This is a genomic window from Rhizorhabdus dicambivorans (assembly GCF_002355275.1).
GTDB lineage: Bacteria > Pseudomonadota > Alphaproteobacteria > Sphingomonadales > Sphingomonadaceae > Rhizorhabdus > Rhizorhabdus dicambivorans.
Genome location: NZ_CP023449.1, coordinates 2,099,852 through 2,215,194 on the forward strand (window position 1 = coordinate 2,099,852; position 115,343 = coordinate 2,215,194).

General features: G+C 62.8%; 101 protein-coding genes, 1 tRNA gene, 4 pseudogenes and 1 other annotated feature (2 of these 107 running past the window's edge). Of the genes and pseudogenes, 63 read left to right on the plus strand and 43 right to left on the minus strand.

Going from position 1 to position 115,343, the window contains the following annotated elements; genetic code table 11:
* On the plus strand, positions 1-1,366 hold the 3' portion of the coding sequence (locus CMV14_RS10005) for a TonB-dependent receptor (protein WP_083216126.1). Its footprint begins 815 nt before the window's first position; only the last 1,366 of its 2,181 coding nucleotides appear in the window; its start codon lies beyond the left edge, outside the window; the stop codon is at positions 1,364-1,366.
* Positions 1,367-1,461: 95 nt separating this feature from the next.
* On the opposite strand, the gene CMV14_RS10010 is transcribed toward CMV14_RS10005, so the two are convergent.
* From CMV14_RS10010 to CMV14_RS10025, 4 genes are all read right to left on the minus strand, one after another.
* The gene (locus CMV14_RS10010; protein WP_331251140.1) at positions 1,462-2,148 is read right to left on the minus strand and encodes an enoyl-CoA hydratase-related protein; all 687 of its coding nucleotides are present in this window, start codon (positions 2,146-2,148) and stop codon (positions 1,462-1,464) included.
* Between the two features lie 197 nt (positions 2,149-2,345).
* Positions 2,346-3,359, minus strand: a complete 1,014-nt coding sequence (locus CMV14_RS10015; RefSeq protein ID WP_066969364.1) for an NAD(P)H-dependent flavin oxidoreductase — start codon at positions 3,357-3,359, stop codon at positions 2,346-2,348.
* Between the two features lie 130 nt (positions 3,360-3,489).
* On the minus strand, positions 3,490-4,773 hold the full coding sequence (locus CMV14_RS10020) for a spinster family MFS transporter (protein ID WP_238147245.1): 1,284 nt from the start codon (positions 4,771-4,773) through the stop codon (positions 3,490-3,492).
* 151 nt (positions 4,774-4,924) lie between these two features.
* Complete coding sequence (locus tag CMV14_RS10025; RefSeq protein ID WP_066969339.1) at positions 4,925-6,061, minus strand: acyl-CoA dehydrogenase family protein; 1,137 nt, start codon at positions 6,059-6,061, stop codon at positions 4,925-4,927.
* A 193-nt stretch (positions 6,062-6,254) separates the two neighbouring features.
* Between CMV14_RS10025 and CMV14_RS10030 the strand changes: the two genes are divergently transcribed.
* Genes CMV14_RS10030 through CMV14_RS10040 form a run of 3 tightly spaced genes read left to right on the plus strand, consistent with a single transcriptional unit; the run spans position 6,255 to position 9,899 of the window.
* On the plus strand, positions 6,255-7,166 hold the full coding sequence (locus CMV14_RS10030; RefSeq protein WP_096367714.1) for an SDR family oxidoreductase: 912 nt from the start codon (positions 6,255-6,257) through the stop codon (positions 7,164-7,166).
* Positions 7,167-7,215: 49 nt separating this feature from the next.
* Positions 7,216-8,694 carry a hydroxymethylglutaryl-CoA synthase family protein gene (locus tag CMV14_RS10035; RefSeq protein ID WP_066969341.1) on the plus strand — a complete coding sequence of 493 codons (1,479 nt, stop codon included), beginning with the start codon at positions 7,216-7,218 and terminating at the stop codon, positions 8,692-8,694.
* Positions 8,694-9,899, plus strand: coding sequence for an acetyl-CoA acetyltransferase (locus CMV14_RS10040; RefSeq protein ID WP_066969343.1), 1,206 nt, complete (start codon positions 8,694-8,696; stop codon positions 9,897-9,899). The genes CMV14_RS10035 and CMV14_RS10040 overlap by 1 nt, the downstream gene beginning before the upstream one ends.
* Positions 9,900-10,034: 135 nt before the next feature.
* On the opposite strand, the gene CMV14_RS10045 is transcribed toward CMV14_RS10040, so the two are convergent.
* The 3 genes from CMV14_RS10045 to CMV14_RS10055 all read right to left on the minus strand — a co-directional run bounded on the left by CMV14_RS10045 (position 10,035) and on the right by CMV14_RS10055 (position 14,595).
* Positions 10,035-10,826, minus strand: coding sequence for an IclR family transcriptional regulator (locus tag CMV14_RS10045; RefSeq protein ID WP_066969349.1), 792 nt, complete (start codon positions 10,824-10,826; stop codon positions 10,035-10,037).
* A 213-nt stretch (positions 10,827-11,039) separates the two neighbouring features.
* Positions 11,040-12,125: a Zn-dependent alcohol dehydrogenase gene (locus tag CMV14_RS10050; protein ID WP_066969351.1), complete on the minus strand. Its 1,086-nt coding sequence runs from the start codon at positions 12,123-12,125 to the stop codon at positions 11,040-11,042.
* 40 nt (positions 12,126-12,165) lie between these two features.
* Complete coding sequence (locus CMV14_RS10055) at positions 12,166-14,595, minus strand: CaiB/BaiF CoA transferase family protein (protein WP_066969353.1); 2,430 nt, start codon at positions 14,593-14,595, stop codon at positions 12,166-12,168.
* 119 nt (positions 14,596-14,714) lie between these two features.
* Here CMV14_RS10055 and CMV14_RS10060 point away from each other — a divergent pair, with 119 nt between their 5' ends.
* Positions 14,715-15,638 (plus strand): LysR family transcriptional regulator, encoded by a 924-nt coding sequence (locus tag CMV14_RS10060; RefSeq protein ID WP_066969355.1) that lies wholly within the window; start codon positions 14,715-14,717, stop codon positions 15,636-15,638.
* A 549-nt stretch (positions 15,639-16,187) separates the two neighbouring features.
* Here the strand turns inward: CMV14_RS10060 and istB are convergent.
* The 4 genes from istB to CMV14_RS10080 all read right to left on the minus strand — a co-directional run bounded on the left by istB (position 16,188) and on the right by CMV14_RS10080 (position 21,969).
* Entirely contained in the window at positions 16,188-16,988 is an 801-nt protein-coding gene (gene istB / locus CMV14_RS10065; RefSeq protein WP_066970386.1) for an IS21-like element helper ATPase IstB, read from the minus strand.
* A gap of 11 nt (positions 16,989-16,999) precedes the next feature.
* Positions 17,000-18,520, minus strand: a complete 1,521-nt coding sequence (gene istA, locus CMV14_RS10070) for an IS21 family transposase (RefSeq protein WP_096367681.1) — start codon at positions 18,518-18,520, stop codon at positions 17,000-17,002.
* Positions 18,521-18,729: 209 nt separating this feature from the next.
* On the minus strand, positions 18,730-20,613 hold the full coding sequence (locus CMV14_RS10075; protein ID WP_238147246.1) for an alpha-ketoacid dehydrogenase subunit alpha/beta: 1,884 nt from the start codon (positions 20,611-20,613) through the stop codon (positions 18,730-18,732).
* 204 nt (positions 20,614-20,817) lie between these two features.
* Positions 20,818-21,969 (minus strand): acyl-CoA dehydrogenase family protein, encoded by a 1,152-nt coding sequence (locus tag CMV14_RS10080; protein ID WP_066964818.1) that lies wholly within the window; start codon positions 21,967-21,969, stop codon positions 20,818-20,820.
* Between the two features lie 133 nt (positions 21,970-22,102).
* Here CMV14_RS10080 and CMV14_RS10085 point away from each other — a divergent pair, with 133 nt between their 5' ends.
* From CMV14_RS10085 to CMV14_RS10120, 8 genes are all read left to right on the plus strand, one after another.
* On the plus strand, positions 22,103-23,104 hold the full coding sequence (locus tag CMV14_RS10085) for an enoyl-CoA hydratase/isomerase family protein (RefSeq protein ID WP_238147247.1): 1,002 nt from the start codon (positions 22,103-22,105) through the stop codon (positions 23,102-23,104).
* A gap of 126 nt (positions 23,105-23,230) precedes the next feature.
* Positions 23,231-24,757: an acyl-CoA synthetase gene (locus CMV14_RS10090; protein WP_066964824.1), complete on the plus strand. Its 1,527-nt coding sequence runs from the start codon at positions 23,231-23,233 to the stop codon at positions 24,755-24,757.
* A gap of 79 nt (positions 24,758-24,836) precedes the next feature.
* Complete coding sequence (locus CMV14_RS10095) at positions 24,837-25,712, plus strand: alpha/beta fold hydrolase (RefSeq protein WP_066964827.1); 876 nt, start codon at positions 24,837-24,839, stop codon at positions 25,710-25,712.
* 62 nt (positions 25,713-25,774) lie between these two features.
* A complete protein-coding gene (locus CMV14_RS10100; RefSeq protein ID WP_066964830.1) occupies positions 25,775-26,752 on the plus strand; it encodes a phosphotransferase family protein in 978 nt (325 codons plus the stop codon).
* Entirely contained in the window at positions 26,749-27,960 is a 1,212-nt protein-coding gene (locus CMV14_RS10105; protein ID WP_202820896.1) for an acyl-CoA dehydrogenase family protein, read from the plus strand. The genes CMV14_RS10100 and CMV14_RS10105 overlap by 4 nt, the downstream gene beginning before the upstream one ends.
* Positions 27,957-28,739 (plus strand): SDR family NAD(P)-dependent oxidoreductase, encoded by a 783-nt coding sequence (locus tag CMV14_RS10110; protein WP_066964833.1) that lies wholly within the window; start codon positions 27,957-27,959, stop codon positions 28,737-28,739. Before CMV14_RS10105 ends, CMV14_RS10110 begins: the two co-directional genes overlap by 4 nt.
* Before the next feature lie 80 nt (positions 28,740-28,819).
* Entirely contained in the window at positions 28,820-29,623 is an 804-nt protein-coding gene (locus CMV14_RS10115) for an enoyl-CoA hydratase-related protein (RefSeq protein ID WP_083215910.1), read from the plus strand.
* Between the two features lie 204 nt (positions 29,624-29,827).
* Positions 29,828-31,156 carry a TLP1 C-terminal extension domain-containing protein gene (locus tag CMV14_RS10120; protein ID WP_238147248.1) on the plus strand — a complete coding sequence of 443 codons (1,329 nt, stop codon included), beginning with the start codon at positions 29,828-29,830 and terminating at the stop codon, positions 31,154-31,156.
* 27 nt (positions 31,157-31,183) lie between these two features.
* Here CMV14_RS10120 and CMV14_RS10125 read toward each other — a convergent pair whose 3' ends face one another.
* The 3 genes from CMV14_RS10125 to CMV14_RS10135 form a co-directional block, all read right to left on the minus strand.
* Entirely contained in the window at positions 31,184-31,993 is an 810-nt protein-coding gene (locus CMV14_RS10125) for a coniferyl-alcohol dehydrogenase (protein ID WP_083215911.1), read from the minus strand.
* Positions 31,994-32,055: 62 nt separating this feature from the next.
* Positions 32,056-33,201 (minus strand): NADH:flavin oxidoreductase, encoded by a 1,146-nt coding sequence (locus CMV14_RS10130; protein WP_066964839.1) that lies wholly within the window; start codon positions 33,199-33,201, stop codon positions 32,056-32,058.
* 4 nt (positions 33,202-33,205) lie between these two features.
* On the minus strand, positions 33,206-34,855 hold the full coding sequence (locus CMV14_RS10135) for a tannase/feruloyl esterase family alpha/beta hydrolase (protein WP_066964842.1): 1,650 nt from the start codon (positions 34,853-34,855) through the stop codon (positions 33,206-33,208).
* 849 nt (positions 34,856-35,704) lie between these two features.
* Between CMV14_RS10135 and CMV14_RS10140 the strand changes: the two genes are divergently transcribed.
* A complete protein-coding gene (locus tag CMV14_RS10140) occupies positions 35,705-38,065 on the plus strand; it encodes a TonB-dependent receptor (protein ID WP_066964845.1) in 2,361 nt (786 codons plus the stop codon).
* A gap of 73 nt (positions 38,066-38,138) precedes the next feature.
* Positions 38,139-39,017 (plus strand): SMP-30/gluconolactonase/LRE family protein, encoded by an 879-nt coding sequence (locus CMV14_RS10145; RefSeq protein ID WP_066964848.1) that lies wholly within the window; start codon positions 38,139-38,141, stop codon positions 39,015-39,017.
* Between the two features lie 613 nt (positions 39,018-39,630).
* On the opposite strand, the gene CMV14_RS10150 is transcribed toward CMV14_RS10145, so the two are convergent.
* Together CMV14_RS10150 and CMV14_RS10155 are read right to left on the minus strand one after the other, a co-directional pair.
* Positions 39,631-42,411, minus strand: coding sequence for a TonB-dependent receptor plug domain-containing protein (locus tag CMV14_RS10150; RefSeq protein ID WP_083215912.1), 2,781 nt, complete (start codon positions 42,409-42,411; stop codon positions 39,631-39,633).
* Positions 42,412-42,438: 27 nt separating this feature from the next.
* The gene (locus tag CMV14_RS10155; RefSeq protein WP_066964853.1) at positions 42,439-44,136 is read right to left on the minus strand and encodes a carboxylesterase/lipase family protein; all 1,698 of its coding nucleotides are present in this window, start codon (positions 44,134-44,136) and stop codon (positions 42,439-42,441) included.
* Positions 44,137-44,307: 171 nt separating this feature from the next.
* On the opposite strand from CMV14_RS10155, the gene CMV14_RS10160 reads away from it, so the two are divergent.
* The 15 genes and pseudogenes from CMV14_RS10160 (at position 44,308) to CMV14_RS26460 (ending at position 58,150) form a co-directional block, all read left to right on the plus strand.
* Complete coding sequence (locus tag CMV14_RS10160) at positions 44,308-44,940, plus strand: TetR/AcrR family transcriptional regulator (protein ID WP_066964855.1); 633 nt, start codon at positions 44,308-44,310, stop codon at positions 44,938-44,940.
* A 213-nt stretch (positions 44,941-45,153) separates the two neighbouring features.
* Positions 45,154-45,360 (plus strand): hypothetical protein, encoded by a 207-nt coding sequence (locus CMV14_RS10165; protein ID WP_066964857.1) that lies wholly within the window; start codon positions 45,154-45,156, stop codon positions 45,358-45,360.
* Between the two features lie 235 nt (positions 45,361-45,595).
* Positions 45,596-47,263 (plus strand): N-acyl-D-amino-acid deacylase family protein, encoded by a 1,668-nt coding sequence (locus CMV14_RS10175; protein WP_066964861.1) that lies wholly within the window; start codon positions 45,596-45,598, stop codon positions 47,261-47,263.
* Positions 47,264-47,353: 90 nt separating this feature from the next.
* On the plus strand, positions 47,354-48,547 hold the full coding sequence (locus CMV14_RS10180; protein WP_238147249.1) for a lipid-transfer protein: 1,194 nt from the start codon (positions 47,354-47,356) through the stop codon (positions 48,545-48,547).
* Positions 48,547-49,008, plus strand: coding sequence for a MaoC family dehydratase N-terminal domain-containing protein (locus CMV14_RS10185; protein WP_066964862.1), 462 nt, complete (start codon positions 48,547-48,549; stop codon positions 49,006-49,008). Before CMV14_RS10180 ends, CMV14_RS10185 begins: the two co-directional genes overlap by 1 nt.
* Complete coding sequence (locus tag CMV14_RS10190; RefSeq protein ID WP_202820897.1) at positions 49,001-49,429, plus strand: MaoC/PaaZ C-terminal domain-containing protein; 429 nt, start codon at positions 49,001-49,003, stop codon at positions 49,427-49,429. The genes CMV14_RS10185 and CMV14_RS10190 overlap by 8 nt, the downstream gene beginning before the upstream one ends.
* A 21-nt stretch (positions 49,430-49,450) precedes the next feature.
* The gene (locus tag CMV14_RS10195; RefSeq protein ID WP_066964863.1) at positions 49,451-50,278 is read left to right on the plus strand and encodes an SDR family NAD(P)-dependent oxidoreductase; all 828 of its coding nucleotides are present in this window, start codon (positions 49,451-49,453) and stop codon (positions 50,276-50,278) included.
* A gap of 32 nt (positions 50,279-50,310) precedes the next feature.
* A complete protein-coding gene (locus tag CMV14_RS10200; protein WP_066964864.1) occupies positions 50,311-51,453 on the plus strand; it encodes an acyl-CoA dehydrogenase family protein in 1,143 nt (380 codons plus the stop codon).
* A gap of 135 nt (positions 51,454-51,588) precedes the next feature.
* Positions 51,589-53,115, plus strand: coding sequence for a class I adenylate-forming enzyme family protein (locus tag CMV14_RS10205; protein ID WP_066965052.1), 1,527 nt, complete (start codon positions 51,589-51,591; stop codon positions 53,113-53,115).
* A gap of 53 nt (positions 53,116-53,168) precedes the next feature.
* Positions 53,169-53,939 carry an enoyl-CoA hydratase/isomerase family protein gene (locus CMV14_RS10210; protein WP_066964865.1) on the plus strand — a complete coding sequence of 257 codons (771 nt, stop codon included), beginning with the start codon at positions 53,169-53,171 and terminating at the stop codon, positions 53,937-53,939.
* Positions 53,940-54,055: 116 nt separating this feature from the next.
* Positions 54,056-54,961, plus strand: a complete 906-nt coding sequence (locus CMV14_RS10215) for an NAD(P)H-dependent flavin oxidoreductase (RefSeq protein WP_238147250.1) — start codon at positions 54,056-54,058, stop codon at positions 54,959-54,961.
* Positions 54,962-55,058: 97 nt separating this feature from the next.
* Positions 55,059-56,477, plus strand: a complete 1,419-nt coding sequence (locus CMV14_RS10220) for an aldehyde dehydrogenase family protein (RefSeq protein WP_066964870.1) — start codon at positions 55,059-55,061, stop codon at positions 56,475-56,477.
* A gap of 182 nt (positions 56,478-56,659) precedes the next feature.
* Positions 56,660-57,479, plus strand: a pseudogene (locus CMV14_RS27120) (IS630 family transposase); the annotation flags it as partial.
* A gap of 46 nt (positions 57,480-57,525) precedes the next feature.
* Positions 57,526-57,852 (plus strand): 4a-hydroxytetrahydrobiopterin dehydratase, encoded by a 327-nt coding sequence (locus CMV14_RS27715; protein WP_083215915.1) that lies wholly within the window; start codon positions 57,526-57,528, stop codon positions 57,850-57,852.
* A 70-nt stretch (positions 57,853-57,922) separates the two neighbouring features.
* On the plus strand, positions 57,923-58,150 hold the full coding sequence (locus tag CMV14_RS26460; protein ID WP_139114723.1) for a hypothetical protein: 228 nt from the start codon (positions 57,923-57,925) through the stop codon (positions 58,148-58,150).
* Between the two features lie 33 nt (positions 58,151-58,183).
* Here the strand turns inward: CMV14_RS26460 and CMV14_RS10235 are convergent.
* Positions 58,184-58,633, minus strand: a pseudogene (locus CMV14_RS10235) (transposase); the annotation flags it as partial.
* A 45-nt stretch (positions 58,634-58,678) separates the two neighbouring features.
* On the opposite strand from CMV14_RS10235, the pseudogene CMV14_RS10240 reads away from it, so the two are divergent.
* Positions 58,679-59,906: pseudogene (locus tag CMV14_RS10240) on the plus strand (IS3 family transposase).
* Positions 58,960-59,076: a sequence feature (AL1L pseudoknot), on the plus strand. Its footprint overlaps the pseudogene before it by 117 nt.
* 187 nt (positions 59,907-60,093) lie before the next feature.
* Here the strand turns inward: CMV14_RS10240 and CMV14_RS26705 are convergent.
* Positions 60,094-60,258 carry a hypothetical protein gene (locus CMV14_RS26705; protein WP_176489074.1) on the minus strand — a complete coding sequence of 55 codons (165 nt, stop codon included), beginning with the start codon at positions 60,256-60,258 and terminating at the stop codon, positions 60,094-60,096.
* 43 nt (positions 60,259-60,301) lie between these two features.
* The gene (locus CMV14_RS10245; RefSeq protein WP_066965057.1) at positions 60,302-61,234 is read right to left on the minus strand and encodes an NmrA family NAD(P)-binding protein; all 933 of its coding nucleotides are present in this window, start codon (positions 61,232-61,234) and stop codon (positions 60,302-60,304) included.
* 72 nt (positions 61,235-61,306) lie between these two features.
* On the opposite strand from CMV14_RS10245, the gene CMV14_RS10250 reads away from it, so the two are divergent.
* Positions 61,307-62,134, plus strand: coding sequence for an AraC family transcriptional regulator (locus CMV14_RS10250; protein WP_066964876.1), 828 nt, complete (start codon positions 61,307-61,309; stop codon positions 62,132-62,134).
* 128 nt (positions 62,135-62,262) lie between these two features.
* Here CMV14_RS10250 and CMV14_RS10255 read toward each other — a convergent pair whose 3' ends face one another.
* Complete coding sequence (locus tag CMV14_RS10255; protein ID WP_066964879.1) at positions 62,263-64,611, minus strand: TonB-dependent receptor; 2,349 nt, start codon at positions 64,609-64,611, stop codon at positions 62,263-62,265.
* A gap of 710 nt (positions 64,612-65,321) precedes the next feature.
* On the opposite strand from CMV14_RS10255, the gene CMV14_RS10260 reads away from it, so the two are divergent.
* Complete coding sequence (locus tag CMV14_RS10260) at positions 65,322-66,476, plus strand: alpha-hydroxy acid oxidase (RefSeq protein ID WP_066964881.1); 1,155 nt, start codon at positions 65,322-65,324, stop codon at positions 66,474-66,476.
* Positions 66,477-66,572: 96 nt separating this feature from the next.
* On the opposite strand, the gene CMV14_RS10265 is transcribed toward CMV14_RS10260, so the two are convergent.
* Positions 66,573-67,376: a TetR/AcrR family transcriptional regulator gene (locus tag CMV14_RS10265; RefSeq protein WP_066964884.1), complete on the minus strand. Its 804-nt coding sequence runs from the start codon at positions 67,374-67,376 to the stop codon at positions 66,573-66,575.
* Between the two features lie 496 nt (positions 67,377-67,872).
* Between CMV14_RS10265 and CMV14_RS10270 the strand changes: the two genes are divergently transcribed.
* From CMV14_RS10270 to CMV14_RS10335, 14 genes are all read left to right on the plus strand, one after another.
* Positions 67,873-68,652, plus strand: coding sequence for an SDR family oxidoreductase (locus CMV14_RS10270; protein WP_066964887.1), 780 nt, complete (start codon positions 67,873-67,875; stop codon positions 68,650-68,652).
* Between the two features lie 68 nt (positions 68,653-68,720).
* Positions 68,721-69,857, plus strand: coding sequence for an MDR/zinc-dependent alcohol dehydrogenase-like family protein (locus tag CMV14_RS10275; protein WP_066964890.1), 1,137 nt, complete (start codon positions 68,721-68,723; stop codon positions 69,855-69,857).
* A gap of 185 nt (positions 69,858-70,042) precedes the next feature.
* Entirely contained in the window at positions 70,043-71,716 is a 1,674-nt protein-coding gene (locus tag CMV14_RS10280; protein WP_066964894.1) for a class I adenylate-forming enzyme family protein, read from the plus strand.
* A gap of 120 nt (positions 71,717-71,836) precedes the next feature.
* Entirely contained in the window at positions 71,837-72,721 is an 885-nt protein-coding gene (locus CMV14_RS10285) for an amidohydrolase family protein (protein WP_176489073.1), read from the plus strand.
* A 97-nt stretch (positions 72,722-72,818) separates the two neighbouring features.
* The gene (locus tag CMV14_RS10290) at positions 72,819-73,604 is read left to right on the plus strand and encodes a 2-keto-4-pentenoate hydratase (RefSeq protein ID WP_066964900.1); all 786 of its coding nucleotides are present in this window, start codon (positions 72,819-72,821) and stop codon (positions 73,602-73,604) included.
* A 221-nt stretch (positions 73,605-73,825) separates the two neighbouring features.
* Positions 73,826-74,731, plus strand: coding sequence for a LysR family transcriptional regulator (locus CMV14_RS10295; protein WP_066964903.1), 906 nt, complete (start codon positions 73,826-73,828; stop codon positions 74,729-74,731).
* A 168-nt stretch (positions 74,732-74,899) separates the two neighbouring features.
* Complete coding sequence (locus CMV14_RS10300; RefSeq protein ID WP_066964906.1) at positions 74,900-76,138, plus strand: LVIVD repeat-containing protein; 1,239 nt, start codon at positions 74,900-74,902, stop codon at positions 76,136-76,138.
* Positions 76,139-76,287: 149 nt separating this feature from the next.
* Positions 76,288-78,420: a TonB-dependent receptor gene (locus tag CMV14_RS10305; RefSeq protein WP_083215917.1), complete on the plus strand. Its 2,133-nt coding sequence runs from the start codon at positions 76,288-76,290 to the stop codon at positions 78,418-78,420.
* Between the two features lie 98 nt (positions 78,421-78,518).
* Entirely contained in the window at positions 78,519-79,382 is an 864-nt protein-coding gene (locus CMV14_RS10310; protein WP_066964912.1) for an SDR family NAD(P)-dependent oxidoreductase, read from the plus strand.
* Positions 79,345-80,295, plus strand: a complete 951-nt coding sequence (locus CMV14_RS10315; RefSeq protein ID WP_176489072.1) for a sugar phosphate isomerase/epimerase family protein — start codon at positions 79,345-79,347, stop codon at positions 80,293-80,295. The genes CMV14_RS10310 and CMV14_RS10315 overlap by 38 nt, the downstream gene beginning before the upstream one ends.
* A 156-nt stretch (positions 80,296-80,451) precedes the next feature.
* A complete protein-coding gene (locus CMV14_RS10320; protein WP_176489071.1) occupies positions 80,452-81,210 on the plus strand; it encodes an SDR family NAD(P)-dependent oxidoreductase in 759 nt (252 codons plus the stop codon).
* Positions 81,211-81,267: 57 nt separating this feature from the next.
* The gene (gene kce, locus CMV14_RS10325) at positions 81,268-82,194 is read left to right on the plus strand and encodes a 3,5-dioxohexanoate:acetyl-CoA acetone transferase (protein WP_066964922.1); all 927 of its coding nucleotides are present in this window, start codon (positions 81,268-81,270) and stop codon (positions 82,192-82,194) included.
* 237 nt (positions 82,195-82,431) lie between these two features.
* Positions 82,432-83,316, plus strand: coding sequence for an SMP-30/gluconolactonase/LRE family protein (locus CMV14_RS10330; protein WP_238147251.1), 885 nt, complete (start codon positions 82,432-82,434; stop codon positions 83,314-83,316).
* Positions 83,316-84,113, plus strand: a complete 798-nt coding sequence (locus tag CMV14_RS10335) for an SDR family NAD(P)-dependent oxidoreductase (protein ID WP_066964927.1) — start codon at positions 83,316-83,318, stop codon at positions 84,111-84,113. The genes CMV14_RS10330 and CMV14_RS10335 overlap by 1 nt, the downstream gene beginning before the upstream one ends.
* Positions 84,114-84,498: 385 nt before the next feature.
* Here CMV14_RS10335 and CMV14_RS10340 read toward each other — a convergent pair.
* The 4 genes from CMV14_RS10340 to CMV14_RS10355 form a co-directional block, all read right to left on the minus strand.
* A tRNA-Thr gene (locus tag CMV14_RS10340) sits at positions 84,499-84,574 on the minus strand.
* Positions 84,575-84,592: 18 nt separating this feature from the next.
* A complete protein-coding gene (locus tag CMV14_RS10345; protein ID WP_066964930.1) occupies positions 84,593-85,462 on the minus strand; it encodes a hypothetical protein in 870 nt (289 codons plus the stop codon).
* Entirely contained in the window at positions 85,459-85,806 is a 348-nt protein-coding gene (locus tag CMV14_RS10350; RefSeq protein ID WP_066964934.1) for an MmcQ/YjbR family DNA-binding protein, read from the minus strand. The genes CMV14_RS10345 and CMV14_RS10350 overlap by 4 nt, the downstream gene beginning before the upstream one ends.
* Positions 85,803-87,116: a replication-associated recombination protein A gene (locus tag CMV14_RS10355; protein WP_066964937.1), complete on the minus strand. Its 1,314-nt coding sequence runs from the start codon at positions 87,114-87,116 to the stop codon at positions 85,803-85,805. Before CMV14_RS10355 ends, CMV14_RS10350 begins: the two co-directional genes overlap by 4 nt.
* 135 nt (positions 87,117-87,251) lie before the next feature.
* Between CMV14_RS10355 and CMV14_RS10360 the strand changes: the two genes are divergently transcribed.
* Positions 87,252-87,866: a PadR family transcriptional regulator gene (locus tag CMV14_RS10360; RefSeq protein ID WP_066964940.1), complete on the plus strand. Its 615-nt coding sequence runs from the start codon at positions 87,252-87,254 to the stop codon at positions 87,864-87,866.
* Positions 87,866-88,183, plus strand: a complete 318-nt coding sequence (locus CMV14_RS10365; protein ID WP_066964943.1) for a DUF2218 domain-containing protein — start codon at positions 87,866-87,868, stop codon at positions 88,181-88,183. Before CMV14_RS10360 ends, CMV14_RS10365 begins: the two co-directional genes overlap by 1 nt.
* A 40-nt stretch (positions 88,184-88,223) precedes the next feature.
* Here the strand turns inward: CMV14_RS10365 and CMV14_RS10370 are convergent, their stop codons facing one another.
* On the minus strand, positions 88,224-89,405 hold the full coding sequence (locus CMV14_RS10370) for a glycosyltransferase family 4 protein (RefSeq protein ID WP_066964945.1): 1,182 nt from the start codon (positions 89,403-89,405) through the stop codon (positions 88,224-88,226).
* Between the two features lie 116 nt (positions 89,406-89,521).
* Here CMV14_RS10370 and CMV14_RS10375 point away from each other — a divergent pair, with 116 nt between their 5' ends.
* Positions 89,522-89,932 carry a low affinity iron permease family protein gene (locus CMV14_RS10375; RefSeq protein WP_066964948.1) on the plus strand — a complete coding sequence of 137 codons (411 nt, stop codon included), beginning with the start codon at positions 89,522-89,524 and terminating at the stop codon, positions 89,930-89,932.
* Between the two features lie 12 nt (positions 89,933-89,944).
* On the opposite strand, the gene trmFO is transcribed toward CMV14_RS10375, so the two are convergent.
* From trmFO to xth, 5 genes are all read right to left on the minus strand, one after another.
* Positions 89,945-91,273, minus strand: coding sequence for a methylenetetrahydrofolate--tRNA-(uracil(54)-C(5))-methyltransferase (FADH(2)-oxidizing) TrmFO (gene trmFO / locus CMV14_RS10380; RefSeq protein ID WP_066964951.1), 1,329 nt, complete (start codon positions 91,271-91,273; stop codon positions 89,945-89,947).
* Positions 91,274-91,327: 54 nt separating this feature from the next.
* On the minus strand, positions 91,328-91,453 hold the full coding sequence (locus CMV14_RS10385; RefSeq protein WP_066964954.1) for an entericidin A/B family lipoprotein: 126 nt from the start codon (positions 91,451-91,453) through the stop codon (positions 91,328-91,330).
* Positions 91,454-91,515: 62 nt separating this feature from the next.
* Positions 91,516-92,532 carry a winged helix-turn-helix domain-containing protein gene (locus tag CMV14_RS10390; protein WP_238147252.1) on the minus strand — a complete coding sequence of 339 codons (1,017 nt, stop codon included), beginning with the start codon at positions 92,530-92,532 and terminating at the stop codon, positions 91,516-91,518.
* A 142-nt stretch (positions 92,533-92,674) separates the two neighbouring features.
* Positions 92,675-92,935 (minus strand): hypothetical protein, encoded by a 261-nt coding sequence (locus CMV14_RS26710; RefSeq protein ID WP_066964960.1) that lies wholly within the window; start codon positions 92,933-92,935, stop codon positions 92,675-92,677.
* An 80-nt stretch (positions 92,936-93,015) separates the two neighbouring features.
* On the minus strand, positions 93,016-93,822 hold the full coding sequence (gene xth / locus CMV14_RS10395) for an exodeoxyribonuclease III (RefSeq protein ID WP_066964963.1): 807 nt from the start codon (positions 93,820-93,822) through the stop codon (positions 93,016-93,018).
* Positions 93,823-93,932: 110 nt separating this feature from the next.
* Here xth and CMV14_RS10400 point away from each other — a divergent pair, with 110 nt between their 5' ends.
* On the plus strand, positions 93,933-94,559 hold the full coding sequence (locus CMV14_RS10400; RefSeq protein ID WP_066964966.1) for a YbhB/YbcL family Raf kinase inhibitor-like protein: 627 nt from the start codon (positions 93,933-93,935) through the stop codon (positions 94,557-94,559).
* 2 nt (positions 94,560-94,561) lie between these two features.
* Complete coding sequence (locus CMV14_RS10405) at positions 94,562-95,140, plus strand: alpha-ketoglutarate-dependent dioxygenase AlkB (RefSeq protein ID WP_066964969.1); 579 nt, start codon at positions 94,562-94,564, stop codon at positions 95,138-95,140.
* On the opposite strand, the gene CMV14_RS10410 is transcribed toward CMV14_RS10405, so the two are convergent.
* From CMV14_RS10410 to CMV14_RS10425, 4 genes are all read right to left on the minus strand, one after another.
* Positions 95,141-95,404 (minus strand): hypothetical protein, encoded by a 264-nt coding sequence (locus tag CMV14_RS10410; RefSeq protein WP_066964972.1) that lies wholly within the window; start codon positions 95,402-95,404, stop codon positions 95,141-95,143.
* A gap of 30 nt (positions 95,405-95,434) precedes the next feature.
* Entirely contained in the window at positions 95,435-96,334 is a 900-nt protein-coding gene (locus CMV14_RS10415) for an LOG family protein (RefSeq protein ID WP_066964976.1), read from the minus strand.
* 66 nt (positions 96,335-96,400) lie between these two features.
* Positions 96,401-97,042: an extensin family protein gene (locus CMV14_RS10420; protein ID WP_238147253.1), complete on the minus strand. Its 642-nt coding sequence runs from the start codon at positions 97,040-97,042 to the stop codon at positions 96,401-96,403.
* Positions 97,039-97,641: a YdeI/OmpD-associated family protein gene (locus tag CMV14_RS10425; protein WP_066964979.1), complete on the minus strand. Its 603-nt coding sequence runs from the start codon at positions 97,639-97,641 to the stop codon at positions 97,039-97,041. Before CMV14_RS10425 ends, CMV14_RS10420 begins: the two co-directional genes overlap by 4 nt.
* Positions 97,642-97,790: 149 nt before the next feature.
* Between CMV14_RS10425 and CMV14_RS10430 the strand changes: the two genes are divergently transcribed.
* The 3 genes from CMV14_RS10430 to CMV14_RS10440 are packed head-to-tail and all read left to right on the plus strand — an operon-like array spanning position 97,791 to position 99,664.
* Entirely contained in the window at positions 97,791-98,384 is a 594-nt protein-coding gene (locus CMV14_RS10430; RefSeq protein WP_066964982.1) for a hypothetical protein, read from the plus strand.
* 2 nt (positions 98,385-98,386) lie between these two features.
* Positions 98,387-99,085, plus strand: coding sequence for a hypothetical protein (locus CMV14_RS10435; protein ID WP_066964983.1), 699 nt, complete (start codon positions 98,387-98,389; stop codon positions 99,083-99,085).
* A gap of 48 nt (positions 99,086-99,133) precedes the next feature.
* Positions 99,134-99,664, plus strand: a complete 531-nt coding sequence (locus CMV14_RS10440) for a hypothetical protein (protein WP_066964986.1) — start codon at positions 99,134-99,136, stop codon at positions 99,662-99,664.
* Between the two features lie 218 nt (positions 99,665-99,882).
* Here the strand turns inward: CMV14_RS10440 and CMV14_RS10445 are convergent, their stop codons facing one another.
* Positions 99,883-100,296, minus strand: coding sequence for a DUF4345 domain-containing protein (locus CMV14_RS10445; protein WP_066964989.1), 414 nt, complete (start codon positions 100,294-100,296; stop codon positions 99,883-99,885).
* A complete protein-coding gene (locus CMV14_RS10450; protein WP_083215923.1) occupies positions 100,293-100,733 on the minus strand; it encodes a DUF2721 domain-containing protein in 441 nt (146 codons plus the stop codon). The genes CMV14_RS10445 and CMV14_RS10450 overlap by 4 nt, the downstream gene beginning before the upstream one ends.
* Positions 100,734-100,928: 195 nt before the next feature.
* Here CMV14_RS10450 and CMV14_RS10455 point away from each other — a divergent pair, with 195 nt between their 5' ends.
* A complete protein-coding gene (locus tag CMV14_RS10455; RefSeq protein WP_083215920.1) occupies positions 100,929-101,207 on the plus strand; it encodes a hypothetical protein in 279 nt (92 codons plus the stop codon).
* A gap of 59 nt (positions 101,208-101,266) precedes the next feature.
* On the opposite strand, the gene CMV14_RS10460 is transcribed toward CMV14_RS10455, so the two are convergent.
* Complete coding sequence (locus CMV14_RS10460; RefSeq protein ID WP_066965064.1) at positions 101,267-102,475, minus strand: LL-diaminopimelate aminotransferase; 1,209 nt, start codon at positions 102,473-102,475, stop codon at positions 101,267-101,269.
* A gap of 127 nt (positions 102,476-102,602) precedes the next feature.
* On the opposite strand from CMV14_RS10460, the gene CMV14_RS10465 reads away from it, so the two are divergent.
* The 4 genes from CMV14_RS10465 (at position 102,603) to murA (ending at position 107,508) form a co-directional block, all read left to right on the plus strand.
* A complete protein-coding gene (locus CMV14_RS10465) occupies positions 102,603-104,369 on the plus strand; it encodes a PHA/PHB synthase family protein (protein ID WP_066965067.1) in 1,767 nt (588 codons plus the stop codon).
* 377 nt (positions 104,370-104,746) lie between these two features.
* Positions 104,747-105,535, plus strand: coding sequence for a phasin family protein (locus CMV14_RS10470; protein ID WP_238147254.1), 789 nt, complete (start codon positions 104,747-104,749; stop codon positions 105,533-105,535).
* Positions 105,536-105,706: 171 nt separating this feature from the next.
* The gene (gene clpS / locus CMV14_RS10475; RefSeq protein ID WP_083215921.1) at positions 105,707-106,066 is read left to right on the plus strand and encodes an ATP-dependent Clp protease adapter ClpS; all 360 of its coding nucleotides are present in this window, start codon (positions 105,707-105,709) and stop codon (positions 106,064-106,066) included.
* Between the two features lie 158 nt (positions 106,067-106,224).
* Positions 106,225-107,508, plus strand: coding sequence for a UDP-N-acetylglucosamine 1-carboxyvinyltransferase (murA, locus tag CMV14_RS10480; RefSeq protein ID WP_066964997.1), 1,284 nt, complete (start codon positions 106,225-106,227; stop codon positions 107,506-107,508).
* Between the two features lie 105 nt (positions 107,509-107,613).
* On the opposite strand, the gene CMV14_RS10485 is transcribed toward murA, so the two are convergent.
* Entirely contained in the window at positions 107,614-108,264 is a 651-nt protein-coding gene (locus tag CMV14_RS10485) for a GcrA family cell cycle regulator (protein ID WP_066965000.1), read from the minus strand.
* A 79-nt stretch (positions 108,265-108,343) separates the two neighbouring features.
* On the opposite strand from CMV14_RS10485, the gene CMV14_RS10490 reads away from it, so the two are divergent.
* Complete coding sequence (locus CMV14_RS10490; RefSeq protein ID WP_066965003.1) at positions 108,344-109,171, plus strand: ABC transporter permease; 828 nt, start codon at positions 108,344-108,346, stop codon at positions 109,169-109,171.
* A 64-nt stretch (positions 109,172-109,235) separates the two neighbouring features.
* On the opposite strand, the gene CMV14_RS10495 is transcribed toward CMV14_RS10490, so the two are convergent.
* Complete coding sequence (locus tag CMV14_RS10495; RefSeq protein WP_066965006.1) at positions 109,236-109,526, minus strand: hypothetical protein; 291 nt, start codon at positions 109,524-109,526, stop codon at positions 109,236-109,238.
* Between the two features lie 144 nt (positions 109,527-109,670).
* Complete coding sequence (locus CMV14_RS10500; protein ID WP_066965009.1) at positions 109,671-110,669, minus strand: 2-hydroxyacid dehydrogenase; 999 nt, start codon at positions 110,667-110,669, stop codon at positions 109,671-109,673.
* A gap of 135 nt (positions 110,670-110,804) precedes the next feature.
* Between CMV14_RS10500 and CMV14_RS10505 the strand changes: the two genes are divergently transcribed.
* Together CMV14_RS10505 and CMV14_RS10510 are read left to right on the plus strand one after the other, a co-directional pair.
* A complete protein-coding gene (locus tag CMV14_RS10505) occupies positions 110,805-111,248 on the plus strand; it encodes an SH3 domain-containing protein (protein WP_066965076.1) in 444 nt (147 codons plus the stop codon).
* Complete coding sequence (locus tag CMV14_RS10510) at positions 111,245-111,775, plus strand: GNAT family N-acetyltransferase (protein WP_066965012.1); 531 nt, start codon at positions 111,245-111,247, stop codon at positions 111,773-111,775. The genes CMV14_RS10505 and CMV14_RS10510 overlap by 4 nt, the downstream gene beginning before the upstream one ends.
* Before the next feature lie 637 nt (positions 111,776-112,412).
* Here the strand turns inward: CMV14_RS10510 and CMV14_RS10515 are convergent.
* Both CMV14_RS10515 and CMV14_RS10520 read right to left on the minus strand, forming a co-directional pair.
* Positions 112,413-113,807, minus strand: a pseudogene (locus CMV14_RS10515) (efflux transporter outer membrane subunit); the annotation flags it as partial.
* A 14-nt stretch (positions 113,808-113,821) separates the two neighbouring features.
* Positions 113,822-115,343 carry the end of an efflux RND transporter permease subunit gene (locus tag CMV14_RS10520; protein WP_066965022.1) on the minus strand. The gene runs 1,655 nt beyond the window's last position, so only the last 1,522 of its 3,177 coding nucleotides appear in the window; the start codon falls outside the window, past its right edge; it ends in the stop codon at positions 113,822-113,824.

The window sequence follows — 115,343 nt, forward strand, 5'->3', positions numbered from 1 at the left end:
CAGCGGACGTACCGTGGCGGGTGCGGTCATCCCGACCGCGCCATGGCGCGTCACCATGACGGCCGAACCCGATATCGGCAGCAAGCAGTTCAATGCGTCGCTGCGGACCTCGTTCGACCTGGGTGGCACCGTGCTGGAGACCACCTCCGGCTATCAATCCACGCGCTCGCGCAATTCCCAAACGGACGACGACTTCACATCCGCCGACATATTGCGAATTCCCAGCCGCAATCACTCAGATTATTTTTCGCAGGAGGTACGGCTGCTGTCGAGCGACGGCGGGCCCTTCAAATGGATCGTGGGCGGTTACGCCTTTATCGGCAAGGGCAAATTCGACCAGATCCTGCTGGTCAGCCGGGGAGCCGTAACGCAGCGCTCCGAGGGCAGCCAGAAGACCCGTTCCTTCTCGGGCTTCGGTGAGGGGACGCTTGAATTCTCGCCCGGCTGGTTCCTCCTGGCGGGCGCGCGGTATACGACCGATCTTCGCATCTTCAATGGCCGGTCCTTCACCGGCGCTGGCGCGCTGATCAGCAGCGTCAGCGATGCTCGTAAACGCTCGAACGCGCCTACCTATCGCGCCTCGCTGCGCCGTGATTTTGGCGCTACCAACGTGTATGCTTCCTACAGCCGTGGGTTCAAGAGCGGCACCTACAATAGCGGTGCCGTCTCCAGGAACGTCGTGCGGCCCGAGAAGCTGGATGCATATGAAATCGGGATCAAGAGCAACCCGTTGTCGACATTGCAGACCAACCTCAGCGTGTTCCATTATGATTATCGCGATATCCAGCTGACTGGCCGTGATCCGGTTTCGTCCCTGACGGTTCTCACCAATGCCGCGCGCGCGCGGATCAATGGCGCGGAATTGGAAGTCACTTTCGCGCCCACCTCCGCCCTGCGCCTTTCGGGCAATGTGGCCTATCTCGACGCGAGATATAAGAGCTTTCCCGCCGCGCAAGTCTTCAATCCCATTCGCGACGCGGCCGGCAATCCGACGCTGACGGGGAATGTCGGCTCTATTCAGGACGTCAGCGGAAATCGTATGTTTCGGGCGCCGGAATGGACTTTCAGCCTGAATGCCGACTACACGGTCGAAACAGGTGCGGGCGATTTCGGGATCAACGGTAATTTCTTCCGATCCTCGCGCTTCTACTTCGATACCAACAACCGCACTTACCAACCCGCCTATAATCGTCTGAACGGTGAACTTTCCTTCACCCCGGCGGATTCCAATATTCGCCTGGCGCTGTTCGGCCGCAACCTCACGAATGCGGTTGTGTATGGCTGGATCACGCAGACCGCCAATGGCGATGGGGCGAGCTACCTTGAGCCGCGGACATATGGGGTATCGGCTCTGTATAAATTCTGAGCGCCCTCGCCTCTTTTATTCACAATATTGGAATGTGAATGCCGGGCCGCTTTGCAAGGCGGGCCCGGCATTTGCCACACGCCAGGCTTGGTGTCTCAGCGGCCTTCGAACAGGGGTTGGCGCTTCTCTATAAAGGCCCGACGGCCTTCCGCCGCGTCCCAAGTCACCATCGCGTCGCGCTGCCCTTCGGCCTCGGCAAGCAGTGCATTAGCGAAGCTGGATTCCAGCGCGGCTGCGACCTGCCTGCGGACCGTCGCGATAGCCAGAGTAGGACCGTTGGCCAGGCGCAAGGCCAGCGTGCGGGTCTCGTCCGTAAAGCTTTCGGCATCGGCGCATTTGTAGATCATGCCCCATTCGACCGCCTGACGCGCCGAAACCCGCTCGCCCAGCAGCATCATTTCCATCGCGCGGGATCGTCCGACCAGTCTCGGCAACAGCCAGCTGGCGCCCCCATCCGCTGCCAGGCCCACATTGACGAAACCCTGAAGAAAGAAGGCGTTCTCGCTTGCGATCACGAGATCGCCGCACAACGCGAGTGAGCATCCCATCCCGACAGCCGGGCCGTTGACGGCCGTGATGACCGGAACATGAAGCCGTGAGAGCTTCAGCAGGGTTGCGCTGTAATGCCTGCTCAGCCGCCGATATATGGTATCGCCAGGGGAATCATCCTGCCCCGTTGTCTGCATATCGGCCCCGGCGCAGAAAGCCCGCCCGGCGCCGGTGATGACCACCGCCCGCGCACCGCCGAGATGGTCTAGAGCGTCGGCGATTTCGTCGACCATCTGTTGGGAAGAGGCGTTCAATCGTTCGGGTCGATTCAACGTGATCGTCGCGAGCGGGCCTTCTATGTCCAAACGGATGGCTTCATATGTCACTGGGTTGCCCTTCCAAGGTTGAGCTATAGTTGTTCTGCGACGGCTGCGGGCTGCCGGTGGTCCAGTGCCTTCGGCACGGGTGCCGGCCCCCGAAGCCGTATGCCTTAGCCGATCGCGTGCTTGCCCACGCTATCCTGCCCGAGATGGAGGACGCGGGACAGCCGGCCGCGGATGATCGTCTCCGCCTCCGCGACGATACGGGAAATCAGCGCTTCACATGTCGGAATGTCGTGAATGAGCCCCTGGACCTGGCCAGCCCAGATCAAGCCGGCCTCGACATCGCCTTCTTCGAGCGCCGCACGCCCCCGCTGCCCTGCGACCAGCGGCCGGATGTCCTCGAATTCCGCACCGGGCCGGCTTGAGATGGCCACGACCTCATCCGAGATGCTGTTTTTCGCGACGCGTCCCGTATTCTTGAACCGGCGAAATATCAGATGGGTGGCGCGCTCGTCATTGTTGACGATGAATTGCTTCACATTCTCGTGGATCGGCGCCTCGACGGTCGCGCAGAAGCGTGTGCCCATGTTGATGCCTTCCGCGCCCAGGGCGAGCGCGGCGGCCAGTCCGCGACCATCTCCGAGGCCGCCGCTGGCGATGATCGGAATACGGATATTGTCCGCAGTGGCCGGGATCAGCACCAGGCCGGGAACGTCGTCCTCGCCGGGGTGGCCCGCGCATTCGAATCCATCGATCGAAATGACGTCGACGCCCATCTGTTCCGCAGAGACGGCGTGTCGCACGGATGTGCATTTATGAAGGACGACGACGCCTGCCGCCTTGAACGCCTCGACAAATGCCTGCGGACGAGATCCGGCCGTCTCGACGATCTTGATGCCAGAATCGATGATGGCGTCCCGATAGTCCGCGTAGGGCGGTGGGTTGACCGACGGCAAGATCGTCAGGTTCACTCCAAACGGTCTATCGGTAAGTGAGCGGCAACGTTCGATCTCGCGGCGCAACTCATCCGGCGTAGGCTGGGTAAGTGTCGTGAGCATGCCCAGGCCGCCGGCGTTCGATACGGCGGCCGCCAATTCGGCGCGCCCGACCCACATCATGCCGCCCTGGACGATGGGGGCCTCGATACCGAGCAGTTGCGTTATCCTGGTTCTGATAGCCAATCGGCCCTCCATCGCGCTCTTGCGCCTGCAGCGGGGCATAACCCTATTTACCAATGGGAGAGTCATTCACGTCGCCGAATGACATTGCAGTCCCATGGCTGTTCATCATCCGGTTGAAACCGGGGCGGAGCTAAGCGGTGCTTGGCCCGTCCTCCACCGTTTCCGAAACAAGGGTGCGGCTTGCCATCCAGAGACAGGCCGGAGGAACGATGCCCATGATCGCTGTCACAGCGAGGCCCCAGCGTAGCCCCTCGGAAGGGCCGAGCGTGCCTGCGAAGGCGTCGCTGAAAATCCCTACGGTCACGGGACCGAGGCCAAGCCCGATCAGGTTCATCATGCCGAGCAGTATCGCTGCCGCAGTCGCGCGCGTGCCGGGCTGCACCACATTCTGGACCGTTGCGAAGATCGGGCCATACCAGAACGTCTTCAGCAATATGGCGGGACCAAGCATCAGCAACGCCACGAGCGTATGGGGAATGAACACCGCCACCAGGACGAACGGCAGCGACACCAGAAACGCGCCGGCCGGGAGGAGTACATTGGCACGGGGATCACGCTTTGCGAAATGATCGCACATGCGGCCGCCCAGGAAGGACCCGATCAGGCCGCCGAGTCCCAATATGAGGCCCAAGGCTATACCCAGGAAGCCCGAAGCCTTGAGACTTCCGCCGCTCACCGTTGCCGCGATTTCCGCGATACCTTGCGCATGGTTGCGAAGAAAGAACGACGCATAGAAGGCGTTGTGCCCGTAGGCGAGAAATGCGGAGCTGGAAGCAGCAAGCGCCGCCCACCAGAAGGCTCGCTTCGAAGTCAGTTCGCGCATGGCCAGGCCAAGGGCGGGCGCAGGAGGGCTGGCCTTGCCACGATCGGCGATGTGCTGTCGTCGTGTGTCCCTTATCGTCAGCCTCGCCAGGATGGCGACCAGGATACCGGGAGCCCCGGCCACCACGATGGCCACCCGCCAGCCATAGGCGTCGGCGATCAGCCCGCCGAATGCGAGCCCCGCCATCGTTCCCAGCGGCACGCCCATGGAATAGAAGCCGAGAGCGGACGCCCGCTTCTCGCGCGGCACATAGTCGCTGATCAGGGAATGGGAAGCGGGGCTGCAGCCTGCCTCGCCGACGCCGACGCCGACGCGCGCCAGGGCCAGTTGGGCATAGCTGTTGGCGAAACCGCAGGCGATCGTAAAGGCGCTCCAGATAGCCAGAGAAATCCCGATGATCCCAACCCGGTTCGCCCGCTCGGCCAGACGTGCGATCGGCAGGCCGAGGAATGTATAGAGAAAGGCAAAGGCAAGGCCTGTCAGAAGGCCGAGCTGCGTATCGGACAGCTTGAGTTCCTGCTTGATCGGTTCGGCCAGGATGTTGAGAATTTGCCGATCCAGGAACGCCAGGAAATTGATGATCAGCAGCATCCACAGGACGTAGCGGCCATAGCTGGCGCCGTGAGACGGGGGGCGGGCGATTGCCGCGGTATTATCTCCCGGGGTGCTCATGGCATTATCTTTTATTTCGGATCGGCTGTTCATTGGTCACTTTCCGCTCATCGGCGAGGGGCCGAAGACTTCAGAGCGTCCGGGCGACAAGATCGCGCATGACCTCGTTGGAGCCGCCGGCGATGCGCATGTAGCGCGTGTCGGCATAGGCGCGGCAGATCGGCGTTTCCCACATATAACCGGCGCCGCCATGGAATTGCAGGCATTGATCCAATAAGCGGCTCTGGAGCTCGGTGGTCTGCAGCTTGGCGGCGGCCGCCACATCGGCCGTCAGGCGCCCTTGCAGAACAAGCTCGAGGCAGCGGTCAACAAAAGCGCGAGCCATCAAGGTCTGGCCCTTCAAGTCGGCGAGGATAAACCGCACATATTGCTTGTCCAGCAGAACGCCCCCGAACATCTTCCGGTCGCGTGCATAGTCGGCCGTCCATTCGAGCGCGGCTTCGCACATGGCGACGGCACGGACAGCGATCAGCATTCGTTCCCAGGCCAACTCCTTCATCAGGATATAGAAGCCGCGGCCAACTTCTCCGAGTACGGCCGATTCGGGCAATCTCACATCGTCGAAAAACAGCTCGGAAGTGTCCTGGGCGTGGAAACCCATCTTGCGCAGGTTACGGCCGCGGGCGACACCGGCTGTGGTGGCGTCTACGAGGAAGAGGGTGACGCCGCGCGCGCCGAGGGTCGGATCGGTCTTTGCGGCCACGACGATGACATCGGCCAGCTGACCGTTCGAAATGAACGTTTTCTGGCCGTTCAGCACATATCCGCCCTCGACGGGCCGGGCTACCGTCTGCATCGCCTGCAGATCCGATCCGCCGCCGGGCTCGGTCATGGCAATCGCCGCGATAGCCTCTCCGCGCGCCATGCGCGGCAGCCAGGCCAGCTTCTGAGCTTCGGTTCCGTGACCTTCGATATAGGGGGCGACGATACCGGAATGGATATGAAAGGCCGGGCCACTCAGGTTCAACCGCGCGAGTTCCTCGAACAGGACGACGGAATAAAGCCGGTCCGCGCCCAATCCTCCATACGCCTCAGAGACGGACATGCAGTGCAGGCCCTGTTCGCCGGCCTTCAGCCAAGCCTCGCGGTCGACGACGCCCTGCTCTTCCCACCGGTCATGTTGCGGCACGAAATTGTCTGTCAGGAAGCGTCGGACCGACTGCCGGAAAATCTCGTGTTCCTCCCCGAACAGGTCGCGCGGCAACATTATCACCTCTCCTCACTCCAAATGGGTGTGCGCTGCGGTTGCGACATCTGCATCCTTCCCAGCGGCATTTCAAAGGAGCTTGACACAAAACGTGCCTACGCCCAAACACTATTCACATAGATGCGCATTTTGTGATCATTATGGGAATGGCAATCGCGCCGCCCGACGCGCGTCGCAATCAGGGGAGGATGCATTGGGTCTGCTCGAAGGTAAGGTCGTCGCAATTGCCGGCGCCGGTCGCGGAATCGGACGCGCGGTGGCCGTGATGGCGGCCGCGGAAGGGGCGCGGGTCGTCGTAAACGATTATGGCAGCGCCGCCGATGGCGCAGGCGCCGATGAGGGGCCTGCCCATGAGGTTGTAGCCGAAATCCGGGCCGCAGGCGGCGAGGCGGTCGCCAACATCGCCAGTATCGCCGAACCCGCGGGCGCGACTTCGGTTGTCGAAGACGCCGTGCGTAATTTCGGTCGTATCGATGCGGTGGTGAACAGCGCGGGCTTCCTGCGGGATGCGATCTTCCACCGGATGAGCCACGACGCGTGGACCGACGTCATCAACGTCCACCTGAATGGCGCCTTCTACATCTCAAAGGCGGCCGCGCTGCATTTCAAGGAGCAGGGCTCGGGCGCATTCGTGCATTTCACCTCCACCTCGGGTCTTATCGGCAATTTCGGCCAGTCCAACTATTCGGCCGCGAAGCTCGGTGTCGTGGGTCTTTCAACGTCGCTGGCGCTCGACATGCAGCGTTTCGGCGTTCGCTCGAACAGCATCGCCCCCTTCGCGTGGAGCCGGCTGATCGCGACGATTCCGACCGACACCGAGGCCCAGCGCGTCCGGGTCGAGCGCATGAAGCAGATGACGCCTGAGAAGATCGCCCCACTGGCTGTCTATCTCTGTTCGGATTCGGCGAAGGATGTGACGGGCCAGGTGTTCGGCGTACGTAAGAACGAGGTGTTCCTGTTCAGCCGGCCGGAGATTCGTCGCTCCGCGCATCGTAGCGACGGCTGGACGCCGCAGACCGTGGCCGACGAACTGATTCCCATGCTGCAGTCCAGCTTCCACCCGCTGCGCCGCTCTCCAGAGGTCTTCTGTTGGGATCCGATGTGATGGTGCGGCGCTCCGCTTTCATGTCCACCTCGCTGGAGTTTGTGGCCTAATGCCCGGAATATTGGCCTTCGGCGCCTATGTGCCGCGATTGCGCCTGCAGCGAAGCGCGGTGGTGGGCGCACATAGCTGGTTCAACCCCGGACTGAAGGGGCTCGGGGCGGGCGAACGTTCGATGTGCGCTTGGGACGAGGATACGATCACCATGGGGGTGGAAGCATCCCGTGATTGCCTGAACGGCATAGACAGGACATGCGTGGCCAAGGTCGTGCTGGCGTCTACCTCGCATCCGTTCTCGGATCGGCAGAACAGCGTCGTCCTCAAGGAGGCGCTGAACCTGCCCGATACGGTGGGTGCGATCGATGTGAGCGGCAGCCAGCGTGCGGCCACGTCCGCTTTGCTGGATGGTCTTCACGCGGTGGCCGGCGGCGCCGGGGAGACGCTGTGCGTTGCGTCCGAGAAGCGGCGGGCACGGCCTGGAAGCGAGCTTGAACTGATCGCCGGGGACGGTGCCGCGGCGCTGCTGCTGGGGCCGGGGGACGGGGTGGCCGCTTTTGTTGGGGCGGCTTCCACGGCGGTCGATTTTGTCGACCATTTCCGCGCGGCCGGTGCTGACGCCGATTACGACTGGGAATCGCGCTGGATCCGCGACGAGGGTTATGCCCGCATCATTCCAAAGACGGTAGCTGAGGCGCTTGCACGGGCCGGGCTGGAAGCGAGCGATGTCGATCATTTCGTCATGGGCGCGCCGATGAAAGGTGTGAATGCGGTGGTTGCCAAATCCTGCGGAATGCGCAGCGAAGCGGTTTGCGATCCGCTTGCGTCGGTGATGGGTGAGGCCGGGACGGCGCAGCCGTTGATCCTGCTGGCACGAGCGCTGGAAACGGCAGCGGCCGGCGAAATCATTCTGGTGGTGGGATTCGGGCAAGGCTGCGATGCGCTGCTGTTCCGCGCGACCGGCAAGGCGGACCAGCCGCCAGCGATGGGCGTGTCTGGCTGGATAGCGCGCCGGGCCATGGAAACGAATTATTTCAAATATCTGACGTTTAACGGCCATCTTCTGCTGGAACGCGGCATGAGAGCTGAGTTTGACCAGAAGACGGCGCTGACCGCGCTTTACCGGAACCGCAAGGCGGTGCTGGCTCTGGTCGGCGGCCGCTGCACCGAGACGGGCACCGTGCAATTTCCCAAATCGGCGGTCAGCGTGGCACAGGATGTCCGCGCAGTGCTGACTCAGGAGGATTATCCGCTAGCGGAGCGTCGGGCCCGCGTCCTCACCTATACGGCCGATCGCCTGACCTTCACGCCCGATCCCCCCGCCTATTATGGCGCAGTGACCTTCGACGGGGGAGGGCGCATCACCATGGATTTCGCAGACGTGGACGAAGCGGGGGTCGAGGTTGGGATGCCGATGCGGATGATGTTCCGCGTCAAGGCGGTCGACCAGACCCGCCAATTCACCAAATATTTCTGGAAAGCCGTGCCGGATTATCTGCCGGCGGACGCCGACCTGGGCCGGGGAGAAAACTGATGGCCAGCGGAATTCGCGACAAGGTCGCCATATTGGGCATGGGCTGCGCCCGCTTCGGCGAGCGATGGGACGTCGATTCCGACGGGCTGATGGTGGAAGCCTTCGAAGAGGCTCTGCTGGACGCAGGCATCGAAACGAAGCAGATCGAAGCGGCCTGGTTCGGGGTCGGCTTCGACCTCATCAATGTCGGGCCTAGCGGCATTCCGCTGGGCATCGCGCTCCGGCTGCCGAATATCGCCGTAACCAAGGTCGAGAATTATTGCGCGTCGGGCACCGAATCCTTCCGGGGGGCCGTCTATGCCGTGGCCAGCGGGGCCTGCGACATCGCGCTGGCGATGGGAGCCGAAAAGCTGAAGGACACGGGCTATGGCGGCCTGCCGGTCCGTACCCGTGGGACCATGTGGGACATGACCGGCATCGTCGGCTCCGCCCCGGGCAACTTCGCCCAGCTCGCCTCCGCCTATCGCGCCAAGCATGGCATGGCGGCAGAGGATCTGAAGCGTGCCATCGCCCATGTCTCGGTCAAGAGCCATGCCAACGGAGCGAAGAATCCCAAGGCCCATCTGCGCAAGCCGATCACCGAGGAGCAGGCGATCAACGCACCGATGATCGCCGAGCCGCTGGGCCTGTTCGACTGCTGCGGCGTGTCGGACGGTGCCGCTTGCGCCATCGTCACCACGCCGGAGATCGCCCGTAGCCTGGGCAAGAAGGATCTGGTGACCGTGAAGGCTTTGCAACTCGCCGTGTCCAACGGCTGGGAACTTCAGGGCGCAGGATGGGACGGCAGCTATTTCCACACCACCCGTATCGCCGCGAAGAAGGCCTATGCTGAAGCCGGCATCAGCGATCCGCGGCAGCAGATTTCGCTCACCGAGGTGCATGACTGCTTCTCGATCACCGAATTGGTGACGATGGAGGATCTCGGGCTGAGCGAGGAGGGTGGAGCTGTTCGTGACGTGCTGGACGGTATGTTCGACGCCGACGGCAAGGTGCCTTGTCAGATCGACGGCGGGCTCAAATGTTTCGGGCACCCGATCGGCGCTTCGGGTCTGCGGATGATCTACGAGCATTATCTGCAGCTGCAAGGCCGGGCGGGCGAGCGGCAGCGCGCGCAGCCTCCGGTATTCGGTCTTTCACACAATCTGGGCGGTATGCCCAACCAGAATGTGGCGGCCGTCGCGATCGTCGGTCTCGAAGGGGCCTGAGCCCACCATGCCGCCGCGCCCGGCGCGGCACCGGGGCAGCCAGCGGGAAGGTGGCCGTCCCTCAATGAAGGGCGTTGGCCGCCGTGCCGCCGAGGGGCGGCATTACCGGGTATATGCGGTGGTGCGGAGCGGCTGTCAGGGTGAAGCGAGGAACATGCGCTCGGACAGCCAACTCCCCACCTCCTGCAGGCTTTTCGCGATTAATTGCTGGCGTGCGCTGTCGTGCTGCCCGTTGAACATCGTCGCTGCCAGGCACAGTTCCGGCAAACCCTGCTTGTTGAGGACGGGGGCGGCGACCGTCGTGACCCCATGAAGGAAATCGCCCTCGTCGATCGCCCATCCCCGCTCCCGGGTTTTTTCGAGGTCGTGCATGTAGGTTTCGAGATCGGGGGTGTTGGCCCAACGGACCGATGCCATTCGCGCGACGATCGATTGAGCATCGCTTTTCGAGAATGCCAGGGCACACCGGCCAGCGGCACCCGCCGCGATCGGAAGGCGATGCCCCGTGGTGATGTGGATTCGGGTAGTGGCGACGCTTTCTGCCACCCCGACGGCAATTAGCTGCTCCGACAAGCGCAAGCGCCACAGGCAAACCGTTACATCGTGAGCGGCCGCGACTTCCTCGAGTTTCGTCCTAGCCAGTGCGAAGGAGCCGGCCGGATCGATCGCGCTGCGTCCGAGCGCTATGGCTCCTGGGCCAAGGCTGTAATGTTTGGTGGCGGGGTTGAAATCCAGGAATTGCTCGTCCGCAAGTGTTTTCAACAGAAGGAAACAGGAACTGGGGCTGATATCAAGTGCCCGCGCAAGCGCGTTTACACCCATGGCCGAACCTGTTTTTTCAAGATGTCGTAGAATGGAGATCGCGGCCTTTACCGAGCCGACACGCCGCTGTGCCGCTTTTTCCCGCTCTTCGATGTCTGCGCCCATTGCCTGCCCTAATTGTCTTTCGTCGACCTTGCCGCTTATCGGGGGCTCGTGGCCCCGCCATGATGCGGCGTGTCGCGCTCCCGGTATGGAGCAGGGCGCAGCTTATGTGAATATGTGGATGAGTTGAGAAGCACTTCTCCGCAGCCGGCATGGCGATGGCCGGCCGCGGCCGGGGCGATCCTGAACGTGGCTTCGTGGAAATGGCTCGAAAATCTAGGAATCAAACATGATCACCGAACGGGCCACCCCGCCTGTCTTCATTTCCGCGAAGGCTTCGTTGATGCCTTCCAGTTTGATCCGCCGGGAAATCAGATCGTCCAGATTCAACTTCCCATTCATATAGAAGTCCACCAGCCGAGGCATATCGACCGGAAAGCGGTTCGAACCCATGATGGAGCCCTGGATGCGCTTCTCACCCAAGAAGTCGACGCCGTGAAGCTCGATCTTGGTCCCGACCGGAATCATGCCAAGAACATTGGCGGTGCCGCCGCGAGCCAGCATCTGGAAAGCCTGCTCGGTCGTGGTCTTCAGGCCGATCGCCTCGAAGCTGTGATGAACGCCGCCGCGTGTCAGTTCGAGAACCCTCGCAACGGTGTCGCCCTCGCCGGCGTTGATGATGTCGGTCGCGCCGAACCGCCGGGCCAGCTCCAGCTTCGAATCGAGCATGTCGATGGCAATGATGCGTCCTGCGCCGGCGATCGCCGCACCGTTGACGACGGCGAGTCCCACGCCGCCACAACCGATCACCGCGACGGTTTCCCCGGGTCTCACCTTCGCGGTATGGAACACCGCGCCGACGCCCGTTATCACCGCGCATCCTATCAGCGAGGCGCGATCGAGCGGCATGTCCCTGTCGATCGCCACGCAGGCATGTTCATGGACCAGCATTTGTTCGGCGAAGGAGGAGAGATGCACGAACTGATTCATTCGTTCGCCCTCTTTCGCTAGCCTCGGTTCGGCGCCCTTGGGGCGCTTGGTCTCGGGATTGATGCACAGCGACATGTGGCCCGTCAGGCAATGCTCGCAATGCCCGCAAAAGGCCGAGGGGCAGGTGATGACATGATCACCTGGCTTGACCGTGCGGACCTCCGATCCGACCTGCTCGATGATGCCAGCGCTTTCGTGGCCCAGGATCACCGGCAGAGGGTGGCGATAGGCGCCTTCGATGTAATGCAGGTCGGTGTGGCATACCCCCGCCGCGACGGTGCGGATCAGAACCTCGCGCGGGCCGGGCTTGCCGATCGTCACTTGTTCGATCTGCAACGGCTGGCGGACCTCTCGCAGGACGGCGGCCTTCATCAATCAGTCTCCTCACATTCAGCTTGGGGGAGGGGCTCCGCTACGCGGCGGCCGGTTCGACGCGCCGATCGACCGACGAGCCGGTCTGGAGAACACCCTCGGCGATCAGAGATGCGATATCATCCGGGCACAGCCCCAGGAGATCGCGCGCGATCTCGATACTGTGCTCGCCGAACATGGGAGCCGGGGCCAGCGGCGGACATGCAAGCCGACTGGCCCGGACCGGAGCGTTGTCAACCGTCACTGGAATATCGAGCTGGGGCTGCACGAAGGTCTGAAACATCGTGCGGCTTCGAAAAAATGGCGACTCCGGCATCTCTGACGCCCTCGCCATGGCCGCAGCGGGAACCTTGTGCCGCTGGAGGCTCGCCATTGCCTCGGTGGCCGTACGAACGCGCGTCCAGGCTGCGACGGCCGTGTCGATACGCGAGCGGGCAGCGACACGGCCGGCCCGGTTCGCCGAGCCGGGGTCGGATGCCAGATCGGGACAGGCCATCGCCGTGCAAAGATTGCGCCAGTCTTCATCGCCGCGGATGGAGATTACGATCCAGTCGTCATCGCCTTCGCTTGGGAATACTCCCCACGGGCTGTCCCGACCGATCGCATCGGCGAGAAGGACCCCGCGTGAGGACAGAACGGTCTTCGCGACCATCGCGGCCATCTGGCTGAGAATGACGTCGATCTGCCCGAGAGCGATCCGGCCGCCGCGGCCGGTACGCGCGCGGCGCAGCAGGAGGGCCAGCACTGCCGTCGTGGCGAGGCGCGCGGCCACATGATCCGGATAGACCGTGACCGTGTCGCCAAACGCCTTTGGATCGTCCTCGTAGCGCCATTGTGCGGTCAGGCCGGCCGAGGCCCGCACGAGGGGCCCGTAACCCATCCTGTCGGCCCATGGGCCTTCATCGCCATAGGCCGAGCTCTCCACCACGATCAGGCGCGGGTTTCGGGCCAGCAGGGTCTCGGCCGACAGGCCGAGGGACGCCATTCCGCCCGGCTTGAAATTGGAGAGCACGACATCGGATTGGCCGGCAAGCTCCAGAAGGAGTTCGCGTCCCTTCTCGCTGCGCAGATTGAGGCCCAGGCTCCGCTTGTTGCGATGGCCCGCCGCGATGCTGGCCGACATGCCGCCATCGCTGTTCGCCCTCATCCCATCCGGGAACTCGGCGCACTCCACCTTGATGACCTCGGCGCCATAATCGGCAAGCAGACGGCCCTGCTCGGCCCCGACCACGATGGTCCCGAGATCGATCACCCGGAGACCCTTCAGAGGACGGCCGGGCGCGCCAAAACCATCGATAACCGGTGCCGTCCCGCCGCGCGACCATTCGGCGAGCAACTCGCTGGGGTTCACCTCGCCCGTGGGGAGGATGCCCGCGGTCCTCGCCCTCTTTCCGTCGATCTTCAACACGCCGTCGGAAAAGGGAGCCGTGAGGCCAGGGGCGAGTTCGACGTCGCGGAGAAGGCCGCCATCGCGCAGATGCGGGCTGTCCAGTGTTTCCTTGAGCGTCAGGATGGGGGCGGTGGGAACGCCGAAGCGTTTGCCTTCGGCTTCGATTTCCGCCCGGGTTTTCCCGGCGACGAGCGCGGCGATCGCAACATTCAGTTCGGGGGTGGCATGGCGTACGCTCAGGCTGTCGAAACGTGGATCGGAGAAAAGCGCTGGGCGTCCCAGCCACTCGAACATGCCCCGCCATTGGCGTGCGGCCAGGATGCATAAGCGGACCTGTCCGTCCCGACAGGTGAAGATCGGATAATAGTTGGTGATTTCGGGGCGGCCGCGCGGCATCTGGGAGGCTAGCACGCCGGCGCTGGCGCTGCCGGCGATGCCATGGCCCGGATCAAGCGCCTGGGCGGCGCCATCCAGCAGGCTGAGGTCCAGATGATCCCCGGTTCCGGTCTGTCTGCGATGCAGACAACCGATCAGAGCGGCATAGGCCGCCTGGACCACAGCGCATTGGATTGCCAGCTCGCCGGGCGGCAGAAGAGGTGCGCGGCCCGCAAGACCGGAGCGTGCAAGTACGCCGTTGAGCGCCTGGAGCACCGCATCGGTCGCGACGAAATCCTGGAATGTGCCTGGGCCGAAAGCGCTCACGGAAAGTACCACGAGGGTAGGATGCCGGTTTCGCAGCCCGGCGACGTCCAGCAGCTTCGCCTCGGTTGATCCGGGGACAGTCGCCTCGAGGAGAAGATCGGCCTCGCCCGCGAGCGCGTCGAGGATGGCGCGATCTTCCTCGCGGGCCAGGTCGAGCGTCAGTCCACGTTTGCCAAGATTGGCGGCGACGAAGCCCAGGCTCAACCCACCATATGCCGGTTGTTCGGTGCGCTCGGGATAATCGCCGCACGGTTCGACCTTGACCACGTCCGCTCCCAGTTCGGCAAGCAGGCGCCCGATGCCGCCGATGGCGCCGCTCGCAAGATCCAGCACGCGTAGGTCACCGAGTGGCCTGGTCGCTGCTGTGGTCATGAGCATCCTTCTGTCGACGTCGCCGCTGTCCTCGCGGCCCTGCCGATCACACCTAGGAGGATAGATTTTTCTCGTCCAAGACGTGTTGGCTGGTCAATTCAGATGATATTCGGCTAAATAGCCGGATGAATGATGGTGCGCTTTTCCAGCAGTTCGTGCAGATCGCGGAACACCGTTCGTTCACGGTTGCGGCCCGGAAGCTGAATGTGGCCCAGCCCTGGCTGTCGGCCAGGATGCGGCGATTAGAGCGTCAGCTCGGATATGCGCTGTTCACGCGCACCACCAGAAGGGTGGAACTGACCGAGCAGGGAGAGCAACTCCTCCCCAAAGCCAAGGCAATCGTCGCGGCTCTCCGCGAGTTTCGGGAAACGGCGCGGGCGCTGGGAAGCGCACCATCCGCCCTGCGCCTGGGCGCGCCACCTTATGCCGGGCAATTGGAGATAACCCGCCGCCTGTTGACGAGGTTCCGCACGCAGGCGACCGGGTTTCGACTGGATCTCAACGTTGGCTGGTCACGTGATCTGCTGGAGAAATTCGCTCGCGACGATCTCGACGCGAGCCTAGTGCTCGGTCCGTGGCCCGATGAAGGTTTCGAGCGCCTCGACCTGAAGGCAAGCGGGCTCGAAATCGAGATGCACGTGAGTGATCCGCTGGCAGGGAGGCAACTGACACCCGCTGATCTCGCGGGCCGCGATATCCGGGTCTTCACCCGCAGCCTCAATCCCATGCTGTTCGATCATCTGTTCGGGGAGATAGCCGCCTGTGGTGGCCGTCTCATCGAAACCGGCTCCTTCTGGTCTCAGGACGAGCCTGCTGACGATGATTCCCACGCCCTTATCGGTTTCTGTACGATCTTTTGGCAGCGGATGGCTGCCGAGGGACGAATCCGCAGACCTGTCGATGGCGTTGCGCCGGTGGCCTTCTCGCTGGTCCGGCGACAACAGCATCTCGCGGCGCTCGATGCGCTGTGGGCAATCGCCCAAACGCTCGTCGCCGACGACCCGACTGTGGGCGGCGAGGATACCCCGGAGGCCGCCGTTCAGGACTGAGTATCGGTTCGCGTCATGGTATCCCGATGTGAATTCTGGCGTGTATTACGGAAACCGATGACAAGCTGATCGTAACGGATTTTACCGGTCCTGCGCATCTCTTTTAGCGTAATTTTCGGATGATTTCCTCCTGTGATCGGAGATCCGGAACTAGGTCTCGATTGTAGCTCTGCTCGACTTGCAGGATTGGCGGGACCGCGCTAATATGAATAAATGCTCAATATATGTGAATAACAATCTGAGTGAGCATATCCGGCTGACGCCTGGTGCGTGAAAGGGCTCGGACGGAGCGAGCGACCTTCGGCGGCGATGACCGTCGGAGGCAATGAGGGAGGATATATGCAGGCGAGGCCGAACCATATTGCGCGGGTTTTGTCCGTGAGCGCTGTCAACGCCGGGATAAAAACGGGCCAGGCACCGGTTTAAAATGGGGCCAGTTGGTTTGAACAAAAAGCCCCAAGGTTGAGGCTGGGCAGCATCGGCAGCGGGGAAGCGGCTGGAGCGGAGCGGAAGCCGATTTCCCGCTGCCGATGGCCGCCCGTTCTTAGGTCATTTATCCTCCCCCTTGTCCTTCTGGCGCTTGCGGCTGCTGGCGAGACGGAAGCTGTCACCATTCATCTCGAGAATGTGGACGTGGTGTGTCAGCCGGTCGAGCAGGGCGCCGGTCAGGCGTTCGGAGCCGAACACCGATGTCCATTCATCGAAGGGCAGATTGCTGGTGATCAGCGTGCTGCCGCGTTCATAGCGCTGGCTGAGTACCTCGAACAGCAACTCGCCGCCCACGGCGGTGAATGGTACATATCCCAACTCGTCGAGGATCAGCAGCTTTACAGATGCCAGATGCTTTTGCAGGCTGCGCAAGCGACGCTCGTCGCGAGCCTCCATCAGGTCATGGACCAACGCCGCGGCCGTTGTGAAGGCCACGCTGTGCCCTTTCTGGCACGCAGCCAGTCCTAGCGCGAGGGCGGTGTGGGTCTTACCGGTGCCGCTGGGGCCCAGCGCAATGACATTACGCCGCCGCTCGATCCATTCACCGCGCGCCAGTTCCAGAACCAAGGCCTTGTTCAGTGATGGCTGGGCTGCAAAGTCGAAGGTGTCAAAGCTCTTGGTGTGCGGGAAGCGAGCCATGCGGATACGGCGCTCCACCATCCGGCGCTCGCGATCAATCCGTTCAAGTTCGCACAGGCGCAGCAGATAGCGGGGGTAATCGGCCCGATCCTGCGCGGCCTCGAAGGCGACCTTCTCATACTCGCGCACAAAGGTGGGCAGCTTGAGCGCTTTGAGATGGTTGGCCAGTAGTACAGCGGGCGGCACGCTGGTGGGTTCGGCCTCGATGGCTGGCAGCGGCATCATGGGATCACTCATGCTGCCACTCCCGTCGCTGGAGTGCCTGCCTGCGAGAGCAGGCCCATGTAGGTGCGCGGATCGGTACGCCCGACATTCGCGCGCGGCAAATGCGGGTAAAATTGCAGATCGAGGCGCGGCACACGCTGTTCGAGGCGGGCCAGCGCGATCATCTTGATCGCATCGAAGCTGATTGCCCCCATCTCCAGCGCGCGGGCCACTGCCCATTCCACCAGGGACTGCTCGAAGCGTTCGCATAGCCGCAGCACCTGGATGAACTCGCGCCGTCCCTCTTTGCCGCTGCGCGCCTCCATCAGTCGTCGGATGCGATGCATCGGTTCAGCCAGCACCCAGCCATCGAGCGGCGCTGCCTGATCAAGCGCGCGGGGTTTCTGTTCTAACAGCGCCAGATAGTGCAGCGGGTTGGCAATGAAGTCCTCCCGCTCATAGCTGCGCGGATGCACTGCGATCAGCTCCCCGCCACAGATGATCGCAACCCGATCGACATAGCCTTTGATTACGACCTCCTGGTGGGCATAGGCCGTCGGCACCGAATAATCATTGGTACGATAGCGCACCAGCGACATCGACGAGGCCCGCCCCGTCACCATATGGCAGGGATCGAACGGCACCGCCGGTAGCGGCATAAAGGCCGCCAGATCAGCCACCAGCCTGTCACCGATGCTGCGCTCATGCCCGCGCAAGATGGCCTGTCGTCGCTCCATGCATTGTTCGACAAAGCGCGCGTTCAGCGCATCAAAGCTGGGCGCCTCTGGCCTCGGCACCATGAAGTGGCGCCGGGAATAACCGACCAGCCCCTCGACCTTGCCCTTGTCGTTACCCTTGCCGGGGCGCCCGAATTTGTCTTCGAACAGGTAATGGCTCTGGAGGGTCGAGAACATCCGGCTGCGCTCGCGCTTCCCGTCGCCCAGGATCTGCGCCACTGCCAGCTTGGTGTTGTCATACAGGATCGACTGCGGGATGCCGCCGAAGAAGGCAAAGGCCGCCACGTGCCCTTCGCAAAATGCCTCAGCCACCTCGGCAGGATAGGCTTTAACGAACGGCGCATCGCTGTGCGGCAGGTCCATGCAGAAATAGTGGAACCGCACCAACTTGCCGTCGATGATCCCGTCCGCCTCACCAAAATCCACCTGCGCATGCCCCGGCTTGTGGCTCAATGGTATGAACACCTCGCGGCTGCGCAACTTGGCGCCCGCCACATAGTCGCGAACAATGGTGATGCCGCCGGTGAAGCCATGTTCATCGCGCAGACGCTCGAAAATACGCGCGGCAGTGTGTCGCTGTTTGATGTGAACCTTGCGGTCATCCACCAGGATTTGGTCAATGATGTCGGTAAATCCGGACAGCTTGCGGCTGTAGGTTTGCCCGCTCCGGCCGTGCGCTGCTGGCTCTGGAAAGCACAGCATCTTGTCGACGGTCTTGCGATTGATCCCAAAATACCGGGCGGCAGCGCGACGGCTCATCCCGTCAATCAGCACGGCGCGGCGGACCTTCTGATAAAGCTCCACTCTCTTCATCCTCCACCTCCGCCCAAAAACGGAGGTCTAGCAGGACTGGCCCCTTTTTAATCCGGTGAGACTGGCCGATCCGTGGCCCCTTTTATTCCCGGTGTTCTCACTGCGAGCCAAAGTGGTGGAGCGCGACATCGTCGTGCTGCAGAACGGTTTGGTCGAATACGGAGCATGAGCCTTGGCCGTAGGCGGCCGAGCCGACCGATTTGAGCGCGTCAATTTCGCCCGACGATCGAACGCACGGCCGCCACTATCGCCGCCTGTGACGGAATGACGGCATTTTCGAGTTCATCATTGAACGGCATCGGAACGTCCCGGGCGGCGAGCCTGGTCACCGGAGCATCGAGCCAGTCAAATGCTTTCTCCATGACCATCGCCGCGACTTCCGCGCCGAACCCGCCGGTCTGACAGGCCTCGTGAACGATCAGGAGCCGGTTGGTCTTCCGTACCGAGGCCAGGATCGTTTCCTCGTCGAGAGGACGGATGGTGCGCGGATCGACGACTTCTACGCTGATGCCCTCGCGCTTCAGGATGCGCGCGGCGGACAGGCTGCGTTCGACCATGGCCTGGGTTGCGAGGATGGTGACGTCTTCGCCCACGCATTTGACATCGGCCTTGCCGATGGGGATCGCATAACTCTCCGCCGGTACGGCCGCTCGCTGGCCGAGGTAGAGCATCTTGTGTTCCAGGAAGATCACCGGATTGTCGTCGCGGATCGCTGCCGCCAGCAAGCCCTTCGCGTCGTAGGGCGTCGAGGGCGCGATAACCACCAGACCGGGAATATGGGCGAACCACGCTTCCAGGCTCTGGCTGTGCTGCGCAGCCAGGCGGATGCCGCCGCCCTGTGGCCCGCGGATGACGACTGGCACCGTGGCGATACCGCCGTTCATGAACCGGAACTTCGCAGCCTGATTGACGATCATGTCCATCATCTGTGTCACGAAGTCGAAGATCTGGACCTCCACGACCGGACGAAGGCCGGCGATCGCAGCCCCTACGCCGGTGCCGCAGAAGGTGGCCTCCGATATCGGCGTGTCGCGTACCCGCTCCGGGCCGAAGCGTCCCGCAAGGCCTGCGGTGACCTGGAATATGCCGCCGGTTTCGGCGATGTCCTCGCCGAGCAGGATCACCTCGGGATCACGCGCCATCTCCTGGTGAAGCGCTTCGTTCAGCGCCTCCACATAGCTGAGTTCGCGCATGCCGCGTTCGGTCGGCTCACGATGCGGCTGGTGCGGCGCATATACTGCGCTTTCCAATATGGCCGGGGAGGGGGCCGGGCTCCTCGCCGCGAAGTCAAGGGCCGCCTGGATTTCGGCCTCGACGGCGGCGCGTATCTCTTCGATCCGTGCCACCATCATGGCCTCCTCTCTCAGGAGAAGACGGCGTTCTAGCCGGCGAATGGGATCATTTTCTCTCCAATTCGCCATCTCGGCATCGGTGCGCGGGTCGCGCAGGTTCGTACGCATACTGTGCGCGCCGGAGCGCCAGGTCATCGCTTCGATCAGTATCGGACCTGATCCCATCCGGATCTGTTCAACCGCTCGGCCGACGACGTCGTGGACCTCGACGACATCGTTCCCGTCGATCGTGCAGCCCGGCACGCTGTAGGCGGCGGCGCGACAGGCAATCTGCGCAACCGATGTCGCCTGACGATAGGCCGTACTCAGCGCATATTGGTTGTTCTCGCAGATGAACAGCATCGGCAATGTCCACACCGAGGCCAGATTGAGCGCTTCGTGGAACACACCCTGATTGGCGGCACCATCGCCGAAGAAGGCTACCGCGATCCGGTCGGTCCCCTGCAGCTTGGCGGCGAGCGCCGCCCCCGTTCCCAATGGCATCGTCGCACCGACGATGCCATTGGCCCCGATGATGTGCAGATCGAGATCGGCAACATGCATCGAGCCACCGAGCCCGCCGCAGCTTCCCGTCGCCTTGCCCATCAACTCGGCCATCATCCGCTCCATCGCCGCGCCCTTCGCGATGCAATGGCCGTGGCCGCGGTGATAGCTGCCGATATAGTCGAGGCGCTTGAGATTAGCGCATGTTCCCGAGGCGATCGCCTCCTGTCCGGCGTAGCTATGGGCGGTGCCCTTCACCAAGCCGCGTTGGAAAAGATCGCTCGCGGTCTCTTCAAATCGGCGGATACGCAGCATCGATCTGAACAAGGACAGCATGACATTCGAAGATATGGAACTATTGCTCGTTCCATCTGCGGGGAAATTCGCGATCATCTTCGGCCTTGTCCGATAGGAATGAAGCCCCCGCCTTCGGCTTCCTTTGCGGTACAACGGCAGGCGTAACTATAGATCGCGGGAGATTATGAGCTTCATGATCTCGCTCGCACCGCCATAGACACGGGTGACGCGGGCGTCGGCGAACAGCCGGGCGATAGGATATTCGGTCATGTAGCCATATCCGCCGAAAAGCTGCTGGCAAGCATCGATGACCTTGAAGGCGGTCTCGGAGCACCAGAGCTTTCCCATCGCCGCAGTCGTTGGATCCAGCTGTTTGGCCAACAGTTTCACCATCATCGAGTCCACGAAGCTTCGTCCGACGGTCATCTGCGTCTTGGCGTCGGCCAGGACGAACTGGGTGTTCTGGAAGTCGATCAGGGGCTTGCCGAACACCTTGCGTTCCCGGACATATTCCGTGGTCAGCTTCACGGCGCGCTCCATGCTGGCGGTTGCCATGAGCGCGATGCTCAGGCGCTCCCAGGCGAGTTGCTGCATAAGCTGGACGAAGCCTTTTCCTTCCTCGCCGCCCAGCAGGTTGCCGACGGACACCCGCACGTCGTCAAAGAACAGCTCCGAGGTGTCCTGGCCGTGCATCCCAAGCTTCTCGAGATTGCGGCCGCGGCGGAAGCCCTCGGCTCCGTCGGTCTCCACGGCAAGCAGGGAAAGGCCCCCCGCACCCGCATCGCCGGTCCGCGTTACAACGAGGATCAACGTCGCGCTCTGGCCGTTGCTGATGAACGTTTTCTGCCCATCGAGCCGATAATGATCCCCTTCGCGCTTCGCGGTAGTGCGGATTGCCTGCAGGTCGGAGCCGGTGCCGGGCTCCGTCATCGCGATGGCACCGATCAATTCAGCACGCGCCATCGCTGGAAGCCAACGCCGCTTCTGCTCCTCAGTGCCGTAAGCGTGGATATAGTGCGCGACAATGGTTGAATGGAGCCCGTGGCAAATGGCGAAGCTGCCGCCAAGGCCGGCACGAACCAGTTCCTGCTGGATGATAGCTTCATGCCCCAGCGTGCCGCCGCCGCCGCCATAGGTCTGCGGGATGGCCGCGCAAAGAAGGCCAGCCTCCGCCGCTTTCTTCCAGGATCCGAGGTCTACACGGTGATCGTGTTCCCATGCCGGTGCGACCGGCAGGAGCTCACGTTCGATAAAGCGCCTGACTCCGTCCTGCAGCAGGGACAGTTCCTCATCGATCCAAGGCGAACTTTCCGACATCACAGCTCCATATAATATATCTACCATTCGGTAGAGGTGTGGTCGATAGTGAGTCAAGTGATGTCGGTTAGAGATAATAAGCGGAATTAGCTTGCTTAGGAATTTCGGCATCCGGAAGGCGCCATACAAACTATTGCAGAATATCTACCAAGTGGTAGTAACAACCCATCAAAGGATTCGGGTCGCGAAAGACGACGTCGCGATGGGCGAGGAGGGGCAATGGGCGGTTTTCTGGTATTGCATCAGGCGTCGGTTTCCCTCCCTTCGCGGCGATGGGTCGGCGGGATGCTTCCGCAAGCGCTGGACATGGTCTGAAATGTCGCAGTTCGATACCCTTGAGATTTCGCGCCGCGGACGGGTCGTTACCCTGGCATTCGACCGCCCCGCTGTCCTGAATGCGTTCGATGCCACCCTCCACACGGAATTCCCGCGTGCGCTGGCCATGCTGGCGGCTGAAGACGAAAGCGACGTCATCATCTTGACGGGTAACGGGCGGGCGTTCTGTGCCGGGGGTGATTTCGGCTGGCAGCAGTCGGCGGCCGACGATCCCGGTTCCTTTGCCGTGACGGTGCGTGAAGCCAAGCAGATCGTGTTCGGCATACTCGATTGCGAGAAGCCGATCATCGCGAGGATCAATGGGCCGGCCGTCGGCCTCGGCGCGACCATCGCGCTGCTGTCCGACATCATATTTATCGCGGAGTCGGCGTATATATCCGACCCGCATGTGAATGTCGGTATGGTGGCCGGAGATGGCGGCGCCGTGATCTGGCCGCAATTGATCGGGTTCGCGCGTGCCAAGGAATTTCTGTTCACCGGAGATCGGATCGGCAGCTTGGAAGCCGCCCGGATCGGGCTGGTCAACCATGTTGTTCCGGACGGTGGGCTCGCCGAAGCCGTCGATGCATTCGCCGATCGACTGGCAAGCGGAGCGCAAAGCGCCATCCGTTATACCAAGGCGACCATCAATGTGGCGCTCCGCCAGCTCGCCAGCACGATGATGGACGTGGGCCTTGGCTACGAAAGCCTGACCAATGTCTCACGCGATCATCAAGAGGCGCTTGCCGCCATCCGCGACAAGCGTCGACCGTTGTTCGGAGCGGCTTTTTTGCCGGAGGGTGCGAAGGAACGGCTTTGACGATTGGTAGGGCAGCGGCGCCGGCGGCGGGCTTTGAATATGTCTCGTCGCCGAAGCCGGACGGGAGCCGTGTGCCAGCCTTTTGCCGGATTGCCGCCGGCTTTTGCGATTTCGGGGAATGGATCGATGCAATTCACGCAAGGCCTGCACCGCAGCAGCAAGTTATACCGGTCGCGGACCGCAACGGTGTTCGGCGATCGCAGCCGCAGCTGGGGCACGATCCAGGAACGTGTCGCACGACTTGCCGGCGGATTGGCCTCATATGGAGTCGAGCGGGGCGACCGGGTCGCTATATTCGACCTCAATAGCGATCTCTATTTCGAGGCCTATTTTGCCATTGCCTGGGCCGGATGCGTGGCCGTGCCCTTCAACACCCGCTGGGCGGAAGCCGAAGTCACCCACGCCTTGACGGATTGTATGCCGCGGATCGTATTTCTCGGATCGGCCTTCAAATCCTATAGCGAGCAGTTCGCCCGTGCGGGCGTGACCGTGATCGGGATCGATGAACCGATCGGCGGTTCCTCCATCGAGGCGGTGATATGGGCGAATGACGCTATCGAGGATCGCTGCGGCTGCGGCGATGACGTGGCGGTCATCTTCTACACTGGGGGAACGACCGGCAAATCGAAGGGTGTCATGCTCAGTCACAACAACCTCATCCTGAATTTCTTCATGATGCAGGCGATGCACCCCCATGCCACGGACGCCGTCTATCTGCATGCGGCCCCGATGTTTCATCTCGCAGATGCCGCGAAGATCATCGGGATCACGATGCTGGGAGGGACCCATGTCGTGCTGCCCGGGTTCGCGCCCGCCGCGGTGATTGAGGCCATTGTTCAGCATCAGGTGAGCGACATGATGCTGGTCCCGACGATGATCGACATGCTCTGCCAGGCCCTGGCGGCTGATCCGCAGAATATGTCGTCGATACGAAGCCTGACCTATGGAGGGTCGCCGATCGCTGAACCAGTGCTGAAGGCGGCGCTGCTGGCCTTCCCCAATGCACGGTTCTGCCAGGCCTATGGCCAGACCGAGCTGTCGCCCTGCGCGACCATATTGGAGCATCGCGACCATTTGGGAGGGCGTCTGCGCTCCGCGGGGCGCATGGTGCCAGGCGTTGATCTTCGCATCGTGGATAGCAAGATGAGGACCCTGGCCATCGGCGAGATCGGGGAGGTCGCGGTCCGCGGTGCCAATGTGATGCAGGGTTATTGGGGGCAGCCCGAACTGACGGCGCAGACGATCGTGGGCGGCTGGCTCAGGACCGGGGACGCCGGTTATCTCGATGAGGATGGTTTCCTCTATCTCGTTGACCGCGTGAAGGACATGATAGTGTCCGGCGGCGAGAATGTCTATTCGTGCGAAGTGGAGCAGGCTCTGTTGTCGCACGGCGATGTGCTCCAGTGCGCGGTGTTCGGTATTCCCAGCGAGCAGTGGGGCGAAGCCGTGCATGCCGTCGTTATGGTGCGGCCGGACGCGACGGTCACCCCAGATGATCTCCTGGCCCATTGCGGGCCGCTGATCGCCAATTACAAGCGGCCCAAATCATTCGAATTGCGCCACGAACCGCTACCGCTGTCGGCGGTCGGAAAGATCCTCAAGACGGAATTGCGCAAACCCTTCTGGCAGGGTGCGGAGCGCCGCATCGGCTAGTTGTTGGAGCGCCCGGGCTTCGAGCGCGACGGCCGCTTGTGCCCTCGCCAGGTCCGAGCCGCGTAGGGAACAAGTATTGATGAGCCTGTGCATCCCGAACATCTACAGCTTTGTCTCTCAGCGCCTGATGATGAGCTACAATGATTACGGCAATGCCGATGCGCCGGCCCTGCTGCTCGTCCATGGCGGAAGGGATCATGGGCGAAGTTGGGATTGGGTAGCGAGCGATCTCGTAAAGGATTGGCATGTCGTCGCTCCCGATCTGCGAGGGCATGGCAACAGTAGCTGGTCCGCGGACGGCAATTACGATCTTACCGATTTCACATGCGACCTGGCGCAACTCGTCTACCAGCTTGGCCAGAAGCCTGTCCGGATCATTGCGCATTCCGTGGGCGGGCAGGTTGCCGTCCGCTATGCCAGTCTTTTCCCGGAGATGGTCGAACGCCTTATTATCATCGAAGGCACATTTCAGATGCCCCGTCTTTCGGGATCGGAAATGCCCTCCGAGTTCGTGCCGGAACTGCGGCTCTGGATAGAAAGGAAGCGAGAAGCTTCCGAATGGCGGCCCCGGCATTACGCGACCTTTGAAGAAGCCGTCGCCAGAATGAAGAAGGCCAACCCCAATCTGAGCGATGACCAGGCGGGGCATCTGACGTTGTTCGGTGTCAACCGCAACGAAGATGGAAGCTTTAGCTGGAAATTCGACAGCCATCTTTGGATATCCAGTCCGATCGATGGTTTCGTGATGCTGGGGCAGGACTTATGGAAGGAGATACGCTGCCCGATCCTCCTGTGCCACGGCCGGGATAGCTGGATAGCCTCTCCGACCGATGATGAGAGCATGGGGTTTTTCGTTCGGCCGCCTGCAATCGCGATGTTCGAAAATGCGGGCCACTGGCTGCATCATGATCGGCTGGAGCGATTCCTGTCCCATGCGCGATCCTTTCTCGCGTGACCGGGCCGTTCACAGCTGGCGGCGCCGGTGCGAGCAGCCTTCTCCGCGACCGTGTGGGGCGGATGTTGCGCGACAGGATGGGGGAGGGCGTCCGGCTGGAAGGCTTCGAGGTGATGACCGACGGCCACGCCGGGCTGACCTTCGGCGTGGATGCCGTGGATGGCGGGCAAAGGCTCAGCCTCATTCTCAAGATGGCGCCGAGCGGCGTGCCGTTGCGCGGCAGCACGGACGTCTACCGGCAGGCGCGGCTGCTGACCGAGCTTCACGCGAGCGGGCTGCCCGTCCCACATGTGGTCATGGCATCGGCGGACGACACCGAAATAGGTGCCCCATTCATCGCCATGGAGCGACTGCCGGGACGGAGTTTCGTGATCTGGGAGCCGCACGAGACCTTTTCCGACGACCCCGATTTCATGCTCGGCCTTTGGACCCAGGCGGCGATGATGATGGGGGCGCTGCACAGCTTCCCCTGGCGGCCGTCCCTTGTCGATTGGGAGCAGCCGACGACCCTACGGGCCGAACTCGATAGGTGGCAGGCGCTGCTGAGGCACACCGAAGATCCCGATTGGCGGCGATCCGCCGAGGATCTCTACGCCAGGCTGATGGCGACGATCCCCACAGAGGGCGATCCAAGCGTGATCCATGGTGATTTTCAGCCGGGTAATGTGCTGTACCATAATGGTCGCGCATCCGGCCTGATCGACTGGGATCTCGGCGGCATCGGTGCACCGGGCATCGATGTCGGCTGGCTCGTGATGATGGCCGACCGAGACGGATGGGAAGCTGGCTGGAAACCGCGCGGGGCGCCGCCGATCGACCGGCTGCTGGCGGCCTATCGAGCAGGCGGGGGCGGCGTGATCGATCATCTCGGATGGTATCGGGCGTTCGCCCACTTCCGCCTTGGCTCGATCGCAGGCCTCAATCTGAAGCTTCATCGCAGCGGGCGCCGCGTCGATGCCGTTTGGGAACGGTTCGTGCCTTCGATCCTGTGCCTGCTGCGGATCGCCGGTGACCTTATCGGGAAAGAGAAGACAGAATGATCGATTTCGACCTTTCGCCGGAGCTGGCGGATCTACGCGGCCGGGTGCTCCACTTTATCCGGGACAGCGTCGTCCCGTTGGAGGATGATCCTCGCAACCACGGCCATGTGGTCGAGGAATCGTTGCGCGACGAGTTGATCGAACTCACCCGCGCGGCAGGATTTCTCTCCCCTCACGCGCCCCGGGAATATGGCGGGATGGGGCTGGACCATCGCAGCAACGCCGTGGTCTTCGAAGCGGCATGCTGGTCGCCGCTGGGCCCGATAGCCCTGAACATCCAGGCGCCCGACGAGGGCAACGTCAATCTGCTGAACAAGATCGCGTCGCCCGGGCAGAAGGCGAAGTGGCTGCCGCAGATAGCGGGCGGAAAGATCCGGACGGCTTTCTCGATGACCGAAACGGCGACGGGCGGGGCCGGATCGGACCCCTCGCTGCTGCAGACCAGCGCACATGCGGTCGATGGCGGCTATGTCATCAACGGCCGCAAATATATGATCACGGGCGCCGTCGGAGCCACGCTGAACATCGTCATGGCGCGGACGTTCGATCGTTCAGGACAGCATCTGGGTGCGACCATGTTCCTGACCGAGATCGACAACCCGGCGTTCCGGATCGACCGCATGTTGCCTACCCTTGATACCAATTCCCCCGGAGGCCATTCCGAGGTGACCTTCGACGGTATGTTCGTGCCGGAAGAAGACGTCCTCGGTGCGGTCGGGGAGGGCTTCCGACAGGCCCAGGTCCGGCTTGGCCCGGCGCGCCTGACCCATTGCATGCGCTGGCTGGGCCAGGCCGTGCGTTGCCATAGCATCGCTGTCACGCATGCGCGGCAGCGCCAGTCTTTCGGCAAGCTTCTGCTGGAGCATCAAGGGGTCGGTTTCATGCTGGCCGACAATGAGATCGAACTGCAGCAATGCCGGCTCGCCATCTGGCATGCCGCCTGGCTGCTCGACCGGGGTGATCGCGCCCGCAACGAAACCAGCATGACCAAGGTGCTATGTTCCGAACTGCTCGGCCGGGTGGTCGATCGGTCTCTCCAGATACTGGGTGCGATCGGCATTACCCGGGATACCGTGGTGGAGCGCATCTATCGCGATATCCGGCCCTTTCGGATCTACGACGGGCCGTCCGAAATACATCGCCACGCTCTTGCGCAACGGATGTTGGCGAATGGGCCGTTCGATCCTTACCGGCCGCTGGGTCGATGACAGATATCCTGGCGGACCCCTTTGATCTAACAGGTCGTATCGCTCTCGTTACGGGCGCGTCGTCCGGGCTTGGCGCGCGCTTCGCCAGGATACTCGCCCGGCATGGCGCTAAGGTCGTGCTCGCGGCGCGGCGGCTCGATCGGCTTGATGCGGTAAGGAACGATATCGAACGCGATGGCGGCCAGGCGTCCTGCGTCGTCCTGGACGTTGCCGATGAACATTCGCTCACCGCAGCCTTCGATGCTGCGGAAGCGGTATTTGGTGTGGTCGATACGATCATCGCGAATGCCGGCGTCAGCATAAGCCAGCGATCGATTGCAATGACCACCGAGCAGTTCGATCAACAGATCGCTATCAATCTGCGTGGCCCGTTCCTCACCGCACGCGAAGGCGCGCGGCGCCTCGTCCAGGCGGGAAGCCGTGAGAAACGGCACGGCCGGATCCTATTCATCACCTCCATTCTCGCAACCGCTCCGGAAGTTGGCCTTGCCGCTTATGGCGCTTCGAAGGCGGGCGTCGCACAGATGTCGCGGGTCATGGCATTGGAACTGGTTCGCCAGGGCATTAATGTGAACGTGATAGCGCCCGGCTACATCGAGACGGAAATGAACCGCGATTGGTTTCTGACCGAGAGCGGCGCCGCGCAGGTGGCGGCCTTTCCCCGTCGGCGCCTCATGCGGGAGGCCGATCTTGACGGCGCCCTGCTCTATTTCGCCTCCGACCTGTCCCGTGCCGTAACGGGTGCGATGCTTACCGTGGATGATGGTCAATCGATATGATCGAACGCGATCTTCCCCCGTCCGGCAGCGGTTGTGCGAGAAACACAGGTTCGAAAAAGTGTTGGGAAGGAAGCCGTGCAATGACCATGGGTGAGGGACCAGACGTTCTTGTCGACCGTATGGGGCATGTGATGATCGTGACGATCAATCGGCCCGAGGTGCGCAATTGTGTCAATCTGGCGGTCCACCTGGGCATTGGCGAGGCGCTGGAGGAGGCGGAGCGCGATCCCCATATCCGCGCATTGATCCTCACCGGCGCCGGCGACAAGGCCTTCTGCGCGGGCGCGGATCTGAAGGCGCTGGCACGCGGCGAACCGATTATCCCGCACGATCCGGCCAAGGCCGCATGGGGCTTCGCCGGCTATGTCAGACATCATATTTCCAAACCGACCATCGCCGCTGTGATTGGCAGCGCCTTTGGCGGCGGCACCGAACTCACATTGGCCAGCGATCTCGCCATCGCTGCGGACACCGCACAATTCGGCCTGCCGGAAGTGAAACGCGGCATTATCGCGGCGGCGGGCGGAGCCTTCCGCATGGTTCAGCAGCTGCCCCGCAAGATCGGGATGGAATTGCTGCTGACCGGCAATGCCATCAGCGCCGACCGCGCCCTGGTGCTGGGGCTTGTGAACGCGGTGGTACCGGCCCGTGCCGTTATGGACGAAGCCTTGAGGTTGGCGGACTGCGTGGCGGCCAACGCCCCGCTGGCCGTTCAGGCGACGAAGCGGACCGCACAAGGCATTCATGATGGCCGGATTGATAGCGAGCAGGCCTCCTGGGAAGCCAGCCGCCGCGAGGCCGCGCTCGTCTGGCTCTCCGAGGATGCGAAGGAAGGGCCCGTCGCCTTTGCGGAGAAGCGGGCGCCGGTCTGGCAAGGGCGATAGCTCGTACCAACTTGTCTTGCGAGGAACGGCGGCCATGAATGAGAGTCGAATTCCGGTTATCGTTGGTGTGGGTCAGATCAACGATCGTCCGGCCAATCCCCAGGATGGGCTAGATTCGGCGGGTCTCATGGCGGCCGCGTTGCGCGAGGCCGCGATGGATGGCGGCGGGGGGATTGGCTGGCACGGATCGACTCGCTTGCCGTAGTGAAACAGATATCCTGCCCGGAACTGGACCGGATCCCGCATACATTGGCCGAGACGCTCGGCGCCGCGCCGCGGCTGGCCTATCAAACGGCGACGCCGAGCGGCGACGGCCCCATCCTTCTGTTGAACGAGGCCGCCAACCGGATCGCCAGCGGGGAAATTCGCGTCGCGGCGGTCGCCGGCGGCGAAGCCCTGCGTTCGGCGGCCGCCCGTGCCGCCGGCTCCGCAGGTGGGGCGCGCCCGAACATCATGCGCCAGCGCGCGAGCCAGCACGCATACGGCTATCGCAGCCGCTATGGTTTGAGCGCCCCGGTGGACATATATCCGCTTTACGAAAACGCCCTGCGCGCGGCTTCCGGGCAGAGCCTGGCGGAGGCGCAGCAAGAAAGCGGACTGATCTTGTCAATCTTCTCGGAGGTCGCGGCGGAAACGTCGGGCGCGTGGATCAGATCGGCGCGTTCGCCTGACGAGATCGTCACCGCCGGACCAGATAACCGCCCGATCGCATTTCCCTACACCAAGCTGATGGTAGCCAACAGCTCGGTCAACCAAGGAGCAGCTTTCCTGGTGACGAGTCTGGCGACGGCGCTCGACGCCGGTATTCCGGAGGAGCAACTCGTCTATGTGGGCCGGGGTGCCGCTGCCCACGAGCCTGACGATATCCTGTTGCGCGATCGTTTCGACCGGACGACCGCCATGGAGATATCGTTGCGGGAGGCGATGAGGCGGAACGGCATAGATACAGGCGATCTGGATTTCGCCGAGCTCTACAGCTGCTTTCCCTGCGTTCCCAAAATGGCCCGCAGGATTCTCGGATGGCCGGCGGACAGGGCCGCGACGGTTTTCGGCGGACTGACCTTCGGCGGGGGGCCGATCGGCAACTACATGAGCCACGCCGTCGTCTGCATGGTGCGGAAGCTTCGCCAAGGCGGCCGGACGGGCCTGCTGTTCGCCAATGGGGGCTATGCGACGCATAATCATACGATCGTGATCGGCCGCAATCGGCCGCCGGACGGCTTTCTGCCGCATGATTTCGATGTCCAAGCCGAGGCTGACCGGGCACGCGGCGCCGTGCCGCCTTTGAATCCCGACTATGAAGGTCCGGCGGCGATCGAAACCTACACCATCGCCTATGATCGAAATGCCACGCCTACGGGGGGCGCGATCGTTGCTCGCACCCCCGGCGGCGAGCGTCTCCTAGCCAGGGTTTCCGCTGAACGCGCCGCGGACATCGCTTTCCTGACCGACGGACAGGTGGAGCCGGTGGGAAAGATGGGCTACGTGACCAAGGGGGCCGACGGCGACACGACCTGGTCTTTCATGCCCTGAGCGGCAATTCCCCCCCGGTGATCGCGGTCATTTGGTGAATGCCGCCCGGGGAGTCTCGCCGATGGTGAGGGCCGCAGTGTAGCCGCCGTCCGCGACCAGCGCATGGCCATTCACATAGCTGGCGACGTCGCTGTTCAGGAAAAGGAGCAGCCCGGCCTGTTCCGCAGGCGTCGATGGGCGGCCGCTTGGCTGCTGGATGGCATCCACGACATGCCCCCTCCCTTGCTTCTGCAACTCGTGCAGCATCGGTGTGGCGACCGAACCGGGGCACAGGCAGTTGAAGCGCAGACCACGCGCGGCATCGCGCGCAGCGCGCGTCATCGTCCAGACGATGCAGGCTTCCTTGGACAGGGCGTAGCCGGCGCCAACCGAATCCGGATGGGCGGCGGCCCACGCATCGGCTGCGGCATAGTCTTCGGTGTCGACCAGCGCTCGCACCGTATCGAGCCGGTTGTTCCAGTTCGCGCCCGCGATGGAGGCCACGGTCGCTATCCGCCCTCCGCGTTGCATCCTGGATATGACGGCTTCCGCGAAGCTCCGCATGCCGATGAAGTTAACCCGAACGACGTCCATCGGCGGGGCCACGCTCGAGAGACCCGCGCAATTGAACAGCAGATCGACCGACGGCGCGATGGTCCCGGCGGCTCGGGCGATCGCCAAGGGGTCTCGCAGATCCAGCTGGCTGAAGCGCATCGCGGGATCGCAATCGGCCGGCTGGCGCACGTCGAAGCCATGTACCTGCGCACCGAGGCTCACAAGCTGCACGCACAGCGCAGCTCCGATACCCGAAGCGCAGCCCGTGACCACGGCCCTCTGTCCAGAATAGCCCATGTTCATCCTCTCGATTGTCCAGTTGATCGGAGCCGACCCTGGTCATCCCCCGCGTTCGGACTGCCTTGTCAGCCCTCTGTCTTCAGCCACTCGCCAATCGCTGCATAGTGGTCCAGGCCCGCGACAGGCTCTCCGACGAAGCCGGGAAAGCTCCGCAGATAGTCGATAAAGGCCGGGCCGACGCCCTCCAGCTGCAGGGCCTCGACCGAGACGGGCAGGGGGGGAGAGGCGAAATCAGGATCGCGGCGGACCTGCTCGGGAAAATCGTGCCGCAGGATCGCTGCACGCCCGATGACTACGAAGTCGCAGCCTTTCTCGATGACATCGGCGGCAACCGACCCGCTCATGATCTTGCCGGCTGCCCCCAGCCGCACATTGCCGCGCGGAAGTTCGGTGAAGCAGCTTAACAGCGTGCGGCCCTCGAAGCCCGGTTCCGAGGGTTCCTTAGCGACGTCCCATGCGGAGAGCTCGAAATAGTCGATTTTCTCCTGCCGCAAAATCTCCGCGGTCAGCGATACGATCTCACCGAGCCGCAGGCCGAACCGTTCGCCTGACAGGCGCAGGCCAATCTGGAAATCAGCGCGGCAGGAAGCGCGAATTCCGTCGATGATCTCCATGACAATGCGCGCGCGATTCTCCACATTACCGCCGTATCGATCGGTTCGGCGATTGATCACGGGGGAAAGGAACTGCGTGATGATGTAGCCATGTGCCCCATGAATCTCGATACCGTCGAAGCCCGCCAGGTCTGCGCGCTTCGCCGCGGCGATGAAGTCGTTCCGCAGCGTTTCGACCTCACCGGTTGTCAGTGCCCGTGCGCCCGTCGCCGGATCGTCGGAGGGGCAGACCAGTTCCGAGACGAGATCGGCGACCGAACGGTTGCCGCCGTGGTGGAGCTGCAGCGCTGCCACGGCGCCGCTCGCCTTTAAGCCCGAGGCCAGGCGCGCAAGGCCTTCGATATGTTGATCGCCAAAGGCCCCGATCTGGCCCGGGAAGCCCTGACCGGTGGCCTGAACATGAGCGGCCGCAGTGAGCACCAGACCGAAGCCTCCGCGTGCCCGCAAGGTGAGCCAACGATATTCATCGTCGGACATCACGCCATCGGGAAAACTCTGCTGATTTGTCATGGGCGCAAGCGCGAACCGGTTTTTCATGGCGGGGCCGCGCGCCATTGCCAGCGGTTCGAACAGGCGGGAAAACGTCGTGCTCGTCATGCGTCTACTCCGTCGCGCAGACGAAGGACGCTGCCATGTCGGGATCGCCGGCACGATATTTCGGCCATGCCGGATAGCGGCACATCGGACGGGTGCGGCCGGGCTTTCCGATCATGTCCGTCATGACCAGGGAGTCGCGGGGATCGACGCCGCGCTCCACCCAGGCCTCGAGCGCTGCCGCCGCATCCCAGTCGGCAAGGAAGACGCTGCTCACACTGTGCCCGAAGCCGGGGATCATATAGAAGCGGAGAAACGCATCCACCTTCTGCTGCCCAAGCGTGGCAACCTGGTTTTCATAATAGCGCTCGGTGAGGCGCGGGCTGACCAGTAGATCGCTGTCGCCGTGAATCATCAAGACTTTGCCACCACGTTTGGCAAAGGCGCCGAGCTGGGTATCCAGTGCATCGAGAGCCGCCACGCGATTGAGGCGGGCAAGATATTTGCCGGGATTGCGCACGTCGAAGCTTGCCCAGTCCGACGTACCGTCGCCGACGATCGAGTATTTGACGTTGCTGTCCGCGAAGGCCGCCGCAATCGGCATGCGATCGCTGAGGGGCGAGGCCGGTGCGGCCAGGCCGAGGCCGAGCAGCGTATTCCAGGCCGCGACCGGCGATATGTCCGGTATGCCCAGATCGGAAGTCAGGCTGTTGATGCCGGGGAAGCTGTCTTCGCCGTTCGCCAACTTGACACCCAGCGGGAGCGGGGCATCTGCCCATTTGAGCAAAGCGATCTGTTTGTCCGTGAGGCAGGGAGCCGGCGCCGTTGCACCCATGGCGCAGCGGAGCGGCTGCCCGTCCACCTTCGCGGTGGCGGGGTCGAAGATGGCGCGACATGCCTTGAGGTTGCCGATCACCCCGTCTCGTAACCCGTCAAGGCCATCGCAGGTCTCGTTGGCGGCCTTCAGCAGCTGGACGCGGGCGGGGGGCGCGATCCATGCGTCACCGGACAGCGCCTGCATGAAAGCCAGCCTAGCCATCGATGCCACGGCAACATTGCGGGCGGGATACATGGAGACGACACCGTCCCAGTCGGCGGGCCAGCGCGATGCTACCGTCAGCGCCTCGCGTCCGCCCGTCGAGCGGCCGATGAAATAGGCCCGTTCGGGCTTCCGTCCATATGCGGAGCGGATGATGCGCATGGATACGTCACGCGTTTTCTTCAGAGCGTCGCCGAACCAGTTTCGATATGCTTCATCATTAAGTGCGAAGGAGCCGTCGAGCGGGCTGCCCTGGTGGCCACTGTCGCTGCCGAAAACGGCATATCCACGCGAAAAGGGTGACGGCACCTTGGTAATCAGGCGCGGATCATTCGTGGTCAGAACGGGAATGACGCCATTCTGCCCTCCGCCGCCAAGCATCATCGCTTTGCCGTTCCACGCTCCCGGCAGCGCGACTTGGAACTGGATATCCGGTGCTTTGGGATCCACGGCCCGCACCCGACCCGACACAATGCATGCGCTGCCGGCCTTTTCATCGATCACGGCATCGACAACCTCAGCACCTTGAGTCGGCAGGCCGATCTTAGCGGCAGATATCTGAAGCCCTTTTAGCGCCGCGCAGCGGTCCGCGGTGAAGGGTTGCGCGACCGAGCGAGAGGGCGCTGCGCCGACCGAAAAGGCGGCTAAGCAAGCGAAGGCAAGGGGCATAAGGCGCATCGATAAGCCTTTCGTGATTATTTTGGCTGATTGTCACTTCATGATTGGACCGGCGCGTCGCTCGATGGGGAATATCCTCTCCAAGGATATCGATGCAAAGGCCGGATCGATTTAAGCCCATGGACATATCGATGCTGACCCGCGGTAAGTATCAATATGCCGACCGGTAGGTTCTGGCTCATATTTGACGCTGGTGCAACTCTTCACTTTGGCAAGCGTCGATAAATGAATACCGTCGGCTGTCATCCCTGTTAGCGCTGCTGAGGGGCGATGATAGAGGAGATGTTGGCGGTTGTCAGTGAGCGCATCTCGGGACAAGGAATGGTTCAGTGGCAGGGTTTCCAAAAACCGTCGGAGGGCAGAATTTGGAAAAATAATGCTTATAAAGCCGCGGGATATGCCTGGTAGAGGTATGGCATTCGGATGCTTTCCCTCGGGGTCATGCAGCGCAACTCTCCTCTGGCGGGCGAGAGGGATTTCGTTTCATGGTCGGCGAATCGCATGGGCCATGTCGGAATCGGGGGCTCGCCTTGACGGAGCGCATCAATGTAGCTACTTACCGACCGGTAGATTCGAGCGGCCGGGCTTTGCCTGAGATCGATCGACACTTTGATGCATCCGTCGGCGTGCATCATAGCGGGAGTGGGAGATGCTCGGAGTGATCCCCCGTATGGACGTTCGGACAAGGGCGCGATCGTACCGAAATCTATATGGGTAGACAGAAATCGCATATCATCGAATGAGGTTTCATCTAAAAAATTCGCCGATAAGGCGAATAATAATATAAAATCCAAATAAACCTGAATCTCAGCATAATAGGCTAAATTTAAATACCACGGGGAGGGTGTCATGAAATCATCGAGTATAAGGGCAAGGCTACTGGCCACCGGTGCTAGCTCGGCCTTACTGTTCACGCTTGGCGCCGAGCAAGTCCAGGCTGCCGACGCTTCGCCTGCGCCGGAAACCGCCTCTGCCGAAATCGCCGAGATCGTGGTCACCGCCACGCGCCGCCAGCAGGCGCTGAAGGATGTGCCTCTTTCAGTGCAGGCGGTGTCCCCGGAAGCGCTCAGGCGCAAAACAATTCAGGACACGCAGGATCTTTCCACGCTTTCGCCGACGCTGAACTTTTCGACGGGTAATAGTGCCAATGCCCAGGGGCTGGCCCTTCGTGGTGTGAGCTCGGTGGCGATCCAGAACGGTATCCAGCCGAGCGTGGCGATTGTCATCGATGGCGTGGCGATCGCCCGCCAGTCAGAATTCATCATCGATCTTGGTGACATCGAGCGGATTGAGATACTGAACGGCCCGCAGGGTACGCTATTCGGCAAGAATTCCACTGCCGGTGTGCTCAACATCGTCACCCAGCAGCCCACGAGCAAGGTCGAGGCGATGGCAGAAGCGATCGTCACGAACGACGAGGAGTATAGCATTCGCACGATGATAAACCTGCCGATCACGGATCGGTTGAGGTTGCGTGCCACGGGTTTCTACCGCGATCAGAATCCGTTGATCAAGAATTTCACAGGCCCTGATGTCCTTGGCCTGGAAGCCTATGGGGCCAACCTCAAGCTGGCCTATGATATTTCAGACGCCGCCACCTATACGATCGCCGGAACATACTCCCATACGAATAGCAGCCGCGGACAGCTTATACAGGTGGGCGGAAATGTGTTCGGGGCCCTCTACACCAGTCTTATCTCGCCAGCGCCGATCGGTCGGGGCACTGACGTGATCAATACGGATAGTCCTGCCAAGGATGTCTATCAGTCGCGGAGCGTTTCGGGAACCTTGAACTGGACACTCAATGATCACTTGGATCTGGTGGCGATCACCGCCTATACCAAATATAAAGAGGACAGCATCATCGATCTTGATGTGTCCCCGCAGAGTTTCAAGATTGGGAAAGGTTTCAATCTACCCGGCGTTTTCTACCCCCTGACGACTGTCGACTATGGAATAAAGGATCGGTTTCCGGATCGATTCCATTATGTGTCTCAGGAAATAAGACTGAACTTCCACAGTGATCGTTGGAATACGATCGTCGGCGGATATTTCCAAGACTATCATGACCGGTATCAGCTCAAGCTCGCGACGGTACTCGACAGCAGTTTATTGGGAATGGCGCCGGGTACGTATTTCTTCAGTCTCAATCTGCCCAGGGCGAAGATCAGTGACCGAACAGTATCGATCTTCGGCGATACGACGTTCGAGGTTACGGACAAGTTCAAATTGTTCGGCGGGCTTCGCTACACCAACGAGAAGGTCGACGTCACATATCACCGCGACGTGTTCGCGGGGCCGCTGTCGGCGCTCAATCCGATAACCGGTGTTTACGCCTTGCCGCCGCAGACGGTCGATAATCAGGATTCGGACACCATCAACAACCTGTCCGGCCGGATCGGGATCCAGTATCAGCCGGATCGTGCGCTGAATCTCTACGCATCCTATGCTCGCGGCTACAAGGGGCCAGCGGTCGATGTCGGTCAGACCTCGCCGGTTTCCGGCAGGGCGATCCTCAAGCCCGAAATCGCGGATGCCTTTGAACTGGGCGCAAAGCTGCGGGTGCGCCGGCTGTCTCTCAACGTGGCGCTTTTCCATCAAACTATCCACGACATCCAGATCAGCACGGCCCGCACCGGCGGTGTGAATCTCAACCCCGTTCTGATCAATGGCGGCAAACTGCGCACCAAGGGTGTGGAGGCGGAAGGCGAGCTCGCAGTGGACTCCCATCTTCGGCTATCGGCCGGAGTTGCCTATAACGATGCCACCTATGGCAGTTTTCCCTATGTCTGCAATCCGGCCCAGACCGCGACGGGAACCTGCCCCAACTACATCCAGGCAGGCTTCCAGAACATCAAGGGTCATCGGGCCCTGGTTTCGCCCGAATGGAAGTATAATCTCGGGATGGATTACAGTGGCGAGTTCCGTTCCGGCCTTTCCTATTACCTTCGGACGGATTGGGTCTGGTCGAGCAAGATACAATATAGCCTGGACAACAATCCACTGACCCAGGAACGTAGCCATGGTATGCTGAATGCCAGCGTCGGCCTCAGGAGCGATCATTGGGAAGTGCAGATCTTCGCCAAGAATCTGACCAATGATTTTTATTATTCGAACCTGAACTCATTGTCCGTGATTGGAGCGCCGCTGGGCTACATCCCGCGTGATTACAAGCGCTATGGCGGTGCCAAGCTGACTCTCCGTTACTGACGGCCTACCCTTCGGATCGGGGGCCCGACCTGTCCGGGCCCCTTTTCGATGGCGGTGACAAAGGAGCGAGGCGATGCCACGCGTGACGCGGATACTGGCCGAGGATTTCTATTACGGCGAGGGGCCGCGCTGGCACGAGGGCCGACTGTGGTTCAGCGACTTTTATGCTCGCGCGGTGAAATCGGTTTCACTCGCCGGAGATCTTCGCGTGGAGTTCGAGATCGACGATCAGCCTTCCGGCCTCGGTTGGATGCCGGACGGCTCGTTGCTGGTCGTCTCCATGACCAAGCGCCAGCTTTTGCGGCGGAAGCCGGATGGAACGATCTCGGTCCATGCCGACCTAGGTCGGATCGCTACGTTCCACTGTAATGACATGGTCGTGGATTCCGCCGGTGGGGCCTATGTGGGGAATTTCGGCTTCAACATGGATGAAGAGATCGCGATCCGTGGGGCTCCCGACGTCATTGCCAGACATGTCACCGCGAATATCGCCTATGTCTCGCCGGATGGACAGATGCAGGTTGCCGCTGACGGCATGGATTTCCCCAACGGCTCCATAATCACGCCCGATGGCCGGACGTTGATCGTCAGCGAAAGCCTGGGCAGCCGGTTGTCCGCTTTCGATATCGGCCCGCATGGAGTGCTTTCGAAGCGCCGGGTCTGGGCCCCGACGCCGGGCCGCATTCCTGATGGCGTGTGCCTTGATGCCGAGGGAGCGGTGTGGTTCGCGGCCGGCATTGCTCCCGAATGCGTACGGATCGCCGAAGGTGGCGAGGTGCTCGAGATTGTCGAGACGGGGCTGCCCTGTTTCGCCTGCATGCTCGGCGGTCCCGATGGAAAGACGCTTTTCATGCTGACCGCAGAATCGGCCGATCAGGAGATCGCGGCCCGCGCGCGAACCGGCAAGTTGGTCATCGCGGAGGTCGATTCCGGAAGGGCCGGCCTACCTTAGAGCATTACACGATCCGATGCGTCGGATCGGCCGCTATAGGTCATTGTCCTGCCGCGATTTCCGGTCGGGAGATGCCCCTATCTGCCTAGAAATCGTTCCGGGATCGGCGTTCCCACACCACTCAAAATCGCTGATGCAAACGCACTGCGCCGATGTTCGGGATCGGTAGCGGGGGGCGTTCTGATGGTGTCAGATCGGCCTTCTCCGGTTTCGGGATATGCGGGGAGGGCCTGCACCATAGGTATGTGGCGCGCTTCCCATTGGACATCGGCTATCCCGCTCTGTTCGAGAACGTCGAGATAACAGACTTCGCCCATGCGCTTGCGGGCGGAAATCGCGATGCTGTTGGGGGGGGCATCTTCCCATCGTCATGTCAGCAACGGATTGAGAAGAGCGAAGTTTCGGACGTCCCCTTCAGGAAGATCCCGATTGTTCGCGGCGCAAACCGGCCACACGGATTCCCCGCACGGCCAGAAAAGTTAGACGGGATCCGATTTGGATTGAACCGGACCCCGTCCATTTTTCCTTTGTTTACCGTGATTTTCAAGGCGTCAGGTGATCCCACCCGACTTGAAATCACTCTAGTAGGCGGAAAGGAATCCTACCCTGCCGATCAGAACTGGAAACGGGCACCGGCCAGGAATCGGCGTCCGACGCGGTCATAATTGTTGCCGACGATAGGGAACTCATTTGGTGGGCTCTGATCGAATATATTGTCCACCTTGAAATAATATACGATCTTTCCGTTGCCCACCTTCTGGGTGTAATCCGCCTGCAGATTGAAATAATTTATACTGCCTACGCGATTGTCATTGATATCAATACCTTCCTTGTACTGATTATCATAAGATCCGCTACCTATATACACCCAATTGGTCATGATACCGACTGGGCCTATGTTGTAATTGACGGTTACATCGGCGCTCCACTTGGGTTGGCCGTTCAGCAGGCTTCCGGCTTGGTTGATCGATGTCACGCCATCCGACGTCTGGAATTTGCTGACATAATTGGCCAGGCCGCGCACGGCCATGCGGCCGGCCCCGAGATCAAACGCATAGCTCGCGTCGAAGTCGATCCCCTTGACGTCGACACGCCGCAGGTTGAGCACCTGGTTGGTGATGGCGGTGATGGTCCCGGCTGCGTTCCTGGTTACGAGAGTACACAGATCGGCGTTGCCGGCCTGGCAGCGGTTAAGGATATCCTGGTTCGACAGGGTGCCGACCGCTTCCTTGATCTTGATATTGAAGAAATCGACGGACAGTCCGAAGCCCCGCAACCAGGAGGGGCGGTAGACGAAGCCCCATGCCAGCGTATCGGCGATCTCGGGCTGCAGATTCGTATTGCCGACCGTGAAGTTCTGCGCGGCGACCGACGTGTTGGTGCGCGGGTCGATCACGGTCACCGTCGTCTGCAGGGCCGAGTTGTAAAGTTCCAGAATATTGGGTGCCCGGATATCGCGTGAGCGGGTGAGGCGGAGCCGCAGATCGGCGATCGGATTATAGTTCACGCCGGCCTTCCAGGTAGTGACCGTGCCGCTATTGCTATAGTCGGTCACGCGCGCCGCGCCGCTGACATCGAGATTGTTGAGCAGCGGTACATCCTTCACGATCGGCACCACCACTTCGCCGAACACTTCCTTGGCGGACAGGGCGCCGCGCAAGGGCTGCTGGTTGGCCCCGACAAAGGCGCGTGCCGCCGAAAGGGCATCGACGACCTGTCTGGCGCTGTTCTTGCGATATTCCGCGCCAAGGGCGATGGACACCGGCCCCGCGGGCAGGGTGATCGGCTCCCCGTTGAGGTTCACCGCCGCCGCATGTTCCCGGATCCACAGGGTCGATTCGGAAGCGCCGATATAATAAGCCAGTTCCTGCTGGGAGCGGCCCGACGAGATGAAGGGGTTCAGGGGAACGCAGCCATTGTTGGGATTGGTAAGCGTCGAGCGGCAGACGATCGCGCCGCTTGGCGATACCACCGCATCTACGGCCTCGCGGAAACGGCTGACGATTGGGATCGTGTCGAAGACGAAATCGCTGCGGTTCTTGCCATATTCAAAATAGCCGCGAAGCTTCCAGCGGTCGCCCAGATCGGCATCCAGGCCGGCGGTATAGCGCTGTGTCCGGTTGTGGCGGGTGACATGCGAGAAACCGTCGCCGTTGTTGAAGTCCAGGAAGCTGCGCTGGAACGTGAACGCGGTCTGGCCCGCCGCGACAAGCTGATTGCGCAGCGTTGCCGGTACGAACGGATTGGTTGTGGGGATGGTCAGCGCCCCCAGCACGGTCGTCGTCGCCAGGGTGGAGGTGAACTCGGTCTTGCTCGATCCATACAGCGCGTCGGCATGCAGGGTAATGTTGTCCGATGGGGTGAAATCGAAGCGGATATAGCCGGTTCCCCGATCCTGCTTCGGTGTCATCACGGTATAGTAGGTGCTGTAGATACGCCCGTCGCGCGGGCCGTCGCAAAGCTCGTTGCTGGCGGTCAATGTGGTGGTCGAGCGACAATAGGCGAATGGCGTCGCACTCACCGTACCGTCGGGATTGAAGGTCGTTCCACGCAAGGGCGGATTCACGATTACGCCCGCATAGGGAGCATTGCCGTAGACAAAGGGCGAGAGCGTCAGACGGGGCAGGCCGTTGGTGGGGGTGTAGCCAGGCGTGGCTATTAGCGTGGTATCGCCACGATTTTCCGACCAGGGACGCGACCGGGCCGGGACGCCTTCATGGTGGTAATATTCGCCCCCGATAATGACATGCAGCCGATCGCCGAGATTCCGCCCATAGGCTGCGCTCATGGTGAAGTTCTGGCCATCGCCGCGTTCCGCTATGCCGCCCGCTATATTCGCCTTCAGGCCGCTGAACTGGTGGTCGAGCACGAAGTTCACCACGCCCGCGACCGCGTCCGAACCCCATGATGCCGAAGCGCCGCCGGTCACGATATCGACTCGCTTGATCAGGAAGCTTGGCAGCATCGCAAGATCGACGGTCGCCTGGCTGGTGGAAGGAACGAACCTCTGGCCATCGACCAGCACGAGCGTGCGGTTGGCGCCAAGACCACGCATGTTCACAAAGCTCTGGCCGTTCGAACCGGTCGCACCCTGCGCGGTTGATCCCGGCGTAGCGGATTGCTTGAAGCCGGGTAACGTCGCAAGAGCATCGACGATGGTCAGCGGCGCACGTTTTTCGAGCATTTCGGTGCCGATGACCGTGGTCGGCGTAGGGGCGTCATAGCCGTCCCGGACGACACGGGTGCCGGAAACCACGATTTCATTGCCCTCGGCTTCCCGGTCCGCAGACTTTTGGGCGTGGGCGGTGCCCGACAGTGCCGCGATCGAAGCGCCGACCATGATCATCGAGCGGAAGCGTCGCTCGCCCACCATGGTACGAAAAAGACAGTGCATTCTTTCCTCCCTAATTATCTGAGTGGCTTATTGACGGACCGGCCCGGTCCGTGTCGGTCTGAGGGCCGGATATTTGGCGAGAACCGCAATTTCCTCACTATTGAGGTTCCTCACGACTTTTGATCTGGCATCGAACAGCATCGCCGCCCTGTCGTGCTCGGTGTAGGGTGGCCACGTCGGTATGGCCGGATTGTTGGGATTGCCCGTGCGCGCAAAGGAGAGCCAGGTGGGGCTCATCTGGTCAGCAACTAACTGCGCGTCGGAACCCTTACCGTAGAAGCTTTCCGAGACGTCGACGTTGTTCCAGACCAGGCCATGTTCGATGGAATGCGACGCCCGCCACTTGCCGCCGTCGACCGGCGTTTGCCACATGATCTCGTAGAGATATACTGGCGCGCTTCGCTGGCGTGCTTTCAATGCCACCTGATTCGCGGCTGCCCGGCCGAACTGCTGGAGCGAGGTTATCAGAAAGAACAGATCGCTCGGCGTCGCCTTGGGGCGGTGGCGGCGGAACACCCGTAGCACCGGTTCCACCGCTTCCGGCGGCATATAATCGGCGAGCTTCGTGCGCAGGCCGGCTTCATCCAAGTTGAATATGCTCTGATCGGCGCCCGAGCCTGCGCCGATCAATTGGGTGGTTTCCGTCGCTGCGGTGCCGACCATCAGCGGAATGTCCGCCGAGACCGCCGGGGCGTCGGGTTTCCATGGATGCCGCGGCAGGGTGCGGCCGTCGATGACCGGGCCGAAAAGCACAGCCATGCCGCTCTTCTCCATGGCCTTCACCATCGTCATCCAGGGAATCTCCTGGAGTCGTCCGACATCCTTGGGCGCGATGTCCATGAAACCCAGCAGGCGGTTTGCGCGCTCGGCCGCCTCCTCGGGTGTCTGGCCGGTCAGCATCGGGCCGCTCTGGACGATCGCCTTGTGGAACAGGCCCCGGGCGGCGGGGGCGGCCAGCAGCATGTTGACCTTGCCGCCGCCGCCCGACTGGCCGAAGATCGTGACGTTCCCGGGATCGCCGCCGAACTCCGCAATATTGTCGCGCACCCAGATCAGGGACTGGATGGTATCCAGCGTTCCCGCATTGCCGCTGTCCGCGAATCGGGAATCCAGATGACCCAGATACATGTAGCCGAACGCATTCAGACGGTGGTTGATCGTGACGATCACCGTATCGCCGTTGCGCGAGAGATTGGCTCCGTTGAACACGGTCCGCGATGCGGAATAGTTCGAATAGGCGCCGCCGTGGAAATAGACCATCACTGGCCGCTTCACTCCGTCGCGCAGGCCTGGGGTCCAAATGTTGAGGACCAGGCAGTTCTCGCTCATCGGTGTGGTCGAAACCCAACTGTCCCAGGAGCGGAACAGGCCGCGGTCGTCGATAGGAGTCTGGGCTGCCGAGTCGCCGAACGAACTTGCCTTCCGGACGCCCAGCCAGGGCTCGGCGGGGCGAGGGGGGAGGAAGCGGGCGGGTCCACCTGTGGAGGCTCCGTAAGGGATGCCTTTGAAGCACATAATACCCCTGTCCACGAACCCCCGGACCTTGCCCGCGGTGGTGGTGGCTAAGGGCGCGGCGCCCTGCATTTCCGCTGCCAGCGCCATTCCGTCCTCGGAAATATGGGGCAATGCGTCGCCAGACAGGATCGCCGCCGCGCCGAGGCCGCCGGCCTTGAAGAAGCCGCGTCGGTCTGTCGTCCCGGTCGTGGTCGCTCCGTTGCCCACCATGCTCTCTCCCTGCCTCGGTGGCGTCGATGCGGCCCGAGTACGGCACATGTTCTATCAGACCTACCAGTAGGTAGCAATTGGCTTGTTCTCAAGTACTCCATCTAGTCGTGGCGCTTGGCCGGACAAGGCATTAGAGTTTGACGGGATTGGACTGTCCTGACGGAGGAAAAAATGAAGAAGCTCGACAAGGGCGCGGCGGCAAAGGAACGAGAAGGGGCGAAGCCCGCACGCGGTCCCGGCTTCGAAGCCAAGCGTATGGAAATCCTGCGCGGGGCGGCGATCCTGTTTGCCGAGAATGGGTACCACGAAACATCGGTGAACATGCTTTCGGAGAAGCTCGGTGTCTCCAAGCCGGTGTTATATTATTACGCCGAGAACAAGGACGATATCCTGGTACAGATCGGGCAGATATCGCTTGATATGCTTCGCGCGGCGATGAGTCGTGCACAAAAAGCCCAGTTGAGCGGGGTGGGAAAGCTGAGGCATTTCTTCACCGCCTATACCGAGATCATGTGCAGTGATTTCGGGCGCTGTTTCGCGTTCGTTGACCAGAAGGTAGTAAGCGCGGAAGCCCGCGCCGAAAACTCGGCGGGGCGGCGGGTTATCGAGGCTGCGATCCGCGAAATTATCGTGGAAGGCCAATCTGATCATTCGATCGCCCAGTGCAGCCCTGAATTCGCAAGTCGCGCGTTGTTCGGCGCGTTCAATGCCATTCCCCGGTGGTTCAAGGAGGGGGGCGAGTTCGATGCCCGCGAGGTGGCGGAAGTTTATATCGATCTCTTCGTGACGGGGCTCGGCCGATAGGATTCCGCTCCCTCTCGGCCTCTTTGGATGCACTGGGACAGCCTTGACTCGCTGTGACGAAGGTACTACTTACCGCTCGGTATAGATTGTGTCGGGACAAGCTCGAGCTGGCGCCGCGCAACTCCATGATGATGGGGAGGTCGAAATCGTGTCCGAAGCCTGGGTCTGCGGCGTCAGTGCGCGAGGGACGGCTATGGCTGTCCGGCATATCTGATGGCGCTCAGTATTCAGCGCCGCTTCGTTACGCCCGAGCCGGACGAGACGATCGAGGAATTGGCCCGCCGCGCATTGCCTGAGCAAAGCCTTGAAGAGGCTGTTGACCATATCAAGAGCTGGAATCTGCATATCTTCGCGATGCGCAAGCCGGCTGGTCTGTTGTTGGGGTCGGACGTGGTGTTTGTTGAGCCCCCGCTTGGCTAGATGGATCAGGCAATAATTGTCCACGCCCGGATCGTCGCCGGCCATGGCGGGTCTGCCGAACTGCTGGTTCGACTCCGGCATGGCAACGGCGTCGAGAGCTCGATCGTTCTCAACGAAGAAACGGGTCTGAGATTGATGAGGAATTGCGGGGCGTCCCATGTGGACGATCTCGCGGGCCAGTCGTGGCGGTGGATCGTGCAGGACGATTGCGGCCCGGATGCTGGGGAGTGAAGCTATGTTCGATGTAATCGTGCGCGGCGGCTTGGTGGTCGATGGCACGGGCGCGCCCCCGTTCCAAGGCGATGTGGCCGTGAAGGACGGCAAGATCGCAGCGGTGGGCCTCGTTGAAGGCGAGGCTCGCCATGTGTTGGAGGCGCAGGGCCGGGTGGTGGCGCCGGGCTTCATAGATCCGCATACCCACTTCGACGTTCAACTTCTCTGGGACGGTGCCGCCAAGCCCTCGCTTGAGCATGGTGTCACCTGTGTCGTGCCCGGCAACTGCTCGCTGTCGCTGGCCCCCCTCAAGGTTGCCGATCGCCCCGCGGTGATAGGCATGTTTCAACAGATCGAGGAGATGCCGCCCGAAGCGTTCACCGTCGCTTTCGAATGGACCTGGGAAGATTTTGGCGGTTACCGGAAGGCGTTGGAGAAGGATCTTTCGATCAATGTCGCTCCGCTGGTCGGGCATAGTCTGATCCGCTTGTGGGTGATGGGGTCTGCCGCGCAGGAGCGCGCCGCGACTGCCGACGAGATTACGGCGATGCAGGAAATACTGCGCGAGTGCCTTCGTGCCGGTGCCATCGGCCTTTCCACCAGCTTCGTGGATGTGGACGAAAATAACCGCCCTGTTCCCAGCCGCTTCGCACAGTTCAAGGAAATTGATGCTCTCTGCGCCGTGCTTGGTGAATACGATTGTATATTACAGTGCGTACCCGAGTTCTACGCTACCGATATTACAATTGCCCGTATCGATCAGCTGGCCGAGCTTTCGATCAAGCACGATATTCGGACGACCTTCTCTCCGCTTTTCGACACCTTGGAGGTGCCTGACAATGCCGAGCGATCGATCTCCCGCGTCGAGGAACAGTTTGCGCGTGGCGCGCGGGTGTGGCCTCAGATGCAGACCCGGCCGATCGACATATCCTTCAGCCTGCTGCGACCCAGCCTTTTCGTGGCCGGCATCACGCGCTGGATACGGACGCTTCGGTTGCCATTGGCCGAACGCATGGCGGCCTTGCGCGATCCAGAAACGGTTGCCAGGCTGGTTGGATATGCCGGCGCGGACGGTGGCGAGGCGCTTATCGGTCATCTGATCGCGCGCGGCGGCGACGCCTGTCCGCCGGAGCTGATCGGCAAGACGCTCTCGGAAATTGCCCGAATCCGCGGGGAGGCGCCGGCGTTGGCGCTGATCAATCTGAGTCTGGAGCATGGACTGGACGTGGCCTTCCTGAGCGCAGGCCAGGGCCATCAGTCGACCGCTCGGATCGGACCGATGCTGGCCCACCCGCTGGTCCATGTCGGCGCGAGCGACGGCGGGGCGCATCTTTCGTCCTTCGCCACCTACGGCGACACCGGTTATTTGTTCTCGGAATTCGTGCGCAAGAGCGGGGTGCTTTCGCTTGAAGCCGCTGTGGCCAAGATCACCGGCGAGACCGCGGATATCTGGGGCCTCAGGGATCGTGGCCGGCTCAAACCCGGGCTCGCCGCAGACATCGTCATATTCGATGCCGATACGATCGATCGGGGCCAGGAGGTGCCTGTCTATGACGTGCCGGGCAACGGTATGCGCTACGTTCGAACTGCGACCGGCATCGATACCGTCCTGGTGAACGGCGAGATCGCTTACACGGGCGGTAACTACACGGATGCCCACGCCGGAGTGGTCTGCGTCAACCGCAGCTAGGACGTCATATCAACCCGGCGTTCGTACGCGCCGGTTCCACCCGCCATCGCAGCAGGCGGCGGATCATTTCATTTTCGGAGGAGCGTTAAGTTGGCGGTATCGGATCAAGACGTGCTGATCGCCGGGGTCGGAATGATCCCGTTCACCAAGCCGGGCCAGAGCGCACCCTATGACGAGATGGGCAGCACTGCAATCCAGCTGGCTCTTCAGGACGCGGGCATATCCTATGATGTCGTCGAGCAGGCCTATGCGGGCTTCGTATATGGTGACAGCTGCTCGGGACAGCGGGCCATCTACCGTACCGGCATGAGCGGGATCCCGATCGTCAACGTCAACAATAATTGTTCCACGGGCTCCACGGCGCTGTTTCTGGCGCGCCAGGCAATCGCAAGCGGCGCCGCGGAATGTGTGCTCGCCGTCGGTTTCGAGGAGATGCGGCCGGGGGCGCTTGGCAATGTTTTCGCCGACCGCGTTAGCCCGTTCACGGCCTTCGATGACGCCTGTGATGCGCTTGTGGATGTCGACTTGCCGGTCGCGCTGCGTTTCTTTGGCGGGGCGGGGCTGGCTCATATGGAGAAATATGGATCGACGCTGGCCGACTTCGCCAAGGTCCGGGCTAAGGCGAGTCGTCACGCGGCGAACAACCCGCTGTCCATTTTCCGTAATATACTGACGGAAGAAGAGGTTCTGGCGGCGCCGGTGATCTGGCCAGGCGTCATGACCAAACTGATGGCATGCCCCCCCACTTGCGGCGCGGCGGCTGCGATCCTCGTGTCAGGCCGGCTTGCGCGGCGCCTGGGGCTCCGGACGGAAGTCAGGATCGCGGCACAGGCGATGACCACGGATCGTCCGAATACCTTTGAAGCAGGCGATATGATGTACGTGGTCGGCAAGGATATGACGCGGCGCGCGGCCGAAGCCGTCTACGAAGCCTCCGGCGTCGGTCCTAAGGACATCCGTGTCGCTGAACTCCATGACTGCTTCGCGCACAACGAAGTCGTGACCTATGAGGGCTTGGGCCTGTGCGGCGAGGGTGAAGCGGCCAAGTTCATCGCGGACCAGGACAACACCTATGGAGGCCGCGTCGTGACCAATCCGTCCGGCGGCCTGTTGTCGAAGGGGCACCCGCTTGGCGCCACCGGGCTTGCCCAGTGTTTCGAGCTGACTCAGCAACTGCGGGGGGCCGCAGGCGCGCGCCAGGTCGAAGGCGCGCGGCATGCCCTGCAGCATAATCTGGGTCTCGGCGGTGCGTGCGTGGTCACGCTCTATGAGAGGGCGGCCTGATGAGGATCGATGCTCAGCGGCATATCGGCGTGGTCTCCGAACCCCGCGTCGTGGAGGTCGAACGCGGCTTCCTGAAGTTCTTTGCGAAAGCCACCGGGGAAACCAATCCGATCTATTTCGACGAGGAGGCAGCGCGGGCTGCCGGGCATCCCGACATCCCTATGCCGCCGACCTACATGTTCAGCCTGCAGCTTTCGGCGCCTGCTGCGGTCGGTGACGTTTTTGATCCCGTGAACGGCATGGGGATCGATATGCGGCGTGTGCTGCATGGGGAAGAAAGCTTCACCTATCACCAGCCCGTCTACGCCGGCGACCGGCTGGAACTCGTCACGACGACGACGGACATTTACGAAAAGAAGGGGGGCGCCTTGCAATTCATCGTTCAGGAGACGCGCTGCACCAACAGCGATCAGATACTGTGCATCGAAGCGCGTCAGGTTACGGTGGCACGCAATGGCTGACGCCGTCATGACGGTGCCGGAGACCGTCTTCGAAGGGCAGGAATTGCCCGAACATATCTGCGGGCCAATCGATCGCACCATTCTGGCGCTGTTCGCGGGAGCATCGCACGATCATGTCAAGCTGCATATCGACAGCGATTTCGCCAAGGGCGCCGGAATGGACGATGTATTCGCCCATGGCATGCTCGTCATGGCCTATCTCGGCCAGTTCCTGACACGTTGGCGACCGCAGCAGAACATACGCAAATGGAGCACCCGCTTCGTGGCGATCACGCCGGTTCATGCCACGATCCATTGTCGCGGTCGGATTGCCGAGATCATCGAGCAGGATGGGGAACGTCTGGCGCGGGTAAAGCTGGGTGCGTGGACCGACAAGGACGTCCAGACGGTCGATGGTGAAGCGCTCGTAGCGCTCGGGTGATTTCCAGAAGGGATAATTAAAATGGGTAAGCTGTTGGGCAAGGTCGCGATCGTTTCCGGATCCGGCCGCGGGATCGGGCGCGCCACGGCCCTGAAGCTTGCGTCGGAAGGTGCAAGCGTGGTCGTGAACGATCTCGATCAGGAGCCGGCTGACGAAGTGGTCGGCGCGATCCGGGCGGCTGGCGGATCCGCCGTCGCCTGTGTGGGCAGTGTGACGGAACCGGACTTTGGCGAGCGTTTCGTCAAGGCCGCGATCGATAGCTTTGGTGGCCTCGATATCATCGTCAACAATGCGGGCTATACGCTGGACGGCGTTATCCAGAAGCAGGGCGATGAGCAGTTCCAGGCCATGCTCGACGTGCACGTCCTGGCCCCGTTTCGCATCCTGCGCGCCGCTTCCGAGCCGATCCGGATGTTCCGAAAGGCCGAGACCGAGGCCGGGCGGGAAGTGATCCGCAAGGTTGTCAACATCTCGTCGATGGCTGGTACGCGCGGCAATGCGGGCCAGATCAACTATTCTTCGGCCAAGGCCGCCGTCGTTGGAATGACGAAGACGATGTCCAAGGAATGGGGGCGGCACAAGGTGTGCGTGAACTGCATCGCCTTCGGCCTGATTGAGACGCGGCTTACCAAGTCCAGCGACAATCCCGAAACGAAGATCGAGGTCGAGGGGCGCACGATCCAGGCAGGTATTCCGGCGGTGGCGCTGAAGGCGATGTCCGATCTCGTACCGATGGGCCGGCCGGGCACAGTCGAAGAGGCTGCCGGTAGCATCTACATGCTATGCAGCCCCGACAGCGACTATGTAAGCGGCCAAGTGCTGGAGGTGGGCGGCGGGATCAGTCTCTGATACCGCGGGCCTCATCGGAAAGGAAAAGGGCGATGCTCGCCACCGACAGTCGCACGATCTACGACGTGGATCTGGAGATTTTCCGCGACCAGGTCCGGAAGTTCCTGGACCGTGCACATACTCCCAACCTGGATAGATGGGAGCAAGAGGGTATCGTCGACCGGGAGTTCTGGCGGGCGGCGGGCGAAGCGGGGCTGCTCTGCCCGACCGTCGCTGAGGCCTATGGCGGGCTTGGCCTCGACTTCCGCTACAATGCCGTGATCGACGAGGAACTATATTACGCGGGCTCGCCGACGCATCTTTGCCTTCAGTCGGATATCATCGTCGATTATATCGAACGCTACGGTTCGGAAGACCAGAAGCATAAATGGCTGCCGAGGATGATCTCGGGCGAAACCGTCGCCGCCATTGCGATGACCGAGCCCGGTGCCGGCTCCGACCTCCAGGGTGTGCGAACCACCGCGCGGCGTGAGGGCGGCAACTATATTATCAATGGCGCGAAGACCTATATCAGTAACGGTCAGAACGCCGATCTGGTAATCGTGGTCGCCAAAACCGATCCGGACGCTGGCAGCCGGGGGATATCGCTTATTCTTGTCGAGGCGACGCGCGAGGGGTTCACGCGAGGTCGCAACCTCGACAAGATCGGGCAGAATGGCGCCGACACCTCGGAACTATTCTTTCAGGATCTGTGCGTACCTGCGGCGAATCTCCTTGGGGAGGAGGGCAAGGGCTTCGGCTACCTGATGGCGCAGCTGCCGCAGGAGCGACTGAGCATAGCGGTCATGGCCCAGGCCAGCGCGCAACGTGCTTTCGACGAAGCCGTCAAGTTCACCAAGGAGCGGAAAGCCTTCGGGCAGACCGTGTTTGATTTTCAGAACACGCGTTTCACGCTAGCCGGGCTGAAGGCAAAGATGCAGGCTGGCTGGGCCCATCTCGATTGGGCAATGGCGCGTCACTTGCAGGGAAAGTTGACCGCTGCCGAGGCCTCCGCCGCCAAGCTGTTCCATACCGAATTGCAGTGGGAGGTCTGCGATGCCGCCCTGCAACTGCATGGCGGCGCGGGTTACATGAACGAATATCCCATCGCCCGTCTGTGGCGCGATGCGCGTGTGCAGCGGATTTATGGCGGTACTTCGGAGATCATGAAGGAGGTCGTGGCGCGCTCGATCTGACAGAAGCGGACGGCTCGTGACGCTCGCGCGACGCGTGCAGTGAGGGAAAATCTGGCGTTGCGGATCGCGATGCCGACAAACAGGCCATACTGGTTCGGGCTGGCTTCCTGGATCGCGATGGCAAGGAGATGATTGGTGCAGCTTACCCAAAGCCTTAGGCGCAACGCGGAGCTTTTTCCCAGCCAGGCCGCCCTGATCTGCGGTTCGCGTGTTACGACCTGGGCCGAACTGCAGCAGCGCGTCGCCCGTCTGGCGGCGGCGTTTCGCGCGGCGGGAGCGAACCCGGGCGATCGGATCGCCATGCTCGCCGTCAACAGCGATCGTTTCGTGGAATGCTTGTACGCGGTGTTGTGGGCCGGCTGCGTCGCGATACCGTTCAACACGCGCTGGGCCGAGGCGGAGATCAACTTTGCTCTCGAGGACAGCGAACCGGCGATCATGGTTGTCGATGCGAATTTCGCCGGATGGGCATCGTGGTTCGCCGCGAGCGGCGTTGCCGTGTTCGGCTGCGAGGATGGGCTGGGCGTGCCGTCGATCGGCGAGCTCGTCTCGATGCATGAGCCGATCCCGGAAGAGGGCGGCAGCGGCTGCGATCTGGCGGGCATCTTCTACACCGGCGGCACGACGGGGCGGGCCAAGGGGGTGATGTTGAGCCATGCCCAGCTGATCACCGCCTTTCTGGCCGCTCAGGCCGTCACGCAGTATGCCTCGAACGCGGTCGTCCTGCATATCGCGCCGATGTTCCATATCGCGGGGGCGGGCATGTTGTTCGGCATGACCATGTTGGGGGCGACACACGTCATTCTCAGCAGCTTCGACCCGGCCACGACGATCAAGTCCGTCGAGGAGCATCGGGTGACGGTGATGCTGCTGGTGCCGACGATGATCAGCATGCTGTGCGAGAGATTGCGCCAGCAGCCGGCCGATATGTCGAGCATCCAGCGTCTGACCTACGGTGCGTCGCCGATATCCAGCGCGGTGCTCGAAGCGGCGATGGAATTGTTGCCGAACGCCCGTTTCGTGCAGGCCTATGGCCAGACCGAACTTTCGGCGTGCCTTACCGTGCTTGACCACGAGGATCATCTCGCCGGTCGCGGCCGCTCGGCCGGTCGCGTGGCGCCGACGATGTCGCTTCGGATCGTCAACAGGCAGGGCGAGCCGGTGCCGGTCGGGGTTGTCGGCGAAATCGAGGCGCGCGCGCCTGGCGTGATGCTTGGCTATTGGAAACAACCGAATCTCACTGCCCAGACAATCGTCGATGGGTGGCTCAAGACCGGCGATGCTGGTCGCGTTGACGAAGCAGGTTATCTCTATCTGGAGGATCGCGTGAAGGACATGATCATCACCGGTGGTGAGAATGTCTATTCGGCCGAGGTCGAGAATGCGCTGATGAGCCATCCGGGCGTGGCTCAGTGCGCTGTGATCGGTGTGCCGGACGAGCGCTGGGGTGAGCGGGTGCACGCCATCATTCAGACTCGCGAAGGCATCCCGGTAACCGAGAGCGATCTCAAGGCCCATTGCGAGCCTCTGATCGCGAACTACAAGCGGCCGAAGTCGTTCGAGCTTCGGGCCACGTCGCTTCCCTTGTCCGGCGCGGGCAAGATCATGAAGGCAGAGCTCAGAAGGCCTTTTTGGGAAGGGCGTTCCAGACAAATCGGCTGACACCGCATGGTCCGGCTGAGGCCGGCGATCATCTGGTCGAGGGGTGGCACAAGATGGATATGCTGCGGGTGGACGATCTCGGTGGCGGGCTGCAACGCTTCACGCTCAACCGGCCCCACCGCCTGAACGCGCTGGATCAGCCGATGGTGGAAGCGCTCCTCGCGCATTTCGAATCGCTCCGGCGGAACCGGGATGTCCGCGTGGTTATCCTGCATGGCACGGGACGGGCTTTTTGCGCTGGCGGCGACCTGAAGGCGGTCGGCAAGCCCGAAGCCCTGCAGGACGGCTTGCGGGGCGACTGGGTCTTGCGTGACGTGATGACGGCCATGCGCTCCTGCCCGCAACCTTTGATCGCTACGGTTAGAGGAGCCGCCGCCGGTGGGGGGATGGCCCTCGCGCTCAATTGCGACGTGATCGTGGCGAGCGAAAGTGCCGTTTTCCATCCGGTGTTCATCTCGATCGGGCTCTCAGGCACGGAGCTAGGCATCAGTTGGCGCCTGCAGCGGACAATCGGCCTGTCCAAGGCGCGCGAAACGCTGCTTGCCAATCGGCCGATCCGCTCGGCCGATGCACTTCGCTGGGGGCTTGTTTCCGAAGTCACCAGCGAAGAGGACCTGGATGGATATGGCGAGGCCTTGGCGCGAGAGATGCTGCCAGCGGCTCCGGACGTGCTGCGCGTCAGCAAGCGGTCGTTCGATGCGTCGCTGGAACAGCCGAGCTTCGCGGCAGCGCTCGAGGCGGAGGAGCGCAACCAGTTATTGATGGTCGTGCGGGACAAGGGGCGGATTCCCCTTTTCACGCCGGCCTGCAGATCGGGAGCTTGAGGAATGACGGACGGTATCAACGCGCGGCTGGCGGGACGTCCGGCGATGGTGGTGGTTCCATGAGGAATCGCCTCACGGAGCTCCTGGGCATCCGATATCCGATCGTGCAGGCGCCGATGAGCTGGATCGCACGATCGCGGTTGGCGAGCGCCGTTTCCAATGCCGGTGGTCTCGGCATCATCGAAACATCCTCCGGCCGCCTCGACGAGGTGCGGGAGGAAGTGCGGAAGATGAAGTCCCTGACGGACAGGCCGTGGGGAATGAATATCGCCCAGGCGTTCGTGCGCGATCCCGACATAGTGAGCTTCGTCGTCGATCAGGGCGTGCGCTTCGTTACCACTTCGGCGGGCGATCCGGGCAAATATTGCGATGCGCTGAAAAGCAGGGGGCTCACCGTCTTTCACGTGGTTCCCTCGCTCGCCGCCGCCGAGAAGGCGGTCGCGGCCGGGGTCGATGGCCTCGTGGTCGAGGGGGCTGAAGGCGGCGGCTTCAAGAGCAGTCGCGAGGTCTTCACCATGGTCCTCTTGCCGCTGGTCGCGTCCAGGGTGAATGTGCCGATCATCGCCGCTGGCGGAATCGCGGACGGACGTTCGATGGCCGCTGCCTTCGCGCTGGGCGCCGAAGGGGTGCAGATGGGCACCCGCATGGTCGCGGCAAGCGAAAGTCCGGTCCACCAGAACTGGAAGAACGCCATCGTGAACGCCCGGGAAACCGACACGGTCTTCCTGAACCGCCACGGGACCGGCCCGGCGCTGCGTGCGCTGCGCACCGGCAAGACCACGCAATATGAAGTCGAGCCTCCCGGCAATATCATGAGCGAATTCGACCATGCCCATAAGCTGTATTTCGGCGGGGACATGGAAGCTTCGATCGCCGTGACTGGCCAGGTCATGGGCAGGATCGACAGTGTGAAGCCCGTGGCGGAAATTCTCCAAGATACGATGATCGAATTCGAGACCGTCATCACCGGCCTCGCGCAGCGTAACGGGCTTGGCCCCGATCCGTTGTGCGCCAGCGGCTAGGCGACGACCGGCACACTTCACACCTTGACTCGCCACGGGCGTTATCCGAACCTACCGTTCGGTAGAATTAAAGAAAAAGTCTTCCAGGAGCTTCACCATGAACTATTACGCCGACTATGCTATGACCATCAACGGCCGAGCGGTCTCCGGAGCGGCCGAGATTGAGGTCATTAATCCAGCCACCGGCGAAGTGTTCGCCACCGCCCCCGATTGCACGGCCGAGCAACTTGATGAAGCCGTTGAAGCGGCACGCGTTGCGTTCAGAAGCTGGCGGAAGGTTCCGATCGCCGAGCGCCAGGCCCTCGTGGCGAAGGCGGGCGACCTTCTGATCGGGCAGGCCGAGGATATGGCGCGCCTTTTCACGCGCGAGCAGGGCCGCCCCGTCGAAATGGCCAAGCAGGAGATCATCGGGGCAGGCAAATGGATGAAGCAGGTCGCCAAGCAGACGCCGCCGGTGCATGTCTCCGAAGACAGTGACAGGCAGTTCATCGAAACGCGATATGTTCCCCTGGGTGTTGTCTGTGCCATTACGCCTTGGAATTTCCCGGTCAATATGGTGGCTTGGAAGCTGGCGCCGGCGCTGGTGGCCGGCAACACCCTGGTTCTCAAGCCTAGCCCCTTCACACCCCTCTGCACTTTGAAGATGGGTGAGTTGTTCCGCGACATTTTTCCGGCAGGCGTCTTCAACGTCATCACAGGCGGTGATGCGCTTGGGCCGATGATGACGGCGCATCCGGGATTCGCCAAGATCAGCTTCACGGGCTCCACCGCTACCGGTAGGCGCGTCTTGGAAAGCGGCGCTGCCGACCTCAAGCGGGTTACGCTCGAGCTCGGCGGAAATGACGCGGCCATTGTCCTGTCGGATGTGGATCTGGATGCTGTCGCTCAGAAGATCTTCTTCGGCGCTTTCTACAACAGTGCTCAGATCTGCGTGGCGACCAAGCGTCTCTACGTACATGAAGATGTTTACGAAGGGTTGCGCGATCGCCTGAAGACGATCGCCGAGGGAACGAAGGTAGGAGACGGCGCCGAGCAAGGCACCGTCCTGGGTCCGATCCAGAACAAGCGGCAATATGATCGGGTCGTGGAACTTCTGGAGGATGCGAAGTCCAACGATCTGACCTTGATTCAGGGGCGCGCCATTCCGGATAATGGCGGCTACTTCGTTCCGGTAACCATCGTCGACAACCCGCCGGAGGACAGCCGGGTGGTGCAGGAGGAAGCTTTCGGCCCCATTCTGCCAATGTTGAAATTCCGTGATATCGACGACGTGATCGATCGAGCGAACGCCAGCGAATATGGCCTGGCGGGAGCCATATGGTCGAAGGACACCGACAAGGCCATGGAAATTGCGCGCCGGATGGAGACCGGCACCGTTTGGATCAACCAGAATCTCAATATTCGCCCTGATACACCCTTTGCCGGCCACAAGCAGAGCGGCTTCGGGATCGAGCACGGCATGGAGGGGCTCTTGGAATATATGGTGCCACAGGCGGTTCACCTCTCGAAGGGATGATGGCCAAAAGGGGGCCATCGGTGTTGGGTCCGGGCGTTCCTTTGCGGGAAGGACCGCTCGGGCCCAGCTTTCCGGCTCCGGCCCTCCACCCTAGGGTCATTCCGTGTTTGAAGGAATCGGAGGGATTCCCAAGAGGGAATGAATGTGATTCAAGCTGTCCACTGGTGAGGAGGCCAGGATGGATGAGGCCATTTTCCCGAGATTTGCGAGAGCGCTTTGGACGGGCACTGGATCGGGGTCTGTCGGCCCGAGCTGCGGCGGATTTGTTCGAGGTCAGCCCGGCGACGGGGGTTCGGTGGGCACAGGCATGGCGTCGGACGGGAGCGATCGAGGCGGGCAAGGTCGGCGGCCACAAACGTTGCAAGCTTGAACCGGAACGCGAATGGCTGCTGGTGCGGATCGCCGAGAAGGATGTGACGCTCCAGGAACTGCGGGCGATGCTGCGCGAAGAGCGGGAGGTCGTGGTGGCGTGCGACACGCTGTGGCGCTACCTCAAGCGGCTGGGCAAGACGTTTAAAAAAGACGCTCTTCGCCAAGGAGCAAGATCGCCCGGACGTTGCCCGCCGCCGCGCCCGCTGGTTCGCGCTTCAGCGGCACATAGATCCCAAGCGCCTTGTCTTCATCGACGAGACCTGGGCGAAGACCAATATGACGCGGACCCACGGCTGGGGCGACAGGGGCAGGCCGCTCATCGCCAAGGTCCCGCACGGCCATTGGAAGACGCTGACCTTCATTGCCGGTCTACGCCATGACGGCATCGTGGCACCGTGCGTGATCGATGGACCGATCAACGGCGACAGCTTCACCGCCTGGGTCGAACAATTCCTGATCCCGGCGCTGGAACCCGGCAGCATCGTGATCATCGACAATCTCGGCAGCCACAAAGGTAGCCGCGTCCGCCGGTCGTTGCGGGCGGCCGGCATCAAGCTCCTCTTCCTGCCGCCATATTCGCCCGATCTGAACCCGATCGAGCAGGTTTTCTCCAAGCTCAAGCGCCTGCTAATCCACTCGCCGACTTGGATGTCGGCGCCACGATTAAAGGTGCTATATGGGAAATATTGTCCGGTCATTTGCTTGGAATGCACGCAATTTAGAACTGGCGCAGCTGGCTGAATGGAGGTTTGATCCCGAAAGGAATGCGCTCTGTCGCCGTCTTCTGTTCAACGACTTTCTCGATGCTCTGTCATTCATGATGCGAGTAGGAATCGAGGCTGAGCGTACGGAATATTATCCTGAATGGACTCAAACTCAGGAGAGTGTGGAGATACGGCTGCCCATTTCCGGACTGGAAGACGATGCTATCCAAATGAGTGTGGACTTCGCCGGCCTGATCGACGCGCTCGCGGGCAGAAAGGCGAGCATTATTAAAGCATGAATCTGCAGAGCTAAATGTTCTCGGGCGGTGAAAGTCATGGGGCATGCTCGGTGCCAAATGCAGCTGTCCGATGTCGTTCCGGGTCTTCGGGTCAACACCACCGGCGGCAACGGCTGTGCGCGATTCTGCGTTGGTGAAGCACCAATCTAATACCGCAGCCATTATCGATCCCGCCAGCTTTGAAGATGACGTCAAGCCTGCTGGGGCGTACGAGAGCGACTCAATGCCTCAATATTTAGGGGCGGCTTTTGGGCCTATTCTGTTGAAAAACTCGGTTGCGCGAGCTTTTGGGGTGTGATCCGCGATAGATGCGAGTGGCGTTCCGCGCCTGTCAGGCCAGTGCGGGGCCCGCCATGGGAATGATCTTGGCCATTTTGCGCAGGTTCTGGGCTGCGGCGGCCAGGTGAAACTCGTCTCTTGCACCATTCGGCCCTCTCAGGCGCAGACGATCCAGTTTCAGGATGCGCTTGAGGTGGGCAAACAGCATCTCGACCTTCTTCCGCTGGCGGCGTGACGCAAGATAAGCGTCTGTGGTGGCGATATCGCGTGCCAGGTCGCGTGCGCCTTCGTGGATTGCTAGAGTAACTTTGTGAGCGGGCATGTTCGGGGTGCATTGCTGTCGCAGGTCGCAGCTCTGGCAGTCCTGCTGACGCGCGCGGTAGCGGATCGATCCGTCCTTATTCACACGATCGCGTGGGGTGCTGAAATTACGATTAGATCGGCGCAGGCGGTTGCCAGCCGGGCAGACGTAGCTGTCGTCTTTATGGTCATAGACGAAGTCGGTGTGAACCGCCCCGGGATTGTCGGAGGCCCCAAAGGGGCTATGATGAGCGAGACGACGAACAAGTTTGCGCCGGAGGTACGTGCTCGTGCGGTACGGATGGTGCTGGAGCACGAGAGCGAGCATCCGTCGCGCTGGGCGGCATTGGTTTCGATCGCCGAGAAGATCGGCTGTTCGGCGCACACGCTGAACGAGTGGGTGAAGAAAGGGGAGGTTGACAGCAGCAGGCGTGCCGGGGTCCCGACCGAGTTGGCGGATCGGCTGAAGGCGCTGGAACGCGAGAACCGGGAACTGCGGCAGGCGAACGAGATCCTTCGCAAGGCCTCAGCTTATTTTGCCCAGGCGGAGCTCGACCGCCCGTTCAAGCGATGACCGCCTTCATTGACGAGCATCGTGGAGATTATGGGGTCGAGCCGATCTGCCGGGTTCTGCCGATCGCCCCATCCACCTATCATGACCATGATGCCAAACGCCGCTACCCGTCGCGGCTGTCAGGTCGTGCTCGACGAGACCAGGCGCTGAAGCCGGAGGTCGTGCGGGTCTTGGCTGAGAATTTTGGTGCCTACGGTGTCCGCAAGGTCTGGCGGCAGATGCGGCGCGAAGGCTTCGACATCGCCCGATGCACGGTCGAGCGGCTGATGCGCGATCTCGGCCTGCAAGGCGTGATCCGGGGCAAGCCGATACGCACCACGGTGAGCGACAAGGCAGCACCTGTCCGCTCGACCAGGTCAACCGGCAATTCCATGCGCCGGCGCCGAACATGCTGTGGGTCTCGGATTTCACCTACGTCGCGACCTGGGCCGGCTTCGTCTATGTCGCCTTCGTGATCGACGTCTACGCCCGCTACATCGTGGGCTGGCGGGTCAGCAGGACAGCCCACGCCAGCTTCGTGCTGGATGCCCTGGAGCAGGCTATCCACGAACGGCGCCCTGCCCATCGTGGTGGCCTCATCCACCACAGCGACCGCGGCAGCCAATATGTGTCCATCAAGTACACCGAGCGCCTTACCGAGGCCGGGATCGAGCCGTCGGTCGGCAGCGTCGGCGACAGCTACGACAACGCCTTGGCTGAGACGATCAACGGGCTTTACAAGGCCGAGGTGTTCCACCGGCGTGGCCCGTGGCGGTCCTTCGAGGCCGTCGAGTACGCCACACTCGAATGGGTGGACTGGTTCAACAACCAAAGGCTGCTCGAGCCTATCGGGAACATCCCGCCCGCCGAAGCCGAGGAGCGCTACTACGCCATGCTGGACGATGTCCCCATGGCCGCATAATTTAAACCAAATAGCCTCCGGCAGTCCCGGGGGGGGCAATATTCGGTCCGGCCGAGTCCCTTTCTCGGAATAAGCCAGCTGCTCTCAAGGAATGGGAGACGGACGGTCATCATGAACGCTGTTCGGACGCGCAAGCTGGTGAGAATCACAGCTGGCGGCGCCAATCCTGGATGTGACGGGGGCGCGTCTACGGTGTGCCCATCGACATCCATCCCGGCACTGCTTTTTCGGCGACCAAGCTCACGAAGGCGCGCTTTCTCGTTGGCAGATAATTGCCGATAGCGATGAGGGAATCGACATCCTCGCCAAATATCGGCGCACCGAAGGACAGCGCGACCAGTTTGGCCGGCATGGCGCAAGTGGCTGTACACGTCGATTTCGCTAACCTGGCAACATCATCGTGAGCTCCACGTTAGAAAGGTCTCCGGCTTGACGCCGTTCGTCCGTGCCTTCTCGATCAGCGGCTTGAGGGTGTTTTTGGCGAATTCTTCCATTGTCGTGCGCAGCGCAGGGCGATCATCCTGAAACGCAACACGCCCATCGTTGAGAGCCGCCAGGGTGTTGTTATCATAGACCCAGCGCTCCAGGGTTCCGAACCTCTCGCGATATACCATCTCGACCTCGCGATCGCTTCTGTCGACGAAGCGATAGTCCACCTCTCTGCCAAGTACCCGTCCGATGATCGCGGCGATCTCGGTCATGGTGTAGTCGATGCCCAGTTGCCTCACGGATCGGTGCTGGTCGGCTGGCGAGTCGAACTCTTTTGCCGCGAGGTCCGCGATGTCCTGAATGGCAACCCAAGGCGTTTTGACGTTGGGGTCTAGCGACCAGCCGATTCTGTCGTACTGCGCGATCGAGTCGATCCACCCGAACAGATTCTCCATGAACCAGCCCCCCTGCAGGTGCACCAGATTGATGTCGCGCAGTCGGTTGAGGATCTGATCGAGGATATGGAAGGGCTGGAAATGGCCGGTGTTTCCGCTGACATCGGATCCCATTCCGGTCAGGCTCACGGCAAATTTCACCGGGGAATCCCGGAGTGCGTCGAAAAACCGAAGCGCCACCGCAGGGTAATGCCCGTGAAGGTCCTCCGCCTCCCAAATAGTCTTGACCATCAGGAACGCAGCGTCGGCATCTTCGAAGAACCTGTCCAGTTCTCCGGCGCCTGTGTCGAAACTGCCAATGAACGGTTCCGCTCCTTTCGCGACAAGCGCATCGAGGGCAGGCCCTCCTCTCGAAAGAGCTTTGATGGAATGGCCTTTGGCCAAGAGGTTCTCGGTAAGCTTGGCGCCGATCCTGCCGGTCGCGCCAACCACGGCGACACGCATGTTCATCTCCTGAAGTTGCTGAACCAGGATTCTAGAGGATTGCCCCATGAGTAAAATTGGAGATAATGCCATATGATCTCGAAATCGGGCCAACCTTCGAGCGAACCACCGCCGTGCAGTACGGCCATCGATCTGAGCCTCTCGCATGCGCCGGCGATGGCAATCAGGATGGACTTTGCCGATTACGAAGCCGAGGGGATTCAGCACCAGCATCGGCAGGGTCAACTGATCCTGGCGCTGCATGGCGCGGTTACCTGCAGAGCGGAAAATGGGGTCTGGATCGTTCCGCCGGACTGCGGATTTTGGATACCCGGCGGCGTTCCTCACAGCAATCGGGTCACCTCCAATGCTCGTCTGACATATCTGTTCGTCGAGCCCGGCGCGGCCATGCTTCCGGCGGAGTGCTGTACGCTCTCGATATCGCCGATGCTTCGGGAGATGATACTTCGGGTGGCGGAGCTGTCGGAAAATGATGCGCGTGACGCGCATGTCGATCGGCTCATGCGGGTCATGCTCGATGAGCTGGCGCTGATGCGGCGAGGTGGGCTGGAGCTACCCATATCCGACCATCCAAAGATCGCCTCGATCGCCGCGGCTCTTTTGGCGGATCCGAGCGACCGCCGAACCCTCGGCCAATGGGCCGAGCATGTCGCCGTCAGTGAGCGATCGTTGAAGAGGCTCATGATCCAGGAGACAGGATTGAGCTTCGGCCGTTGGCGGCGTCAGCTCCATCTGGTCATCGCGCTGCGGGAACTGGCCGGCGGTGCGACGGTCCAGCAGGTGGCGGGCGACTTGGGGTATGAATCCCCGACGGCCTTCATCGTCATGTTCAAGAAGGCTCTCGGGACCACGCCATCGCGTTACTTCGCCGATCGTGCATTGAGCGCGGAACAGGCGTGAGACACTGCCAGTTCAAACATCCAGCATCGAAAAGATATTCGGGATCACCCTTGCCACCGTGACAAGCATCGGGCTTCGCTGCGATGACAACGAAGCCCGATCACTTGCGCGCAGGTGCAGCGACGATGCTACATCCTGAAGCGGGCGGTCACGCCATATGAGGCGGGCATTCCGGCGAAGCTCGTGACGAAATCCGCTACTTTCTTCGTGCCCGTCGTATAATATCGATCGGTGACGTTGCGTCCCCACAGTTCGACAGACCAAAGCCGGTCGGCTGCTTCGATCCCGACCCGCAGATCCAGCAAGATATAGCCGGGAACATGATAGGTCGCCTCGTTGAGCGCCGCGGCCGCCGTGCGGGCCAGCAACGCATTGAACGTGCTCGTCCGACCGGTCACGCTGGCGCCGCCATAGCCATTCAGCCGCTCGTTGAGGGCAAAGTGATAATCGACGCTGGCCGTGCCCTGCCACTTCGGTGTCAGCGGGAACGCCTCGCCGACGAAGTTGCCGGCATCTCCGAACGGCCCGGTCGGTTGAACCGGATTCCTCTGAACCCTGGTGGAGACATAGGTGCCGTTCAGTGCGAAGCTCAGTCCCGAAAAGGGGCCCGCAGAGAGAGAGGCTTCCGCGCCAGCCACGCGGCTTTTCGGGATGGACACCAGCGCGGGCAGGACGCCGAAGATCAAGTCCTTCTTCGCGCCCAGGAGTTGCTTGTCGCCGTAATCATAATAGAAGGCGGCGCCGGTGATGTCGATCTTGCGGGCGAGCCTGAGCTTCGCGCCCAGCTCATAAGCAAGCACGGATTCCTGGCCGATCGGATCCTTCTGCGTTGCGAATACGCCGAAGATGGTCGGAAAGCTGCCTGACTTATATCCCTTCGTCACATTGGCATAAACCAGCATGGTGCTGCTCGGCTTCCAGTTCAGGCTCGCCCTGTAGGATACATTGTCCTGATCGAGTGAATTGTTGATGATCTGGAGCCCCTGGCCCGAGCTGGATATGGCAACACACCCGCCCGGAGCGATGTTCGTCCGCAAGGCGTTATTGGCCGCCGCCGCCAGGTCGCCTGCGCCGGTATCGCTGACACAGCCGATATAGCGCCTGTCTTCCTTCGTATATCGCATCGAACCCTGAAGCGTCAGCTGATCGGTGAGCTTGAAATCCACGCTGCCGAACACGCCGCGTGATTTGATACGCTGATCGTTCGTATCGATATAGCCGTTTATGAGCCGGCCTGCGAGGATCGCGCTCGACGTGATCAGTGGCGAGGCGTACTGGATCTCGTGGACATGATCGCGCTTATAAGTACCTCCCAGCATCCACTTGATACGGCTGCCGACATCGCCGCTGATCCTGAGCTCTTGTGAAAATGTTGAGATGTCGCCGACATCCAGGGAAAAGGCATTGGCAAAATTCGTTCCGCCATAGTTGATCGGAATGCTTTGGTGATATTTGACGTAAGATGTCAGTGATGCCAGATGTATATTTTCCGTCAGATCGAACTCAAAATCTCCCGCGAAGGAATACATCCAGTTATCAAGACGATAGTTGAAATCAAGCGGCCAGGCAGCTAGGCGGGCATCATGCGGCGCCGCCGGGAAGGTGGCGACGGGGAAGGGTACGACGCGTGCCGTCGGGCCGGTCCTTGCGGGGGTATATTTTACGAATTGGGGCTGCTGCGCGTCCGATCGATCCCGCCAGCCATTGGCAGTCAGCAGAAGGCTCACCCTGTCCGATGGCGTCCAGAACGCTGAAATGCGACCGTTCAGGAAGCGCTTGTCGCCCAGTCGTTCGTTGTTGAGATAGCCTTTCTGCCAATCGCTCCGATTTTCCGTCCGCGCAGCGACCCTGAAAGCCAGCATGTCGCTGACCGGGCCGCTGATATATGCTTCGCCATCGGCCTGGCCGAAGCGGCCATAGGTAAAATCGGCGCCCGCCTTCAATGTCTGCGTCGGTTTGGCCGCGATGAAATTGATCGCGCCGCCGGTCGAATTCTGCCCGAACAATGTCCCCTGCGGACCCTTCAGCACCTCGACGCGCTCCAGGTCGAGCACCGAGCCGCGCGACATCGGCGAAAAGGACAGCGGCTGCTGATCCATGTAGATCGACACGGCGGGAGATACGCCCAACGTGCTGTCGTTGAAGCCGATACCGCGGATGAAATAGACCGGATTGCCGAAAGCTGTGTTCACCGTTGTGAAGCCGGGAACGATTTTGACGAGGTCCGCTGCGCCCGTGATGCCCGCCGTCCTCAGCTGCTCGCCGGTGGCGGCGTTGATGGACAGGGGCACTTCGCTGAGCCGGTCGGAGCGTTTTTGCGCGGTGACGATGATGTCCGAGATACCGTCGGACGCCGAGCTCGGAGCAACGTCGGGCGTGGCCGCCGGACCTTCGGAGGGTGGCGCCGCAGCGATGGCCGCGCTCGCCAGCGTCGGCAGCGATATGGCGGACAATAGCATGGTTGAAAACCTCGACATCCGTTTACTCCCCTCTTATGGGCAATGTTTACCATGCCCTTAAAATAATTGTTGCGATGATAAGGTAATCCAGAATTATTAGAGGATGGCTGTCCCGATTTATATTCGGGACCTATATTTGGAGCGTCGTCGGACGAGCATCATGATTTGTCCCATGACATCGCGATATCATGCGGCGCTCGAGTAGCTTCTCTAAAACGACTCGGTGCGCGGGAGCATGTGCGGATCGCCATCGGAACATCCTCATGTTGCGCATTTCGTGGCTGAATACCCATTCGATGCACTTGATTTGTCCATGGAGTATTAATTTCTGACTTTAAAGTCAATAGGCGGTTTTAATGTCGTGACACTGGGCATCGTCCGAAATGGCTATGCCGAGCGCCGCCTCTTGTGGAACTCGCGCGCAAGGCACTAGTGTCAGCACGTGAGATAGGTTCTGCGGGCTCTCAGAATATTGACCTAAAAGTCATGATATTAATCTCAAAATAGAATTAATTGACGGTTTTGAGCTGTCGGGCTAGATCGATAGCCCTCGGCACAATTCCGGAAGTCGCATCCGGAGCAAGAGCGGGCCCCCAGCCTTGGTGAAGGCGGGCGCTCGCTATGTGGCGTGCACCAGGGCATCGGTTTGCGATTCCGCACGGCTTTGCGACGAACGGGCGGGGGGCGCGTTCGGCTTGGTCTCACGGCTTATAGGAGAGGGGGGGGCAATGACCCGCTGGCACAATATCGAAGCCCTGAAGGGAAGCGCTCGGGCTGTCCTCCCGCGCCCTATATTCGACTATCTGGATGGCGGTGCCGAAGACGAACTGGCGCTGCGTCGGTCGAGTTCCGCCTTCGACCGGTACGATTTGTTGCCCCGGATGCTGGTAGACGTATCGCGTACCAGCACGGAAACCGAAATCTTCGGACACAGCATACCGTTTCCGCTGATGCTCGCACCGACGGGGTTGACGCGGCTCTTTCACAAGGATGCGGAGCTCGCGGTGGCCCAGGCGGCGTCCGCTGCCGGAATACCCTATTGCCTGTCCACCCTCGGCACCACGACGATCGAGGAATTCGGGCGTGCGCTTTCTGCGCCGAAATTATTTCAGATCTATATCTTCAAAGATCGAGGGCTGACCGAGGAGTTCGTCGAGCGTGCGCGCGCCGAAGGTTACGATGGTCTGGTTCTGACGGTCGATACGCTCGTGGCCGGCAAGAGGGAGCGTGACATCGTCAATGGCCTTTCCCTTCCGCCCCGGCTGACTCCCCGAGGATTTTGGGGATTTGCCATGCGGCCCGGCTGGTCCATTCCCGCGCTGTTGGGGCGGAAGTTCGACTTCGTCAACGTGGCTCATCGCGTTGCGGCACTGTCCGGCGACCCCATTTCGCTTCAGGATTATGTCAGCGGCCAGTTCGATCGCTCGCTGACCTGGAAGGACGTGGAGTGGTTGGCAGCCCGTTGGGGTGGTCCATTGGCTGTAAAGGGCATTTTGCGCCCGGATGACGCAAAACGGGCGGCCGATGCAGGCGCTGACACGGTCATGGTATCCAATCATGGAGGGCGGCAGCTGGAGTCCGCCGCTGCGCCACTCGATCAGATCGCTCCTATCGCCGATACTCTGGACGGACGCATAAAGATCATATGCGATGGCGGCATTCGGCGAGGTTCGCATATCTTCAAGGCGCTGGCTTTAGGTGCCGACGCCTGTTCGATCGGCCGACCATATCTGTACGGTCTCGCTGCGGGAGGCAGTCGCGGCGTGGAGCGCGCGATCACTCTGCTGCGAGAGGAATTCGAGCAGTGCATGATCCTGGGCGGTGCGAGCAGTCTGGGCGAGTTGCGCCGCGAGATGATCAGGCCGTCTGCAGCCCCTTGGTAGAAGCGGGCCTGGCCTTCCCATGGCCGGGCCAGCGCATCTGGCGGTCGCGCGGTCGCAGCCGCACGGGTTCGGCCACCAGGCGTTGGATTCGATCAGCTAGGCATCGGCGCCGGCATTTCGTGCCTTGCGTTTCGATGGTAGCGCCACCGTTTTTCGGGGGGGGAGGGCCTTCTTTCCGAGGGGCGCGGGCTTTTCAACCCGATTGGTCGCGACAGTGCCTCGGCTGAGAAGTCCCAAAGGGGCCGCCTGCATCGGATAGGCCGGAACAGGCGGGTAGGGTGCCAGCTTTTCCGGGCGCGTTGCGAGCGAGTGCGTCAGCAGGTCCAGCATCTGGTCCGCGATATCTTCGATGCTCACGCGACCATCGGGCGAATACCAGGACGAGATGCCGTTGATCGCGCTCATGATGGCATAAACCGTGATTTTGGGATCACCGGCGCGGAGGCTCCCATCTTCGACACCTTCCTTCAAGAGGCCGACAAGCGTAGCCTCCATCGCATCGCGTCTCGCCACCACGACGGCGCGATCCTCCGCGCGAAGCGCATTCACATCGAAGGTGAGGCCCCCGACGCCAGCCTGCCCGTACATCCATATGATGAAGCATCTCAGGAGGAGACGGAGCCTGTCGATGCTCAGGCCCCCAGCTTCGCTGGCGAACTGCGCAGCATATTCGCCAAGATCGAGTGAGATCTTGTGGCATTCAAACAGGATTTCCTGCTTGTCCTTGACGTAGTTGTAGAGCGTCCCCTTCGAGATGCCCAGTACCTTGGCGACAGCATCAAGTGAGGTATTGTGGAAGCCCTGCCGCGATATGATCCGCGCTGCCTCACGGATCACCGCATAGCGCTTGTACGCCTGAATTTCTTCATTTGTCTGAAAGCCGTTTTCCCAGCGAGGCATGGGCTACCTTTTGATTGCAGAATATGCTGATTGTCGGGGTAAATATATGATACTTCCACGTCAATAGCATAGCCTGCCCGGCCGTTTTCAATCCAGGCCATATTGGCAAAATATTCCGGGCATCCTGCGGATCGGTGAGGCCTGGCTGGCCTGCGGTAGCACCGGTCTGCCTTCGCCGGCTCGCCGACGCAATATAGGCCCCCGGCATCCACATCTGCGCGAATCTGGTCACCGATCGGGAGATGTCAGACACGTTGCCGAGGTGGTTTCGATGCCCGGATCGGTGCGGGCAGGGGTCAAGCACACGAAGGCCCCTGCGTCGCCAGATCTGCTCGTTTAGGATATTGACTTCATAGTCAGATAATAATATTCATAGGTCAATATAACGGTGGCGGGACTGCTATCATGTGCCCGTTGTCCGTCAGGCTCGGGCGCAAATCGGCAATCTCGAATATTGCCAGATTGCACAGCGCTTAATGTGACGCAGGGGAGGGAAATGGATCTGCAGCTACTGGGAAAAACGGCGGTCGTTAACGGTGCGAGCCAGGGTATCGGTTTTGCGATCGCACGTCGTCTCGCCGCAGAGGGGGCCGATCTCCTCATCAGCGCGCGAAAGGAAGCCGCGCTGATCAGTGCGGCTGAACAGATCAGCATGGAAACCGGCCGCAAGGTTCGAGCGGTGGTCGGGGATCTCCGCATGGCCGATGGCTGCGACACTATCCTGGCGGCCGTGCATGAGTGTGGTGGAGCCGACATCCTCGTGAACAACGGCGGGGCGCCCCCACTTGGAGCGGCGCTCGATTTCGACGATTTGCGCTGGAGCCGCGCCTTCGAGCAGAACCTCCTAAGCGTGGTTCGAATGATAAGAGGCGTTGTTCCAGCGATGGCCGCGCGCGGCGGTGGAAGCATCGTGAATATAACCGCGCTGTGTACACTCCAGCCGATGCCCAATTTTGGACTGTCGGTCTCTACCTGGGCCGGGGTGCTTGGCATCGCCAAGACATTGTCTCTGGAACTCGGGCCCAAGAATATTCGGGTAAATACTCTGTGCCCCGGTCTGATCGACACCGCCCGTGCTGATCTTGTTGACGGGCCGGTCAGCAGCGGGCCCGGCAACAGCGAATTGCAAGAGGCTCTCAAATCAATTCCGCTCGGGCGAAAAGGCGACCCTGCGGAGATCGCCGCCGTGGCTACGTTCTTGGCATCGCCGCTCGCCTCCTATGTTACGGGAACGACGCTGGCCGTCGACGGAGGTATAAGTAAGAACCTCATATAGGTTTGCCTTGGCTTTATTGCCCGCGGCTCACTCGCAGCCAAATGATCTGATTGAGAGGAACAATTGCAATGGACGGCGAAAAGTTCACATCGGTGGGTCTTCGCACATTGATCACCCCAGAGGGCGAACTGCTTCTCACCTTGGAAGAGGAGTCTATTGGAGACATCTCGCCCGACGAGGTCGTCATCCGGGTTGAGGCCAGCTCAATGAATCCGACGGACATCGGCCTCCTTCTGGGACCAGCGGACTTGGCAGAGATGGCGGCTATCTCGCACAATGGGCGTCCGGGCTTGCGCGCGCCGATCCCTCCCGAGCACATGAGTTCGCTGGAGTTGAGATCGAGAATCGGCAAGTCGTTGCCCGTCGGAACTGAGGGAGCCGGTACGGTTGTTGGAGCGGGGGAAAATGCCGTCGATTTGATCGGAAAGACCGTCAGCACCATGAGCGGGGGAATGTATGCCGGCTTTCGGCGTGTGAACGCTGGTGCATGCACCGTTCTTCCAACCGGCACGAGCGCCAAAGACGGCGCCTCGATGTATGTGAACCCGTTGACCGCTCTGTCCATGATCGAAACCATGCGCCGCGAGGGGCACGAAGCTCTTGTTCACACGGCGGCGGCTTCAAATTTGGGCCAGATGCTGAATCGCATCTGCATCAACGATGGTATCCCGCTCGTAAATGTCGTCCGTTCCGAGGAGCAGATCAAAACCTTGCGGTCGATCGGCGCCAAATATATCGTTAATTCGAGTGCCCAAACATTCTTTCAGGATCTGAAGGCGGCCATCACCGCGACGGGGGCGACATTGGCATTTGACGCCGTTGCCGGAGGATCGATGGCGGATACCATTCTTCGCGCAATGGAAGACGCCCTTGGCGCAAGCCAGACTGCATTTAGCCGCTACGGAACAGCGATTCTGAAGCAAGTCTATATTTATGGCTCGCTCAATCCTGAACCAACAGTTCTGACGCGAACCTATGGATCTTCTTGGATGGTCGGCAGATATTTGGTGTTGAACGCCCTGCAAAAATTCGGAGAGGAAACGACACTTTCGTTAAAGAATAGGATCGTTCGAGAATTATCCACAACCTTTGCCAGCAGTTACAAAGGAACACTTTCTCTCAACGACGTCGTTAATCCTGATTTTGCAAAAGAATATACGAAGAAGTCAACCGGCAGCAAATTCCTGGTGCATCCGTCGCTTTGACTGCAGTCCTCGGGCCATGCCCCGCCTTGACTTCATCTCGGTTGATGACCGGGTGAGCGAATTGAGGCGCAGAGATCGAGCCCGGCCGAGGAGGACGGCTTCGACGCCGGCGGGCCCGCGCTTCGCTTGGAATCCAGCTCTCGCGGTATCGCTTAAGCGGCGGGAACTCAAAGGAGAGGTTACTGATGGCGATCACTCGTAACGATACAATCCTCACGCCGGAAATGATCGAGAAGTATACCGCTGCCGGCTATTGGACCGAGAGAACGCTGGCCGATGTGTTCGATCAAAATGCCAAGGAGATTCCAGACAAGATCGCCTACAGCGACGGCCGTTCACAAGTGACATGGAGCGACCTGTGGCGGATCAGCGGCGAAGTCGCCTCCGGGCTTTCGCGTCGCGGGGTTCGGGCGGGAGATGTGGTCGCCGTGCAGCTTCCGAACCGGGTCGAGTTCGTATTCATGCTGGCCGCGGTCGTTCGCCTGGGTGCCGTCTTCTGCCAGTATCCCCCGGACTATCGCGCGGGCGAGGTCGAGTTCATCCTCCGTTTCTCGGAAGCGCACACGCTCGTGGTGCCGGATCGGTTCCGGGATTTCGACTTTCCCGAGATGATCGATGGTCTTCGGGATCGCCTTCCTCAGTTGGTGAACACGGTCGTCGTTCCGTTGGGCGCGGCGCCGGCGAAGCCTGTTGGAGACGGTTGGGTTACGCTCGACCAGCTCCGAGAAGAGCGCGACGCAGCGGACCCCGAACCCAACCATCCCAGAGATGCTAACGAGGTCATGCGGATAGCGTTCACCTCCGGCACCACTGGTGAGCCCAAGGCGGTGATGCATACGACAAACACGACGTTGTTTTGTCTCGAGCACGCAGCGGAGTTGCTCAAGATCGACCGCGATGCCAATGTTTTGGTGTTGATGCCCGTCGGTCTGAATATGGGGTTTGCTACGGTGGTTTGCGCCGCTCTCGCCGGCGCGCGCGCCATCTTCATGGAGAGATTCAATCCCACTATCACCTTGGACCTGATTGAAAAATACAAGATCACGACATTTACGACCCCGCCTACCGCCCTCGTCGCAATCCTTAACGAGAAAAGCCTCAACGATAGAGATCTTTCCAGTTTGCGCCTGGTACACACCGGAGGACAATCCACACTGGTGAAAGTGCTCAAGGAGGCGAATGAGCGGCTGGGCTGCCCGGTTATCGATATTTACGGGATGCTCGAGGTAGGTTTGACCTCGAGCACGGACGGGGCGGAACCCTATCAGGAGTGGGTCGGTACGGTCGGCCGGCCTTACCCCTTTATGGAAGTCCGGATTCTTGGCCCGGACGATCGCGACGTGCCGGTCGGAACAGAGGGCGAGATCGTGAAATCCGGTCCCACCATCATGGTCGGTTATTACCGGAATCCTGCCAAGAACGTCGAAAGCTGGACCTCGGACGGTTGGTTCCGATCCGGAGACCGCGGCTATATCGATCATGCAGGCAGGCTTACCATCTCGGGTCGATCCAAGGATATGATAATTCATGGCGGGGCGAACATATGGCCGCGCGAACTCGAAGAAATACTGATCAAGCATCCGAAGGTCGCCGACGTCGCGATGATAGGCATTCCCGACGATTATTACGGCGAGAATGTCTGTGCTTGCATCATAACGAAGGATGGCGCCGATATCAGCTTGCAGGACGCCATCGATTTTATGAAGTCTGAGGTGGCAAAGTATAAACTTCCCCAACATCTCGAGATTTTCTCGGCTTTTCCGATCGGCCCTACCGGCAAGGTTGTCAAACGAGAGTTGGCCGTCGAGGTGGAGCGTCGCCGCACAGCGGCAGCGAAGGGCGAAGAAGCGCCGGTCTGATCAGCCCGGGCCGCGGCTCTCGTCGCCATCCGAGGATCGTGCTTCAGACGGTGCGCCTCCCCGAATTCGCCGGGACGGGATCAGAGATCATCCGGCGGTAGATATATGAAAGGACGGCCCATGGGCACCAATCCTCCGCGCGTTTTTGACTTTCACTCCCACTGGGGCACCGAGCAGGGTTGGAAAGGAAGCCCGTTCGACAATCCGGAAGCTCGAGAGGGCACGCGCAGTTACTTCAAGTGGGACATGAAGTTTGTCAGCGAGGAAGAGCAGGCAGCTCAGTTCCGGCAGGCCAATGCCAAAGTGATGCTGGATTTTGCCTATACCTACAAGATGGATGTCGGCGCGGTGCGAGATCAACACGATTACGCATTCGACTATGCTCGCAAATATCCCGATGTGGTTCTCGGCAACTGGATCACCATCGATCCGACACAGCCGGGACATGTGAAGGAACTGGAACGTTGTCTGAGCGAGGGGCCTGGCCTGATCGGTATGGGACTTCATCCATTCTCCAGAGCCGGGCTTCCGGACAGCCCGGCGTGGGAGAATTGCATCAATTTGTGCATCGAAGCCAACCGACCGGTGTTGATGCTTACAGGCATGTCGGCCTCGGGCGTCGGCGTGCGGGGCGGCGGGGGTCTCCTGCTTGAGGATTGCCATCCCCGCCACGTTGATCGCATCGCCGCCCGATACCCTGCTCTGAACGTGATTGCTGCTCGAGTGGCTTGGCCTTGGCAATCCGAGATGATCGCGATCGCCTTGCACAAGGCCAATGTCTGGATGGAGCTTCACGGCTGGTCGCCCCGCTACTACTCGGAGGAACTCAAGCGTGAGATCGGCAAGCGGCTGCGCAAGAAGACATTCTTTGCGGTCGATTATCCCATGCTCAGCCATGAGCGGCTCGTAAATGAGTGGCGCGAACTGGGCTTATCCTCGGACGTCCTGGACGATGTATTTTCCGGGAATGCTGAAGCGTTTCTTGCGTCGCTCGGGGTCAACTGATGCCCGGCCGTAGGTCACGCGACTTTATCCCGCATCGTGGGAAACTCTGGCAAGGCGAGATTGCACTGGCCCTGCTGTCTTGCATAGGGACTTTCCCATGAACGGAAAACTCGACCTTGTGGCGCGGATGCTGCGCGATGCGTATCGGGGCCCTCCAATCGCACCCTTGCGGGATTTCCTCGAACCGCTTGATGCCGAAGGCGCTTACGCCGTGCAGGCCATCAACACCCGGCACTGGGAAGCCTTGGGGCGTAAGCTGGTCGGCCGCAAGATCGGCCTGACCGCGGATTCGGTCCGCCGGCAGCTCGGTGTCGACCAACCCGATTTCGGTGCGCTGTTTGCAGACATGGAAATTCCTGACGGAGGCGTTCTCGATCCGGCGCGGGTCATTCACCCCAAAGCCGAGGCGGAAATCGCCTTTACGATAGGCCGCGATCTTGCGGATCCCGACGCATCGCTGGAGACGGTGATCGCCGCGATCGACAAGGCGGTTCCTTCCATCGAGATCGTCGATAGCCGCATCGCGGATTGGCAGATCACCTTCGCTGATACCGTCGCGGACAACGGCTCCTCGGCCTTTTTCGTGCTTGGAACTGCCCCCCTTCCGCATAAAGAACTCGATCTCTACAGCTGCGGCATGGTGACGGAAGTCAACGGAGCCGTCGCATCGGTGGGATCTGGCGCAGCGTGCCTCGGCCACCCCTATAATTCGGTGCATTGGATTGCCCGGATGCTGGCGAAGCTTGGCGAACCGCTGCGGGCGGGCGACATCCTGCTGTCGGGCGCGCTTGGGCCAATGGTCACGGTTGTGCCCGGAGACCATGTGCGGATCCACATCGGTGGCATCGGCAGCTGCGCTTTCACTTATGGAGCCAAATCCTGACCGGCAAAATATGGTGAGGAAGCGAGATATGAAACGACCCAGGAGGGCACCCAGGGCTTGAAGAGGTGCGCCGACCACAACGAGATCGGTATCGATTTCGACGCTGTATCGGCTTATGCTTGCAGGGTGAACAAGGAAACATCACGCGCCGGCGGCAAGCGGACCGTCGGTGTTGTTCTTGCTCTGGGAGGCGGCTGTAGATTGACCCGGCAGGCTATGGCATGGATCTGAGGCAACTCCGCTACTTCGTCGCGGTCGCCGAGTTGCGCAGCTTCACGGATGCCGCCAGTCGGCTGAATATCGTTCAGTCGGCCCTCAGTCGGCAAATCTCCAGATTGCAGGAAGATCTGGGTGTGGCGCTGTTCGCCCGGGATGGTCGGCGTGTCCGTTTGACAAGAGCTGGAACGCGGTTGCTGGACGCTGCAACTCAACTTCTTCTCGATGCCGAGGCGCTCCGTTCGCTTGTTCGAGATGCCGCCGACGAGGTTGTCGGAACGGTCAACTTTGGCGCGCATCCGTCCGACGGAAATATCCTCTTCCCGCTATTGTTCAAAAAAGCGCGCGAGCTTTATCCGGCTGTGCACATTGATCCTGTGCAGTCCATGACGTCTGAACTGCAGGAACTCTTGGTGAAGGGGCGTCTCGACCTGGCGATCGTCACCTTCCCCGACCCCATAGCCGGGATAGATGTTCAGCCGCTCGCGCGTGAAAAATTCTACCTCCTGGCGCCAGCCGCCATGCATCCGTTACCGTCCGGAGCATGCACGATGCGGCAAGCGCTCGGCGTCCCGCTCATCCTGTCTCGTCTTCCTCACCGGGAGCGCTCTAACATCGAGGCTTTGGCAAAGAAGAGTCGCATCTCACTGGATGTTAGGGTGGAGGCGGACACGCTTCCCCTGATGAAATCCCTTGCGATGCTGGGCTACGGATCGCTGCTCCTACCAGAAACCGCGGTGCTGGAAGAAAGGAGCAACCCGGCCTGGCATGCGACACTCCTCAGCGATCTTACGCTTACCCGCTATATCGCCCGCCGCGTCACACCCGCTCCAAGCAACGCCATCACCTGCGTCTACGAGATCCTCATGGAGGAAATCGAGAATCTCAAAAAGGCCGGGGTGATGTTTTGATGCTGCGCCTCGTTCATCGCTATCCAGCAGACCGGCACTGTTTCATCTTGAGATGAGATGAGTCCGTTGCCGGGCAGGCGCTCGATAAAGCCAAGCTCGGCCGATACATCCGGGAGCACGCCAAACGCCGCGCTGCCATGCCGCGGCTTGAAGGGCCAGGAGAGATGCATGTTCCCACAGAAGGAGGCGATCAGCTGGAATATCGATCAGGTCGGATATGCCGATCTCGACGGAAAAGCTGGCTTCAAGATGGCGATCCACCGGGTCGGGGAACGTTGGTATCTCTATTCCGCTCTGCTCTGGGAGCCAGGCTTCGTGATCCTGGATATCACGGATCCCCATAAGCATCGCTATATCAAGCATGTTCCGGGTCCGGCGGACACCATGACGTTCCAGATCCAGATCGCGGACGGCAAGATGATCACGGCGATGGAGGCGATCCCAAATTTTCTCGGCGGGCACGAGGGGCCGTGGGAGCATGAGGGCTTTGCGATCTGGGATTTGGAAGATCCCGAAAATCCTCAGCAGCTGGGCGTTTTCAAGACAGGCGGATCAGGAACGCACCGCAATTACTATGACGGTGGACAGTATGTCTACGCGACCGGTCTGCCGGAAGGCTTCGATGGTCATATCCTGCAGATCGTCGACATCTCCGATCCCGCAAATCCCACGGAAATCTCGCGTTGGTGGCGCGAAGGGCAGTGGCTGGCCGGCGGGGAAGGGGGCGTTTCGGCGGGAACGCTTCTCCATGGCGGCGCTTATGTGAAGGGTGATCGCGCCTATTTGCCCTATAGTGCCGGCGGCTTTGTCATTCTGGATATATCCGACAAGAGAGCGCCGAAGCTGGTAAGCGATCTGCCCTTCTCGCCGCCGTTCGAGCATTACATTGCTGTGCATACGGCTCTTCCGTTGCAAAACCGGCCCTTGGTGATCGTCAATTCTGAAGCGATTTTGGAGAATGGAGCCGGATCACTCGGCTATGCCGGCATAGTCGATGTGAGCGAAGAGGAAAAACCCCGCCTGATTTCGCTATTCCCTCTGCCGGAGCCTCCCCCTGGCGCTCCCTATAAGAACTTCGTTGAGCGCGGCGCCCGGTTCGGGCCGCACAACCAGCACCAATGGCAGTATCAGGATGTTCTCCTGAACGATGAAAGCATCTGCTTCCTGACATATTTCAATGCAGGCCTGCGGGTATATGATATCTCTGATGAGCGTCTGCCCAAGGAAATTGCCTATTTCCTTCCGCCCGATCCCACAGACCGGCGTGGTCCCTGGCCGACGACGGGTTTAATCGCCCAAACTGAAGACGTGCTGGTGGATTCGCGCGGATATATATTCATCAGCGACAAGAATCAGGGTCTGTACATACTTCGCCTGTCTGAAACGCGTACTCCGCGTCCGGCCTGATCGGCGTGAATAATCTCAATATAAGATAGATTGCATCGCATCTCGCGTCTCGATGAGATGGCGAGACTCCGGTAGAGTCGAGTTGGAACAAAAAAAACCGCCTCTAAAAACTGCAGGGGTTGGAAGCAAATTATTTGAGGGGAGGGAATATGCAATCCCGTTTTTACGCATCAGCTGCCACGCTTGTCGTGTCTTTCGTCCTGTCTGGCGTCGCCTTTGCCCAGACATTGAGCGGGCCAGCATCGTCTACTGAAGCCGACGGCGCGCAGTTGGAAGATATCGTGGTCACGGCCCAGCGTCGTTCCGAGCGCCTTCAGGATGTCCCTGTGGCTGTTACATCCTTGTCCTCGGCCGCTCTTTCCCGGCAGGGGGTGACCAGCTCCATGGAGCTGTCACAAGCGGCCCCCAGCCTCATCATGAACAGCAACGTCTCTGTCGCGAGCCCCTATATTCGCGGTATCGGCTCCGATTTCTTCGACCCGACATCCGAGTCCCCGGTGGCGATCTATGTGGACGACGTCTATATGGCGGCCCCGCAGGCCAACATCTTTTCGCTGGCGGGCACCAAGCAGATCGACGTGCTCAGCGGCCCGCAGGGAACCCTGTTCGGCCGTAACGCTACGGGCGGTGTCATCCAGATCCAGACGTTCGATCCGACGCAGGATCCGCATCTGGACGTATCCGGATCCTACGGAAATTACGACTATGTCAATGCGTCCTTCTATGGATCCGTCGGCGTTGCGGAAAATGTGGCTACCAGCGTGTCCGCCCAATATGAGAATCAGGGCAAAGGATATGGCAAAAATCTGTTTGATGGTTCCGAGATAAATAAATACCAAATCAACAATATTTCGATCAGAAACAAGTGGATGATCGAACTTCCCACAGAAACCGTTCTACGGATTTCAGGGGATTATTCGCGGAGCGGAAACACGGTTTCCTATCATAGAGCGCCGGGGTCTTTCTCGGATCTTCCGGGCGCAATTCCGCCGACGGGATATATCAGTCGCTATGATGCGAACATCAATTTCCCAGATACTATGCGTGTTAAATCCGGTGGCCTTTCTCTGAAGGTCGACCAGGATCTCGGTGCGGTGAGCCTGACGAGCATCACCGCCTACCGGAAATCCAGCGATTATTACACGCTCGATGAAGATCAATCGACCGAATCTAATATCGCAAATGGCGCATACGAGCTCGCATGGACTGCGAAATATCAGGGATTTTCTCAGGAGGTAAGGTTAAAAGGTCGAGACAATCCTGTATTTAACTGGATGGTCGGTGGTTTCTATTATAGTGCGAAGGGATCGTATCACGATTTCATCTTTACCGGGATCAACTTTATAGATTTCGATCAGCAAAAGACCAAATCAATTGCGGGATTCGCACAGGCTACTGTGAAGCTTTTGGAAAATACCAAGTTGACCGGAGGCGTTCGCTACACGAGGGATACGGTGCAGTTCGCATTTCCTGCCGCGGGCTTGTTTCCGTCGAAGAGGGTGTTCAAGGAACCGACGTTCCGGGTTGCGCTGGAGCAGCATTTTTCTCGCGACATCCTGGCATATGTCTCGTTCAACACGGGCTTCAAGAGCGGCGGTTATGCGTTGCTCTCTGCCGATGGCTACGACCCCGAGAAGCTCAAAGCCTATGAAGTCGGCCTGAAGACAGAGTGGTTCAACCGTACGCTCAGGCTTAACATCAACGGCTTCCTGTACCGCTACTCCGATCAGCAGGTGAATGTGAACCGAGGTTCCGGCAACGTGGTCGAGAACGCCGGAGACTCCCATATCAAGGGCTTTGAGGCGACCGTTGATTATGTTCCGACATCGAGATTGAAGTTGAGCGGTGCCGTGACGCTTATGGACGGCCATTATACCGACTATCCCGGCTATGAGTTCCGGAACGCGCGAGGCGACTCCATTGGCATAATAAATGCCAAAGGGTTTCGAACGGTCCGTACGCCGAAGTTTGTTGGCAGCATTTCAGCACAATATACCTTGCCCACGGAGAGCGGCGACTTTGCCGCGAACGTCGGCCTTCAACATAATAGCGGATATAATTTCGTGGTGGATCCTCGTGTCCGCCAGTCGAGCTACACGATTATCAACGCCGGCCTGTCATGGTCGCCGTCAAACGGCCCGTTCACCGTACGGGTGTGGGGCAAGAACCTGACGGATACGGACTATTACTCCATAGCCAATCCGAATCTGTACCCGGTCGGAGACGCATCGGTTTCAGCGCCGCCGCGAACCTATGGGGTTACGGCATCAATCAAATATTGAGAGGAACCAAGGCGCGTAGCCCGAAACTCTCGATGTCAGCCTCCGTCAGGGTTGGAAGCTGACATCGACGGCAAGCAGCGAAAATGAGAGGATGTTACATGGGCGATCGACTCAAGGGAAAGGTGGCGCTCATTACGGGCACCGGAGATGGCATAGCGCGATCCACGGCGCTGCGTTTCGCTGCCGAGGGTGCCCGCATCGTCGGCTGCGATCTCGATCCTGACAAGGCGGCCGAGACGCTGCGGCTTGTGGAGCAAATGGGCGGAGAGATGCTCTCCGTCCATCCGGTCGACCTGGCCGACGAAGCGATGATTGCGCGTCTCATGGAACGCATAGAGGAGCGGTTCGGTGGCCTCGACATCCTCGTCCATTATGCAATGACATCACGCTATGGCTCGCCGGATGCGGTCACCCGGGCCGACATGAACTATTCGCTCGATAATGTGGTGACGATGAGCTTTCTCGTCGCGCAGCAGGCAGCGGCTCTGATGCGAAAGCGCGGCGGAGGTTCGATCGTTCTGACGGGCTCGGTCTCCGGCGCGACCTTCGGGTCCGGCTTCATCGGTAATCTGGGGCATATCTTCCCCTATGCCGTGGCCAAAGGCGCCGTCATCCGAATGGGCATCGCACTGGCCAACCACCTTGGACGCGATCGCATCAGGGTGAATGTCGTTTCACCGGGGACGGTTTACACGCCGGCGGTGGCCGCGCTTTACGGCGATGAAGGGACGGAAGAGCGGAGAATGCTGATCGATCGACAGACGCTGCTGGGCCGCATTTCCTATCCTGACGACATCACCAACGCGGCTCTTTTCCTGGCTTCGGACGAGGCGTCCAACATCACCGGCATAAATCTCTATGTCGACGGTGGCTATGTCGCGTCGGGAAGCGCCGGATCCGCCTTGTTCGATGTTGAGGAACTGCTTGATCGGACCGTCGAACGAGCTCTTGGGGGCCGATAATGGGTTCGGTCTGCCTCAAGATATCATCGTGAAAGATCATGCCATGTCAGTGCGTCAACGTCTGTCGGTCTGCGAACTTTCTCTGCCGGACACCAGTTTTGAACAGGACCTCGATCTCATAAGGGCTTCGGGAGCAACGGGCATCGCCATATCGGAGTTCAAACTTCGCGATGGCGAAGAAGAGCAGCAGATTGCGGCGCTGAAGGAAAGCGGGCTGGCGGCCACCATCTGCATTCCGGCCAACACGTCGCCGCTTCCGCTGCGGCCTGACAGCATTTTCCCCGGGCCAGCCGATCCGGATCTGCGTCTCGAGGCCATGCTCGGAAGCATCCGGCGCATTGCCATGTTCGAACCGGACTGCATCCTGACTGTAACGGGGTCGAACTCGGACTATGATGCGGCAGATGCGCGCAAGATCGCTGTCGAGGCGCTGCGGGAGGCTACGGCGCTGGCCGTCAGCCTGGGCACGCGGCTGGCGCTCGAGACAAATCGAAACGAAGGGCTGGATTTCTCATTCCTCCGGTCCCTGCCCGAAACGATCGACTTTTTGGATGAAATCGGCCCGGGAATAGGGCTTCTGTACGATTTCTACCATCTCTGGGATGAGGACAATATCATTCCGGACACCGAGCGGTTCGCATCGCGTATCTTCGGCGTTCAGTATAATGACTGGCGCGAGCCGCCGCGCAGCTTTGCCGACCGCCTGCTGCCGGGCGACGGGATCATGGACATACCCGCATTGCTGGGGGCTCTCGAACGGGGCGGCTACACAGGCTGGTACGACTTCGAGATTTTCTCCGATGATGGGCGCTGGGGAACGGAACTTCCGGATTCATTGTGGAAAATCCCTTACGATAGGTTGATCGAGCGAGCCCATGCTGGCCTGCTGAAAGCATGGGATCTTCGTATATAATCCCTCGGCATTGTGGTCGTGGACGTCTGTGGCGCGCTCCCGTCAAACCCGCTGGTCGTGTGTCCGCCGGCCATCCGCCGGCTCTAGCTTGATAGCCGCCGATCTCTGGCGAAGGCCCCGGAATTAAGTCGAACGGTCTGTGCGAAGGAGTGCATGATGACGAAAACGGTGATCGTGACCGGTGCTGCTGGGGGCATGGGCCTCGCGGCTCTCCATATTCTCGCGCAACGAGACGTCAATGTCGTTTGCGTCGATCTCGACCGATCGACCGTGTCGCAGGCTGTCGACGCCATAGGGGCCACCAGGGGGCGGTTTCTCGCGATCGGTGCCGATGTCGGTGACGATTCCGCCGTCCGAAACTATGTAGCCCATGGGGTAGAAGAGTTTGGCGCGCTCCATGGTGTTTTCAACATCGCAGGGATTGAGGGCGATGTCGTGCCGGTTACTCAAGCCACGGTCGAGAATTTCGACCGCGTCATGGCCGTAAACGCGCGCAGCGTGTTTCTGAACATGAAATATGCGACTCCGCATCTGGTGGCTGCGGGCGGCGGATCGATCGTCAGCACGGGCTCTTATCTTGCCACGAGAGGTTATCCGCTCTGCGGATGCTATGGAGCGTCCAAGCACGCCGTCGTGGGCATCACCAAGTCCTTCGCGCTGGAGGTGGCGCCGCAGAATGTTCGCGCCAATGTCGTGGCGCCCGGTGCCACGGATACGAGGATGATGCGCGCAACGTTCGAGGCGATGTCGGGCGGTGCCGCCGCAGCCGAAGCGGCTCTCGTTGCGGCCATACCCCAGCAGCGGATGGCGGATCCTGCCGAAATCGCCGCTACCGGCATCTGGCTGCTGCTCGACGCTCCGGGCCACATCACGGGACAGGTCCTGCGCGTGGACGGCGGCCTGTCCGCTGCCTGACGGGACGCTTTCGATGGCGTTCAGGCCCGGCGGTAGAGTTACACTGGAGTATGATTGATGGCAAAAGTGGTTATATCCTGCGCCGTTACCGGATCAGCGCACACGCCGACCATGTCAGCGGCCTTGCCGATAACGCCGGAGGAGATCGCCTCCCAGGCGATCGAGGCCGCAGAGGCGGGCGCGGCCATCCTGCACCTGCACGCCCGCGTGCCGGAAGATGGCCGTCCGACGGGTGATCCCGATGTATATCAGCGCTTTCTGCCCACCATCAAACAGGCCACGGATGCCGTCGTGAACATCACCACCGGCGGGGCGGCGACGATGAGTGTGCAGGAACGCCTTGCCGCCGCCGCCAAATTCCAGCCGGAAATGTGCTCGCTCAATATGGGTTCGCTGAATTTCGCCTTCTTCCCCGCGGCGAAGCGGATCAGTGAATGGAAATTTCCCTGGGAAAAGGATTATGTCGTCAATTCGGACGACTATATCTTCCGCAACACCTTTCGCGACATCGCCTATATACTGGAGACGATGAGCGACGCCGGAACCCGGTTCGAGCATGAATGCTATGACGTCGGGCACCTTTACAATCTTGCCCATTTTCTCGATCGTGGTCTGATCAGGCCAGGCTTTTTCGTGCAAATGATATTCGGCATCTTGGGCGGCATCGGGCCCGATCTCGAAAATCTCATGTTCATGAAGCAGTCGGCGGATCGGCTGTTCGGTCGTGACACCTTCCAATGGTCGGTTCTGGCGGCGGGCCGGCACCAGATGCCTTTCCTGACCCAGGCTGCGTTGATGGGCGGCCACGTGCGAGTGGGCCTGGAAGACAGTCTGTTCATCGAGCGCGGCAAGCTCGCGGTCTCCAATGCCGAGCAGGTCCGCAAGATCGCGCGTATCCTGCGCGAAATGGGACATGAGCCGGCCAGCCCCGCCGAAGCGCGGGAGATCCTGGCGCTGAAGGGCGGCGACCGCGTCGCCTATTGAGCGATTGAGCGCGCGACGAACACGGCGGAAAAACCTCTTTCGCGACCGGCGCTTTCCTCTGGATTCCGAGAAGACCGTATGACGCTTGTACGAATGGGCAAGGGGCGTAACCCCCTTCACGGCTGGCAGTTCGATCCCGCAGAGGCCCGCTTTGTCGGTCACGATCTCCAACGCCCCGAATGCATCTTAGCCGAACGCGATGGCACATTATGGGCAGCGGATGCCCGCGGGGGGGTGATGAAGATCGCGCCCGGCCATGGCCAGAAACTGGTCCTCCAGTCGGTCGACGGACATTTCGATCTGCAGGCCGACGCCGCGGCAAGCCTGCTGGGCGGCACCCTGCCCAACGGCCTCGCCTTCGCGCCCAATGGCGACATAGTGATCGCCAATTTCGGTACCGATCGGCTTGAACGCATGACCCGCGACGGCAAGACGCGGGTACTGTGCGACAGCATCGACGGCCAACCGATGGGCAAGGTCAATTTCGTCCTGTGCGACAGCCGCGGCCGCATCTGGCTGACCGCTTCCACCCGAACCAACCCCTGGAACGATGCGCTTCGTCCCGATCTAGCGGATGGCTACATCGCGCTGATGGACGAGCGCGGCATCAGGATCGTCGCCGATGGTTTCGCCTTCACGAACGAAATCCGGTTCGACGAGCATGAGCAATGGCTTTACGTGGCGGAGACCGCGCGTCGCCGCGTAACCCGGCTGCGGGTCGGGCCGGATGGATCCTTGTCCGAGCGGGAAACCTATGGGCCCGACAGGCTCGGGTCCGGCTTTATCGATGGCATCGCGTTCGATGCCTACGGAAATCTCTGGGCGACCATGATCTTTGCCGATCGGTTGATCGCAATCACGCCGCAGGGGGATGTGCTCACGCTGCTGGAAGATGGCAATCCCGAGGGGCTCGCCAGGATGGAGGCCGCGGTCGCCAGCGGCGATGCGCCACCCTTCGATGTACTGATGAAGACCGGCGGCAAGCTATGTCCATGGCTGGCATCGGTGACATTCGGCGGACCCAATTTGGATAAGGTCTATCTGGGCGGCCTGCGCGCGACCACCATTCCCGTCTTCACCAGCCCGGTCGCCGGCCTACCCATGGCCCATTGGAACGCATGATGGCGGGAACAACGCAATTGTCGCCGGAATGGCTCTCGGACAAGCGGATTGTCGTCACCGGGGCAGCGAGCGGCATCGGCTTGGGTGCGGCGCAGTTGTTCCAGAGGCTGGGTGCGGACCTTGTCGTCGCCGATCGCGATCTTGCCGGGTTGATCAAGGCTTGGCCTGATTTGCCACCAGCTCGCTGCCAGCCCGTCGACGTGGTGGACGAGATGTCCTGTGAGGCGCTGATGGCCGGCGCAAACAGGCTGCTTGGCGGTATCGATGGCGTGTTCAACAGCGCCGGCGTCAGCGATGTCGTCGCACCGGCGCTGGAAGTCGCCATAGCTGACTGGCAGCGCGTAACCGATATCAACCTGCGCGGCACTTTCCTTGTCTGCCGGGCGGCCGGCAGGATCATGCTGGCGCAAGGTTCTGGATCGATCGTCACCATATCCTCGGTCAACGGAGTGACCGGCATACCCAGGCGTCATGCCTATGGGCCCGCCAAGGCCGCGATCGCGCAGTTGACGCGAACGCTGGCCTGCGAATGGGCCGGTGCGGGCGTGCGCGTCAATTCGCTCGCCCCAACCTATATCCGCACGCCGATGATCGATCGGCTGAGCGCCGAGGGCAAGGTCGATATCGGCCGGCTTGAGAGGCGAACGCCGATGGGGCGGCTCGGCGAGGTAGAGGAAGTGGGCGCAGCAGCTGCCTTTCTGCTGTCGGACTGGAGCCGTTTTCTGACGGGCGTGCTGTTGCCGGTCGATGGCGGCTGGCTAGCCTATGGCGGACCTGGCGATGTCGAGTCCGCCTAGGTCCGCTGACATGATGTAATTTCGGGTTCGGGACCGGGGTGGCGGTTATAGCATCGAGGTGATCCGAAATTTCCGCAGCTTACGCGGCTTGGACGAATGGCGGTGTCCGGCGTGAATGCGCTTTGCACGGATTGTTTGGCAGCAGTCGACTGGCCCCGACGCTAGATAAAAGTATGATCCGATTTGCGGCGGCGAACCAGCAGAGCGCGGTGTCTTGACACAAGGGCGCAATTCGATGGCGATCAACTAGCTCGACACCAAGCAGATCAATTTTCTCGATCTATCACGGGAACGCCGGCACGTGTGTTGATCCGTGTGTTGGCATCCGAATATGCAAATATGCAAAGAAGCTGGTACGGTATAAGATATTGAATATTGATATAAATGGTGCCGGCTGCAGGGATCGAACCCGCGACCCCCTGATTACAAATCAGGTGCTCTACCAACTGAGCTAAGCCGGCACTCCGCGCTCTCATGCGTCAGGGAATGCCGAAGGTCCAGCCCTCCAGGAGCGCAATCTCACCGGAAAGGGCGGGCGGGTGCCACAAATCCTCGCGCGCGGCGGCTTCGGCCAGCCATGCGGCGGTCAGGATCGCGTCGGTGCTGTGGTCGTCATAGCGCGCCAGCTGCGGTGCGCGCCGGATGCCGTAGCCGGCAAGGCCCGCGCGCAGCCGGTCTGCGTCGCGCATCTTGCTGCCGCCGCTGAGGCCGGCCTGCCGGGCGGCGATGGTCGTGTAGATCTCGACGATCAGGGGGCCGCGCTCGGGAACCGGATCGAAGGGCCAGACCGGCACCTTGCCGCCCAGGCGGTGCAGCATCCGCATCCCCGTGAGGCTCGATTTGCCGACCTGCGCCGCGCCGACCAGGTTGAAGCAGCTCGTCGCCGGCGCGTGGCGGCCCTCGCGGCACAGCCGCTCGACGAGGCGATAGCGGCCGTTGCCGGCGCCGAACAGGTCGCCCTGCCGGCCGCCATGGCGGCGGAAATGCCGGCTGATCTCGCCATGGTCGATGAAGCTGCCCGTTTCCAGATGCGGGTCGGCGGCGCAGACGGCGTCGATCTGCCGCCACAGCGCGCGGGCGTCGGGCGGGCTTTCCGGCCAACCGGGAAAATAAGCGCCGGCGTCGAGGAAGGGCAGGGCGGCCGAGAAGTCGATGCCGATCAGCAGGTCACTCTGCCGCCGCGCATGACGGATCAGCCAGTCCAGCACCGCCTGGCGCGACCAGGCCCGCTCGATCAGCCTCGGCGTCCGGCCGGGCCCGTCGCTGATCGCGACCGTGATCCCCTTCTGCCGCTCGCCCTTCGCGCCCGACCAGTCGATGCAGGCGAAGCGCGCGAAACGCCGGATCATTCCGCTTTCTTGGGCCGTGGACGGGGCCGCTTCTTCGCCAGGGCCTGTTCGTGCGCGCGCCCGATCATCGCCATCACCCGCTCGGGATCGGCGCTGTCATACCGCACCAGCACCGCAGGCCAGCCTTCATAATGCGGGGTCTGCCAATAGGTGTCGGGGTCGGTCTCCTTGAGCATGTCGACCGTGTCGCGATCGATCAGCAGGCAGAAGCTTCCGGCCTCGCGCCCCGGCGCCACAAAGGCATTGCCGTTCGCCTTGACCGCGGGGCCGCCATAATGGGTGGCACGCTCCGTGCCGGGCAGCGACGCCGCGAAGCCGCTCACCTCGTCCCAGTCGAGGCTCATTCGCCGCGCCGCTCGTGGCGCAGCTTCTCCCAATAGGCGATCCGCTCGGCGATCTTCGCCTCGAAGCCGCGATTCGCCGGCTGGTAGAAGCTCTGCGGCGCCATTTCCTCGGGCCAGTAATCGTCGCCCGAAAAGCCATCTTCGGCGTCATGGTCATAGGCATAGCCCTTGCCATAGCCGATATCCTTCATCAGCTTGGTCGGCGCGTTGAGGATGTTCTTGGGCGGGCTCAGTGACCCCGTCTCCTTCGCCGACCGGAAGGCCGCCTTCTGCGCGACATAGGCGGCGTTGGATTTGGGCGCGGTCGCCAGATAGAGGCAGGCCTGCACGATCGCCAGTTCGCCCTCGGGCGATCCCAGGAAGTCATAGGCGTCCTTGGCGGCCAGGCACTGCACCAGCGCCTGCGGATCGGCGAGGCCGACATCCTCGCTGGCAAAGCGCACCAGCCGGCGCAGCACATAAAGCGGCTCCTCGCCGGCCGTCAGCATCCTCGCGAGATAGTAGAGCGCGGCCTGCGGGTCCGATCCGCGCAGCGATTTGTGCAGCGCCGATATCAGGTTGTAATGGCCCTCGCGGTCCTTGTCGTAGACCGCCATGCGCCGGTGGAGCAGCGCCGCCAGCTCGCCCGGCTCCAGATCATGGTCGATCGCGATCGAGAACAGCGTCTCAACCTGGTTGAGCAGGAAGCGCCCGTCGCCGTCGGCGGAGGCGACCAGCGCCTCGCGCGACGCCTGGGTCAGGGGCAGGGGCCTTTCCATCACCGCCTCGGCCCGTTCGATCAGGCGGGTCAGCGCGGCGGCGTCGAGCCGGTTGAGGATCAGCACCTGCGCACGGCTCAGCAGCGCTGCATTGAGCTCGAAGCTCGGATTCTCGGTGGTCGCGCCCACCAGCACCACCGTCCCATCCTCTACATAGGGCAGGAAGCTGTCCTGCTGGGCGCGGTTGAAGCGGTGGATCTCGTCCACGAACAACAGGGTGCGGGTGCCGATCCGGGCGTGCTCACGCGCCTCGGCGAAGATCTTCTTGAGGTCCGCCACGCCCGAAAACACCGCCGAGACCGGCGCGAAGCGCAGGCCCACCGCATCGGCCAGCAGTCGCGCGATCGTCGTCTTGCCCGTTCCCGGCGGCCCCCACAGCACCAGCGAGGAGAGGCGCCCGGCGGCGACCATCCGGCCGATCGCGCCTTCGGGGCCGGTGAGGTGCTCCTGTCCGATCACCTCATCCAGGCTGCGCGGCCGCAGCCGTTCGGCGAGCGGCGCGGCTTCGGCGGGGAGGGTTGCGGACGGTTCGGGCGCAAAGAGGTCGGCCATCGCCCAGCGATATAGGACGGCGGAAGCCGCCCGCACAGGGGCGTCGAAAGCCCACTTGTCAAAACTCTTTCAAGATATATCTTGGATGCATCGAAACTGATTCGATTCATAACCAGAACGACAGATTGGAGTTTTATGTTCGGTTTTCACAAACGCATGGGCGAACGCCATGCCCGCTGGCATGCGATGCGCGGCGGCCGCCATGGTGGTTTCTGGGGCGGGGGCTTCGGCGACGCCTTCGAAGAGGGATTTGGCGGTTTCGGCGGAGGCCGTGGCGGCCGTGGCGGGCGCCGCCGGGTGTTCGACGGTGCCGAGCTGCGCCTTGTCCTGCTGGCCCTGATCGGTGAGCAGCCGCGCCACGGCTATGATCTGATCAAGGCGATCGAGGAGCGGTCTGGCGGAACCTACGCGCCCAGCCCCGGCGTGGTCTATCCGACGATCACGATGCTGGAGGACATGGGCCACATTGCCGAGCAGGCGGCCGAGGGTTCGAAGCGGCTGTTCGCGATCACCGAGGCGGGCAAGCTGGAGATTGGCGAGCAGGCCGAGAAGGTCGAGGCGCTGTTCGCCCGGATCGCCGCGATGGGCGAGGAGCCGGGCGGCGAGGGCCGTTTCCCGGTCAAGCGGGCGATGATGAACCTCGCCATGGCGTTGCGGGAGCGTATCTCGCGCGGCGATCGCAGCCCCGACATCGCCCATGAGATCGCGGCGCTGCTCGACGAGACCGCGCGCAAGATCGAGCGGCTGTGATGGTCGCGGCGACGGCGGCGGTGCCGACCGCGAACGGCAGCAAATGTCTCCAGCAGCTCTGCAAGCACTGGTCGCACAATCTTTCGGTGGAATTCTCGCCCGAGAAGGGCGTGGTGGTGTTTCCGAAGGACGCGCGCGGCGCGGATTTTCCGGACGATGCCGCGGTCACCTTCACCGCCGCGCCGGACAGGCTGCACGTCCGCATCGAGGCGAGCGCCGACGAGCAGCTCGAACGGCTGAAGGAGGTGGTGGCGACCCATCTCGACCGCTTCGCCTTCCGGGAGGCGCCGCTGGGTTTCGATTGGAAGGAGGCCTGACCGATCCTCCCCACACGAAGCGGGGGGAGGATCGTCCGTATCACGGCACCGGGCTCTGCCGGATCACGCGAATCCCCGCCTGATGCTGGCGGATGATCCGCATATAGCTGTCGACCAGTTCCTGGTTGACCTGGTCCCAGCCATAGCGCTCGCTGGCCCTCAGGCCCGCCTGGCCGATCGTGCGGCGCAGCTCCTCGCTGTCGCAGAAGGCCTGGAGCGCGTCGGCGAAGGCGATGATGCGCCCCGGTGCGATTAGCCGGCCGGTCACGCCGTCCTCGATCAGGCTCTCGCTGCCGGTCGCACGCGCGGCGACGACGGGCAGGCCGGCGGCCATCGCCTCCAGCGTGACGTTGCCGAAGGTCTCCGTCACCGAGGGATTGAACAGCATGTCCATCGAGGCGACCGCGCGGCCCAAATCCTCGCCCGCCTGGAAGCCGGCGAACACCGCCTGGGGAAGCCTTTTCTCGAACCATTCGCGCGCCGGCCCCTGGCCCACCACCAGCACCTTGTGGCGCACCTGGCGGCGTTCGAGCTGGTCGATCGCGTCGGCGAACACGTCGAGCCCCTTTTCCATCACCAGCCGGCCGACGAAGCCGATCGCCACCTCGTCGTCGGCGATGCCCAGCGACCGTCGCCATTCCAGCGAGCGCCGCTCGGGCTGGAAGATCGTCCGGTCGATCCCGCGAGACCAGATGCCGACGTCATAGCTCATCCGCTGTTCGCGCAGCAGTTGCGCCATCGATTCCGACGGCGCGAAGATCGCGTCGCAGCGGCGATAGAAGCGGCGCAGCAACGCCTCCACCAGCGGCTCCATGAAGGCCAGGCCGTAATAGCGGAAATAGGTTTCGAACCGGGTGTGGACCGATGCCACCACCGGCAGCTTGCGCCGCAGCGCCAGGCTGACCGCGCGATGCCCCAGTATCTCGGGGCTCGCGACATGCAGGATGTTCGGATCGAAGCGGGTCAGGTCGCGCCGAACGCGCGCCGGAATGCCGGTAGGGAAGCGATATTCGGCGCGTCCCGGCACCGGCAGCGATGGCACGCTGACGAGATCGCCGGTCGGCGCGAAGGCGGGCTTCTCGATGGTCGGCGAATAGACGCGGACCGCCGCGCCCTGGCGCAGCAGATAGCCGACCAGCCGGTTCAGCGCCTGGTTCGCGCCGTCGCGCACATAGTTGTAGTTGCCCGTGAACAGGGCGACACGAAGCTGGGATGCGTCCATCGGCGCGCTTTAGGGGGCAAAGCCTATCGTCGCAACCGGAACAGCGGCATGCAGCCGAACGTTGTGCTACCGGAAGGAAGGTCCGGACTCGGACGATTTTTCTGAAGGGGCCAGAGATGGATCAGTTCTTCACCCGGATCGCCGCCAGGATCGCCAGCGCGGTCGGCCAGCCGCTGGCCTTCGTGGTCGCCTTCGTGGCGATCATCCTCTGGGGCGCGAGTGGACCGATATTCGGCTTTTCGGACACCTGGCAGCTGATCGTGAACACCACGACCACGATCATCACCTTCCTGATGGTGTTCCTGATCCAGAACGCGCAGAACCGCGACGCGGCGGCGATGCAGGCCAAGCTGGACGAGATCATCCGGGCGATCGATGGCGCGCGCAACGACTATATCGGTATCGAACATCTGACCGAGAGGCAGCTCGAGACGATCCGCGCGGATATCGAACAGGAATGCGCCCCCGTCGGGGCGGGCCTGCCGCACCATACCGACAGCCTCGGCCATCTGATCCGGCGGCGATAGCGAACTCCCCGGTCAGGCGGCCGGGGCCATCCATCCCTTCAGCGCCTCGCCGGCGCGCTCGGCCATCATCGCCTTGCGGTCGCCCTTACGCTTGCGGCCCCCGCGTGCGCCCTCCAGCGGCGGGAAAAGCCCGAAATTGACGTTCATCGGCTGGTAGCTCGCGGCGTCGGCACCGCCGGTTATATGGCCGAGCAGCGCGCCCAGCGCGGTCGTCTCCGGCGGTGACGCGATCGGCTGCCCCAGCAGTTCCGCGGCCGCGAAGCGCCCCGCCAGCAACCCGATCGCGGCGGACTCGACATAGCCTTCGCAGCCGGTGATCTGGCCCGCGAACCGGACGTGCGGACGGCTCTTCAGCCGCAGCGTGCCGTCCAGCAGCTTGGGGCTTTGGATGAAGGTGTTGCGGTGGAGCCCGCCCAGCCGCGCGAACTCGGCCTTCTCCAGTCCGGGAATGGTGCGGAACAGCCGCACCTGCTCGGCATGTTTCAGCTTGGTCTGGAAGCCGACCATGTTCCACAGCGTTCCCAGCGCATTGTCCTGGCGCAGCTGCACCACGGCATAGGGCCAGCGGCCGGTGCGGGGATTATCGAGGCCCACCGGCTTCATCGGCCCATAGCGCAGCGTGTCGACCCCGCGCTCGGCCATCACCTCGATCGGCATGCAGCCGTCGAAATAGGGGGTGTCCTTCTCCCAGTCCTTGAACTCGCCCTTCTCGCCGTCCAGCAGCGCCTGGTGGAAGGCCAGATACTGGTCCTTGTCCATCGGGCAGTTGATATAGTCTTTCGTCTCGCCCTTATCCCAGCGAGAGGCCATCCAGGCGACGTCCATGTCGATGCTGTGGTGGTGGACGATCGGCGCAATCGCATCGAAGAAGGCCAGCGCGTCGGCGCCGGTGGCATCGCCGATCGAGGCGGCCAGCGATGCGGCGGTCAGCGGGCCGGTGGCGACGATCACGGCGCCGCTGTCGGGCAGCGCGTCAACCCGCTCGCGCTCCAGCTCGATGTTGGGATGCTCGGCGATCGCCCGGGTCACCGCCTCCGCATAGCCCTCGCGGTCGACGGCCAGCGCCGATCCGGCCGGCACGCGGTGCGCGTCGGCCTTCGCCATGATCAGCGATCCCAGCGCGCGCATCTCGGCATGGAGCAGGCCGACCGCATTGTGCGGATCGTCAGACCGGAAACTGTTCGAGCAGACCAGTTCGGCAAGGCTGTCGGTCTGGTGCGCGGGGGTATTCTCCACTCCGCGCATTTCGGACAGGCGGACCCGGATTCCCGCCTCGGCGAGCTGCCACGCGGCTTCGGATCCGGCGAGCCCGCCGCCGATGATATGTATCTGATGCGTCATGCGGGCGCTTTAGACGTGGCGCGGCCCGGATTGAAGAGGGGAGTGGTCCCTTCCTCAGAGCGCCTTGTCGCCGGCCTCGCCCACCGACTGGATATCCCGGCCCAGGCCCTTCACCGTGTTGCAGGCGCTCAGCGTCACGATCACGCAGCCCAGGAGCGCAAGGCTCAGCATCTTCCGCATCGGTTCGTCTCCGTCACAAAACCCCGGGGAGGGTTAGCGGCGGCGCGTGCGGGCTGTCCACCTCAAAACCGGGCCTCGACCCTTTCGAGCCCCAGCCACTGGGCCATCGCGGCCAGTTCGTCCGCCAGTTCGCCCTCGGTGTCGGCGGGCGCGCCGGGTTCGAAATGGCGGGACTGGACCAGCAGGCGGGAGGCCTTGCGGTCGGCCTTCAGGTCGACCCGCGCGACCAGCCGGTCGCCGAGCAGCAACGGCAGCACATAATAGCCGTGCCGGCGCTTCTCGGCGGGGGTGTAGATCTCGATCCGGTAATGGAAGCCGAACAGCCGCTCGGTCCGCGCGCGCTCCCAGATCAGCGGGTCGAACGGTGCCAGCAGCGCGCGTGCCGCGATCCGCCGGGGCGCCTTCGCGTCCCGGTGCAGCCAGGCGGGCTGGCGCCACCCATCCACCATGGCGGGCCGCAGCACGCCCTGCTCGGACAATTCGCCGATCGCCTGCTTCGTCTCGGCGACGCCGGTGCGGAAATAGTCGCGCAGGTCGCCCTCGGTCGCGATGCCCATGGCGCGGGCTGCCCGCTCCACAAGTTGGCGATGCGCGTCGGCCCTGGACGGCGTGGGAAGCGCCAGGATCGCGCCCGGGATCACCCGTTCGGTCAGGTCATAGACCCGTTCGAAGCCGTTGCGCCGGGTAGTGGTGGTGATGTGGCCCGCCCAGAACAGCCATTCCAGGCGGCGCTTGGCATCGCCCCATTCCCACCAGCCGCTGCGGCTCCTGTCCTCGTCGAAATCGGAGGCGCCGAGCGGCCCTTCGGCGCGAATGCGATCGAGCACCGCCATCGCCTCGCTACGGCGTTCGCCCGCGAACACGCGCAGGCCCGCCCATCCGCGCTCGCCGCGATCGGCCTCGGCCATCCGCCAGCGCAGCAGCGGATGAAGGTCGAGGGGCAGAAGCGACGCCTCATGCGCCCAATATTCGAACATCCGCCGGCTGCGTCGGCCGCCCCAGGCGGCTTCGTCCAGCAATGCCCGGTCATAGCCGCCCAGCCGCGAGAAGGCGGGCAGATAATGGGCGCGCGTCAGCACGTTGACGCTGTCGATCTGGTGGAGCGAAAGCCGCTCTATCTCGCGCCGGAGCTGTGCCTGTCCGACCTTTCCGGGCGGGCCTTTCCGAATCCCTGCGCCGCCAGCGCGATCCGCCGGGCGGCCGCGAGCGACAGCCGCTCGGTCACGTCCTGCCGATCCGCCCCGCCGCCCAGGCATAATCCTCGGCCGCCTTGCGGTCCTTCGGGTCCTTGAAGGCGGTCTCCGGATCGGGTGCGCTGCCCAGCGCATGCAGGAGGATCCACAGCGCGAAGCGGCGGCCCGCGTCGCGCTCGGTGCCGAAGGCGATGGCGACCCGCTCCCGCCCGGCCTCGATGGCGGCGTCGTCCAGCGTGTCGAGATCGTCTGTGTCGAAATAGTGGAGGAGGAGGGCGTCTAGATCCATGGCGCAGCGATGCCGCGCCGATGCGTGCATGGCAAGCGATGACCGAACATGCCACCTCTTCCCGCTTTCGTCCGTGGGGCTCACCCGGGCTGGCGCTTCGCCCGCCGCCGTTTCCCCTCGCCCAGTTCGATCCACACCGGGGCATGATCGCTGGTCTTTTCCCAGCCGCGCACATGGCTGTCGACCTCGGCCGCCAGCAATCGGTCCGCCAGCGCCGGGCTGAGCAGCAGATGATCGATCCGCAACCCCGCGTCGCGGACGAAGGCATTACGGAAATAATCCCAGAAGGTGTAGATCGTCTCGTCCGGGTGCAGCGCGCGCAGCGCGTCGGTCCAGCCCTGGTCGAGCAGCCTGAAATAGGCGGCGCGGACCTCGGGCGCGAACAGCGCGTCGTCCAGCCAGCGCTCGGGCTTGTACACGTCGCGCTCGGTCGGCATCACGTTGAAGTCCCCGGCAAGGATGGCGGGGGCGCCGCTGTCGATCAGTTCGGCGGCATGGGCGATCAGCCGTTCGAACCAGGCCAGCTTGTAATCGAATTTCGGGCCGGGCCGCGGATTGCCGTTGGGCAGATAGAGGCCGCCGATCAGCAGCCCGTTGACCGCGGCCTCGATATAGCGGCTGTGGGTGTCCTGGGGGTCGCCGGGCAGGCCGCGCCGCGTTTCGACCGGCGCGCCGACCCGGCTGAGGATCGCCACGCCGTTCCAGCTCTTCTGGCCGTGCCAGATCGCATCATAGCCGGCGGCGGCGATCGCGGCGGCGGGAAATCGCTCTTCGGGCGCCTTCAGCTCCTGCAGGCAGACGATGTCGGGGCGGGACTCCTCCAGCCAGCGGAGCAGCACCGGGAGCCGGCCGTTGACCCCGTTCACATTATAGGTCGCGATCTTCATGGCTGCGCAATGAGCGAGGGCCCGGCCGCGTTCCGAAGGGGGTGACATTCGCCGCGCGCGGGATCAGGATGCCCGCCCAAGCATTGTCGTCCGCGAAGGAGAAAAGGCCGATGCTCGAACATCTTCCCGCCTGGCTGGGCGCCATGCTCCGCAATGTCCGCGCGGGGCACAGCAAGCTCGTCATCGTCCAGCCCGAACTGGCGATCGGAGACGCGGTGATCGACCTGTCGAGCCCTGCCTTCGCCTATGGCGGGCGCCTGCCGGTGCGGTTCACCGCCGATGGGGAGGGCGTGTCGCCCCCGCTGGTCTGGGGCGACGTGCCGGAAGGGACGGTCAGTCTGGCGCTGATCGTCGAGGATCCCGATGCCCCGGCGCTGCATCCGCTGGTCCATGCGCTGGTCTGGAATCTTCCCGCCGGGGAGCGCCGCCTCGCCGAAGGGGCCATCGCCAAGGATGGCGGCGGCGCCGAGGACGGGCGCGACGTCGGCCGCAACAGCTTCTTCAGCGAGGGCTGGCTGCCGCCCGATCCGCCCACCGGCCATGGCTCGCATGATTATGTCTTCCAGCTGTTCGCGCTGAGCGAGGCGATACCGATCGGCGCCAATCCCACCCGCAGCGAACTGGCCCGCGTAATAGAGGGCCGCGTGCTGGGCGCGGGCATGCTGGTCGGCACCTATTCGCGCGGCGAGGACAAGCCGCTCTCCAGCCCCGGTATCGTGGGCGCCTCGCCGGCCTGATCATGGGTGTGGACCTGTTCGGCGCGCCGGTGCTGCCCGGCCTTGCCTATGGCGAGGGGATCGTCGGCGTCGCCGAACAGGCCGATCTGATCGCGGCGATCGACGCTGCGGGTCTGGCGCCCTTCCGTTTCCAGGGCTGGCTCGGCAAGCGGCTGACCGCGTCCTTCGGCTGGAGCTATGATTTCGACCGGGGCCGCTTCGGGGCGGCCGATCCGCTCCCTTCCTGGCTGCTGCCGTTGCGCGCGCGAGCGGCGGCCTTCGCGGGGCTCGCTCCCGACGATCTCGTCCAGGCGCTGCTGATCCGCTACGATCCCGGCGCCGGCATCGGCTGGCATCGCGACAGGCCGCAGTTCGAGCATGTTGTCGGCATCTCGCTGGGCGAGGGGGCCACGCTGCGCTTCCGCCGCCGCCGTCCCGGCGGGTTTGACCGGGCTTCGATCGATCTGGCGCCCCGCTCTGTCTATCATCTGAGCGGCGAGGCGCGGCACGGCTGGGAACATGGCATTGCCGAGATGGCGGTGACGCGCTGGTCGATCACCTTCCGCAGCCTTTCGGAAGCCGGACGGCGCGTTGCCGGTTGATCAGCCGGTGCGCCGGATCGAGCGGCGGCGGATCGATGCACCCCAGGCGGTCGCCGCCTGGCCGCGCAGATAGGCGGCTATGTCGTCCGCCGTCGCCGTCAGCCCGTCCTTGCCGAAGCCGAACAGGGCCTTGCCCTGCGCGTCGGTCAACCCGAAACGGCCATAATCGTCGCTGCCCGGCGTGCGCTTGCGCGACTTTACCAGCTTCAGCCCGCGATGGCGGGCGGCCTCGCGGAGTTCATCTATGTCGGTCGAATCCGCCATGCGTGCAGAACGCCGGCGGGCCGAAAGGGTTCAGGCCGCCCTGGGCGGATCGCGGTGCAGGTGAACCCGGTCGCGGGTGGCATAATAGAGGTTCAGTTTCTCCCACGCCTCCTCGGCGGTCTCGACGAAGCGGAACAGGTTGAGGTCGTTCTCCCCGATCACACCCTCCTCGACCAGCTGGTCGAAATTGACCACCTTGCGCCAGAATTCCTGTCCGAACAGGAAGATCGGAAGCTGGGCCATCTTGCCGGTCTGGACCAGCGTCAGCAGTTCGAACAGTTCGTCGAAGGTGCCGAAGCCGCCCGGGAAGGCCGCGACGGCGCGGGCGCGCAGCAGGAAGTGCATCTTGCGCAGCGCGAAATAGTGGAACTGGAAGCTCAGATGCGGGGTGACATAGGGGTTGGGCGTCTGTTCGAACGGCAGCACGATGTTCAGCCCGATCGATTCCGCGCCCACATCGGCGGCGCCGCGATTGGCCGCCTCCATGATCGACGGGCCGCCGCCCGAGCAGACCACGAACTGGCGCTTGCCGTCGGCGTCGAGCGGGCATTCGCTGGCGATCTGTGCCAGCCTGCGGGCCTCGTCATAATATCGGCTCTTGGCGCGCAGCCGCTCGGCGATGCGGCGCTGCTTGTCGGTCGCCGCCGCTTCGACCAGCGCGTCGGCCTTGGCCGGCTCGGGAATGCGCGCGGATCCGTAGAGCACGAAGGTGGAGCCGATATTGGCTTCCTCCAGCAGCAGCTCGGGCTTCAGCAGTTCCAGCTGGAAGCGCACCGGGCGCAGATCGTCGCGCAGCAGGAAATCGGTATCCTGGAAGGCGAGCTTGTAGCTGTTGTTGACGGTCTGCGGCGTTTCGGTCGCGGTCTTCGCGACCGCCGCATCCTCCTTGGCGCGGGCGAAAACCCGCTTGGGTACTTTTCTGTGTGCCATCGTTTCTCTTTATACAGATAAGAAGCTTTCGCGCCCATTACACGGGGTGAGAAAAAAACCGCCCTTTTAGCGGCAATAGGGTCCGCCGCCCATATCGAAATGGAAATGGTCGTGGTGCAGGGCGTTCGCCTCCGGCCCCAGCACCACGCCAAAGCGCTTGCAGGCCGACTTGTGGAGTGCGCGCAGGAAGCCGCGCACGTTCCCGTCCTGCGCGTTCCATCCCTCCCTCACGGTGATGCGCCGGCCATCGCGCAGGCGGAAGGCAGCGATGTCGATGGCATTGGCGCGGCCATGCTCGGACAGCCGGTTGCCGGCCTGGTTGTTGACCGGACGGCAGGCGAAGGAACCAAAGCTCTCGATCCGCACCACCTCGCCGCCCAGCCAGCGGCGCGCCTCCAGCGGCACGTCCTCGCGCACCCAGCGGGCGAAGGGCGCGGCCAGCGTGCATTTGACTGCGCCCAGATTGGTCACGGGAATGCCAATCGCCACCAGCTTCACCGACGAGGTCGCCGAGCAGCCATTGTCGAACCTGCGATCCGGCAGGGCGTCGACCTGCGATCCCTCGGCACGCATCATCGCCACGCAGCGGGCGAAGCGCTCCGGGCTTTCGGGGGGCGGGCGGAAGCCGCCCTGGCGGCTGGGGGAGGGAATGCACGCCGTCAGCGAGAAGATCGCGATGAGGGCGGCATGGCGGATATCAGTTTTCAACAGCGTTCATATTTCCAGTTGAGGCGCTTGCCTTCTTCGAGTTGCGCGATCGTCGTGGCCAGGCGTTTCGCCCGGGTTTCCTCGCGCTTGGCTCCTACGATCCATGCGACATATTCGCGGCGCTGGCCGGGTGGGAAGCCATCGAAGGTGGCGGTCGCGGCCGGCGAGGCCTTCAGCGCGGCGGCCAGATCGGCGGGTATCTCGGCAGGCGGCTTGGGATGTTTGAGAGGACGGGGCGTCTTCTCGCCGCTGTCGATCAGCTCCATCGCGCGGACCACCATCGCCGAGAGCTTCGTGTCGTCGGGCAGGTCGTCCAGGCTGGAGAGCCGGCCAAACTGGCCCATCGCGGATTGCGCTTCGGGCATGTTCTCGCCGGTCACCGCCTTGTTCTGCCAGAAGCCGAAGGTCGCATGCGCCTTGAAGGCGGCCATGTTGCACAGAATGCTGCCGCGATAGCTGATGCTGGGCATTCCCCATTTCAGGCTTTCCTCGCCTTCGGGGCAGGTGCGGGCCAATAAAGCGCGCAAATGCGACAATATTGGCTGTGCGAAGGAGGCTGCCCGCTCGATATAGCGGTCGACGCGCGGATCGCTTTTCATGGGTGAATGCTGATCCGGACCGGGCCCAAGTCAAGTCCAAACGCCCCGATTTGGGGAAGATTTTACGTTTCGGCTCTTTCATGTTCCCGCCAAGTCGCGCAGAATGCGCGGTGGGAAGGCGTTTTCGGACGCCCGATCGGGGTGGGAACATGATGACGATCCATGACGGACGGGCCCTCGGGCTCGCGACGTTCCTTATCTTGTCGGCATCGGTCGCGCAGGCTGCCGAGCCTGCCTCGCGCGCCGAGGCGTTCCGCGCCGCCGACGAGGCGGCGGGCCTCGCGCCGGCGCCCGAGCAAGGCGGCCCCGGCTGCGCGTTGCTCCCTGCCGTGGGGGAGAAGATCGCGGGGGATATGGAACTGGCGGCGGAAGGGCACAGCATGGCCTTCCAGAACGCGGCGACGCGCGATGCGCTGGTCAAGATCCGCCATGCCGACAGCGGCCGCCTTGCCGCCAGCTTCTTCCTGCCCGGCAAGGAGGCGATGACGATCGAGGGCGTGCCCGACGGCACCTATCGCGTCCAATATGCGTTCGGGCCGTCGCTGGCGCCGGATTGCCGTTCGCTGACCCGGATCATCAAGGCCAGCCAGATGCCCGAGGTCGACGATATGCGTACCCATGTGATCGATGACGACGACCATACCGAGGTGAAGCGCTCATCTGTGTCCTATGAACTGTCGGTCACGGAATCGGCCAACGTCAAGCCGATGGCGATCGACGCGGCGGCGTTCAACGCGGAATGAACATGGAAGGCTCCATCCGCGGCCCGGAGGGCTATCCGCCGCCGACGCTGGTGCGCAAGCGGACCTCGAAGGGGCTTCGCTTCGTGCTGCTGCTCGCTTTCGCGCTGCTGGCGGCGGCGGCGTTCATGGCGGCGTCGCGTTTCCTGCAGTCGGAACCCGAGCCCGCCGCGCCGCCGGTGGCCGAAAAGCCGGTGGCCCCGGCGCCGCCGACCGATGTGGAGGCGCCCGCCGGTGCGGTGCCCGAGGCGCCGGCCGCGCCCGAGGTGGTGGTGGAGACCCCCGAAGCGGCGGTCGCCGCCGCGCCGCCCTCGATCGACGCCCGCCAGCCGAACCAATGGTATTATGTCGGTCGGCTCGCCGACGGCCCTGCCGCGATCTACAGCCGCACCGGCGGACAGTGGAACTACGCTTTCGCCTGCAACCGCGCGGCGAAGACGATCGAGATCATCGCCACGGGCATCGGCGATCCCGGCGACTTTGATCGGCAGGCGATCCAGGTCGGCGCGACGAAGCTGGCCATGGACGCCAGCTACGCCAGGGATGCGGGTGGGACGATCAGCACCGTCCTGCCCGCGGGCGATCCCTTCTTCGGCGCGCTCGACGGCGCCACGCCGATGGAGATCCAGCTCGTCGCGAACCGCAAGGCGATCGTTCCGGTCGGCCCCGCGCTGGTTCGCCTCATCCGGACTTGCCGGGCCTGACACGGGTCGGGGGTTTTCATCGCGGCGGCGATCCGCCATGGACGGCGGATGGCTTCTAGATCGACGATCCTCCAGCGGCTTGCCCTGATGTCGCTGCCGCTGGCCCTGAGCGCCTGTGCGCCGACCGTGGCGCCGCCCCCGGCGCCGGTGCCGCCACCCGCGCCGCCCGCGCCTCCCGCCCCCACGCTCGCCAAGGACTGGCGCGACTGGCCGCTGGCGCCGGGCACGTGGCGCTATGTACCCGGCACCCCGGTTTCGGAGGCGCGCTATGGCGAACCGCAGGCCAGCCAGCTCGTGGTGCGCTGCGACGCCGCCAAACGGCAGGTGACGATCATGCGTGCCGGCAGCGCGGCCGAACTGACGATCCTCGCCTCGACGCGCTCGGCGCGTTTCCAGGCGGGCCATATCGACGATCGCGGTATCGCGATGACGGGCTTCATCCTCAGCGCGAATGACGGATTTCTGGATGTGATGGCGTTCAGCCGCGGACGGATCGCGGTGACGGCTCCGGGCCTCGCTCCGGTCGCGGTTCCCGCATGGGCCGAACCCGCGCGGGCCATAGAGGATTGCCGAAAATAAGTTGCATTACAAGGCTTGTTCGCAGGCGCGAGATGACTCATCTTCGGGGCCTCGGCAACAAGCGAAAGGAGGTGATCCGATGTCTCATGGTTCAGCATGGAGGTCGGTTCTGTCCGTTCGGGGGACGCGCTTCTAGAAGCGCCGTTGGTCTCCCGGGCCGGCACTCCGGCCGCTGACCATGTTAGGGGTTGCCGGGGCGAAAGCCTCGGCAGCTCTTTTCATTTGAGGGCGTGGCCATCGCTTCGCCGGGCGCTACGCTCCACGCGCGCCTGCCACAGCATCAGCAGCGGCACGACGATCAGTTCCATGCCCAGCCCCAGCCGATGCTCCCAGCCCGGCGCGCCCGTCAGCAGCCAGCCCAGCGCGCGACCGAGGCCGCCCATCACCACCATCGCGCCGAGCAGGCGGAAGCGGCTCCCTCGGCGTTCGATCGCCGGGATGGTCGAGGCGAAGGCGAAACCCAGCATCAGGAAGATGCCCGACAGATAGCGGAAATGGCTGTCGAGATCGGCCGGTGGGTCCTTCAGCCCGGCCATGGCGGCGCCGCGCAACACGCCGTCGAGCCCGGCCAGGATCGGCACCAGGCAGGCGACGGCGACGGTCGCCTGGAGAAGCCGCCGCTCGGTCTTCATTCGCGTTCGAGCAGTTCGTCCTGGATGCGCGTCGCCACCACCGCGAGGCGGACCTCCACCAGGAACAGGCCGAGCCCGGCGATCAGCAGCAGCATGGCGAGGATGAACGCCGCCGACATGCTCTGGGCGACGACGACGTGGAACATCTGCCCCAGGAAGAGGCCGGCGATGACGATGCAGACCAGCATCGCGCTGATCGCGCACAGCACCAGGGCCATATTGGCATAGAGCATCCGCCGATCGATCAGGCGGAGCTGGGCGACCTGATAGTCATGGCGCGGATCGCCCTTCGGCGCATAATGCTGCTCGATCCAGCGGGCGCGGTCCACGGCGCGGCCCAGTCGGCCGGTCAGCAGGCTGAGAATCGCGCTGATCGCGGTAAGCAGGAAAGACGGCGCCAGCGCGAGCTGGATGGTGTGTGCGATGTCGTCTGGCATCAGCGGGTTCATGGCCCCCTGAATGGGTCAAGCGCCGTAACGATGCAATCTGCGCAGTTGTAAATGCAAAAATTGCATTAAATGCAGAAAGTGCATCCACCTCTTCGAACTGATCAATTGCCTTTCGCACCTGCGGCAGGGATTTTGCATCGCACAATAAAGAGGACCTGCTGGCACATTTGAAAGGAGATCGTGATGAAGAAGATCCTTGCATTTGCCATTCTGGGCTCGATCGCCGCGATGCCGGCAATGGCCGAAAGCTTTACCCGGGACGGGATCAGCTACACCTACACCACCAAGGCGGTCGGCGATGCCACGATCATCTCGGGCAAGGTCGTCAACAGCGGCGAAAGCTTCGAGCTGAAGGTCAAGGGCAGCCGCGTCTGGGGCAAGATGGGCGCGAGCCCGGTCAGCTTCCGCACCGCCGAAGTCGCCGCGGCGCCTGCCGGCAGCACGGTGATGGCGGCCAAGTAACCGTCCTGTCGCGTATCGGAAAGGGAGGCGGAGCGGATCCGCCTCCCTTTTTGCCGGGTTCAGCCAGCCGTCTTGCTGCCGACGTTGACGCCCATCGACTGCAGATAGCGCTTCACGTTGCGCGCCGCCTGGCGGATGCGCTGCTCGTTCTCGACCATCGCGATGCGGACGAAACCCTCGCCATCCTCGCCATAGCCGACCCCTGGCGCCACCGCGACGCCCGCATGGGTGAGCAGCTGCTTGGAGAATTCCAGGCTGCCCAGATGCGCCAGCGCCGGCGGCAGCGGCGCCCAGCAGAACATCGACGCGCGCGACGGCGGGATATCCCAGCCGGCGCGGCCGAAGCTCTCCACCAGCACGTCGCGGCGCTTCCGGTAGAGTTCGCGATTCTTCTCGACGATGTCCTGCGGCCCGTTGATCGCCGCGACCGCCGCCGCCTGGATCGGGGTGAAGGCGCCATAGTCGAGATAGGACTTCACCCGGGTCAGCGCCGAGATCAGCTGCTTGTTGCCGACCGCGAAGCCCATCCGCCAGCCGGCCATGCTGTAGGTCTTCGACATGGAGGTGAACTCGACCGCGACGTCCTTGCCGCCGGGCACCTGCAGGATCGAAGGCGTCGGGTTGCCGTCATAATAGAGTTCCGAATAGGCCAGGTCGGAAAGCACCCACACCTTGTGCTCTTTTGCCCACGCCACCAGCCGCTCGTAGAAGGCGAGGTCGACCACCTCGGCGGTGGGGTTGGACGGATAGCCCACCACCAGCACCGACGGCTTGGGCACGGTGAACTTCACCGCGCGGTCGAGCGCTTCCCAATAGCGTTCGTCGGGCGTGGTCGGCACCGAACGGATCGTGGCGCCCGCGATGATGAAGCCGAAGGTGTGGATCGGATAGCTCGGATTGGGCGCCAGCACGACGTCGCCGGGCGCGGTGATCGCCTGGGCGAGGTTGGCGAGGCCCTCCTTCGAGCCGAGCGTCACCACCACCTCGCTGTCGGCATCGAGATCGACCCCGAAGCGGCGCTGGTAATAATTGGCCTGCGCCTTGCGCAGCCCCGGAATCCCCTTCGATGCCGAATAGCCGTGCGCGTCGGGCTTGCGGGCGACCTCGCACAGCTTCTCGATGACATGGTCGGGCGGCGGCAGGTCGGGATTGCCCATCCCCAGGTCGATGATGTCCTCGCCCCGCGCTCGCGCCGCTGCCCGCATCGCGTTGACTTCGGCGATGACATAGGGGGGCAGGCGCTTGATGCGGTAGAATTCCTCGGACATTTCCATTCCTTTGGGTTTCGGACTTGGCGACTTGGGCCTCATCGCCCATTGTCACCGAGGCGTCCTATACAGATTCTACGGCACGATTGCAGGCGCGTCGTGAAAAAAGCTTTGGTTGGAGCTCGATATGGCTGAGATCGGCGAAGAGTGGGGCGCGAACGGTCAGGGCGGCACGACGGAACTTCCCTCGCTGCAGGATGTCCAGCACTGGACGGGCGTGATCGGCCAGGCCCAGCAGATGATGTTGGAGCATATGGCCGAGGCGATGGCGCAGGCGCCGGCCGATCTGGCGCTGCCGCCGGTGCCGTCGCCGCTGTTCGCCGATCCCGACAAGCTCGCCGATCAGCAGAGCGACCTCATCAAGGCGAGCCTCGGCCTGTTCGCTGAACTTCTGGAGGGCAAGCCCGGCAGCGAGGCCGCCAGTGATCGGCGCTTCAAGGCGGAGCAATGGCGCGCCAGCCCGATCTTCGGGGTGATCGCCGATGCCTATCTGCTGCTGTGCGAGGCCTGGCTGAAGGGGATCGACGCGATCGAGGGGCTGGAGCCGCGCCAGCGCGAGCAGCTCAAATTCGCGGTCCGTGCGCTGCAGGACGCGATGGCGCCTTCCAATTTCGCGCTGACCAACCCGCTGGTGCTCGAACGCATCTTCGAGACGCGCGGTGAAAACCTGCTGCGCGGGCTGGAGCATCTGCTGGCCGATCTCGGCAAGGGGCAACTCACCCATGTCGATCGCGAGGCGTTCGAACTGGGGCGCAACATCGCCGCCACCCCCGGCAAGGTGATCCACGAAACCCCGCTCTATCAGCTGATCCATTACGCTCCCGTCACCGAAACGGTGATGGAGACGCCGCTGCTGATCTTCCCGCCATGGATCAACCGCTTCTACATCCTCGATCTCAATCCGAAGAACAGCTTCATCCGCTGGGCGGTCGAGCAGGGCCTCTCGGTGTTCGTGGTCTCGTGGAAGTCGGCCGACGAGAGCATGGCCGAGGTGACGATGGACGATTATGTCGTGCGCGGCCAGGTTGACGCGATCGATACGGTCCGCGATCTGCTCGGGGTCGATCGCGTCCACACCATCGGCTATTGCGTCGCGGGCACCGCGCTGTCGATGACCCTGGCCTGGCTCGCCGCGCGGGGTGAGGCCGGCAAGGTGGCGAGCGCGACCTTCTTCACCGCCCAGGTCGATTTCAGCGATGCCGGCGATCTCAACCTGTTCGTCGACGATGAGCAGCTCGGCCTGATCGACGCGCTCACCCAGGCCTCGGGCGTGCTCGACGGCCGCTATATGGCGGCGACCTTCAACCTGCTGCGCGGGCGCGACCTGATCTGGAACTATGTCGTCCAGAACTATCTGCTGGGTGAGGATTATCCGGCGTTCGACCTGCTCTACTGGAACGGCGACACCACCAACCTGCCGGCCAAATGGCACCGCGCCTATCTGCGCGACCTCTACCGCGACAACAAGCTGGTCGAGCCCGGCGCGCTGTCGGTCGACGGCGTGCCGATCGACCTGCGCCGGATCGATACGCCTGCCTATGTCCAGGCGGGGCGCGAGGACCATATCGCCCCATGCCGCAGCGTGTGGAAGCTTACCGAGCAACTGTCGGGCCCGGTCCGCTTCGTGCTGGCCGGCTCGGGCCATATCGCCGGCGTGGTCAATCCGCCGTCCGCCGGCAAATATCAATATTGGACCTCGGACCAGCCGGCCGACAGCCTCGAGGCGTTCGAGGCGGTGGCGAAGGAGACCAAGGGCAGCTGGTGGCCTGACTGGCGCGCCTGGGTCGGGGCGATGACCCCGGCCACCGTGCCCGTGAAGGGTGCGCGCATTCCCGGCAAGGGCAAGCTCCAGGCCATCGAGGATGCGCCCGGACGCTACGTTCGCACGCGCTAGACAGAAGCTCCTTGTCCCCCTTGTCGGGCGGATAGGGAATTCCACCTAAGTGGAACGCACTTGCAAAAAATATTCGGCGGGGGGAACGCCGCAGACGCGAAAACGTTCGGCGCGTGCGGGGTTCTGTAACAGTATTCTGCCAAAAATCGAATCCGTGATGGCGTCAATGTTGCGTTGCACAATGTGCTTTGCATTTGCTCAGTTTTCGGTTATTGTGCGTCGCAACATCAATGATGGAAACCGATTCGATGGCGGAGAAGGTACCGAACAAGGGTAAGTCGACGCCCGCGGCGAAGGCTGCGGCGAAGAAGCCCGTTCAGTCCAGGCCCGCGGCCGTCAAGGCGGTCGCCTCGAAGGTCGAGCAACCCAAGGCGGCGGTGACGGCGAAGCCGATCGCCGCGCCGAAGCCTGCACCGGTCACGCCCAAGGCGGAGCCGGTGGTGGCCAAGGCGGCGCCGAAGGTCGAACCGGCGGCGGCTCCCAAGGCTGTCGAACCGGTCGTGGCCCCCAAGCCCGTCGCGCCGAATCCCGAGCCGGTCGCCGTCAAGGCGGATCCCATCATCAAGGAAGAGTCGGCGAAGCCCGCCGCGCCCGTCCCATCGGCGGTGGCTTCCGCCGGTGAACCCATTTCGTCCCCGGCTGCCGTCAAGGCGGTGCCGGAGGCAAAGCCCGCACCGGCAGCGTTATCGCCGGAACCGAAGGGAGTGAGCGTCATGGCCACCACCGTTCCACTTAAGCCGAAGGCTGCTGCTGAAAAGGTCCAGAATATGATTGCTGAATTCAACGATCGCGCGAAGTCCGCTTTCGAAAAGAGCGTTAAGGCCAGCGAAGAGCTGACCGAGTTCACCAAGGGCAATATGGAAGCCTTTGCCACCTCGGCGAAGACCGCCGCCAAGGGGGCCGAGTCGATCGGCCAGGAAATCGCCGACTACAGCAAGAAGAGCTTCGAGACCGCCTCGGCGACCTTCAAGAGCTTCACCACGGTCAAGACCCCGACCGAGCTGTTCCAGATCCAGAGCGACTTCGCCAAGTCGTCGTTCGACAGCGCGATCGCCGAAGCGTCGAAGCTGAGCGAAGCCTGGCTGAAGATCGCCGGCGACGTGATCCAGCCGCTGTCGAGCCGCTATGCGCTCGCGGCCGAGAAGTTCAAGTCGAACGCGCTCTGATTTCGGCGCAGACGACGATCTGATCGATGGCCTGCCGCTCCCGAGAGGGGGCGGCCGGTCTGTTTTCGGGCCACGAGCCACGCAAGGATTCGCACCCCGCCTCTTGCCGAAGCGGCCTTCCGTGCCATATTCTCATCGTCCGTTCGTACCAGCGTGAGTCCCGTTCCGAAGATGAGCCAGCCAGCCGCCACGATTGCCCCGACCATGGCCACCCGCAAGGATGGCGATGAGAACGGCGCCGGCCTCGGGCTCGCCACCCGGACCCGGACCCGCACCAAGAAGCCGTCGCCCTACAAGGTGCTGATGCTCAACGACGATTATACCCCGATGGAGTTCGTCGTGCTCTGCCTGCAGCGCTTCTTCCGGATGAACATCGAGGATGCGACCCGGGTGATGCTCCACGTCCACCAGAAGGGCGTCGGGGTGTGCGGCGTGTTCAGCTATGAGGTCGCCGAGACCAAGGTGAGCCAGGTCGTCGATTTCGCCCGGCAGAACCAGCACCCGCTCCAGTGCACACTGGAAAAGGCGTAACCTTTTCAAACTGTTTTCTGTTTGAGTCCTCAGGCGCCGGGCCCCAGCCGATCTCCGGCGGCAGGTCACGGGCAGCGCGGCTGTGCTGAGCCCCGCGCTGGCGGGCCAAACAAAAGACAGCCATTGCGCGTTCGTCGCGAAGCGATAAACGCATAGCGATGGATCGCATCACAATCCGGGGCGGAAACCGCCTCAACGGCCGTCTGCCCATCTCGGGCGCCAAGAACGCAGCGCTGACGCTGCTGCCCTGTTCGCTGCTCAGTGCGGAGCCGCTGACGCTCACCAATCTGCCGCGCCTCGCCGATGTGGACAGCTTCGGCCATCTCCTCAACGAACTGGGCGTGTCCACCACCGTCCGGCGCGGCAAGGGCGATGTGATCGGCCGCGAGATGCGGATGTCGGCCAAGGCGATCGCGTCGACGGTGGCGCCCTATGACATCGTCCGCAAGATGCGCGCCTCTATCCTGGTGCTGGGCCCGTTGCTCGCCCGCGCGGGCGAGGCGACGGTGTCGCTGCCCGGCGGCTGCGCGATCGGCAACCGCCCGATCGATCTGCACCTGAAGGCGCTCGAGGCGCTCGGGGCGGAGATCGAGCTGGCCGCCGGCTATGTGAAGGCGACAGCGCCGTCGGGCGGGCTGCGCGGCGGGCGAATCAGCTTTCCCGTCGTGTCGGTCGGCGCGACCGAGAATGCGCTGATGGCTGCCGTGCTCGCCCAGGGCGAGACGGTGATGGAGAATGCCGCGCGCGAGCCGGAGATCGTCGATCTTGCCCGCTGCCTGGTTGCGATGGGCGCCGAGATCGAGGGGATCGGCAGCGACCGCCTGGTCATCCAGGGCAAGACCAGCCTGCACGGCGCCGAATATGAGGTGATGCCCGATCGGATCGAGGCGGGCAGCTATGCCTGCGCGGCGGCGATCACCGGGGGCGACGTGCTGCTGGCGGGCGCGCGGGGCGAGGATATGGAGGCGATCCTGTCCGGCCTGCGTGGCGCCGGGGTTCATGTCACGGAGGAAACCGGCGGCATCCGGGTCAAGGCCAATGGCGGGCTGGAACCGCTGACCCTTTCCACTGCCCCGTTCCCGGCTTTCCCCACCGACATGCAGGCGCAGTTCATGGCGATGCTGGCGCTCGCGAACGGCACCAGCGTGCTGACCGAGACGATCTTCGAGAACCGCTACATGCATGTGCCGGAGCTGACCCGGATGGGCGCCGAGATCCAGGTCCATGGCCGCACCGCCGTGGTCAAGGGCGTCGACGGGCTGATCGGCGCCGATGTGATGGCGACGGACCTGCGCGCCTCGATGAGCCTTGTGCTGGCCGGCCTGGCGGCGGAGGGGGAGACGCGGGTCCACCGCGTTTATCATCTCGATCGCGGCTATGAGCGGCTGGAAGAGAAGCTTTCGGCCGTCGGCGCGGATATCGAGCGCGAAAGCGACGGCTGATCGGCGCGCGCCGCCGGGCGGCGGCGCGATCGCAACCCGATGACGACATTGTCCGGCGGGCCGAGGGTCAGGCGACCTTCGGCACCGGCCGGATCATGGCCCGGTTCAGCGAACGCGCGGGCCGCCGAAGGGAAGCGGCGGCGGCGGGCGACGGTCGCGGCGGGGCAGCTGGGCCTGATAGGCGACCGAGCAATGCGACAGGCAATAGGGGAAGCCTGGGTTGATCGGCTCGCCGCAGAAATGGAAGTCGGGCTCGCCGGGATGGCCGAGCGGCCATTTGCAGACCCGGTCGTTGAGGTCGAGCAGGCTGGTCTTGTCGGCGATGTCGGCCGAGGGCTTGGCGGGGACCAGCCGGCGCGGCGGCGCCGGGGTGATCGGGGCGCTCTGCTCGCCCGGGGCCTGCCGCTGGAAGCCGCCCGGGCCGATCGAGCGGACGATCGGCTGTGGCGTCGGCGGTGCTGCCGCGGGGGCCGGAGCGGGCGGCTGGGCGGCCGGGGCCGGCGCGGGTGCCGGGCGCGGGGCCGGGGCCGCCACCCGCTCGGGGGCCGGCGCCGGGCTGGCGGGGGCCGGCGATCCGCCGGAGGCCGCTTCGCCGCCCTTCACGGGGGAGGGGCGCGCTTCAAGGCCCAGGCGGTGCGCCTTGCCGATCACGGCATTGCGGCTGACACCGCCAAGTTCGTCGGCGATCTGGCTCGCCGTCATCCCCTGTCCCCACAGGCGCTTGAGCTGATCGATCCGTTCTTCGGTCCAGGACATTCTTCCACCTCGTCTGCGCCCGCCGGTTCCATCCCCGGAGACTTGCGGGCGGGGCGGTGAGCCGATAGGCGAAATGCCCATGAGCGACCAGCCCCAAAAATCCATGATCCCCAATCCCGGTGAGCCGGTGATCCCGTTCATCAACTGGGGGGGAATGCGCGCCCTCTATGTGAAGGAGGTTAGGCGTTTCTTCAAGGTCCAGCTGCAGACAATATGGGCGCCGGCCTTCACGACCCTGCTTTACCTGCTGATCTTCATCGTCGCGCTGGGCGGGGAGGGGCGCCAGGTGATGGGGCATCCCTTCGCGAATTTCGTTGCGCCGGGCCTGATCGTGATGGGGATGATGAACGCCGCCTATGCCAATGCCAGCTTCTCGCTGCTGGTCGGCAAGATGCAGGGGACGATCATCGACTATCTCATGCCGCCGCTGTCGACCGGAGAGATGTTGGCGGCGCTGGTCGGCGCCTCGGTCACGCGTGCGCTGCTTGTCGGGGTGGCGCTGTGGATCGCGATGCTGTTCTGGCCCGGCGTTCATGTGATGCCGGTTCATATCGGCGCGGTGCTGTGGTTCGGGCTGATGGGGGCGATGCTGCTCAGCCTGGTCGGGGTACTCACCTCGATTTGGGCGGAGAAGTTCGATCACAATGCCGCGATCCAGAATTTCGTGGTGGGGCCGCTGTCGCTGCTGTCGGGAACCTTCTACTCGATCGATCGGCTGCACGGCGTCTTCCAGACGCTCAGCCACCTCAACCCCTTCTTCTACGTGATTTCCGGCTTTCGCTACGGTTTCCTGGGCATCTCGGACTCGCCGGTCCTGATCGGCGCCCTCGGCCTGCTGGCGGTCAACCTGATCCTGATCTGGGTCAATTATATCGCCCTCGATCGCGGCTGGAAGATCAAGAGCTGATCGCGCCGTCACGAAAAAAAAGGGCCGCCCGGCAGGGCAGCCCTCTTCGGTCGGCCTTCAGGCCTTATTTATAGTGGCGGCGGCCGCGCTTATCGACCCAGTATTTCCGGCCATAGCTGTCGCGATAATAGCGATGCTTCTTGTCGAGCGCGTTGACGATCGCGCCGCCGGCGCCACCGATCAGCGCACCTTCGCCGACCGAAAGGCCGGGGATCACAGCGCCGGCTACGGCACCACCGGCTGCGCCGATGCCTGCGCCGCGCAGGATGTGGCCCGTGCTCTGGGCGAGGGCCGGGGCGGCGCTACCGGCGACGGTCAGGGCGACGGCCGCCGCGATGAACTTGTTCGTACGCATGACTACAGTCCCTTCCTAAAAACTCTGGTCGAAGAACGTCATGTGGAACCCAAGGTTCCGGCGTTCATCTGACGTTGTTTTTTATAGGGGGGCCTGCCTGAACCGGCGCTGAAACGACCGTTCAGATTGGCCGGAGAATGGCGGTTAAGCCCAGCCTTCCAACACTTGGTCGCGCGGACGGTGCCCGTCGGCCCATTGCCGGATGTTCAGGATCACCCGTTCGCCGCTCGCCTCGCGGCCTTCGAACGTGGCCGATCCCATGTGCGGGAGCAGCACGACATTGTCGAGCGCCAGCAGGCGCGGATCGATCGCGGGTTCATGCGCGAAGACGTCGAGCCCGGCCCCGGCGATCTCGCCGCGCTCGAGTCGTCCGATCAGCGCTTCCTCGTCTATGATCGGGCCGCGCGCGGTGTTGATCAGATAGACATGCTGCCCCAGCAGGGAAAGTCGCCGCGCGTCTATCAGGTTTTCGGTCTCGGGCGTGTGCGGGCAGTGGATCGAGACGATGTCGCTGTCGGTCAGCAGCCGGTCGAGATCGGGCTCATAGCGCGCGCCCAGCTCCTGCTCGACGACCTCGGGCAGGCGGTGCCGGTTATGATAGGCGATGCTCAGGTCGAAGGCACGGGCGCGCTTGGCGACCGCCTGGCCGATCCGCCCCATGCCGATGATGCCGAGCTGCTTGCCCTCGATGCGGTGGCCCAGCATCGATCCGGGGCTCCAGCCGGTCCAGTTGCCCGATCGCACCAGCTTCTCGCCCTCAGCCAGCCGGCGCGGCACCGACAGGATCAGCGCCATCGTCATGTCGGCGGTGTCCTCGGTCAGCACGCCCGGCGTGTTGGTGACGATGATTCCCGCCGCGCGCGCCGCCTTCAGGTCGATATGGTCGACGCCATTGCCGAAATTGGCGATCAGCTTCAGCCGGCCCTTTCCCGCCTCGATCACGGCCGCATCGACATGATCGGTGATGGTGGGCACCAGCACGTCGCAGCGCGCCGCCGCCGCGGCCAGCGCCCTGGCGCTCAGCGGCAGGTCGTTCTCGCTCAGCTCGACGTCGAACAGTTCGCTCATCCGTGCCTCGATCTGCGCGGGCAGACGCCGCGTGACGATCAACTGGGGGCGGCGGGGGCGTTCGGGCTGTGCCATGGCCTGTCGCTAGTCCCGCACGGTTGCGGGTGCAAGCCTCTCGACCCTTGAACGCGGGAAGGGGGACTCTACTATGGGCGCGGGATCGAACAGGGGAATGATGTGAAGAAGCTGGGCTGGCTGTTGCTGGGGGCCATGGCGATCGCCGGCGCGGCGGAGGGGCAGGAGCGCAAGGTGCCCTATTGGGCCTCCATATCGACCGGCGACGCGCTGATGCGCACCGGGCCGGAACGCACCTATCCCGCCACCTGGCGCTATCGCCGACGCGACCTGCCGGTGCAGGTGCTGCAGGTCTATGGCAACTGGCGCCGCATCCGTGAGCAGGACGGAACCGAGGGCTGGATGCTCGCAACCCTGCTCAGCGCCCAGCGCACGGCGATCGTCACCGGTGACGGCCCGGCTGAAATGCATGTCGATCCCGGCAGTGGATCGGGCCTCGCCTGGCGCGCCGAACCCGGCGTGGTCGGCCGGATCAGCAAGTGCGAGAGCGGCTGGTGCCTGTTCGATGTCGGCGGGAAGAAGGGCTATATCCCGATGGAGCGGATCTGGGGCGTCGACCCCGGCGAAACCGTCGAATGAACCGGGGGCCGGTGCTGGAGACGCCAAGGCTGATCCTGCGGCCCCATCGGCTCGAGGACTATGAGGATTGCTGCTTCCTCACCACCGATCCCGAGGCGGTGAGGATGATCTTCCAGAAGCCGATGACGCGGGAGGAGACCTGGCACAGGATGCTGCGCTTCGTCGGCCATTGGACGCTGCTCGGCTACGGGCTGCTGCTGGTCGAGGAGAAGGCGACCGGCCGGGTGGTGGGGGAGGTCGGCCTCGCCGATTTCCATCGCGGGCTGGGCGACGATTTCGATCCCTTTCCGGAAATGGCGTGGATGCTGACGCAAGACGTCCACGGCCGCGGCTATGCGACGGAAGCGGCGGGCGCGGCGCTGCGCTGGATGGAGACCGCCTTCGCGCCGGAACGGACCGTCTGCATCATCGATCCCGACAACATGGCCTCGCTCCGCGTGGCCGAGAAGCTGGGTTTTCATTCCTTCGGCAAGGCCGATTACAAGGGCAAGCCGGTCCTCAAGCTGCGGCGCTTCATGTCGGCATAGTTCGGGCGTTCCGTCGTGGTCTTCACGGGCAATAGGCTTTTCCCGCCGCATCCGAGCGGATCACCAGCCGGCGCTTGCCCCAATAATTGGTGTCGAGCGCAAGGCGCAGCGGCGACGGCGCTTTCCAGAAGCGCTCCTCGTCGGGGGTCAGGCAGGTCCCCCAGCCGTCCCTCGCCAGCACGTCGCGAAGGGGCAGCATCGCGCTCTGGTCGGTCGGGTGCCACAGCGTGACATGGTCGAAGCGGGCGGGCGCGCCGATCAGGTCGACCGCCGCGCGCACCGGGCCGACGCCCATGATGCGGACATCCTCCCGGAAGCAGCGCACGCCGCGCCCGTCGTCGAGGCAGTTGCCGAAGCCTGCTGCGACGGCGGTGGCGAGGTTGCCGGAAAGCGGCAGGCCCTCGAAGACGGCGGTGGGGGCGAGCGCGGGCTCGGCCGCCTGATCGGCGATGCGGTCGCCGCAGGCGGCGAGGAGAAGTGTGAAGGTCAGGACGTGTGCGGTTCGGCCCATGGCACCTTCATGCGTGGGACGAGGACATGGAGCAAGCGCAACCCTATCTCCCCTCCCTTGAAGGGAGGGGTGATTAGGGAAAGGAAGGGGGAAGAACGGCCAGCGCGCCGCCACCTTCGGTTCCCCCACCTGCCATCCCCCACCCAGCGCCCGGAACAGGTCCACCTGCGCATTGGCCACCCGCGCATCGCTCTCCGCCAGGTCGGCGTCGGCGCTGGCCGAGGTGCGTTCGGCGTCGAGCACGATCAGGAAGTCCACCCGGCCCTCGCGGAGCTGGGCGCGGCTGATGTTGGCGGCGGTCTCCGCCTGGGTCGCGGCCTCGCGCAGCGCTTGCCGCCGGTCGAGCTCATGGGCGTAGACCGACAGCGCGGTCTCGGTCTCCTCCAGCGCGCGCAGCACCGTGCCGTCGAAGCCGGCGAGCGCGGCGCGGGCCGAGGCCCGGGCCTGCGCCACCTTGGCGCGGCCGGCCTCCTGGTTGGGGAAGTTCCAGCTGAGCAGCGGCCCGAGCAGCCAGCGCAACGGGCCGCCACCGAACATGTCGCCGAGTGACGGGCCGGTCGAGCCGATCGAGCCGCCGAGGGTGATGCGCGGATAGAGATCGGCGGTGGCGACGCCGATCCGCGCGGTCTCGGCCGACAGGCGCTGTTCGGCCTCGCGGACGTCCGGGCGGCGGGCGAGCAGGCCGCGCCCGTCGCCGACCGGGATTGGCCGGTCGAGCCGCAGGGTGGTGCGCCGCGCGCCGATCTCGGGCGGCAGATCGGCCGGGGTGCGGCCGGCCAGCGTGGCGAGACGGAACAACGCGGCGTCGCGCTGGGCGCGCAGCGGCGAGAGGGTGGCGCGCTGCTGCTCGCGCAGCGCCGAGGCGCGCGAGACGTCGAGCTTGGAGGTGCGGCCCGCCTCGAAGCGCTTGCCCGTCAGGTCCACCGTCCGGTCGAGCAGCGCCAGCGTGCGCTCCGCCACAGCCAGCCGCTCGGCGGCCGAAGCGGCGTCGGCATAGGCGCGCGCGGTCTCGGCGGCGATCGCGACCTTGACCGCGTCACGCGCGGCTTCAGCGGCGGCCGCATCGCCGCGCGCCGCCTTGATCGACTGGCCGACCCGGCCGAACAGGTCGACCTCATAGCCGACCGTCAAGCCGGCATCGTAGGACCAGTCCTCGCGCTTGGCGCCGGGCGCGCGCTGGGTCTCGGGCGCACGACCATAGGTCGCGCCCGCGCCGATCGTCGTGCTGGGCAGCCGATCGGAGCGCGCCTCGCGCAGCAGCGCGCGGGCTCGATCGAGATTGGCGACCGCGACACGCAGGTCGGTGTTGGCGGCGAAGGCATCGGCGACGAGGCGATCGAGCACCGGATCCTGGTAGAGCCGCCACCAGTCGGCCTGCGGTTCGGCCACCGTCACCGGCGCGGCGGCGGAGCCGATGAAGGCCTGGTTCGCGCTCGGCGGGATCACCGGGGCCAGTTCCTTGGGATTGGCGGCGGCGACGGTCAGCAGGCTGGTGGCGGCCAGCAATAGCGTGCGGATCATGGTTCTTTCCTCCCTCATTCAGCGGGGACGAGTGCGGTGCCCGCGGCGCCGCCTTTGCCGAACCGCTTCGCGAAGCGCTCCGAAAGGCTGCGGGTGGCGACGTAGAAGGTGGGCGTGAAGACCAGCCCGAAGAAGGTGACGCCGAGCATGCCCGAGAAGACCGCCGTGCCCAGAGCCTGGCGCAGCTCGGCGCCGGGTCCGCTCGCGATCACCAGCGGCACAACGCCCAGGATGAAGGCGAAGCTGGTCATCAGGATCGGCCGCAGCCGAGCCTGTGCGGCGCGGACCACCGCGTCGACCGGCGACAGCCCTTCCTCCTCGGCCTGCTTGGCGAACTCGACGATCAGGATCGCGTTCTTGGCGGCCAGGCCGATCAGCACCACCAGGCCGATCTGCGTCAGGATATTGTTGTCCATCCCGCGCAGGTTCACGCCCGCCATCGCGGCCAGCAGCGTCATCGGCACGATCAGGATGATCGCCAGCGGCAGCATCAGGCTCTCGAACTGCGCCGCCAGCACCAGGAAGACAAACAGCACCGCCGCGGCGAACACGATCATCGCGGCATTGCCGGCCAGCTTCTGCTGATAGGCGATCTCGGTCCATTCGCTGCTGATCCCGGCGGGCAGCTTCGCGGCCAGCCTGTCCATCGCGGCCACCGCCTGCCCGCTGCTGCGGCCGTGTGCCGCCTCGCCCTCGATCTCGATCGCTGGGTAGAGGTTGTAGCGCTGGACGCGATAGGCGCCCGTGCGGTTCTCGACCGTCGCGACCGCGCCGAGCGGTACCATCGCGCCCGAGTTCGACCGGGTCTTGAGCTGGCCGATGTCGGACACATCATCGCGGAACGGCAGGTCCGCCTGCGCGGTGACGCGATAGGTGCGGCCGAGCAGGTTGAAGTCGTTGACATAGGCCGATCCCAGATAGACCTGCATCGCCTCGAACACCCGGCTCGGCGGCACGCCCAGCATATCGGCCTTCGCGCGGTCGATATCGGCATAGGCGCGGGGCACGCCATATTCGAACAGCGAATAGGCCATGCCGATGTTCGGATCCTTGCTGGCCTCGCCGATCATCCCCCAGGCGATCTGGTTGAGCTTCTGCAGCCCCTGGCCCGACCGGTCCTGAAGCACCAGCTTGAAGCCGCCACCGGTGCCGATGCCGCGGATCAGCGGCGGCTTCAGCACGAAGATGCGGCCCTGGTCGAAGCCGTGGGCGATCTTCTGCGCCTCGGCGAGGATCGCGGCCTCGGTCTGGCCCTTTTTCGCGCGCTCCTCGAAGCTGTCGAAGACGAGGAAGGCGGCCGCCGCGTTGGAGGCGGTGGTGCCGCTGGGCCCGTGATAGCCCGCCAGCATCACCGATCCCTTGACGCCGGGGATGGTCAGCATCTTCTTCGCCACCGCCTGCATCGTCGCGTCGGTCTGGGCCAGCGAGGTGCCGGGCGGGGTGAAAATCGCGGTGAGCAGATAGCCCTGGTCCTGCGCGGGGACGAAGCCGGTGGGCGTCGCGCCGAAGATCGCGGCGGTCAGCGCCAGCAGCCCG

Coding starts and splice junctions, on each gene's coding strand:
- CMV14_RS10285 (WP_176489073.1), top strand. CDS start 71,837: ATGGGCACCAATCCTCCGCGCGTTTTTGACTTTCACTCCCACTGGGGC.
- CMV14_RS10050 (WP_066969351.1), bottom strand. CDS start 12,125: ATGAAGGCCGCCGTCCTGCGAGAGGTCCGCCAGCCGTTGCAGATCGAA.
- CMV14_RS10150 (WP_083215912.1), bottom strand. CDS start 42,411: ATGCACTGTCTTTTTCGTACCATGGTGGGCGAGCGACGCTTCCGCTCG.
- CMV14_RS10460 (WP_066965064.1), bottom strand. CDS start 102,475: ATGTCCGAGGAATTCTACCGCATCAAGCGCCTGCCCCCCTATGTCATC.
- CMV14_RS10345 (WP_066964930.1), bottom strand. CDS start 85,462: ATGATCCGGCGTTTCGCGCGCTTCGCCTGCATCGACTGGTCGGGCGCG.
- CMV14_RS10275 (WP_066964890.1), top strand. CDS start 68,721: ATGGACGGCGAAAAGTTCACATCGGTGGGTCTTCGCACATTGATCACC.
- CMV14_RS10040 (WP_066969343.1), top strand. CDS start 8,694: ATGGCCAGCGGAATTCGCGACAAGGTCGCCATATTGGGCATGGGCTGC.
- CMV14_RS10410 (WP_066964972.1), bottom strand. CDS start 95,404: ATGGCGGATTCGACCGACATAGATGAACTCCGCGAGGCCGCCCGCCAT.
- CMV14_RS10110 (WP_066964833.1), top strand. CDS start 27,957: ATGACAGATATCCTGGCGGACCCCTTTGATCTAACAGGTCGTATCGCT.
- clpS (WP_083215921.1), top strand. CDS start 105,707: ATGAGCCAGCCAGCCGCCACGATTGCCCCGACCATGGCCACCCGCAAG.
- CMV14_RS10215 (WP_238147250.1), top strand. CDS start 54,056: ATGAGCTGGATCGCACGATCGCGGTTGGCGAGCGCCGTTTCCAATGCC.
- CMV14_RS10155 (WP_066964853.1), bottom strand. CDS start 44,136: ATGGTGGGCAACGGAGCGACCACGACCGGGACGACAGACCGACGCGGC.
- CMV14_RS10355 (WP_066964937.1), bottom strand. CDS start 87,116: ATGGCCGACCTCTTTGCGCCCGAACCGTCCGCAACCCTCCCCGCCGAA.
- CMV14_RS10465 (WP_066965067.1), top strand. CDS start 102,603: ATGGCTGAGATCGGCGAAGAGTGGGGCGCGAACGGTCAGGGCGGCACG.
- CMV14_RS26705 (WP_176489074.1), bottom strand. CDS start 60,258: ATGCCGGCCAAACTGGTCGCGCTGTCCTTCGGTGCGCCGATATTTGGC.
- CMV14_RS10245 (WP_066965057.1), bottom strand. CDS start 61,234: ATGCGTGTCGCCGTGGTTGGCGCGACCGGCAGGATCGGCGCCAAGCTT.
- CMV14_RS10060 (WP_066969355.1), top strand. CDS start 14,715: ATGAATGATGGTGCGCTTTTCCAGCAGTTCGTGCAGATCGCGGAACAC.
- CMV14_RS10435 (WP_066964983.1), top strand. CDS start 98,387: ATGGAAGGCTCCATCCGCGGCCCGGAGGGCTATCCGCCGCCGACGCTG.
- CMV14_RS10175 (WP_066964861.1), top strand. CDS start 45,596: ATGTTCGATGTAATCGTGCGCGGCGGCTTGGTGGTCGATGGCACGGGC.
- CMV14_RS10045 (WP_066969349.1), bottom strand. CDS start 10,826: ATGGGCGCAGACATCGAAGAGCGGGAAAAAGCGGCACAGCGGCGTGTC.
- CMV14_RS10105 (WP_202820896.1), top strand. CDS start 26,749: ATGATCGATTTCGACCTTTCGCCGGAGCTGGCGGATCTACGCGGCCGG.
- CMV14_RS10320 (WP_176489071.1), top strand. CDS start 80,452: ATGACGAAAACGGTGATCGTGACCGGTGCTGCTGGGGGCATGGGCCTC.
- CMV14_RS10035 (WP_066969341.1), top strand. CDS start 7,216: ATGCCCGGAATATTGGCCTTCGGCGCCTATGTGCCGCGATTGCGCCTG.
- xth (WP_066964963.1), bottom strand. CDS start 93,822: ATGAAGATCGCGACCTATAATGTGAACGGGGTCAACGGCCGGCTCCCG.
- CMV14_RS10055 (WP_066969353.1), bottom strand. CDS start 14,595: ATGCTCATGACCACAGCAGCGACCAGGCCACTCGGTGACCTACGCGTG.
- CMV14_RS10025 (WP_066969339.1), bottom strand. CDS start 6,061: ATGTTGCCGCGCGACCTGTTCGGGGAGGAACACGAGATTTTCCGGCAG.
- CMV14_RS10425 (WP_066964979.1), bottom strand. CDS start 97,641: ATGAAAAGCGATCCGCGCGTCGACCGCTATATCGAGCGGGCAGCCTCC.
- CMV14_RS10295 (WP_066964903.1), top strand. CDS start 73,826: ATGGATCTGAGGCAACTCCGCTACTTCGTCGCGGTCGCCGAGTTGCGC.
- kce (WP_066964922.1), top strand. CDS start 81,268: ATGGCAAAAGTGGTTATATCCTGCGCCGTTACCGGATCAGCGCACACG.
- CMV14_RS10185 (WP_066964862.1), top strand. CDS start 48,547: ATGAGGATCGATGCTCAGCGGCATATCGGCGTGGTCTCCGAACCCCGC.
- istA (WP_096367681.1), bottom strand. CDS start 18,520: ATGAAGAGAGTGGAGCTTTATCAGAAGGTCCGCCGCGCCGTGCTGATT.
- CMV14_RS10510 (WP_066965012.1), top strand. CDS start 111,245: ATGAACCGGGGGCCGGTGCTGGAGACGCCAAGGCTGATCCTGCGGCCC.
- CMV14_RS10300 (WP_066964906.1), top strand. CDS start 74,900: ATGTTCCCACAGAAGGAGGCGATCAGCTGGAATATCGATCAGGTCGGA.
- CMV14_RS10490 (WP_066965003.1), top strand. CDS start 108,344: ATGAGCGACCAGCCCCAAAAATCCATGATCCCCAATCCCGGTGAGCCG.
- CMV14_RS10330 (WP_238147251.1), top strand. CDS start 82,432: ATGAAGATCGCGCCCGGCCATGGCCAGAAACTGGTCCTCCAGTCGGTC.
- CMV14_RS10280 (WP_066964894.1), top strand. CDS start 70,043: ATGGCGATCACTCGTAACGATACAATCCTCACGCCGGAAATGATCGAG.
- CMV14_RS10370 (WP_066964945.1), bottom strand. CDS start 89,405: ATGGACGCATCCCAGCTTCGTGTCGCCCTGTTCACGGGCAACTACAAC.
- CMV14_RS10145 (WP_066964848.1), top strand. CDS start 38,139: ATGCCACGCGTGACGCGGATACTGGCCGAGGATTTCTATTACGGCGAG.
- CMV14_RS27715 (WP_083215915.1), top strand. CDS start 57,526: ATGGGAAATATTGTCCGGTCATTTGCTTGGAATGCACGCAATTTAGAA.
- CMV14_RS10365 (WP_066964943.1), top strand. CDS start 87,866: ATGGTCGCGGCGACGGCGGCGGTGCCGACCGCGAACGGCAGCAAATGT.
- CMV14_RS10020 (WP_238147245.1), bottom strand. CDS start 4,773: ATGCTGCTGATCATCAATTTCCTGGCGTTCCTGGATCGGCAAATTCTC.
- CMV14_RS10090 (WP_066964824.1), top strand. CDS start 23,231: ATGCAATTCACGCAAGGCCTGCACCGCAGCAGCAAGTTATACCGGTCG.
- CMV14_RS10190 (WP_202820897.1), top strand. CDS start 49,001: ATGGCTGACGCCGTCATGACGGTGCCGGAGACCGTCTTCGAAGGGCAG.
- CMV14_RS10430 (WP_066964982.1), top strand. CDS start 97,791: ATGATGACGATCCATGACGGACGGGCCCTCGGGCTCGCGACGTTCCTT.
- CMV14_RS10135 (WP_066964842.1), bottom strand. CDS start 34,855: ATGCGCCTTATGCCCCTTGCCTTCGCTTGCTTAGCCGCCTTTTCGGTC.
- CMV14_RS10250 (WP_066964876.1), top strand. CDS start 61,307: ATGATCTCGAAATCGGGCCAACCTTCGAGCGAACCACCGCCGTGCAGT.
- CMV14_RS10450 (WP_083215923.1), bottom strand. CDS start 100,733: ATGCCAGACGACATCGCACACACCATCCAGCTCGCGCTGGCGCCGTCT.
- CMV14_RS10290 (WP_066964900.1), top strand. CDS start 72,819: ATGAACGGAAAACTCGACCTTGTGGCGCGGATGCTGCGCGATGCGTAT.
- CMV14_RS10200 (WP_066964864.1), top strand. CDS start 50,311: ATGCTCGCCACCGACAGTCGCACGATCTACGACGTGGATCTGGAGATT.
- CMV14_RS10350 (WP_066964934.1), bottom strand. CDS start 85,806: ATGAGCCTCGACTGGGACGAGGTGAGCGGCTTCGCGGCGTCGCTGCCC.
- CMV14_RS10485 (WP_066965000.1), bottom strand. CDS start 108,264: ATGTCCTGGACCGAAGAACGGATCGATCAGCTCAAGCGCCTGTGGGGA.
- CMV14_RS10125 (WP_083215911.1), bottom strand. CDS start 31,993: ATGAACATGGGCTATTCTGGACAGAGGGCCGTGGTCACGGGCTGCGCT.
- CMV14_RS10415 (WP_066964976.1), bottom strand. CDS start 96,334: ATGGCACACAGAAAAGTACCCAAGCGGGTTTTCGCCCGCGCCAAGGAG.
- CMV14_RS10455 (WP_083215920.1), top strand. CDS start 100,929: ATGAAGAAGATCCTTGCATTTGCCATTCTGGGCTCGATCGCCGCGATG.
- CMV14_RS10335 (WP_066964927.1), top strand. CDS start 83,316: ATGGCGGGAACAACGCAATTGTCGCCGGAATGGCTCTCGGACAAGCGG.
- CMV14_RS10385 (WP_066964954.1), bottom strand. CDS start 91,453: ATGCGGAAGATGCTGAGCCTTGCGCTCCTGGGCTGCGTGATCGTGACG.
- CMV14_RS10160 (WP_066964855.1), top strand. CDS start 44,308: ATGAAGAAGCTCGACAAGGGCGCGGCGGCAAAGGAACGAGAAGGGGCG.
- CMV14_RS10375 (WP_066964948.1), top strand. CDS start 89,522: ATGGATCAGTTCTTCACCCGGATCGCCGCCAGGATCGCCAGCGCGGTC.
- CMV14_RS10115 (WP_083215910.1), top strand. CDS start 28,820: ATGACCATGGGTGAGGGACCAGACGTTCTTGTCGACCGTATGGGGCAT.
- CMV14_RS10305 (WP_083215917.1), top strand. CDS start 76,288: ATGCAATCCCGTTTTTACGCATCAGCTGCCACGCTTGTCGTGTCTTTC.
- CMV14_RS10445 (WP_066964989.1), bottom strand. CDS start 100,296: ATGAAGACCGAGCGGCGGCTTCTCCAGGCGACCGTCGCCGTCGCCTGC.
- CMV14_RS10165 (WP_066964857.1), top strand. CDS start 45,154: ATGGCGCTCAGTATTCAGCGCCGCTTCGTTACGCCCGAGCCGGACGAG.
- CMV14_RS10100 (WP_066964830.1), top strand. CDS start 25,775: ATGTTGCGCGACAGGATGGGGGAGGGCGTCCGGCTGGAAGGCTTCGAG.
- CMV14_RS10270 (WP_066964887.1), top strand. CDS start 67,873: ATGGATCTGCAGCTACTGGGAAAAACGGCGGTCGTTAACGGTGCGAGC.
- CMV14_RS10440 (WP_066964986.1), top strand. CDS start 99,134: ATGGCTTCTAGATCGACGATCCTCCAGCGGCTTGCCCTGATGTCGCTG.
- murA (WP_066964997.1), top strand. CDS start 106,225: ATGGATCGCATCACAATCCGGGGCGGAAACCGCCTCAACGGCCGTCTG.
- trmFO (WP_066964951.1), bottom strand. CDS start 91,273: ATGACGCATCAGATACATATCATCGGCGGCGGGCTCGCCGGATCCGAA.
- CMV14_RS10130 (WP_066964839.1), bottom strand. CDS start 33,201: ATGACGAGCACGACGTTTTCCCGCCTGTTCGAACCGCTGGCAATGGCG.
- CMV14_RS10495 (WP_066965006.1), bottom strand. CDS start 109,526: ATGCGTACGAACAAGTTCATCGCGGCGGCCGTCGCCCTGACCGTCGCC.
- CMV14_RS10260 (WP_066964881.1), top strand. CDS start 65,322: ATGACCCGCTGGCACAATATCGAAGCCCTGAAGGGAAGCGCTCGGGCT.
- CMV14_RS10220 (WP_066964870.1), top strand. CDS start 55,059: ATGAACTATTACGCCGACTATGCTATGACCATCAACGGCCGAGCGGTC.
- CMV14_RS10505 (WP_066965076.1), top strand. CDS start 110,805: ATGGCGATCGCCGGCGCGGCGGAGGGGCAGGAGCGCAAGGTGCCCTAT.
- CMV14_RS10405 (WP_066964969.1), top strand. CDS start 94,562: ATGGGTGTGGACCTGTTCGGCGCGCCGGTGCTGCCCGGCCTTGCCTAT.
- CMV14_RS10500 (WP_066965009.1), bottom strand. CDS start 110,669: ATGGCACAGCCCGAACGCCCCCGCCGCCCCCAGTTGATCGTCACGCGG.
- CMV14_RS10360 (WP_066964940.1), top strand. CDS start 87,252: ATGTTCGGTTTTCACAAACGCATGGGCGAACGCCATGCCCGCTGGCAT.
- istB (WP_066970386.1), bottom strand. CDS start 16,988: ATGCCGCTGCCAGCCATCGAGGCCGAACCCACCAGCGTGCCGCCCGCT.
- CMV14_RS10400 (WP_066964966.1), top strand. CDS start 93,933: ATGCTCGAACATCTTCCCGCCTGGCTGGGCGCCATGCTCCGCAATGTC.
- CMV14_RS10255 (WP_066964879.1), bottom strand. CDS start 64,611: ATGTCGAGGTTTTCAACCATGCTATTGTCCGCCATATCGCTGCCGACG.
- CMV14_RS10265 (WP_066964884.1), bottom strand. CDS start 67,376: ATGCCTCGCTGGGAAAACGGCTTTCAGACAAATGAAGAAATTCAGGCG.
- CMV14_RS26710 (WP_066964960.1), bottom strand. CDS start 92,935: ATGGATCTAGACGCCCTCCTCCTCCACTATTTCGACACAGACGATCTC.
- CMV14_RS10010 (WP_331251140.1), bottom strand. CDS start 2,148: ATGGTCGACGAAATCGCCGACGCTCTAGACCATCTCGGCGGTGCGCGG.
- CMV14_RS10080 (WP_066964818.1), bottom strand. CDS start 21,969: ATGTCGGAAAGTTCGCCTTGGATCGATGAGGAACTGTCCCTGCTGCAG.
- CMV14_RS10195 (WP_066964863.1), top strand. CDS start 49,451: ATGGGTAAGCTGTTGGGCAAGGTCGCGATCGTTTCCGGATCCGGCCGC.
- CMV14_RS26460 (WP_139114723.1), top strand. CDS start 57,923: ATGTCGTTCCGGGTCTTCGGGTCAACACCACCGGCGGCAACGGCTGTG.
- CMV14_RS10210 (WP_066964865.1), top strand. CDS start 53,169: ATGGATATGCTGCGGGTGGACGATCTCGGTGGCGGGCTGCAACGCTTC.
- CMV14_RS10310 (WP_066964912.1), top strand. CDS start 78,519: ATGGGCGATCGACTCAAGGGAAAGGTGGCGCTCATTACGGGCACCGGA.
- CMV14_RS10095 (WP_066964827.1), top strand. CDS start 24,837: ATGAGCCTGTGCATCCCGAACATCTACAGCTTTGTCTCTCAGCGCCTG.
- CMV14_RS10140 (WP_066964845.1), top strand. CDS start 35,705: ATGAAATCATCGAGTATAAGGGCAAGGCTACTGGCCACCGGTGCTAGC.